Below are 110,987 nucleotides of genomic sequence, written 5' to 3'. Positions count from 1 at the left end.
CCGGCTATCGTCCGGCATTGCGACGCGGAGAGACGACATGTTCGACGGCAGCTACACACTCGACACCAAGACCGGCGCCGCGCTCCATGTCCATCATGCGCGGGCAACGGCCCCCGCCCGCGCCATCGTGCTCGTCCATCACGGCCTGTCCGAACATGCCGGCCGCTACGGCGCATTCGCTGCGGCGCTCGCCGCGAAGGGCGGTCACGTCCTTGCCCATGATCATCGCGGCCATGGCTCGACCACGGCGGCGGATGCGCCGCTGCGCCGCTTCGCCCGCCGCAACGGCGCCGAGAAGGTGCTGACCGACTGCCGCGCCGTGCATCTGGACGCAATCGCCCGCCATCCGGGCCTGCCGGTGATCGTCTTCGGCCATTCCATGGGCGGCCTCATCGCCCTCAATTACGCCGAGCGCCATGGCCGCGACCTGGCCGGCGTCGCCGTCTGGAACGCCAATTTCACCGCCGGACTGGAGGAGCGCGTCGGCCGGCTGGCGCTCAAGGTGGAGAAGGCGCTGAAGGGTTCCGACGTGCCCAGCGGCATCCTGCAGCGCGCCACCTTCGAGGCCTGGGGCAAGGCGATCTCGCCCCGCCGCACCATGCAGGACTGGCTGTCCCACGATCCGGCGGCGGTCGACGCCTTCATCGCCGATCCGCTCTGCGGCTTTGCGCCGACCCTGTCGATGATGGAGGACGTCATGGCGCTGATCTTCCAGGGCGGGTCGGAGGCCGGGCTGGCGATGCTGCCGGCCGAGCTCCCCGTCCACTGCCTCGGCGGCACCGCCGACCCGGCGACGGACAAGGGCGAAGCGGTCACGGTGCTGGCCGGACGGTTGCGCCTCGCCGGCGTCAGGGACGTCACCCTTCAGATCGTCGAGGGGGCCCGCCACGAGACGCTGAACGAGGTGCCGCTCTATCGCGACCCGGCCCTGGCCGGGCTTTTCGCCTGGTTCGACCGGATCGTGCCGGCCGGCGACACCGCGCCCCGGCCCGCCTGAACGCACGCCGTCTGCGCGCTGCCCCTTGCCGGCGCGCATGCCCGTCGCATTCTCCTCTGCATGTAGGAATTCGTCATCGCGACCTGATGTCCGGCGCGCGCCGGGGGGTCGCGACAGCGGGGAGAATGCCATGACCGATCTCTTCAGCGAGCCGGCCCTTCGGGAGGTCCTCCAGCAGACCGCGCGACTTTTCGCGGCGGCGTTTCTCGGTGGCATCGTCGGCTACGAGCGCGAGAGCGGCGAACATGCCGCGGGCCTGCGCACCCACATGCTGGTGGCGATCGGCGCCTGCCTCTTCACCCTACTGATGGTCGTGCTGATCGACCGCTTCGACAGCGACTCGACCCGGGCCGACCCGATCCGCATCGTCGAGGCGGTGACCAGCGGCATCGCCTTCCTGGCGGCCGGCGTCATCATCCAGGCGCGCGGCCGGGTGAAGGGGCTGACCACCGGTGCCTCGCTCTGGCTGGCCGGTGCGGTGGGTCTCGCCTGCGGCCTCGGCGAATATCTCCTCGCGGTGATCGCCGTCGTCATGACGCTGATCATCCTGCGGGTCGTCAAGCATCTGGAATAGGCGTTCGCGACCCCGCCCTCAGGCGACGTTGCGCAGCGCTCCCGCGGCCACCGCCTCCTTGGGCAGCGCCACCACCACCCGGCAGCCGTCCCGATAGGCCGGATCGATGCTGATCCGCCCCTGATGCAGGCCGACGACGCGGCGGCAGAGCGCGAGGCCGATGCCGGTGCCGCCCTCGGCGCGCTCGCCCTGCTCGAACTCCTCGAAGACGCTCTCCATCTCGCCGGGCGCGATGCCGATGCCGTTGTCCTCCACCGAGATGATGTGCTCGGCCCCGGTCTCCTCGTGCCGCACGATCACCATGGGCAGCCGGTCGCCATGATGGGCGAGCGCGTTCTCGATGAGGTTCTGCAGCAATTGCCGGAACAGATGCGGCTCGACGTCGAGATTGGGCAGACGCGCGCTGTGCAGCGTCGCGCCGGCGGCCTCCAGCTGCGACGAGAGATTGAAACGGATCTCGTTCATCAGGAGGTTCAGGTCGGTCTCGCGGGTCGCCAGCTCCGCCCGGTTCTCTGCCTTGGCCGATTCCAGCAGCGAGGTGACCTGCCGGGCCAGGCCGTGGCCGCTCTTCATCATCAGGTCGACATAACTCTCGGCGCGCGGACTGAGCGTGGTCTCCCGGTCGTGGCGGATCATGTCCAGCGCGCTGACGATGCTGCTGATCGGCGAGCGCAGGTCATGCGCCGCGAAGGCCGAGAACTGGGCCAGCCGGTCGTTGGCCTCGGCCAGATGCCGCTCGCGCTCGGCCAGTTCGGTGATGTCGGTGGAGATCGCCAGAAGCCGCGGCGCGCCGGTGACGCAGGTAAAGGCGATCTTGCGGGTCAGAAGCACGCGCTTGCGCCCGGTATAGTCGCTCACGTCCTCGACGATCTCGCTGCGCCCGAGCGCCATGGCGCGGCGGTCCTCGGCGAGGAACAGCGCCGCCTCGTCGGGCTGGAAATCCTCGATGGTGGTGGTGCCGATGATGCCGGCCCGCTTTTGCGGGGGGAAGACTTCGAGAAAGGCGCGGTTCGCGTAGAGAATGACGCTGTTCTCGTCCTTCACGAAGACGAGGTTGGGATCGTGGTCCATGACCAGCGCAAAGAACTCCGAATCCATGCGTGCCCCGTCGCCGCTTCGTTTCGCGAATCATTGAACGCAAGAATTAACGGTTTCTTCACCGAATGCGAAGCGCAAACAGCAGCTTCCGCTGCATGTCACGGTCGCCGATTCGTCAGGTTAGCTGAGCGAAGACGCCGCCGCGTCAGCCGGAGCTGTCCGGTGCGGCCGGGTCCGCCGCCCCGTCACCCGCCACCGACAAGGTCGAAACCGGCAAGGCCGGCGGCGCCGGCGGGCCGATGAAGCTGGCGTCGTCGGGGAACGGACGCACCATGCGAAAGGCGATCAGCTCGTCCCGCGTCAGCACGTAGAGACTGTCCGCCGGGGTCTGCATCGCCTTGATCCACACCGCCGGATCGACGCCCATCGCCACCAGCAGCTCCTGGCACCGGGCAATGGTCTCCTGCACCCCGGCGATCGACCGGTCGATGTCGCGCGACACGTCCGAAAGCGGCAGCGCATAGACCTGGTGGACGCCCACCCAGGCACCCTGCCCCGCCTTGCGCGTCAGGCCGCCGGCCAGCACCAGCGGACAGGCCGAGGCGCAATAGCCGTCGGCCGGCACCATGGTGGACAGCCGCCGCTCGCGCAGCTCGCGCGCCATGAACATCGCATCGTCCACAGCGCCGCCCGGCGAATGCAGGTAGAGCGTGCGGGCTCCGGCCGCCTCGGGGCTCGCCAGGAAATCGCGGAAATCGCCCGCCGTGCCGATCTCGATCCGCCCGATCGCGCTGATCGCGCCGTCCGGCCCGGCCACGAAGCGCATGCGCTCGGCCATCGCCTCGCCGTCCACCGGACCGTCCCAGCCCGGCAGGCTCGGCACGCCCCGGTCGGGCGCCACAGGGATCGTCCTGGGCAGATAGGGGCGAACCTGGTCACCCGGCTCGGGACGCGCCAGCGGCATCGGTTCGGTGCGGCTGATCCGCTCGCGGTCGGCCGATGCCTCGGCCAGTTGCCGGTAGTCGAGGAAGGCGATCGAGCCGGCGATGACGAGCAGCGCCACGAAGACGCCGCGCAGGACCGCGCCCTCAGGGATCGCCCGGATCAGCCGTTCGACGCGTCCCGGTGATGCCTCCTCGCCGATCATCGCGGTTCAGCGCACCACGGTCTTGGGAAACGGCGTCGGCCCGCCGGCGGTGTTGGCCTGGACGATGTCGTCGTCCGGCACCTCCCGCGGATCGTGGGCCGCCATCTCGGCGCGCGCCGCCGCCGGCAGCGCCTCGTCGGTTTCGGCCGTGCGCAGCTTCTTCTGGATGCGGATCGCCCGCATCAGTTCCGCCGCGCTCATGTCGCCGGTCTCCATCTCCTCGCCGTCCTCGCGGCGGATCACGTCCTGGACGATGCACAGGATGAAGATCAGCACCGCCGGCAACAGGTCGATGGAGATCGCGCCGGCCCAGGACGGCAGGAAGTCGCGGGCGTAGCGGATGACAGCTTCGGGCGAGGACAGCGGCGTGAAGCGCACCGGCACCACCACCGGCCGCGCCAGGATCTCGTCGGCGGCCGCCGCCAGGGCCTGGCTCTGGGCCTGCACCGCGGTCTCGACCCGGCCCACGACCTCGCTCTGGCGGGTGCGCAGATCGTCGTCGGCGCCGTCGGCGATCGGCGCGATGAAGGTGCGGCCGAGATCCTCCGCCGCGCGGCGCACGGTCGGCGCCACCGAGGTCTGCTGCAAGGCGGTGATCAGCCCGGACAGGGCGACCGCCTGCTCGGCATAGGCATTCGCGCGGTCGGCGATCGGCCCCTGCGAGGACACCAGCTGGCGCATCGCCGACAGCCGCTCGCCGCCCTCCCCGAACAGCGTCTTGACGTCTTCGCGCGAGGCGGTGATCTCGCCCTGCAGGCCGGTGAGCTGGTTCGACATCTGGCGCAGCAGCTGCACCACCGTGCCCGAGCCCGACGTGCCGGTGAGGATGCCCGAGCGGGCCTCCTGTTCGGAGAGCCGGGCAAAGCGCTGCGAGGCGAGCTGGATGTCGGGCAGAAGGCTCTGGGCCGCCAGCGCGTTCTCATGCGCCTCGTTCAGCTTCCCCTGATACTCCTCGGTCGTGACCGCCAGATGCTGCTCCAGCGCCGCCGCGCCGGCCAGCGCCGCGGCGTTCAGCCAGGACGACATGGCGATGATCATCGCCGCGCCGAGGCCCATCGCGACATAGAGCATCCGCCGGCTGCCCGGCTGGCGCACATGCGGCATGAACCGCATCAGATAGGACCAGAAGGCGTAGATCGCGACGGAGACCGCCGAGGAATAGACGATGGCGCCGAGGAACACCGTCGTCGCGGTGCCGTCGAGCAGCTCGCGCACGCCGAGATAGGTGTAGACGCCGCTGGCCAGCGCCAGCACCGCCAGCGTGATGCGGGTTGTCGTGTCGAGGCGGGTCAACTGCCCGCGCAGCGTATAGGATTGCGATGCGCTCATCGGCCCCTGGCCCTTCAGACATTCGTCGATGCGGGTCGAGCCGCTCAGCGTTGTTAACCCGACATTAGGGCTATCGCATGTTGGCGGGTAGCCGGGTGCCGCCGAAAGCTGCGCATGCGGTTAACCGCCGCGCCGAGATCCATCGGTTTTGCCGATCGACCGATCGGGTTTTGCTATGACGACCAAGCAGAGCGTCCGCGACAAGTCATGCATCAAACGCATGGCTCACATACCGAATTGGACGTGGTGCCGAATCCGCCGATGACTATGTTCCACCGCAGTCAGCCGCCGACGGCACCTCCTCCCGCCGTTTTGGCACTGGCTGTTTCCTCCCAAGGGTTTTTCGGAATCCTTCCTAATTCAGCCGGGTTCTCGCGAACCCGGCTTTTTTCTGTCCGGGCTTTGCCCGCACCTGCGCTTCCGACCACCGCCCACGAAAAAAGGCGGCTCCGGGGAGCCGCCTTTCATCACGCAATCATGTCTCGGAATGTCAGGCCTTGAGGCTGGCGCAGAATCGCTGGATCCGCTTGCAGGCTTCCTCAAGCGCCTCTTCCGACGTCGCATAGGAGATGCGGAAGTTCGGGCCGAGGCCGAAGGCCGAGCCATGCACCACCGCCACGCCCTCGGCCTGCAGCAGTTCGGAGACGAAGGTCTCGTCGCTGTCGATCACCGTGCCGGCTTCGGTCTTGCGGCCGATCAGGCCCTGGCAGGACGGATAGACGTAGAAGGCGCCTTCCGGCGTCGGGCAGTCGATGCCGCTGGCCTGGTTCAGCATCGACACGACGAGGTCGCGCCGGCCCTGGAAGATCGCGCGGTTGGTGTCGATGAAGTCCTGCGGACCGTTCAGTGCCTCGACCGCCGCCCATTGCGAGATCGAGCAGGCGCCGGAGGTCTGCTGGCCCTGGATCATGTCCATGGCCTTGATCAGCTGCACCGGGCCGCCGGCATAGCCGATGCGCCAGCCGGTCATGGCATAGGCCTTCGACACGCCGTTCATGGTCAGCGTGCGCTCGTAGAGCGCCGGCTCGACCTGGGCGGGCGTGGTAAAGGTGAAGTCGCCATAGACCAGGTGCTCGTACATGTCGTCGGTCAGCACCCAGACATGCTCGTGGCGCATCAGGACGTCGGTCAGCGCCTTCAGCTCGTCGCGCGTATAGGCGGCGCCCGACGGGTTGGACGGCGAGTTGAACAGGAACCACTTGGTCTGCGGCGTGATCGCCGCTTCCAGCGCTTCCGGCGTCAGCTTGAAATTGGTCTCGATGCCGGCCGGCACGAAGACCGGCGTGCCGCCGCAGATCGCCACCATCTCCGGATAGCTGACCCAGTAGGGCGCCGGGATGATCACCTCGTCGCCCGGGTTCATCGTCGCCATGAAGGCGTTGAACAGGATCTGCTTGCCGCCGGTGCCGACGATCACCTGCTCGGGCTTGTAGTCGAGGCCGTTCTCGCGCTTGAACTTGGCGGCGATCGCCTGGCGCAGCTCGGGAATGCCCGAGACCGGCGTGTATTTGGTCTCGCCCCGGTTGATCGCCTCGATGGCCGCCTGCTTGATGTTGTCCGGCGTGTCGAAATCCGGCTCGCCGGCGCCCAGGCCGATGACGTCGCGCCCCTGCGCTTTCAGCTCGCGCGCCTTCTGGGTGACGGCGATGGTCGCTGACGGCTTTACGCGGTCGAGGGCGGCGGCAAGAAATGCCATGGGTGCTGAACTCCGATCGTAGCTGCGGGAAGGCCCCTGCGGGCGCGCGGACCCTAATGCCAGCCGCGTCGGGCTGCAAGCCGGGCCCCGCGCGAGCCCGTCGCTATTCACCGGCCACGACCGTCGCCGCGACGATGGCGGCGAGACCGCCCGCCGCCCGGCCCTTGCCTGCCGTGCCGCGCCGATCCGGGACGCCATGGCTGCGGAATATTTTCCGATGCCTCGCTATAAGCGCTTATTTTTAAGGCGTTTTAAATCTCATCGGCTCAATAATAAGACAGCCCTATAGTCCATGCATTGGCGCTCGATGAAACCCTCCGCCTTTCGGTCCAGATTCCTGCGCGCCAAAGCCGGCAGCATCCCCGTCATGACGGCCCTGATGCTGGTGCCGATGATCGTCATCTCCGGCGGCGCCATCGACCTCATCGCCCATGAACGGCTGCGTTCGGTGCTGCAGGACGGTCTCGATCGCGGCGTGCTGGCGGCGGCCTCCCTCACCCAGACGCGCCCGCCGCGCGAGACCATCGAGAGCTTCCTCAAGGCGGCCGTGACGAAGGGCAGCTACGCCCTCGACGTGAAGGCCGACGAGCTCAGCAACGCCAAGCGGGTCGAGGCCAGTGCCACCGCCGTCACCGACACGGCCTTCCTGCGGCTGATCGGCATCGACCAGCTCACCGTGGTGGCCCATGCGGAGGCCGAGGAGAAGCGCAAGAACATCGAGATCTCGCTGCTGCTCGACATGTCCGGCTCCATGCGCTTCGACAAGTCCGGCAGCTATCCCGGCCCCAGCGGCGCCATGCGCATCAACTACCTGCGCCCGGCCGCCAAATCCTTCATGGACATGGTGCTGGCCGACGGCGCGGAGGACTACACCACCGTCAGCATCGTGCCCTATGCCGGCCAGGTCAGCATCGGCCCGGTGCTGTTCGACGCCCTGACCCGCAACCGTCGCCAGCACGACCGTTCGTCCTGCTTCCAGTTCGGGCGCAGCGACTTCACCCTCGGCGTGCCGGATTTCGCCAATCTTCCCCAGACCCAGCACTTTACCCAGGCGAACCATCACGACGCGCTGAAGAAGGCCGGCGAGGCGCAGATCACCGAACCCTGGTGGTGCCCGGACGATCCCCACGATCCGCGGCCGGGCACGACGCACGATTTCGTCGCGGGCGAAGGCAAGGACACCGACCGGACCGGCGTCTCGTTCCTCTCCAACGACCGCGAATATCTCAAGCGGCAGATCGACAACTACAAGCTCTATGACGGCACCGGCACGCCGATCGCGCTGAAATGGGGGCTGCTGCTGCTCGATCCGGCGATCCAGCCGATGCTGCGCGAGGCGGCGCGCTACCGGGCCCTGTCCGACGAACTCGACATCGACGCACGCTTCAGCAACCGGCCGGCCAGCTTCACCGATCCCGACACGATGAAGTTCCTCGTGCTGATGACCGACGGCGCGATCAGCAGCCAGCGCATTCCCAAGGATGCGAGCAAGCCGGTCCAGTACTACAACAATGGCAGTCTCAACACCGACCTCTATACCGTCGGCGACGCCGAACGCTTCGCCGCGGCCCTGTGCACCGCGGCCAAGCAGAAGAACGTCATCGTCTTCACCATCGGCTTCGACGTGAACGACACAGCGGCCAAGCAGATGTCGAGCTGCGCCAGCGGCGCGGAGCGCTTCTACCGGGTCAACGCCCTCGACATCCAGGACGCGTTCAAGTCGATCGCCACGGCGATCCAGAAGATCAAGCTGATCGGATGACACGCCCCCTGCCGATCCTGAAGGCTCCGCTGCGCCTTGCCCGCGACCGGCGCGGCGCGACCGCCGTCGAGTTCGCGCTGGTGGTGCCGCTGTTCCTCGCCATGGTCTTCTCGATCTTCGAGGCCGGCTGGCTGATGACCCAGACGATCATGCAGGACGGCGCGCTGAACCGGATCGTGCGGCAGCTGCGCATCGCCGACAATGCGGCGATCTCGGCCGACGACCTCAAGCAACGGATCTGCGCCCAGGCGATGGTCTTTACCGATTGCGCGGCGAACACGACGGTCGAGCTGATTGCCCTCAGCAATGCCTCCGACACGATCCCGGAGACCGTCGCGCGCTGCGTCCATCGCGGCACCGTGCCGGCCTATCGGCCGGGCGAACGCTCGGAGCTGATGTTCGTCCGGGTCTGCACCTCGGTGCGGCCAATGACGCCAATGCTCGGCCTCGCCGTGGCACTGCCCGACGGCGACACCGGCGCCTACGGCATCAATTCCTACGCCGCCTTCGTCAACGAGCCGCAATGATGGCCGATTCTGCCCCCACGAATGGCGCACCGCCGCCCGCTCGCCATCGCCGCCTCCTCGGCGACCGGTCCGGCGTCGCGGCGGTCGAGTTCGCGCTGATCGCGCCGCTACTCGTCCTCGTCCTGCTCGGCACGGTCACGCTCTTCGACTTCTACCGGGAAAGCCTGGCGCTCGAACGCGCCACCGCCTCGATGAGCGACTACATGTCCCGCCAGACCGAACTGCCGAGATCGGTGCTCGACAACCGCATCATCGCCACGCTGAAGGCGCTGGTGCCGCAACCCGACGGCGCGCTGGAAGTCCGGATCTCCAGCCTGACCCGCTCGTCGCGCGGCTTCGACACCGACTGGAGCTACCCGCCGGACGCCTCGCCCGCCTTCGCGGACCGCCCAATCCCCGTCGACCTCCTGCCGTCGGTTGCCATCGGCGACTCGATCCTCGTCACCGAGACGATGATCCCCCAGAACGCCATGTTCGACGTGGTCCGGCTGAAGGGCATGACCCACAGTTCGGTAGCAGCCGTCCGCCCCCGCTTCACCAAGCGCATTGCCGGGCCGAACTGAGCCCTCTCGATACGAGCGGACGATACGCCCGGCCCGTGCTCGACGGTCCGCACCACGCCTTCATTGCCGGCGGTGGCCAATGCTATGCTGCGCCTTCAGGCAAGCGGCACAGAAGGCACGCGATGTTGACGATCCACGGGATGGCCGATTCCGGCAATTGCTACAAACCCCGGCTGCTGATGGCGCTGCTCGGCCGCCCGTTTCGCCATGTCGAGGTGAGCACGCTCGACGGCGGCACCAAGCAGCCCGCGTTCCTCGCCGCCAATCCCAACGGCAAGGTGCCGCTGCTTGAACTGGAAGACGGCCGCACCCTGCCGGAATCCAACGCCATCCTCTGCTATCTCGGCGACGGCACACGCTTCGTGCCGGACGACCGCTTCGCGCGCGCCGAGATGCTTGGCTGGATGTTCTTCGAGCAATACAGCCACGAGCCGCACATCGCTGTGCGGCGCTCGCTGCTGGTCTATCCGCAGATGCGCGAGGCCGCGACGCCGCAGCGTCTGGCCGACACACTGGCCGGCGGTCACAAGGCCCTGGCGGTGATGGAGCAGCGCCTGTCCGGGGCGCAATGGCTGGTGGGCGACGCGCCGAGCCTCGCCGACATCGCGCTCTATGCCTATACCCACCGGGCCGGCGAAGGCGGATTCGAGCTGACGGATTATCCCGTCATCCGGGCCTGGCTCACGCGGATCGAAGCGCTTCCCGACTACCGGCCGATCGGCGGGCTGCCCGGCGCCTGAGCGCCGGACTCAATCTTCACCGGCTGCCGGCCCATGCCGGCAACCCGTTCTGTCAGCGGACGGCTTACTGGCCCGAATAGACGACGCCGCAGGCAATGCGGTCGCCGGCGTCGCCCGAGGGCTGCGAGGAATAATCGTCGGTGCCGCCATGCACGACGATCGCCGAGCCGTCGGCATCGTTCAGCGGCGCCTCGCCGCCGGTCAGCGTCAGCGCCGGCGCGAAGCTCTCGAAGCTGGCCGAGCCGTCGGTGGTGGTGAAGTTCGGCAGGTCGCCGGCATGATGGCCGCCCTCGACCTTGTAGCCATGCTCCTTGTCGGTCGGGTTGTAATGGCCGCCGGCCGAGGAGAAATCGCCTTCGCAGACGCCGGTCTCGTGGACGTGGAAGGCATGGTCGCCATCGGCGAGATTGGCGAGATCGGCCGACAGCAGGAGGCCGTGCGGCGTCGGGGTCACCGTGACCGTGCCGGCCGAGCCGCCATCGGCGCCCTTCATCTCAACGGTGATCGGCTCCATATCGTTCTGCATGCCGGCATTCATGCCGTCGGACGGCGCGTTGGCCGGCTTGTCGGTCGGGGTCGGCGTCGAATCCTGCGCCATCGCCGGAACGGCGAACAGGGCGGAGGTGGCAAGAGCGAGTGTCGCGATGCGAAGCATGGGACGGTTCCTTCCGGTTGCGCAGGCCCGCGCCAGATTTGGTCCGCAGGCCTTAGTGTCGTCCCCCCGCAACGACCGCCCGGCGGCGATCGTTCCGCTCTGATCAGCCAGGCGTGAGCGCGCCGGCTGCCCGCAGGCATTGGTACGGAAAGGCAAGGCATGGCCCATCTTCTCGAGGCGCTCTGGACACGGCTGGGCGGGCCCGCCGACCAGGGACCGGTCGATCTGGCGAAGCTGACGCGGCGCTCCGTGCCAAACGACAGCGTCGCGGCGTCGCCCGGCGCCACCGCGGCACGGGTCGATGTCGCCCTGCCGGTCTTCGCGATCCCGCCGCAGGCCCTCCTCGCCCGTCTCGACGCGGCCCTCGCCGAGGATGGCGACGTCGTGCGGGTCGATCACGGCCAGACGCCGAACTACCGCCGCTATGTCGCGCGCAGCGCCGTCCTGCGTTTTCCCGACACGATCGACGTGGATGCCTTCGGCGCACCGGAGGGCACGCTAATGCGGATCTATGCGCGCGCGCTGCTCGGCCGTTCCGATCTCGGCGCCAACACCAAGCGCCTGAGCCGCTGGGCGGAGCTCCTGGCAAACGCCGCCCGCTGATCCCGCCCGCGCCGATCGCCGGTGCGGCGCACGGTGCCTGCCTTGCCTCGCCCCACCGGCTCCGATAGTCAGCAAGGCGATCGGTTCGCGGCGCTCCATCGGCCTTCGCGAACCTCTCTCCCATCCTGCCTCCGGTCGCCATGACACGCCTTCGCGCCAATTGCCTGCTGCTTCTCGCCGGTGCCGTCTGGGGCATGGGCTTCGTCGCCCAGTCGACGGCGATGGCCGCGGTCGGTCCCTGGACCTTCACCGCGGCGAAGTTCGGCATCGCGGCGCTGACCCTCGTGCCCTTCGCCATCGCCGAAGGCCGCCGCGCGGCGGTGCCGGTGCCGCCGGGCACAAGGATCGGCTTCGTCGGCATCGGCGCGCTGCTGTTTCTCGCCGCCATCACCCAGCAGATCGGCATGGTCACCACGACCGTGACCAATGCCGGCTTCCTCACCGGTCTCTATGTGGTGCTGACGCCGATCCTCGGCCTCGCCCTGCTGCGCAGCCGGCCGCACTGGGTGGTCTGGCCGGCGGCACTCACCGCCCTGACCGGCATCGCCCTTCTGGGCGGCGGCAGCCTGGCGGCGCTGAATATCGGGGATGTGTGGATGCTGGTCTGCGCCGTGTTCTGGGCGCTGCAGATCGTCTTCGTCGGGCTGTTCGCCGGTCCGAGCGGCCGACCCTACACGCTGTCCTTCGTGCAGTTCGCCGTCACCGCGATCCTCGCCGGCCTCGGCACTTTGGCCTTCGAGGCGCCGACCCTTGCCGGCCTGTGGCAGGCCTGGCCGGAAATCGTCTATGGCGGCGTCCTGTCGACCGGGCTCGCCTTCACCCTGCAGATCATCGGCCAGCGTCACACGACGGCGGCGCAGGCGGCGATCTTCCTGTCGTCGGAATCGCTGTTCGCGGCGCTGTTCGGCGCGATCATCCTCGGCGAGCGCATCGCGGCCATCGGCCTCGTCGGCTGCGCCCTGATCTTTACCGCCATGCTGGCGGTCGAACTGGTGCCGATGCGGCGCTGGGGTAAAGCGCGGCACGCCGAAGCCTGACGGCACACGGCTCGGCATCGCGCGGCGTTGTCTCAGCCGCGATTGTCCGCCCGGCGCCAGACGGCGCCGGTGTCGATCCTGCCTACTCGATCATGCCGCGATGGTTGCGGCGATACTCGTCGCGCATGCGGCGGGCATCCTCGATGACCGCGGCAGCCTCGACGAAGAAGCCGGCAACGCGCTGGTGGAAGCGGCGGGGACGGCTGGGAGAAGTCTGAGGGGCCATGATGGGTCTCCGGTCTGTTTCATGTTGCAATGCAACAGATAGGCCGCGCCGGGGGCACGTGGCACCGGGCCGCGTGCAAGGCAGCCATGCAGGATTGCCGCGATCGGCGCAGCGCACCGCCTTCCCGCCGCTGCCGCCTCAACCCGCTTCACGTTTTCGGGATCGGATCGCAGCGTGCCGCGTTGGCGCTGGGCGCGTCCTCTTCACCGCTTCCCTCACGGCCCCGATCCGGAACACTCGCCATGATCCTTCTCTCGCTTCTCGGCGCGGCCCTCGTCGCCTGGACCATCATCGAAATCGGCCTGACCACCCTGACGGCCCGCGGCGCCGGCCCGCTCACCGCCTGGTCCATGCAGGGGGCGTGGCGGCTGGCGCTCCGGATTTCCGATGGCGGCGAGCGCGGCCATCGGCTCCTGTCGGCCGCCGGCCCGCTCATTCTCGCCGGCTCGGCGCTGGTCTGGTTTGTCGGCCTGTGGCTCGGCTGGTGGCTGATCTTCCTCGGCGGCGGCGACGGCATCGTCAACGCCCAGACCAAGGCGCCGGCCGATGCGGTGGAAATGCTCTATGTCGCCGGCTACACGCTGACGACCCTCGGCCTCGGCGATTTCCAGCCGTCGGGCGCGCTGTGGCAGCTGCTCACCGCGCTCTGCGCCGCCAACGGCCTTCTCGCCCTGACCCTGTCGGTCACCTATCTCGTGCCGGTGATCTCGGCGGCGGTCGCCAAGCGCCAGCTGGCGATCACCATTCACGGCCTCGGCAGCACGCCGGACGGAATTCTGAGCCAGTGCCGGGACGGCGACGGCTATGGGCGGCTCGCCAGCATCCTCGATACGCTGTCCCCGAACATCATCACCCTCGGCCAGCAGCATCTGGCCTATCCGGCGCTGCATTACTTCCACTCGGGCGAAGCGGCGGCGGCGCTGCCGCTGCGCCTCGCCGCGCTCAGCGAGGCCATCGACAGCATCGCCGCCACCGTGCCCGCCGACCGCCAGCCCGACCGGCTGTCGATGATCCGCTGCCAGTCGGCGATCACCTCGTTCCTTTGGTCGCTGCGCTCCGGCCACATCAAGCTGTCGCGTGAGGAGCCGCCGCGGCTGCATGGCGACGATGCCGCCCGCCCCGCGCCGGCCGCCGGCATGGACGGGGTGCCCGCCGGCCATGCCGGATCGGTCGATCGCCGCCTGCTCCTGTCGCTGGTCCAGAGCGATGGCTGGTACTGGCAGGCGATCAATCGCTGCGACAGCGACGACGACGCCCTAGAGCGGCAGACCCGTCAAAACACCGACTGACGGTCACTGGCTGCGCGGATGGGCCGGCCGCAGATCGGCGAGCTCCGGCCGGAAGAACAGCCCGGCCTTCAGGCTGTCAGCGATCCGCTCCGCCTTCTCGTGGAACACCGCGGCCGTCGCCGCCGGAAAGCGCCGGCTGGTCGTCTCGCGCCACAGGCCGAGCCAGCGGTCGAACATGGCGAGATCGATCTCGCCGCGATGGCGGTGGTGGACGGCGAAGGGATTGCCCTTGTAGCGGCCCGAGGTGAGCATCACCGACGACCAGAAGGCCGTCAGCCGCTCCAGATGCGCCGGCCAGTCCGTCACCGCCCCCTCGAACACCGGCCCCAGCACCGGGTCGGCGCGCACCCGGTCATAGAAATCAGCGACCAGCAGGCGCAGCGAATCCTCGTCGACGATCGGCGAAACAATGCGGTCCTCGGACATGGGGCGACCTCGCGGCAGGCCGGCGGACGACGCCGCTGGCTAAATATGTATTTCTGATATATGTTTTATCGGCACAGCGAAAGGGAGCCCGGCGCATGCGCCTTACCCGCTACACCGACTATGCGCTGCGCGTCGTGATCTACCTCGCCGCGCGGCCCGACAGCCTCTCCTCGGTGGCCGACATTTCCGAGGCCTACGGCATTTCGCGCAACCATTTGACCAAGGTGGTCCACGAACTGGGCAAGGCCGGCTATGTCACGACCCTGCGCGGGCGCGCCGGTGGCATCCGCCTTGCCCGTCCCGCGTCGGAGATCTCCGTCGGCGAGCTGGTGCGGGCGACCGAGGACGGGTTCGACCTCGCCGATTGCGGCCGCTGCATCATCCAGCCGGCCTGCGGCATGAGCGGCGTCCTCGCCGAAGCGGTCACCGCCTTCCTCGCCGTCCTCGACCGCTACAGCTTCGCCGACCTGCCGAAACGCGAGATCGACATCCTGTCGCTGTTCCCGCTGGCCGAGGCGGGCAATGCGCCGCGCGTGGCGGCGCGCGCCTGATGGCCGACCACGCTCCCCAGGACGACAGCGGTGACGTCGAGGTCGACAGCACGGCGGTGGCCGCCGCCTTCGGCCTGCCGGTGGCCTTCTTCCGGACCGAGCTGCGCCGCGGCAATGTCCGCGGCACGGTCGAGCGCGGCGTCGGCGCCGATGCCGGGCGCCACCGGCTAGTCTTCCGCTATCGCGGCCAGCGCCGGGTGCTGATCCGCCAGCCCGACGGGCATCTGGTCCCGGAAGAGCCGGAGAGCGGCGCCCCGCCCTGCCAGAGCTGATCGCGGCCGAACGCCGCCGCAGGCTCGGCCAGGATGCCGCTTCGCCCGCACCCCCGCGCGATCCGTCCGTCACCGCTGCCAAGTCCCGCCGCGTCTGCTATGCCATTCGGGCCAATGAGGAGACGCGCGATGGACGAGACCGACGAACAGCCCCGGGGCGAACTGACCATCCGGCTGCCGGCCATGCCGGCCGACGCCAATGCCAATGGCGACATCTTCGGCGGTTGGGTGATGTCGCAGATGGATCTGGCCGCCGGCATCCGCGCCGCCGAGCGGGCCCGCGGCCGCGTCGCCACCATCGCGGTCAACACGCTGATCTTCAGGAAGCCGGTGAAGATCGGCGACACGCTCTGCGTCTATTCGACCATCGACAAGGTCGGCCGCACCTCGATCACCCTGTCCATCGAGGCCTGGGCCAAGGGCCGCGCCCGCCACGAGCGCACCAAGGTCACCGAGGGCACCTTCGTCATGGTGGCGATCGACGACGAGGGCCGCCCGACCGCCGTGCCGGCCGAGACCATCGCCGACTGAGCCCCGCTGTCAGGCACCGCGCGGCGCCCACAGGATGATCGCCGCGCCGACGAGGCAGAGCCCGGCGCCGGCCATGTCCCAGCGGTCCGGTCGGCTGCCCTCCACCAGCCACAGCCAGCCGAGCGAGGCGGCGATATAAACGCCGCCATAGGCCGCATAGGCCCGTCCCGCCGCCTCCACCGGCACCAGCGTCAGGAGGAAGGCGAACAGCGCCAGGCTGGCCAGACCCGGCACCAGCCAGAGCGCCGAGGCACCGGACCGTAGCCATGACCACATGGCGAAGCAGCCGGCGATCTCGGCCAGCGCGGCCGCGACATAGGTGACGGCGGTGAATGCGGGCGTCATCGGATCTCCCCTAGCGCGGAACGCGGCCCAGCTCGGCTCGGCGCTGCGCGACCCAGACGCATTGCATCAGCGGCAAGCCGCCCGCAACCGCGAGACCGCGACGGCTGCAGGGATGTCACCGCCGCGTCGGCCGGCAAGCCGCCTGCCCTGCACGGCGCAGCATCACCCGGACAAGCCGGCGACCCCTTCCTGGTGGTCGATCCCGCAGCAAGGACACCGCCGCCCGGTTGCCTTGTCGTGGCAGGGACCGTTATGCCGTACCGGCAGGGATCGGCGCGCCGGCCGCCTCAGACAGGCAAGCCAGCGGGTGTCGCCCTGCCGTCGTCACCGCACAGACGCCACGCATTCCGAAGGTCCAACATGCTGCAAATTCTCGTTCGCGACTTCGGCTACATCCATCTCGGTATCGGCCTCGTCGGCAATCTCCTCTTCGTCATCGGCTCGGTGCTGTTCTTCAAGGCCTTCGAGGAGTGGTACACGCTGGCCGTCTGGATGTTCGTCGCCGGCTCCACCGGCATGTTCCTCGGCTCCCTCGGCGAACTCGCCAAGACGATCTACGAGGCGAAGGAAAAGCGCCGCGACAAGCGCGCAGCGGACGCGGGCTAGCCCGAGGCGCCGTCCGCCAAGCCGGCCTGCCGCAGCCCTTCGCCGCCCGGATCACCCCTTGCGTGTCTTCCCGTCGATCAGCACCGCCTGCTGCCACGGGCTCGGCGCCTTGTCCGTGCGGTGGATGCAGCCGGCCCAGCAGCAGGGCCGCTTCCGGCCCTCGCGCAATTCGTCGATGGTGCGTTCGATGCGCCGCTGCCGCGTCTTTGCCTGCTTGGCGTCCTCGACCCAGCAGATGAACTCGTTGCGCCCGAGCGGCGTCAGCTTCTGCCACAGACCCAGCACCTCCGGCTCCGCCGTCAGCGCCGCCTGCATGTCCTCGCCGGCCCGGTGGACCGTCCCCTGCGGAAAATCATCGGCCATGATGCCTCCCGGCATGTCTCGTCCGGTTGCAGGTTTATAAAGTCAGGCGACCCTACGATCCGGGCCGGCGCCGCCGCAACCCGTCCCGGCGCCTATTTGCAGACGACGCGGCGGCGGTTCTTGGCGTCGAGATGCAGATGGTCGCGGTGGTCGTAATTGTAGCCCGGCCCCAGCACCGTGCCGAAATAGCGGCAGGCCGAAAGCCGCACGGCCTTCTGGAAACCCTTCTCGCGGAAGGAGAAGAAGCCTTTCTTCTCCACGGCCACCACCGAGCCGTCGGAAAAGGCGAAGCCGCGCACGTCGAGGGCGTTGCCCTTGGCGTGCTCGGAGACGGTGCGCGAACCGGCAATGCGCGAGCAGCGATAGGAGGAGGCGTTGAGCACCGCCGTCGGCCGCTTCCACAATTTCCAACGCGCGGCGGACTTCACCTCGTCCTCGACCCATTGCGAGATCCGCGCGGCGGCGGCGCAGTTCATCGTCGCAGCCGGCTTCATGGCGACGCCCTTGGCGATCGCGGTGATCTTCACCGGATGGGCGATGCCGCAGGACTTGCCCCTGCTGACCGGATCGATGTCGACGAAGCTCACGCCCATCTTGCGCAGGGCCGTCCGGCACATGGCTTCTGAGCGCGGCATGGCGCGGTAGCCGCTCGGCGTCTGGTTCTCCAGCGCGCCGCGACCCGGCACCGGGCTCTGGGGGGCCGGCTTGCGCGCCTCCCCCAGCGAGGCGACGACGCTGCGCTGCGGCACGATCTTCGGGGTCGCCGGCGCGTCGCGCCGCTGCGGCGGCGGTGCGGCGGTCACCGCCTTTAGGCCGGTCCAGGGATCGGCGGCCGGCGCGGCTGAGCTTGTCTCGCCGCCGACGCTGCGGGGCGCGTCCAGCGGCGGCAGGGCGCCATTGCCGGCCGGCTGCAGCGGCGCGGCGGCGGGCACGCTGGCGCGGCGGCCGAGAAGATCCTGATAGAGCGAGCTCGTCGTCGAGGCCGACGACGCGGCGGCGGCTGGGGCTGCCGGGGCTGCCGGCGCGGCGCGGACGATCGGCTGGGTCGCGGCAAGCGGTTCGGGGGCCGCCGGCGGCGCGGCGGCGACGCCATCCGGCCGTGCGACGCTCGGCCGGTAGCCCTCGCCGGCCGACGGAACGTGGCCACCCCAGACCATGCCGCCCGATTGCGGAATGTCGCCGGGCGGGACCGGGGGCGCGAAGCCTGTCTGGGCGGCGGCATGCTGCGAGGAAAGGCTCGCCGTCACGATACAGGCGACGGCGAGCGCAGCGAAGCGCCATTCGCGAATACGCGATACCATGCGATGGCCTTTCGTCTTCCGCGAAACTCGAGCGGACAGCCGAAAGCTAGCCGGGTTTGGTAAGCGAAGAATGAACAGGCGGCGCTTTGTGCCGGGATGGAACAGCGCGGCCCGCCCGCAAGCGGCCGACGCGGCGGGTCAGGCGCGGCCGTCGTCGCGCAGCGCGGTGGCCAGCCAGCCGGCCTCGGCCTGGCGCAGCCGCCGGGCGGCGCGGGCCATGGGCGGTTCGGCGGAGAGCGGCCCGGGCACGCCCCCGGCCGCCCCGCAGCGCTCGCCGGAGGACGGCGCGACCGACCGGCCCGGTGCGGTCCGCGAAGGGCGGAGCGACCGGCGGTCTGGAGCCGAAGCGGGGCGATGACGAATGGTGATCATGGCCGCCAGCATGGTGGCCGGCGGCTGAACCTCGGCTGAACGGCGCGGCGCCGGCCGGCCATTTACAGGTCAATGCGAACCGGCGCCCTATATGAGGGGGACGCAGCGCCCGACGGGCGCGCGCGGCGTCCAACCAACGGAGCTGACGTATGTCTTCCCTGAATTTCGATCTGCCCGCCGATTTCTTCTGGGCCAAGTCGGCGCGCCGCGTCAGCCCGCGCGGCGGCGTCTCGCACAAGCGCTTCGACACGCTGGCCGAGGCGATCTGCAGCGCGATGGAAGACCAGGACACGCCCCGCTACAGCGTCTCGATCGACACCGACGAGACCTCCCTGACCATGGACGAGGTCGACGCGCTGTATCGCAGCGACGATTTCGCCGCCTATCGCAAGCGCTACAGCGCCGCCTGACGCCCGCATCGCCGGCCGCGGGCGCCAGGCCGGCGTCCGGGCGGGACGGGACGGAGCCGATCCCCCACGTTTGACCGTCATCCGGCCGCGCCGCCGCGGCCGGCATGCCTCAGGCGCGCTCGCGGTTGCGCATGAGCCAGGTCAGGAACAGGGCGGTCGGCAGCGCCACGGCCACGATCTTCGCCGTGCCGCGCCGCCGGTGCAGGAAGTCTTCCAGCTCCTCGCGCCGGGTCGGCAGGTCCGGCTCCTCCAGCGACACCGACGCCCGGCCAACCGTGTCGGCCATGGTGGCGCCGCGCGAGCCCAGCGGCTGCGCCGGCGCGCGGGTCGTGTCGCGGGCGGTCTGGTGCTCCATCTCGGCATTCACCTCGCCGCCGACGATCAGGATCGTAGTGGAGATCCAGATCCAGGTCATGAAGCCGATCAGCGCGCCCAGCGAGCCGTAGGTGGCGTTGTAGGAGCCGAAATTGGCGACGTACCAAGAGAACAGCAGCGAGACGACGACGATCACCACCACGGTCAGCACGGTGCCCGGGGTGATCCAGCGCCATTTGGCGCGGGTGCGGCTCGGGCCCCAATGGTACAGCGCCGCAATGCCGAAGGACACCAGCAGGAAGATCGCGGCATAGCTGGCGATGCTGACCAGCCATTTCGTGTCGGTGCCGATGCCCAGGAGGTCAAGCGCCAGCGGCAGGCCGACGACGAGGCCGATGAACAGGATCGCCGCGACGATCGCCCCCAGCGTGAAGACGAAGGAGGTCAGGGTCAGCGTGACGAAGCTGCGCTTTTCCGCCTCGTCATAGGCGACGTTCATCGCCTCGAACAGCGCCTTCATGCCGGCATTGGCGCTCCACAAAGCGATGGCCAGCGAGATGGCGAAGGTGAAGCCCAGCGTGGTGTTGCCCTGCGAGGCCAGCCGCGTCAGCTGTTCGTTGATGATCTCCATGACGCCGCCGGGGATCAGCGCCTGCAGCATCGCGGCGTGCTCCTGCACCGTGGCGGGATCGGCGAACAGGCCATAGACCGAGACGAGCGCCGACAGGGCCGGGACGAAGGCCAGCAGCAGGTAATAGGTCACGCCGGCCGCCACGAGCATCACCCGGTCGTCGCTGATCTCGGCAAAGACCCGCCAGGCCACGTCCTTCCAGCCCGCGGCGGGAATCTGCGACGGCCGCACGGCCCCGCGCCCCCTGCCCGCCTGGTCGGCCCGCCCCGCCGCGTTCCGGGTATCACTCGTCATCAATTGCGCTCCTTGGTTCGTCCATTCGCAGGACAAACGGCCCGAACGCTATTCCGTTGCCACATTGCGGCGAGGTGGGTGGTGACGTCGTCAGGCCAGCGCGGCACCGTAGGGAAATCCGGTATTCGGCTGCGGGAGCCGGCGATCAAACGGAGTAAGACGCGCGAAGGATTTGCAGAATGACATCTGTGGACGCCCCCGAAGAAGCAAGAGGTAAAGTGGGTATTGGCGTAGTCGGGCGCTGCCATCTGTCCGGCCTCATGATGCAGCGCCATGCTGCGGGCCCGTATGGGAGTTCGCGGATCGGATCCATGTCAGCTGTGGTCGGAAGCGGAAGGGCAGCTGCTCGGCGCCCCCCCAGAGCTGCCGGTCGGCTTTCGGCTTGAAGCGGACAGCGCATACCGCAGTGGTAAACGACGATATCGCCCGAAGCCGCCCAAGTTGACGGCTGTTGGTCCTGCCCGCCCCGCACACAAAAACGGGCCCGGCCTTGCGGCCGGACCCGTCAATCTCAGCGTCCGGTTGCCGCCTTTTAACGGAAGAGCGACAGCAGCGACTGCGAGGAATTGTTGGCGATGGACAGGGCTTGGACGCCCAGCTGCTGCTGGGTCTGCAGCGCCTTCAGGCGGGTCGACTCTTCGGTCATGTCCGCATCCACCAGCGTACCGACGCCCTTCTCGATGGAATCGCGCAGGTTCGAGACGAACTCCGACTGGATATCCATGCGGCTCTTGGCGGCGCCGAGGTTGGAAGCGGCGGTGGTCATCTTGCCGAGCGCAGTCTCGACATTGGTGATCATCTTGCTGAGCACGTCATCGACCGAGAGGTAGTTGGGCTGGCCAGCGACAGCTCGCCCGTGGCGGCGTTCACCTTCGCCTGGTTCAGCGCCGTGGTCGAGATATCCAGGCCGGAGACGTTGAGGATCAACTGATCTCCCAACGTCGCTTCATTGCCGTCATTGTCCAGGATCGTCGTGCCCAGGGTGCGGACGTCGAGGATGCCGTTCTTGTAGAGGGTCGCAGGGACAGCACTCGAATTGTCACCGAAGAGCTTGAGCCCTGACGTGTCGATGTCGATGGTGCCGACGCTGACGGCCCCGGCCGACGAGCGGTTGAAGGAGGCGACGACGCTCTTCGAGGTGCCTTCGACGTCGTTGAAGCTCAGCCAGTTCTCGCCGGAGAAGGAGGCCGAGGTGGCGATCGAGGCCAGCTGCTTCTGCAGCTCGCCGATTTCCGACTGGATCTTGTTGCGGTCGACGCCGGGCTCCTTGGCTGCGACCAGCTTGACCTTGATCTCGTCGACCACGTCGATAGCGGCGTTCATGCCGGTATAGGCGGTGTCCACCTTGGCCTGGCCGAGGCCGAGGGCGTCCTCGACGGCGCCGAGCGCCTTGTTGTCGGACCGCATCGTGGTCGCGATCGACCAGTAGGCGGCATTGTCGGAGGCCGCACCGACCCGGTAGCCGGTCGAGATACGGTTCTGGGTCTGGTCGAGGTTGCTGTTGATCATCGACAGGCTCTGCAGCGCCGTCATGGCCGATGTATTGGTATTGATCGAGGTCATCTGTTCGAAGTCCCATACGCATAACAGGTTTGAAGGGACATTCCGGCTCCCCGGAAAGACAGGACGACATCATGTCTGCGAGATGACTTTCTCTCCCCGCCCTGTTTTGCACTATAAGTGCGCCTTAGATTATATCCGGCGTGCTAATTTTCATGGTTACCAAGACCTTATATAACTTAGCCGTGCACCGATCGGCGATTGCAACCCGGCGCCCGTGAGGCCGCATTGCGCCCAGCGCCGCGGCGGTGGCCGCCCGCGTTTTTCGTGGCCGGAGTCCGGCGAAGAGGTCCGCGCCTGGCTGCTGCGGCAGCGCGCCGCATAGGGCCCGGCACGCCGCCGCAATTTGCCCCGTCCGCCCGGCTTCCAACCCCGGGGGGGGTCCCTATATGTTCCGCCATGGCTTCCAGATCCCGCACCACCCGCTCGCGTCCCGCCTTCGACACCGCCGAGGACGAGGCGCCCTTCGATCCGGGCGCGCCGGCGCGGCGCGGCGGCTTCGCGGAAGCCCCGCAGGCCGATTTCGAGGCGGCGCAGGAATTTGCCGGGCCGGTCTCCGGCTGGGCCGACGAGATCGCCCAGGGGCTGGAGACCACGGCCGAGCATGTCGCGGACGGCGAAGCCTTGGCGCCCGCCGCCGAGCCCGAGCCCGCGAAAGCCAGGGCCAAGCCCGCCGCCAAGTCCGGCAAGGCGGCCGCCGGCGCACGGCCCGGCAAGACGTCGCGCGGCACCTCGATGGGCGGCACCAGCGATCCGAAGCAGCGCGCCGCCGCCGGGCTCAATCCGGTCGCCGGCATGGATCTCAGCCTCGAGGACGCCAAGGGCCTGCCCGAGGGCGGCGTCACTGCCACGGTCGACGCCCTCACCAAGCTGATCTCCGAGGGCAATCCGCTCCTGAAGAACGGCGAGATCTGGGTGCCCCACCGCCCGGCCCGTCCGGACAAGTCCGAGGGCGGCGTGCCGTTCCGCATCGCCTCGGACTACACGCCCCAGGGCGACCAGCCGACCGCTATCGCCGACCTCGTCTCCGGCATCACCGACCAGGACCAGACCCAGGTGCTGCTCGGCGTCACCGGCTCCGGCAAGACCTTCAGCGTCGCCAATGTCATCGAGAAGACCCAGCGCCCGGCGCTGATCCTCGCCCCCAACAAGACCCTGGCGGCGCAGCTCTACGGCGAGTTCAAGGCGTTCTTCCCGGACAATGCCGTGGAGTATTTCGTCTCCTATTACGACTATTACCAGCCGGAAGCCTACGTGCCGCGCTCCGACACCTTCATCGAGAAGGAATCCTCGATCAACGAGCAGATCGACCGAATGCGTCACGCCGCCACCCGCGCCCTCCTCGAGCGCGACGACGTCATCATCGTCGCCTCGGTCTCCTGCATCTACGGTATCGGCTCGGTCGAGACCTACACGGCGATGACCTTCCAGATGTCGATCGGCGACCGGCTCGACCAGCGCCAGCTCCTCGCCGACCTCGTCGCCCAGCAATACAAGCGCCGCGACATGGACTTCCAGCGCGGCTCCTTCCGGGTGCGCGGCGACACGATCGAGATCTTCCCGGCCCATCTGGAAGACCGGGCCTGGCGCATCTCGCTATTCGGCGACGAGATCGAGTCGATCCAGGAGTTCGACCCGCTGACCGGCCAGAAGACCGACAGTCTCAAGTCGGTGAAGATCTACGCGAACTCCCATTATGTCACGCCGCGCCCGACGCTGAACCAGGCCGTGCGCCTCATCAAGGAGGAGCTGCGCCACCGCCTCGTCGAGCTGGAGAAGGCCGGGCGCCTCCTGGAAGCCCAGCGGCTGGAGCAGCGCACCCGCTTCGACATCGAGATGATCGAGGCCACCGGCTCGTGCCCCGGCATCGAGAACTATTCGCGCTACCTCACCGGCCGCCAGCCCGGCCACCCGCCGCCGACCCTGTTCGAATACCTGCCCGACAACGCCCTGGTCTTCATCGACGAGAGCCACGTCACCGTGCCGCAGATCGGCGCCATGTATCGCGGCGACTTCCGCCGCAAGGCGACCTTGGCCGAATACGGTTTTCGCCTGCCGTCATGCATGGACAACCGACCGCTGCGCTTCGAGGAGTGGAACGCTATGCGGCCGCAGACCGTCGCGGTCTCGGCCACCCCCGGCTCCTGGGAAATGGAAGAGGCCGGCGGCGTCTTCGCCGAACAGGTCATCCGCCCCACCGGCCTGATCGACCCGCCGGTGGAGATCCGCCCGGCCCGCAGCCAGGTCGACGACCTCGTCGGCGAGATCCGCGACACCGTCGACAAGGGCTACCGCGTTCTCGCCACGGTGCTGACCAAGCGCATGGCCGAGGACCTCACCGAATATCTGCACGAGCAGGGCATTCGCGTCCGCTACATGCATTCGGACATCGACACGCTGGAGCGCATCGAGATCATCCGCGATCTCCGCCTCGGCGCCTTCGACGTGCTGGTCGGCATCAACCTGTTGCGCGAAGGCCTCGACATTCCCGAATGCGGCCTCGTCGCTATTCTCGATGCCGACAAGGAAGGGTTCCTCCGCTCCGAGACCTCGCTGATCCAGACCATCGGCCGCGCCGCGCGCAATGTCGACGGCAAGGTCGTGCTCTATGCCGACCGCACCACCGGCTCGATGGAGCGGGCCATTGCCGAGACCAACCGGCGCCGCGAGAAGCAGGAGGCCTACAATGCCGAGCACGGCATCACCCCGGCCTCGGTGAAGGCGCAGATCGCCGACATTCTCGACAGCTATTACGAAAAGGACCATGTGCGGGTCGATGTCGGCCCGGGCGCCAAGGAAGGCGCCATGGTCGGCAACAATCTCAAGAGCCATCTCGAGCATCTGGAAAAGCAGATGCGCGACGCCGCCGCCGATCTCGACTTCGAGACCGCCGCCCGGCTGCGCGACGAGATCAAGCGGCTGCAGGCCAAGGAGCTGGAATTCGGCGGCCTGCCCGGCGGCGATTCCGGCTCCGGCGGCAAGAAGGCCAAGGGCGGCGGCAATGTCATCGACGCCGCCGACCCCATGGCGATGGCCGCCGAACTGGAGGAGGAGGCGATCTCCCCGGTCACCGGCCGCTCCAAATACGGCCGCAAGACCAAGCGCGACCGCCAGCCTGCCGGCGGCGAACGGTTCGGCCCGCGCGGCGAACCGCTGAAACCCCGCGGCGAAGGCTCCGACCGCCGCCCGGCGCCGCTGGCCCGCCCGCCCAGGCCCGGCGACGCCGCCGCCTCCCCCGCCGGCCATGACGCCAGCGCGCCGACCGACGGCCCGTCGGGCCAGCCGGGCGGCGACACGACTGCCGGCTCGTATTTCCAGAAGCCGTCCCTCGACGACATGGGCCCGGGCACCGACACGGCGCGTCCCGACCGGCCGGGCCTGTTCCGCAAGAACTCGCTGGACGAAATGACCGTCGGTCGCACCGAAAAGCCGGTCGGCAAGCCCGCCCCGAAAAAGCCGGCGACCCGCAAGCCTACGGACACAGCCTCACCCGCGGCGGACACCGGCTCCGGCACGGGTCCGGGCATGGGCAAGGGCACGGGCCCCAACGCCCCTCATGGTGAGCCTGTCGAACCACGCACCACCTCAGGTGACGCCGCCCCCATCCGCCGCGAACGCATCGGCCGCGGCTCCTACGAGGACCCCGCCGACCAGAAGCGCAAGCGCCGGCACGGCAAGACCGGCCGCCCGGGGCGGTAGGACGGCGACGGGCCCACGGCCCCCTGATCCCTCATCCTGAGCCTGTCGAAGGATCGGGGATCACACCTCCAGCCAAACACAGCGCCAAGCGCCCCTCGCCCTTCGACAGGCTCAGGATGAGGGGCTACTGCAAAGGAATGGGAGCGCCCCCCTAGCCCCAGTCGCGGCGCATGGTGGCCATGCCGTTGCGGCGGCCGAGTTCCTCGTAGCCGGCGGCCTCGTAGACCCGCAAGGCCGGCTCGTTGTCGAGCTCGACCTTCAGCGTCACCGAGATGGCGCCGAGATCGCGGGCCGCCTGTTCGGCGAGCGCCGCCAGCTGCGCCCCGGCGCCGCCACGGGCCGCTTCCTCGACGAAGACATAGACGAGGTGGCGCACCTCCGGCCCGATGCCGACCCGCAGGGCGAAGAAGCCGACATCGCGGCCGGTCGCGTCGACCAGGTAGAAGGAGGCGTCGTCGGCCTCGTTCAGCCATTTCTCCCGCCATTCCAGCGGGTCGAAGGGATGCTTGGCGTTGGGATTGACCAGAGCGAGGTCGTCGGCCTCGACCAGCAGCCGGGCGAGCGGTGCCAGGTCGAAGGGCGCATTGGCGCGAAGGGCAAGGTCGGACACGGGCGGCTCCATGGCGGTGTCGTCAGGGAAGTTGGGCGCGCCCCTCGCACGGACCAGCCGCCGTTTCAACCGCCTGAACGCCCGAAACCGGCCGCTCGAAGCGTCCCGGAAGCAGTCCCCCCTCCGGCGTCATCCCCGGGGCCTGACCCGGGGACCCATGCCAAACCCTCACCACCGCCGCCAACGCTGACGACGGCACCACCGGCCGTCAGCGCGGAACGGCGCCGTCCATCATCGCGGCATTGTTCTCCCAGCGGGCGCTGCGCACCTCGTCGGACGGCGTCGCGCAGGCGCCCAGCATCAACAGGGCAAGAAGGGGAAGGAATCTCATCGGGTCGGCTCCTGAAGGAAAACTATCGGCAGAGTTCGGCGAGATGCCAGCCGCCGGCCGGACTCGCCACGTCGGCGATCTTCCAGCCGGTCGGTGTCTCGGTCACGGTCCAGACAATCGCCTGCGCCTGTCCGAAATTGCTGAACCGCGCCGTCACCTCCACCGCGTCATCGCCGGTCGGAGTACTTGCGAGCGTCAGCGTCTCGGTCACTTCGGTGTCGACGAAATCCTGCCCGTCGATGACGAAGGAGAAGTCGAGGCATCCGATGTCGCCACCGGCCGCCTCGGCTTCGTGCCGCTCCAGGGTCTCCCGCGCGGCGCCGGTGAAACGGTCCGACTCGCGCTCGGCGTCGAAGGGCGGCGTATAGAAGGCGCGCCCCGCCGCCTCGGCGCCGGAATCGGCGGCGGCGGGCAAGGCCGGGGCGAGGATTGTGAGCGCCGAGAGGAGGCGGAGGAAGCAGGCGGATGCGGTCATCGGGGCGGTCCGAAGGAGGAATGTCGCGCAATCTCGCCCGGCGCCCTGCCCCTGTCCAGCAGCATCGGCGGCGGCGCCCCGGTCAATGCGGGTTCTGTCCCGGCACGATGCCGCCGGCCGGCGTGTCAGCCATCACCGAGGGCGTCACGCCGTTCACCAGCGGCTGAGCCGATGCTTTGCCGTAAACGCTGCCCACGCCGTAGAGCCACGGCAAGCCGGGGCTGTAGGGCCGCAGCACGACGCGCCCGTCCGGCAGCACGACACGGCGCGACTGCTGCTTCTCGCGCTCCGACAGGCGCACGCCCACCGGCTCCTGGGCGGCGGCCGGCAGCACCGGTGTCATGAGCGCGGTGGCAAGGAGAGCGGCAAGCATGCGGCGCATAGTGGGAGTCCTTCCTGTTTCGATACCGGCCACAACGCGCAAGCGGCCATCCGCGTTGCAGGCCATCAGTCGGAGATCTGCCCCGGCACGATCCCGCCCGACGGCGTCCCGCGATCGGCGGAGCTGTTGGCCGAGCGCGTGCCCTGACAGCCGGCCGCGACCAGAAGCACGCAGGCGGTGGTGATGGTAAGAATTCTTCGCATGACGGTCTCCGGCAGGTTGGATCTGCTCGCAGAACGGTCCGGCCCCGCCGGAGTTGCCGCGATGTGACGCACGCCTGCGTGAACGGCGCCCTCAGCGCTTGCGGGCGAGCACCAGATGTCCGGGCGCCGGTTCGCCCTCCTGCCGACGCACGACGATCGACGTCGCCTCCAGCGTCTCGAAGCCATGTGCCGCCAGCCGGTCGCGCACGTAGCTCTCCTTGTGGTGAAAGCGCTGGTGCGGCCCGACCATGAAGTCCCGTGCGCCAAAAGTCGCGTCCGGCATGGTCTCGGTCGAGAAGCCGAAGATGCCGCCGCCGCTCATTCGCGCCGAGGTCGCGGCAAACAGCGGATCGAGCCCGCCAAGATAGGGCAGCACGTCGGTCGCCACGACGAGATCGAAGGGCTCGGGCTCGTCGAATTCCGCCAGGAAGCCGACCGCCTCGCCGATATAGAGATGATCATAGACACCCTTGTCGAAGCAGGTCTCGATCATGCCTTCCGACAGATCGACGCCGATCAGCGTCGCAATCCGGTCCCGCAGCGCCTCGCCGGCCAGGCCCGTTCCGCAGCCGAGATCCAGCGCCCGCTCATAGGGTCCCGGCGCGACCGCCGCCAGCCGCTCGGCGATGAGGCCCGGCACGCCATAGCCGAGCTGGCGCACCAGGATGTCCTCGAAATCGTCGGCATGCTGGTCGAACAGCGTCGCCACATAGGCGTCGCCCGCCGAGGCCGGCGTCTCGCCCTCGCCCATCGCCGCCATCCGCACGGCGGCGCCGGCATGGTCGTCCGGATCGAGCGCCAGGCAGCGGCGATACGCGTCGGCCGCAGCAGTGCGGTCGCCGGCCTTCTCCAGCGCCAGCGCCTCTTCATAGGCTTCGGCCAGGGCCGCCTCGTCGATGGGGGTGTCGCTCATTGCCGCTCCTATGGGTGTCGCGGTGCCTCTTAGGGCAAAGTTGAGGCCGGCGACAGCCGACCCGCATGGCTCTGTGGATCAGACGGCGGCCGTGCCGCTGCCCAGTTCGTTCACGAGGGCCAGCGCCGCGGCGGCAATCCGCGCCGCCGGCATGCTGCAGAAGATCTCCGGCATCCCGTCGATCTCGTCGGCCTGCGCCGCCGCCTCGTCGCTCAGCGGCACATGGAAGAAGCCGAAATTTCGCACCCCGAGCGCATCGGCGTTGAAGGCCAAGCGGTAGAGCGTGTCGTTGCAGAGATAGCCGCCCGCATCCGACGACCATTCGAAGGACACGCTGGCGCCGCGCAGTGCCGATGTCACGGTCTCCCATGGCATCCGGCAGGCGAGCGCCTCCGGTCCGTCGAGCACCGCCGGCCCGGCGGGAAACGCGCCTGTCGCATCGGCCTGTCCGAGCTTGCGGCGGTTGCGGGCGACCCGTTCGATGCGCAGCCGCTCGGCCCGCTTGTGCAGACCGAACAGGACGACGCTGGTCGGTGCCAGGGTCTCGATCAGGGTTCGCAGGCGCGGCCAGCTCGTTTCCCACTCCACCGGCAGGACGGCGGCGCGAAACGCTTCACCGTGGCGCGGGTCGGATTCGAGGGTTCGCACCATCGCTTCCGTCGGATTGTGGGGCGCACCGGGGAAGGAGGAAAATCCGCAAACGAGTATTTTCATTTGAGATGAATGCCTTGGGAAGAGCCCGCCGATCGCGGCGTCGATCCGTCTTTACAGCGGGTTTTGGATGGTGGAAGCTGTATTGCCTGTCCCGAAATGGCACGCGACACGCGCCCTGAATACGTCGCTCGTCGGGCCGGAAACGGGATAGCAATGAAGGAGGCTTCGGGCAATCTCGCGAACAAGGGTCATGGACGAACTGCGTATCGGAGGCGCATCCTCCGGGTGGTCTGCGGTACAATTTCAGGCCACGATGTATCGGTTCCTTTCCTAGTCAAGACTTGCCTGCCACCGCCAAACGGCGACTCGTAATGCCAGGATAAGGGATACCGACGATGGCACAGACCGGTACGGTCAAGTTCTTCAATACCGAAAAGGGCTTCGGCTTCATTAAGCCCGACGATGGCGGCGCGGACATCTTCGTCCATATCTCCGCCGTTCAGGCCTCCGGCCTGCCGGGGCTCGAGGAGAACCAGAAGGTCTCCTACGACACCGAGCCGGACAAGCGCGGCAAGGGTCCGAAGGCCGTTAATCTCGCCGCAGACTGAACTCGTCTCACGGTAGTCGCGGTAGGCTTCCCCCTGCCGCCTCATCGTGAGACCTAGACTGGGAAAGCCCGTTACGCGTTTGCGCCGGGCTTTCCTTTCCAGGCACCAATCCTGTACCAGTTCGATACGGAAACGTCTGGCACGCCACGTGCAAGGCCACACCCGAACGCCAGTAAAAGGCGAAAACGGGAGTGCAATCCATGTCTCAACGCCACCGAGAGGCCCGCGCCAGATCCAGCCATATCGCTGTGATCGCCAGCCTCACCGCCATGTTCCTCGCAACAGCACCCGCCAGCGCCCAGACCTATCTCGATGGCGGCGGCGGCAGCAGTTCGCGACCGCAGTCCAGCGACCCGACAGGTGGCTTCCTCGACGGCGGCGGTCCCCTGCAGCCCCGGCGCGGAGTCCGGAACGGCCAGCGCCGCGACGGATTTCTCGACGATGGCGGGGGGATCGGCAGACGACCCGACATCGTCTTCAGGTCAGGCGGTGATCGCGAATTCCTGAGGGACGGCGGATCGATCCGCACGCCGGCCGATATCGTCTATTCCTACGAGCGGGAAGAGTTTCTCGAGGACGGTGGTTCGGTCGTCGTCGAACCGGACATCGTGATCGACGACCGGCGCCTGCGTCGCGGTCGCGGCTGGCGGGAGGTCGCGGCTCCAAGGACCGTCCAGCGCTCGTCCGGCTCGCTCACCGTCATCACCAGCGATCTCGGCGACCGCGGCTACGGCTCGACCACCCAGATGTCGGGAAAGAGCGCGAACCGGATGCGAACGAAAGCGAAGATCATCGATGTGGAGAGTGCGCGGCTCGACCGCCGGCCGATGCCGGCCTCCGGCGTGGAGGTGATGTATAAGATCGGCGGGCCGCAGATCATCCGGATCGCCCCCGGATATGGTCAGCGCGTCGCGGCGCTCGCAACGGGCAGCGCCGACGTGCCTCGGCCAACTGCGCGCCTCGAACCGGAACAGGTCGGGCGCGCCGCCCCCTGGACCCGCGGATGGCTCGACCGCTGCACGAGCGAGCATGAGAGCTTCGACCCCGACTACGGGACCTATGTCGGCGCACAGGGTCAGTCGCAGTTCTGCGACTGACGGAGACGAGGAGCCAGGCTCCTCAGGTCAGGAACGGATTGCCGCGGCGCTCGTCGCCAAGGCGTCCGCCGGGCCCGTGGCCGCAGATGAAGCCGACATCGTCGCCGAGCGGAAGGACCTTGTCCTTGATCGAGGCGATCAGCGTCGCGTGGTCGCCGCCGGGCAGATCGGTACGGCCGATCGAGCCGGAGAACAGGACGTCGCCGGCGTGCAGGAACTTGGCGGCCCGGTTGTAGAAGACGACATGGCCCGGCGCATGTCCCGGCGTGTGCAGCACCTCGAAGCGATGGCCGGCAAAGGCGAGAGTCTCGCCCTCCTCCAGCCAGCGGTCCGGCGTGCAATCGCGCACCGCGCCCGGAATTCCGAACATCCGCGCCTGTTCCGACAGTCCGGCCAGGAGGAAGGCATCGGCCTTGTGCGGGCCGAGGATGTCGATGCCGAGGCGTTCCTTCAGCTCCATTGCCCCGCCGGCGTGGTCGATATGGCCGTGGGTCAGCCAGATCGCCTCGATGGCGATCCCGGCCTTCTCGATGGCCTCCACGATCCGGTCGACGTCACCGCCGGGATCGACCACGACGCCGACCTTGTCCTCGGCATCGAAGAGGATGCAGCAATTCTGTTGGAATGGCGTGACGGGAACGATCTGGGCGTTGAGTGTGGTCACGTGGGCCTCGGGCGTCGGTTGCTGTGGCCGGCTGTTAACGCGGGGCAGACGGCGGAGGCAAGCATGCGGCCGGCCGCAGCGAGTGCCGCGGCCGGAAAGCTGATGGTGTCAGCAGCGGGTATTCCGCCTATTCGGCGGCGGCACGCTGGGGCTGCACCACGGCGGTATAATCCTCAACCAGCCGGCGCGTCGTCTCGCCCGGCGTGAAGCGCCATTCGGCGATCTCGGACACCGGCGTGACCTCGGCGGCCGTGCCACAGAGGAAGCACTCGTCGAAATCAGCCAGTTCCTCGGGCATGATCGCCCGCTCGCGCACCTCGATGCCGCGGCGCTTGGCCAGTTCGATCACCGTGCGGCGGGTGATGCCGTCGAGGAAGCAGTCCGGCGTTGGCGTGTGGATGATGCCGTCCTTGACGAAGAAGACGTTGGCACCGGTCGCCTCGGCCACTTGGCCGCGCCAGTCCAGCATCAGCGCGTCGGCATAGCCCTTGGCCTCGGCCGCGTGCTTGGAGATGGTGCAGATCATGTAGAGGCCGGTCGCCTTGGCCTTCGACGGCGCGGTGCGCGGATCGGGACGGCGATACTCGGCCAGGTCCAGGCGGATGCCTTTCATCCGCTGCTCCGGATCGAAATAGCTCGGCCACTGCCAGATGGCGATCGCGACGTTGATCCGGTTCTTCTGCGCTGACACGCCCATCATCTCGGACCCGCGGAAGGCGATCGGGCGGACATAGGCATCGGTGAAGCCCTGGCGCACCAGGAGTTCGTTCGTCGCCGCGTCGATCTCGTCGGCGCTGTAGGGAATCTCGAACCCGATCATGCGGCCCGAGGCGATCAGCCGCTCGGTGTGCTCGCGCAGCTTGAAGACCGTGCCACCATAGGCACGCTCGCCTTCGAACACGGCGCTTGCGTAGTGCAGACCATGGGTCAGAACGTGGATCTTGGCGTCTTTCCACGGCAGGAACTCGCCGTTGTACCAGATTTCGCCGTCAAGCTGGTCGAATGGAACACTGCTCATGGTTGTCGACGCCTGTCCCGGCGTCCTCCCTATCCGTGGTGTAACGGCGATCGGCTTCTGACCGATTCGTGGCTTGTCTGCCGACTGCGTCCGGTCTTCCCTGAAGCGGACAGCCCGAAGCCGACAATGGGCCGGGAGGGGAATGGTCGCAAGCGACGGTTTCCACTCTCGCAGGCAAGGTGTAACAATGGAACCAAATTACGTCAACACTGCTGACCTAAATTATGGATGCCGCCCTGACCTCCGATGATCGCGTGCCGGACGCCGAGGACGCGATCGTGCGAGAGCCGCTGCCAACACGGGGCGAGCTCGATTTTCGCATGATCGAGCTGCTTTTCTTCGCCTATCGGGAATTCACGACGGACGCGGACTCGATCCTGATGCGCTATGGTTTCGGCCGGGCCCATCACCGGGTGCTGCATTTCGTCAACCGCGATCCGGGGATGACCATCGCCGAGCTCCTCGATCTGCTCCAGATAACCAAGCAGTCGCTGTCGCGGGTGTTGCGCCAGTTGATCGATGGCGGCTTCGTGCGGCAGATGCCCGGCGTCGAGGATCGGCGCCAACGCTGTCTGTTCCCGACCGAACGCGGGCGCGAACTGACGCTGGAACTGTCGCGGGCGCAGGCGCGGCGCATCGAGGCGGCGCTGGGCAATACCTCGCCGGGCGATGCCGGACCGATCGGCGCCTTCCTGATGGAGATGGCCGACGATCGGCCGACGACGCGCGAGTGGTTCAGGAAAAAGGGCATCGACCGAAAGGAGCCACTATGAGCGAGATGACGGAGACGAAGGCGGTGCAACGGCAGGCCCCCTCGCCGCTCGGCGACGACGCACCCCATATCCTCGTCATCGACGACGATCGCCGGATCCGCTCGCTGCTGCTGCGGTTCCTCAGCGAACAGCAGTTCCGGGTCTCCGTGGCGGCGGATGCCGCCGAGGCGCGGCGGATCCTGGAAGGGCTCGACTTCGACCTTCTGGTCGTCGACGTGATGATGCCCGGCGAAAGCGGCATCGAGCTGGTCCGATCGCTGCGCAACAATCGGCAGGCACCGGTGCTGATGCTGACGGCGCGCTCGGAGACCGAGCATCGCATCGAGGGTCTGGAAGCCGGCGCCGACGATTATCTGGCCAAGCCTTTCGACCCGCGCGAATTGCTGCTGCGGGTCAACAATATCCTGCGGCGCGGCAGCCAGGCGCCGATCCAGAAGCTCGAGCATATCCGCTTCGGTCCCTTCACCTTCTCGCTTTCCCGCTGCGAACTGAAGCGTGGGGGCGAAATCATCCGGCTGACCGACCGCGAAAAGGCGATGATGTCGCAATTCGCCGGCAATCCAGGCGAGACGATCCCTCGGCAGGATCTCCTCGGTGACGAAACCGAGGTCGGCGAGCGTACGGTGGACGTCCAGATCAACCGCCTGCGACGCAAGATCGAGGGCGATCCGGCCAACCCGCTCTGGCTTCAGACCGTGCGCGGCATCGGCTATCGCCTGAACACGGACTGAGCAGGCATCATGTCGGTTCTCGGACGGCTCATGCAGCAACGGCCCCGGTGGAACCCGTTCCGCCGCGATGCGACGACTACGCAGGAGACCGGCCGGAGCTGGCGCATCGGCCGGCTCCCGTCCCTCGACATCTGGCGGGGCCCCCTGCGGCCGATCCCGCGGATCCTCCAGCGCTACATGCCGAAGGGGCTCTATGCGCGCTCGCTGATCATCATCATGGCGCCGGTCGTCCTTCTGCAGTGCGTCGTCACCGTCGTGTTCATGGAGCGTCACTGGCAGCTCGTCACCCAGCGCCTGTCGGAAGCGGTGGTGCAGGATATCGCCGCGATCACGGCGCTCGTTCAGACGCGGCCGCCCGGCTCGGACTACAGCGACATCATCCGCATCGCCCGCAACAATCTCGACCTCAACGTTTCGGTGCTGCCGGCCGAGCCGCTGCCGCCGCCTGCCCCGAAGCCGTTTTTCAATATCCTCGACGGCATCCTCAGCGAGGAACTGACCCGGCAGATCGGCCGCCCGTTCTGGATCGACACCGTCGGCAATTCCAAGATCGTCGAGATCCGCATCCGGCTGGACGACCGGGTGATGCGGATCTTCGCCACCCGCAACTCCGCCTATGCGTCCAACACGCACATCTTCCTCGTCTGGATGGTCGGCACATCGCTGGTGCTGATGATCATCGCGGTGCTGTTCCTGCGCAACCAGATCCGGCCGATCCAGACACTGGCTGCGGCGGCGGAGGGCTTCGGTCGCGGCCAGCCGATGCCGCCGGATTTCCGGCCCCGCGGTGCGTCGGAAGTCCGGCGCGCATCGCTCGCCTTCATCCAGATGCGCGACCGGATCGAACGGCAGATGGAACAGCGAACCGCCATGCTGACCGGCGTCAGCCACGACCTGCGGACGATTCTCACCCGCTTCCGGCTGCAGCTGGCGCTGCTCGGCGAAGGCGAGGACCAGGACGAACTCAACGCGGACGTCGACGAGATGCAGCGCATGCTGGAAGGCTATCTGGCCTTCGCCCGGAACGAGGCGGCCGAGGAGATCGGCGAACTCGATCTGGCCCCGATGCTGACCAAATTCCGCAACGAAGCCAAGCTCAAGGGCAAGCATCTGGAACTGGTGATCGACGGTGACCCGCGCATCGCGGTGCGACCGGATTCCTTCACGCGCATGGTGACCAACATTGTCACCAACGCCATGCGTCACGGCGATCACGTCAAGGTCGCGGCGACCCACGAGGATCGCTGGCTGACCATCACGGTGGAGGACGACGGGCCGGGCATTGCCGCCGAACAGCGCGAGGAGGTGTTCAAGCCCTTCGTACGTCTCGACACCGCGCGCAACATCGACAGCGGCGGCACCGGACTGGGGCTTGCCATTGCCCGTGACATCGCCCGCAGTTTCGGCGGCGACATCCTCTTGTCAGATTCCAGGCTCGGCGGGCTGCGGGCACTGATCCGCGTCCCGGCCTGACCGATCGCCTCAGTAGACGCGGCCGCCCTCAGGGACCTGTTGGCTCGGGCCGATCAGCACGACCTCGCCATCGGCGTCCGGCACGCCGAGGGTGAGCACCTCTGACATCATCGGGCCAATCTGGCGCGGCGGGAAGTTGACGACCGCCAGCACCTGCCGGCCGACCAGTTCTGCGGGCTCGTAGTGCCGGGTGATCTGGGCCGAGGATTTCTTGCGCCCGAGCGGCGCCCCGAAATCGATCGTCAGCTTGATCGCCGGCTTGCGGGCCTCGGGGAACGGCGCCGCCTCGACGATGGTGCCGACACGAATGTCGACCTTCATGAAGTCGTCGAAGCCGATCTGCGCGGATGGCGTGTCGTCTTTCTGGGCGCTCACACGCTACTCCTTCGACAGAGCTTCGGCGCGGTCGCGCGCCGCTCGCACAGCCCGCTCCATCAGCGGGGCCAGGCCGTCCTGGGCCATCAGAACGTCGAGAGCCGCCTGTGTGGTGCCATTCGGCGACGTCACGTTCTGGCGGAGCGTCGCCGGCGTCTGGTCCGAGCGGATCATCAGTTCGCCGGCGCCGGCGACCGTATGGCGGGCCAGCCGCATGGCGAGATCGGCCGGCAGTCCGGCCGCCTCGCCCGCCTGCGCCAGGCATTCGGCCAGATGAAAGACGTAGGCCGGACCGCTGCCGGAGACCCCGGTCACGGCGTCGATCAGCGTTTCCGCCTCGACCCACTCTACCGGCCCGTTGGCCGACAACAGATCGTCGGCTGTCTCGCGACCTGCCGCATCGACCCGCTCATTGGCGAAAGCACCGGTCACGCCGCGGCCGATGAGCGCCGGCGTATTCGGCATGGCCCGCACCACCGGATGCGCGCCGAGCAGCGCCTCGATGGCGGCGACGGTCGTACCGGCGGCGATCGAAACCACGAGACTGTCCGATGTCAGCGCATCGCGCAGGTCCGGCAGCGCTGCGCCCATCATCTGCGGCTTCACAGCCAGCAGGGCGACGTCGAAGGTCTCCTGCGGCACGGACGTGGCGTGACGCACGCCGGAGCGTTCGATCAGCGGCCGCAGCGTATCGCCGACCTTCGGATCGACCACCAGCACCCGGGCCGGATCGAGACCCTTGTCCAGCCAGCCCCCGAGGAGAGCCGCCCCCATGTTGCCGCCGCCAAGGAGCAGGATGCGCTGGGCCGCCATTGCCATATCAGGCCTCGCCCTGGGTCTCGAAGAGCGCGCAAGCCAGCGCCTCCTGCGCCGTCTTGTCGGCCCAGATGACGAACTGGAACGCCTGATAGAACCGCTCGCAGCTTTCCAGAGCACTGGTCAGCATGCGCTCGGCCTGCTGGCTGGTCGGCTCCGCACCTCCGGACAAAAGCAGTGCATGGCGGAACATCACCGCATTCTCGTTCTGCCAAAGGTCGAAATGGCCGACCAGGAGCTTCTCGTTGATCGAAGCGAGGAGTTGCAGGACCTCGGCGCGGCGGTGCGCCGGAATGCGAAGATCGAACGCGCATCCCAGATGCAGCGCCTCGATATCCTCGACCCAGGAGAAGGAAACCGAATAGTCGGTCCAGACGCCTGCGACAGCGACCGCAAGCTCGTCGTCGCAGGAACGTTCGAATGCCCATTCCCGCGCAGACGCAACCCATTCGATCATGTCGACCGGGTTGGATTGGCGCAGTGTGGCAAGTTCAGTCAATTGCATGGTGAGTCCCCGTATTCGCATCGGCGGGATCACCATTTGCCGCAACGGCTCCCACCGGGAGTGAGACACCGCTCCGTGTCGAATCACCCTTATGAATCAGCATATAGACGGGGAGTCGCCGGCTTAAGGGGATTAAGGAATTATTCACCACTCGGTGGATTCATGCGGGATCGCCGGCCGCCGGCGGCGAGTCTTAAGCGACTCTCGGCAAAGGCTTTTCGGGCGCATTGAGCAACGCCCGAAACCTGTTGATAGGCTGTGGAGAACTCGGCTGGACGCTCAGTTGGCGTCGCCGGTTCCGGCCATGCGGGCTTCCAGATCGGCAAGCCGCTTCTTCAGAGCCTCGTTTTCCGTGCGCGCCTTCACCGCCATGTCGCGGACCGCTTCGAACTCTTCGCGCTGCACGAGGTCCATCTGGTTCAGAAGCCGCTCGCCCTGTGCGCGGAAGACGGTCTCCATCTCGCGGCGCACGCCCTGCGCGGCACCTGCAGCATCGGTCATGACGCGGGCGAACTCGTCGAGCATCCGGTTGGGGCCTTGGCGGCCGGGGCCTGTCCTGGACATGAATGGGTCTCCGTTTTGCGCCATTGCGCGTTCTCTTCGGGGTTGAGGTAGAGAGCGCCGGGGACGATGGCAATGGCGACCGGGCGGGCTTGCGGCAGTGGAAGGCTGCCCGAACGGTCAGCCTTTCGGATGGCAGCGCACGCGAAGGTGAAGGCTCGAGGGCCACACAGGTGGGACAGCGTCGATCTCCGGGGCCGGCCACGCTTGACCCTGTGAAGGTCGCGGGCCAAGGTCGCGCCGCTCCTGCAAGGGCGCCAAGCGCCCGCTTTCTCCCAATGGCGGACCGATGCTCACCCTCCCCTATCTCGGTGTCCTGACCTATCCGCAGATCGATCCGATCTTCCTGGATCTCGGACTGATCCAGTTGCGCTGGTACGGCCTGTCCTATGTCGCGGGCATTCTCTGCGGATGGCTCTACGGTCGCCATCTGGCGGGCAACACGCGGCTCTGGCCGAATGGCGTCTCGCCGGTCACCAAGCTGCAGATCGACGATTTCATCCTCTACATCACGATCGGCATCGTGGTGGGAGGCCGCCTCGGCTCGGTATTCTTCTACGAATTCGAACGCTACGTCGCCGATCCCCTGGCGGTGTTCCGGGTCTGGGAAGGCGGCATGGCGTTCCATGGCGGCCTGATCGGCGTGGTGGTGGCGATCGCGGTGTTCTGTCGCGTCTACAAGGTGCCGCTGTTCAGCCTGATCGACATCGTCGCCGCCTCGGTGCCCTTCGGCCTGTTCTTCGGGCGCATTGCCAACTTCATCAACGGCGAATTGTGGGGCGCGCCCACCATGGTACCCTGGGCGATGGTCTTTCCCGATGCCGGCCCGATGCCGCGACACCCCAGCCAGCTCTACGAAGCGCTGCTGGAAGGTATTCTGCTGTTCATCGTGCTGCGGATCGCGACGCACCACTTCAAGATGCTCGGTCGTCCGCGCTTCGTCGGCGGCCTGTTCCTCTTCGGCTATGGCTGCTCGCGCATCTTCGTCGAGTTCTTCCGCATGCCGGATGTGCAACTCGGCTACCTCTATGGCGGCTGGTTCACCATGGGCATGCTGTTGTCGGTTCCGATGCTGATCATCGGCATCTGGGCCATGGCGACGGCCAGGCCCCGCGCCTACGAGCCCCAGCCGGTGGAGGACGATCAAGCGGGCGCCGCCCGGCCGTGAACGCGCTTGCCCGCAAGATTGCCGAACATGTCAGGGTCGAAGGTCCACTCGGCGTCGACCGCTACTGGAACTTCGCACTCTACGATCGCGAGCACGGCTATTATGCGCGTCGCGATCCGTTCGGCCGGGCCGGCGATTTCGTCACCGCGCCCGAGGTGAGCCAGATGTTCGGCGAACTTCTCGGTGCCTGGGTCGCCTCGGCCTGGACCGGTCTCGGTCGTCCAGACGCCTTTCTGCTGGTCGAATGCGGGCCCGGCCGCGGCACGATGATGGCCGACATGCTGCGCGCGCTGCGTTCCGTCGCCCCGGACTGCATGCGGGCGGCCGCTGTGCGGCTGGTGGAAACGAGCGACCGGCTCGCCGACGAGCAGATGCAGACGCTGGGACGCTTCGACCTGCCGATCCGCCGGGTGCGGCGCATCGAGGATCTGGAGCGACGACCGATGGTCGTCGTCGCCAACGAGCTGTTCGATGCGGTTGCGGTCCGCCAATATGTCTTCGACGGCAGCGACTGGCGCGAACGCTGCGTATCGACGACCGACAGCGGACGCTTCGAGTTCGTGCTGTGCGAAGCGCGCCCGCAGGTTTCCGATGCCGTCCGGGCGATGGGGTTGGTGGAGCCCAAGGCCGGCGCGGTGCTGGAAGTCTCTCCAGCACGCGGACGGATTGCCGCGGCCCTGGCCGAGCGGCTGGCCACGGACGGCGGCGCGGGCCTCTTCATCGATTACGGTCATTCCCGCAGCGGTTACGGGGACACATTGCAGGCGATGCACGGCCATGCCTTCGCCGACCCGCTGGACCGCCCCGGCGAGAACGACATCACCAGCCATGTCGACTTCGACAGGATTGCCGCCCCGTTCCGCGCGAGCGGGCTTTACGTATCGCCGACGGTCACGCAAAGCGACTTCCTTCTAGCCCTCGGCCTTCTGGAACGGGCTGGCGCGCTCGGCGCTGCGCGTGACGAGAAGACGCGAACGGAAATCACCGGCGCCGTGCAGCGTCTGGCGGGAACGGGCCCCGGCGATATGGGCCAGATCTTCAAGGTTCTGTGCGCTGCCTCGCGCCCAATGAGACTACCACCCTTCGGCCTGATCGAGGCCGGATTGCCGGACACAACCGACGGAACCGCCGCGGATTGACTTCGCCCTGCCCCTCGACCACGATCCCGCGCCATGTCCGACATTCGAAGCCGATCCGCGTCGCCGCTGCCTGATTCCGCCGTCGTCCGGTCGGACCGTCTGGCAGGACCAGACATCGCCCATGCCTTTTTCACCCGCAGCGGCGGGGTCTCGGAAGGGCTCTATGCCGGGCTCAATGTCGGGATCGGCTCGAACGACCGTCCCGAGGACGTTCTGGAAAACCGAGCCCGCGCGCTCGCCACTCTGGGCAGCGCAGATCTCGCGACACCCTGGCAGGTGCATTCGGCGGACGCCGTGGTGTTGGATGCCCCCTTCTCCGGCGACCGCCCGCGCGCCGATGGGATCGCGACGCGCCGCAAGGGCCTCGCCATCGGCGTCGTCACCGCCGACTGCGGGCCCGTCCTTTTCGCGGATACCGAGAACGGCGTGATCGGCGCGGCGCATGCCGGCTGGCGTGGCGCGCTGAACGGCGTCCTGGAAGCGACGGTCGCCGCCATGGAAGGGCTCGGTGCAAAGCGCAATTCCATCCGTGCCGTGCTCGGGCCGACGATCACGCAGCCCAGTTACGAAGTCGGCCTCGAGATGGTGGCGGAGTTCCTCGACGCGGAGCCTGCACGCGAGCGGTTCTTCCAGCCCGGGCGCAGCGCCGACAAGCGTCAGTTCGACCTGCCGGGCTTCATCGTTGCTCGACTGCAAGCCAGCGGCGTCGAGGGCAGCTTCGTCGACCGTTGCACCTATGGCGAGCCGGACCGCTTCTTTTCCTTCCGGCGCACCACGCATCGCGGCGAGCCCGATTACGGCCGCCAGCTTTCTGCCATCGCCCTCGCGGAGTAACCTCGGATGCTGCATTTCTCACGCGACGAGTTCGACGCCCGCCGCGACCGGCTCATGCTGGAAATGGGCGAGCAGAAGCTCGACGCCCTGATGCTGTTCGCCCAGGAATCGATGTACTGGCTGACCGGCTACGACACCTTCGGCTTCTGTCACTTCCAGTGCCTGGTGGTGAAGGCCGATGGCGAGATGCAGCTTCTGACCCGCTCGGCCGACCTGCGGCAGGCGCGTCACACCTCGACGCTGGAATCGATCAGCATCTGGCGCGACCGGGGCAGCGCCGATCCGGTCATCGAACTGCGCGACATGCTCGACGACATGGGCCTTCTCGGTGCCCGCATCGGCGTCGAGTGGGCGACCCATGGCCTGACCGCAGCCAACGGCCAGATGGTACAGGAGCGGCTCGGCTCCTTCGCCACGCTGAAGGAGGCCTCCAACCTCGTGCCGTTGCTGCGCGCGGTCAAAACCCCTGCCGAGATCGAGACCGTGCGCGAGGCTGCACGGCTCGGTGACGAGGCGTTCGATGCCGCCCTGCCGTTGATCAGGGCGGGCGCCAACGAGGCCGACATCCTGGCGGCGCTTCAGGGAGAGGTGCTGCGCCAAGGCGGCGACTATCCGGCCAACCCGTTCATCGTCGGCTCCGGCCGCGATGCCCTGCTGTGCCGATACAAGTCGGGCCGCCGCATCCTCGACGACCAGGATCAGCTCACGCTGGAATGGGCCGGCGTCAAATCGCAGTACCACGCCGCCTTGATGAAGACGGTGATCGTCGGCCGCCCGAGCGAGCGCCATGTCGAACTGCACACGGCCGCGCGCGAGGCGCTGGATGCCGTCGAGGCGGCGATGGTTCCGGGCAGCAGCTTCGGCGACGTCTTCGATGCCCATGCGGCGGTGATGGAAGCCCATGAACTCGTCCGCCACCGCCTCAGCGCTTGCGGCTATTCGCTTGGGGCGCGCTACGCGCCGTCGTGGATGGACACGCCGATGTTCTATTCCGGCAATCCGCAGCCGATCGTGCCGGATATGACCCTCTTCGCGCACATGATCATCATGGATTCCGACACCGATACGGCGATGACGCTCGGCCGGACCTACCTGACGACGACGAGCGCGCCCGAGCCATTGTCGCGGCTTTCTCTCGACCTGATTTCGGTCTGATTCAGGCGGCCGCCGTCGCCAGATTTAGGGCCTGCGCCTTGTGGCGCAGGGCTTTCGAAGAAAATCGACCGCCTTTTAACGTTATCTTGCGACTCACGGTCCACGATCCCGGTCGAACGCTGGCCGTCAGTCGCAAGGAACGAGCTCCGTGGAATCCAATCCCCGCCGCCGCGTGCCGATGATCGCCCTGACGCTCGGGATCGTCGGTCTCGGCACCAGCCTTTCCGGATGTACCGAGGCATCGATGGATTTCGGGCCCGACGGTCCGGTGCCGAGCGTCGGTATCGGATCCCTCGGCAGCGGGTCGATGAGCGCCTCCGTCCCGTCCCGGCAATTCGCCGCCGCGCCCCCACCGGCTGCCTCGAGCACCATGGGTTATCCGCAGCCGGCCATGTCGCAGCAGCAGCAGCCAATGAACCAGCAGACCTATCCGCCGGTTCAGCAGCAGCCGGTGTCCTCCGCTCCGATCGCGCCCATTCAGCAGCAGGCAGCGCCGGCCCCGCAATCCGCCCAGCCTGTCGCGGCTGCCCCGACGACGTTGGCGGCAGCGCCCGCGCCGGCAGGTCCCGCCCCCGCATCCGTCAGCGCCAACCAGAGCGTTGGCGAAGTGCAGTTCCTGCCGCTTGTTGGCGCGCCCGAGGAAAAGGCGGTGCTTCTGGCGCGCGCCCTGTCGGAAAGCGCTGCAGCCAAGGGCGTCACCATCCGCCCGGCCGCCGAAGCACCGTCGAGCGTGCGCCTCAAGGGCTATTTCTCGGCGTTCAACGACGGGTCCTCCACCACCCTCGTCTATGTCTGGGACGTGCTCGATGAGAGCGACCGCCGTGTCCGGCGCATTCAGGGACAGGAAAGCGTGCCCGGCGCCGCCGCGGACCCTTGGGCCGCCATCGACCTGTCGACGCTCGCGGCCGTTGCCGACCGCACGCTGCAGGAAGCCGCGCAGGTCGCAACCGGCACCGGCTGAGCCTCCTCGATGCCCCGAACTTATCCCGCATTGCGAAAGGCGGCGGGTTGAAGTTTCGCGCGATGTTGCTATGAGCCCCTGCATCGAACCGGAGGCGACGGGATGGCCCACCGAAGCGGCATAGCCAAGCCGTCCCGACCGGTACCCGCTATCGGAAAGAACGCGATGAAACTCTTCAGCGGCAACTCCAACCGCGTCCTCGCTCAATCCATCGGACGCTATCTGGAATTGCCACTCGGGGAGGCCATGGTCCGGCGCTTCGCCGACCAGGAAGTCTTCGTGGAGATCAAGGAAAACGTCCGCGGCGAGGACGTCTTCATCGTCCAGTCGACGTCCTATCCGGCCAATGATCATCTGATGGAACTGCTCATCATGATCGACGCCATGCGCCGCGCCTCGGCCCGCCGCATCACCGCAGTGCTTCCCTATTTCGGCTATGCCCGGCAGGACCGCAAGGCCGGCGGGCGCACCCCGATCTCGGCCAAGCTGGTCGCCAATCTGATCACCGAGGCCGGCGCCGACCGCGTCATGACCCTCGACTTGCATGCCGGTCAGATCCAGGGCTTCTTCGATATCCCGACCGACAACCTCTTCGCCGTTCCGCTGATCGCGCGCGACGTGAAGGAGCATCAGGATCTGTCGAACCTGATGGTCATCTCGCCCGACGTCGGCGGCGTGGTCCGCGCCCGCGCGCTCGCCAAGCGTCTCGATGCGCCGCTGGCCATCGTCGACAAGCGCCGCGACCGCCCGGGCGAGTCGGAAGTCATGAACATCATCGGTGACGTCACCGGCCGCAACTGCATCCTGATCGATGACATCATCGATTCCGGCGGCACGCTGTGCAACGCGGCAGACGCGCTGGTGCAGGCCGGCGCCAACAGCGCCTCAGCCTACATCACCCATGGCGTGCTCTCGGGCGGCGCAGTCTCGCGCATCACCGCGTCCAGCCTCAAGGAACTGGTGATCACCGACTCGATCCAGCCGACCAAGGCGATCAACGAGGCGGCGAACATCCGCGTCGTCACCACCGCCAATCTTCTCGGCGAGGCGATCGCGCGCACCGCGTCCGAGGAATCGGTCTCGAGCCTGTTCGACTGAGCATTCCGGCGCGGCTGGTCTGCGCCGCTTCACGGTGTCGATAAAGCGCTTCTGGCCGGCTTTCCGTTGCGCTAGACTGTGCGTCTGGCCAGACGGGCCATCGGACAAAAGCCATGTTCGCGCGACTGTGCAAGTTGGGCACGCAGGGAGTTGTGACAGCCGCCGTCGGTCTCGTCGCCATCCTGCTTGCGATCGGCTGGCTCACCCGCGAAACCGATGCCGACCGCCCCTATCTGACGATCGCCGGTTCAAGCTTCATCTTCAATTATCGCGAAGCCGAGGCCTTCTATGGCTTCACCGCGGTCGTGCAGCGACCGGTGAAGAGCTATTCGCGCATTGAAGCGGTGTTCGAGGACCCGGGCGGCGGTCCGCCGATCCCGGTCAGCGCGAAGCTGAGCGCCCGCACGACGCGCTACGGCCTGCGCACGCCGCCACTGCGTGGGATCGTCAAGGGTCGTCCCTACCGCGTCGTCGTGCGCCTGGTGCAGAACGGCGACGGGGCCGTGCTGTTCGAGGACAGCTTCACGGTCACCTCGCAGATGTCCGACGCGGTGATGCCGCCCGCACCACTTACCGTCGGGCCGGGCTATACGCGCAATCCTGATCTGCCGGATGGCTGGAAGGCTTCGCAGGCCGACAAGACTGACCGGGCCCGCCGTTAGGCCCGCCATTCACGGCGCTGTCTTGTCCATCCGCGCGCCTTGGGGTATAGGCACGGCGTCCGCGCAGACACCCTTGGAGGCAGCGCGGAGTTGAGCGGTCCCTCGCAGGTCCGCTCTTCGTCGTTTCAGGCACACCGTCTGATCGACCACCTCACAGCACGAAGGACAAAGCCATGAGCGAGACCTTTACGGTCAAGGCCGAGGCGCGCGAGAAGGTCGGCAAGGGGGCCGCCAGACATCTTCGCCGCAACGGTATGATCCCCGCAGTCATCTACGGCGACAAGCAGGACCCGCTGCCGATCGCCATCCCCTACAAGGAAACCTTCCTGGCGCTCCACGCCGGCGGTTTCATGACCCACGTCGCGACCATCGAGGTCAACGGCCAGAAGATTTCGGTCCTGCCGAAGGACTATCAGCTGGAGCCGGTCCGCGACTTCCTGATGCATGTCGACTTCCTGCGCGTCTCCGAGAAGACCCGCGTGACGGTCAACATTCCCGTGCATTTCGAGAACGAGGAAGCATCCCCGGGTCTCAAGCGCGGCGGTGTCATCAACGTCGTCCGCCACGAGGTCGAGGTCCATGCCCCGGCCAGCGCGATTCCGGAGTACTTCACGCTCGACCTGACCGGTCTGGAAATCGGCGACTCGATCCACGCCTCGGCACTCACCCTGCCGAAGAACGTCGAAGTGACGATCACCGACCGCGACTTCACCATCGCGACGATCGCCGCCCCGGCCGCCCTGCGGTCCGAGGATGACGAGGCCACCGAGGTCGAGGCCGATGCGGTCGAGGCTACCGAGGTCAGCGAAGACGGGTCCGGCGAGGACAAGTAAGTCCCAGCCTCGGCTCAACGCCGAACGAAACAGAAAGGAGCCGGGCGATGTTGCTGATCGCAGGATTGGGCAATCCCGGCTCCCGTTATGCCGGCAATCGGCACAATATCGGGTTCATGGCGCTCGACGAGATCGCCCGCGACCCTGCCTTTTCCCCCTGGTCGAAGAAGTTCTCGGCGGAAATCTCCGAGGGCCAGATCGGCGGCGAGAAGGTCGTCCTCATCAAACCCCAGACCTTCATGAACGAGTCCGGCCGCTCGGTCGGCGACGCCGCGCGCTTTTTCAAGCTGGAGCCGTCGCAGATCGTCGTCATCCACGACGAGCTCGATCTGCCGCCCGGCAAGCTGCGGGTGAAGACGGGCGGCGGTAATGGCGGCCACAATGGCCTGCGTTCCATCGACGCTCATCTCGGCACCAAGGACTACCGCCGCGTGCGCATGGGCATCGGCCATCCGGGCAACAAGGACGCCGTCTCCCCTTATGTCCTCGGCGATTTCGCCAAGGTCGACCGCGAATGGCTGGAGCCGTTCATCGAAGCCGTCGCCCGGCATGTCGACAGTCTCGCCAAGGGCGAGGACGCGGTGTTCATGAACAAGGTCAGCCTTTCGACGAGCTCGAACGAGCCATCGGGCGCCAAGGGTGCGGCCAGCGCAAGCAAGCCCGCGGGCCCGCCCAAGGGGCGCAGCCACATTCGTCAGGCGCGCGGAGCGCCGCCGCCAGTGAAGGTGCCCGACAAGGGCCCGATGGCCGACATGCTGAAGCGGCTCTTCGGCAAGGACTGACCGTCGCCGCCTTCCCGGATGGCGCCAGAGTTGACCCCTCGCCGCGAAGGCTGCAAACAGCCCCCAAGATCGGCGCGATACGCGTCAGACACGACCATCTTCGAAGGACCACCCCATGGGTTTCAGATGCGGGATCGTCGGCCTGCCGAATGTCGGCAAGTCGACGCTGTTCAACGCTCTCACCAAGACTGCCGCCGCGGCCGCAGCCAATTATCCGTTCTGCACGATCGAGCCGAACACCGGCGACGTGCCGGTTCCCGATCCGCGGCTGAAGGACATCGCCGGCATCGCCAAGTCGGCGAACATCCTGCCGACGCGGATTACCTTCGTCGACATCGCCGGACTGGTGCGCGGCGCCTCCAAGGGCGAAGGCCTCGGCAACCAGTTCCTCGCCAACATCCGCGAAGTGGACGCGATCGTTCACGTGCTGCGCTGCTTCGAGGATGACGACGTCGTTCATGTCGAGGGTCGTGTCGATCCCGTCGCTGACGCCGAGACGGTCGAGACCGAGCTGATGCTCTCCGACCTCGAGAGCCTGGAGCGCCGCATCGTGGCGACCCGCAAGAAGGCGACCGGCAAAGACAAAGAAGCGATCCAGGCCCTCCCCGTGATGGAAGCGGCGCTGGCGAAGCTGCAGAACGGCGAGCCGGTCCGCGTGCTTCTGGCCGGGATGGATGCCGAGGAGCGCAGCGAACTGAAGACGTTGAACCTCCTGACTTCCAAGCCGGTCCTCTATGTCTGCAACGTCGCCGAGGACGATGCGGCGAGCGGCAACGCCCATTCGGAAGCCGTCGCGGCGATGGCCCAGAAGCAGGGCGCCAAGAGCGTCGTCATCTCGGCCGCCATCGAGGCGGAGATCGCGCAGCTTCCCGCCGAGGAAGTCGGCGACTATCTGGAGGCGATGGGCCTGACCGAGCCCGGCCTCGACCGGCTGATCCAGGCGGGCTACTCTCTGCTCGACCTGATCACCTACTTCACGGCAGGCCCGAAGGAGACCCGCGCCTGGACGGTCCGGCGCGGCGCCAAGGCTCCGCAGGCTGCTGGCGTGATCCATACCGATTTCGAGAAGGGCTTCATCCGGGCCCAGACCATCGCCTTCGACGACTTCGTCTCGCTCGGCGGCGAGGTCGCAGCCAAGGAAGCGGGCAAGGCCCGCGACGAAGGCAAGGAATACGTCGTCCAGGACGGCGACATCCTGATGTTCAAGTTCAACAACTGAGCTTGCGGGGGCTGGCGCAGAGCTGCGGCGGCCCCCACGGAATTCGGCGAAAGGAGGGAGAGCCTTTTCGCCACTGGGGAGGCCCAATGCGCACATACGAGGACTTCACGGAAGGGCTTGAGATCGATCTCGGCCCCTACCCCGTGACCCGGGACGAGGTGATCGAGTTCGCCCGCGAATTCGACCCGCAGCCCTTCCATCTCGATGAGGAGGCGGCGAAGGATACGCTTCTCGGCGGTCTGTCGGCCTCGGGCTGGCACAGCTGCGCCATGATGATGCGCATGATGGCCGACGCCTACATTCTCGATTCCTCGTCGCAGGGCTCGCCCGGCGTCGAGTACGTCCGGTGGAAGCGGCCGGTCCGGCCGGGCGACGTTCTTCGCGGCACTGCCCGCGTCGTGTCGCGCCGCCTGTCCTCCAAGCGTCCGACCCTCGGCATCCTCAAGATCACCACGGATCTGCGCAACCAGACCGGCGAAACGGTTCTGGAAAGCGTCTACACCCTGCTCGTTCTGACGCGGGAAGGCCTTGCCGCATGACCTTCTGGGACAGTCTGATCGTCGGCGAAGCCCGTGAGATGGGCTCGCACACCTTCCTCGCCGAGGACATCAAGCGCTTTGCGGCCAAATACGACCCGCAGGCCTTCCATCTCGACGCAAACGCAGCGAAGGCGTCCGTTCTCGGCGGCCTGTGCGCGTCCGGCTGGCACACCGCCGGCGTCTGCATGCGGCTGAATGTCGAAAGCCAGGTTGCGCTCGGCCGGGCATGGGTCGCCGCCGGCAACCAGCCGCCACGCATGGGCCCCTCCCCCGGCGTGAAGAACCTTGCCTGGCCGAAGCCGGTCTACGCCGGCGATACGGTGACCTTCACCCAGACGCTGACCGGCAAGCGGGCGTCTGCCAGCCGCAAGGGCTGGGGCGTCCTCGAGTTCACGACGCAAGGCGTTAATCAGCACGGCGACACCGTGTTCTCGTTCGACGGCGCTGCCTTCTGCGGAACCGACTGAGCATCGTCGCCCGTCGCGACCCGCGCGTAGCCTCGGTCATCACGCCAGACCGGGGCTGCGGACAGCAACCCAGCCGCTTCGTTCCGGATGCCGGAGCGGGGCCGCTGCGCTCATACTTTTGACCTAAACCAATCAAAAATCTGCGATTACGCGCGCCGCTTTACGTTATGTTAGATGGCAACGGACATTGATGAGTGGATCAGTTCGTCAGCGGCACCCATCCATCATGTTCGACGCATCATCCGCCAAGCCTGCCCGGGAAGAGCCTCAAGGCCACGCCGCCGATCGTCTGCGCGGCGTCCAGCTGACGAGCATCCTCAAGACCACCCCGGTCATGATGTTCGGCAACGTGATGAACGCGATCATCATTCTGGGCATGTCATCCGGCGAGGCGTTTTCTCCCTGGGCGCTGATCTGGCTCCTGGGCCTGTCCTATATCGTTCTGGTCTCGATCCGCGCCTGGTCGCGCTTCCAGCGGCGTGCACCGCTGGTGTCGGCATCGAGCCGCGCCACCGCGCATGCCGTGCGGAACGCTTTCATCCTCGGCGCCTGGTGGGGTCTGGCGATCCTGACCTTCTATCCCTCCTCCGATGGTGATGCGAAGAGCGTCATCGCCGTGATCGCCATGGGAATGATCTGCGGCGGCGGCTTTGCGCTGTCCGCGCTGAAGCGCGCCCTGCAGGCCTTCATCATCCCGCTGTTCGTCGGATCGGCGGCCGCACTCGGCATCTCGCAGGGGACGAACGACTATTTCCTCCTGGCTCTGCTTTTGGGTTTCACCTTCATCGTCTATCGCGCGAGTTGCGCACGTGGCGAACTGTTGCAGGAGAATTTCGAAGGCCATCAGAAGCTCGCCGAACAATCCTCGATCATCGAGCTCCTCCTGCGCGAATTCGAGGAAGGCACGAGCGACTGGATCTGGCAGACGGATCACGACGGACAACTGGTGCGCGGCGGCGACCGATTCTCGCAGATCTTCGGTCGCGGGACCGACAGTCTGATATCGAACAGCGACCAGACCTTCGCGGGACAAGGCCTCGACCTGTCGCCCGTCGCCCAGCCGATGCTCGAACGCACCCCGTTCCGCGAGGCGATCATCGAGGTGCCCGGTCAGCAGGGGTCGGCATGGATCGCCATGACGGGCAAGCCGATCTTCGGCCATGATGGCGCCTTCACCGGCTATCGCGGGGTGGCGTCGGATATCACCGCGACCACGCATGCCGAGCGCCGGATCGCCTATCTCGCCCATCACGACAGCCTGACCGGCCTGGCCAACCGCAGCCGGTTTGCCGAAGAGATCGACCGCATCTGCGCGTCCCCGCCGCCACACGGCCCAACCTCCAGCCTGCTCTATCTCGACCTCGACAATTTCAAGCTGATCAACGATCGCAACGGTCACCTCACCGGCGACCAGCTCCTGCGGCAGGTCGCGGCCCGTTTGCTGCGCATCGTGGAGCCGGGCGACATGGTGGCGCGGATCGGCGGCGACGAGTTCGCCATCGTCGCCCACTCGGCGCCCGATACGGCCTCGGCCGACCGTCTGGCGGCAGCAATTCTGGCGTGCTTTGCCACGCCCTTCAGCCTGGGTGCCGAATTGGCCAATGTGGGCTGCTCGGTCGGCATCGCCTTTCCGGGGCTCGATGGCGCCAATCCCGACGATCTCCTGCGTAACGCCGACCTGGCGCTCTACGAGGCCAAGGCAGCCGGCAAGAACACGTTCTGCTTCTTCGAAAGCGAAATGGCACAGCGCCTGCGGGATCGGCACCGTCTCGAATACGATCTGCGATGCGCCGTCGAACGCAACGAACTGGTTCTCAACTATCAGCCGATCGTCGACAGCCGCACCCGCCAGACGCTCGGCTTCGAGGCCCTTGTCCGGTGGGAGCATCCCTTGCACGGGCGCGTCCAGCCCGACCATTTCATCCCGCTTGCCGAACAGACCGGCGCGATCTGCGGGATCGGGGCCTGGGTCCTGCGCGAAGCATGCCGCAACGCGGTCGCATGGGGCGATCGTCTGACCGTGGCGGTCAACGTCTCGGTCGACCAGTTCCGGCACGGCACGATCAAGGCGGATGTGGAAGACGCGCTCGCCAGTTCCGGCCTTGCGGCGCACCGGCTCGAACTGGAGATCACAGAGAGCCTCTTCATCGACGATCCCGAGACGGTCGTAGCCGTGCTGCATGGGCTGCGAGCGCTCGGCGTGCGGATCGCGCTCGACGACTTCGGAACCGGCTATTCCAGCCTCTCCTATCTGCGCAAATTCCCGTTCGACAAGCTGAAGATCGACCGGTCCTTCGTCAATGCGATCAAGGACGATCGGATTGCCCACGGAATCCTGGAAACGATCCTGGCGCTCGGCCGCGTGCTCAATCTCAGCGTGACGGCAGAAGGTGTCGAAGATGCCGAACAGATCGACATCCTCACCCGGATGACCTGCAACCAGTTCCAGGGCTATTATTTCAGCCGTCCGATGGAGGCCGCCGATCTCGGCGCCTACCTCCTGCGCGATTTCTGCGCCACGGCCGAGGCCAGCCGGGCGTCCAGCGCGGCTCTGGCGACCGCCTGACCGGCAAATCTGCCTGCCATTGCCGTCCGCGCCGTCAGTCGCCTTCGAATGCGATCAGCGTGCGCACTTCCACGCCGAGCGCTTCGAGCCGCTTGCGTCCGCCCAGATCGGGCAGATCGATGACGAAGCAGGCCGCGACGATCTCGGCGCCCAGTTCCCGCAGCAGCCTGACCGCGCCTTCCGCCGTGCCGCCCGTAGCAATCAGATCGTCGGTGAGCAGCACGCGCTGGCCCGGACGGACGGCATCCCGGTGCATCTCCATCTCGTCGACGCCGTATTCCAGGCTGTAGGCCACGCGGATCGTGTCGTGCGGCAGCTTGCCCTTCTTCCGGATCGGTACGAAGCCCGCGGAAAGCTGGTGGGCGAGCGCACCGCCGAGGATGAAGCCCCGCGCTTCAATGCCGGCCACGAGATCGACCTTTTCGTCCCGATGGCCATCGACCAGCGCATCGACGGCGCCGCGGAAGGCATCCGCGTCGGCTAGAAGCGTCGTGATGTCGCGGAACTGGATGCCGGGCTTGGGGTAGTCCGGGATGGTCCGGATCGCCGCGGTGAAGTCAAAGCCCTTGGCCATCGAAGCTGCCTTGCTCGTGCTCACGCGCCGTCCTCTCGTCCAATGGTCTGGATCACGTCGAATCCTTCAAACTGCGGATGCCCGTCATAGAGCGGGCGCGTACCGCCGGCCTTGCCGTGGGCGGCGCGGAACGCCTCGGATCGCGTCCAGGCTTCGAACGCACCATGATCGCGCCAGACGGTGTGCGAGGCATAGAGCGTGTGCTCTTCGCTGGCCGGGCCCTTCAGCATATGGAACTCGACGAAGCCCGGCACGTCCTGCAGCCGGGATTCCCGGTTGAGCCAGAGCGCTTCGAACTCCTGTTCGGCGCCCGGCAGCACCCTGAAGCGGTTCATCGCGATATACATGCAACGCGTCTCCTCGGCTGAAGTGGATCATGCGAACGGGTCGGCAGGCCACATGCTGCCCTTGCACCGGCGCAGGAAAAAGGGGGCCGTAGCCCCCTCGATTCCATCATCGTTCACGTCGTCGACGATCAGTGCGGCGTACCCGCCCATACCCGGCGCTTCACCAGGAACAGCATCGCGGCGAAGATGATCAGGAAGACCATCACGATGAGGCCGGTTGCCTTGCGCTCGACCATGTGCGGCTCGGCGGCCCACATCATGAAGGCGGTCACGTCGCGCGAATACTGATCGACGGTCTGGGGCGCCCCATCCGGATACTCGATCAGGTCGTCCGACAGCGGCGGCGGCATCGCCAGGGCGGGGCCCGAGATGAAGTACGGGTTGTAGTAGGTCCCCGGCTGGATCGTGATATCGGCCGGTGCCTCTTCGCCGTATCCGGTCAAGAGGGCATGGATGTAATCCGGACCGCCTTCGGCATACTGGGTGAAGATGTCGAACACGAAGGTCGGGAAACCCCGTTCGACGGCGCGCGCCTTGGCGAGCAGCGAGAAGTCTGGCGGATGGGCACCGCCATTGGCCGCAGCGGCGGCTGCCGGGTTCGGAAACGGCGCCGGGAAGTAATCCGACGGAATACCGGGCCGCTCGAACATCTCGCCGGAATCATCCGGGCCGTCCTGGACGGTGTATTCGGCGGCGAAGGCCTTCACCTGCGCTTCGCTGTAGCCGAGATCGGTCAGCGTGCGCATCGCCACGAGGTTCATCCCGTGACAGGAGGCGCAGACTTCCTTGTACACCTTTAGACCGCGCTGCAGCTGGCCGAGGTCGTAATGACCGAACGGGCCGGCAAAGCTCCAGCTCATCTCTTCCGGCTTGCGAAGCGGGTAATGCGGCGTTTCGCCGTGTCCCTCTTCGGCTGCGGCCTCGTGTTCCGCCTCGGTCTCGGCTGCACCTTCGGCCGCCGCACCCTCGGCTGCCGTGCCTTCGGCCTCGGCCTGAGCCTCGACCGCTTCCGGCTGTGCGTCCTGAGCCATCGCCACCGACATCGGAGCGGTGAAGACGCCGGCCGCGAGCAGGGCTGACAATAGTCTAATCATGGAATGTTCTCTCCGAAGCCGTCCGAGCTCAGCCTTTGGTCTCTGGTGAAGCAGTCGCGCCGGCCGGCCGACCGCTGCCGCCATGCTTGGCCAGCACGGCCTCCGTGATCGAGTTCGGCAGCTTCTTCGGCTTCTCCACGAGACCGAGGATCGGCAGGATGATCAGGAAGTGCGCGAAGTAGTAGATCGTGCCGATGAGGGCGAGCGTCGGGTAGATGCCCTCCGCCGGCTTCGCACCGAGCCAGCCCAGGAACACGCAGTCGAAGGCGAAGACCCAGAACAGCACCCGGTAGATGGGACGATAGGCCGCCGAGCGCACCCGCGAGGTATCGAGCCACGGCAGGAAGAACAGGACGATGATCGATCCGAACATCACCAGCACGCCGCCGAGCTTGGAATCGATCGGGCCGATGTTGAAGGTGATGGCGCGCAGCATCGCGTAGAACGGCAGGAAGTACCATTCCGGAACGATGTGAGCCGGCGTCTGAAGCGGGTTTGCCTCGATGTAGTTGTCGGGATGGCCGAGGAAGTTCGGCAGGTAGAAGACAAAATAGGCGAAGATCGCAAGGAACACGACCATCGCGAAGCCGTCCTTGACCGTGGCGTGCGGCGTGAACGGAACCGTGTCCTTCGACGACTTGACCTCGACGCCGGTCGGATTGGTCTGGCCGGTCACATGCAGCGCCCAGACGTGCAGGATAACGACGCCGGCGATCATGAAGGGCAGCAGGTAATGCAGCGAGAAGAAGCGGTTCAGCGTGGCGTTGTCCACTGAGAAGCCGCCAAGCAGCAGCTGCTGGATCGGCTCGCCGATCAGCGGGAAGGCGGTGAAGAAGCCGGTGATCACCGTGGCGCCCCAGAAGGACATCTGGCCCCAGGGCAGAACGTAGCCCATGAAAGCGGTCGCCATCATCAGGAGGAAGATGATCACGCCGAGGATCCAGAGCACCTCGCGCGGCTGCTTGTACGAGCCGTAATAGAGGCCGCGGAAGATGTGCAGATACACCGCAATGAAGAAGAACGACGCGCCGGTGGCGTGCATGTAGCGCAGCAGCCAGCCCCAGTTGACGTCACGCATGATCTTCTCGACCGACTCGAAGGCGATGCCCGAGGAGGCCGCATAGTGCATGGCCAGGACAACGCCGGTGAGGATCTGCGAGACCAGGAAGATCGCGAGGATTCCGCCGAAGGTGTAGGCGTAGTTCAGGTTGCGCGGCGTCGGATATGCCACGAAGGAATCGTAGACGAGGCGCGGTAGCGGCAGACGGGCGTCCAGCCACTGCATGACACCGCTCGACGGCACGTAGGAAGAATGACTGCTCATTATGGGTAACCTTCTCCCGGATCAGCCGATGCGGACGGTGGTGTCGGACGTGAACGTATAGGGCGGGATGTCCATGTTCGTCGGCGCCGGCCCCTGCCGGATGCGGCCGGCGGTGTCATAGGACGATCCGTGGCACGGGCAGAACCAGCCGTCGAACGGGCCGGAATTGCCGAGCGGGATACAGCCCAGATGCGTACAGACACCGACCATCACCAGCCAGGCTTCCTTGCCCTCCGTCGCACGGTTTTCGTCGGTCGCCGGCGCGTCACCCGAAAGGTTCGCGTTCCGGGCGATCGGATCCTTCAGCTCTTCGAGCGGAACCGCACGGGCCTCCTCGATCTCGGCTTCCGTACGCTGACGGATGAAGATCGGCTTGCCGCGCCACTTGGCGGTGATCGACTGGCCCACCTCGACCTGGCTGACATCGACGTCGATCTCGGCGAGAGCGAGCGTCGCGGCATCGGGGTTCATCTGGTCGATGAACGGCCAGGCCAACGCCGCCGCGCCGACTGCGCCGACCGCACCAGTGGCGATGTAGAGGAAATCCCGACGGCTGGGTTCGGTGGTTTCGTTGAGGCTCACGGCGGCTGCCACTCCTTGACTGATCGTGCGCGGATCGCCCCGCTTGTTGCGGATTCGACCCCGTGCGGCAAGAGGAGACATGACGCAATATCGCCACGCTCCTGACAGGATTACGATTTCGGGCGTTTCTATGCGCGAACCTTGGCGCTTGTCCAGACTGGAAGGGCTCCAAGGTCCAAGTGTCGCTGTGCGATCACAAGCCTCAGGGCAGCCGGGTGGGTGCCGGCTGACCAGTCATGGCCCTCATGCGGGGGCGCGATCGGGCTCCTGAGGAACTGGTTCGGTCCTCGTGGCGTCGCCCGCATAGAGGAAGCCGCCGGACTGGCGTGCCCAAAGGCTTGCATACAGTCCCCCGCCGGCGATCAGCTCCGCATGGGTCCCCTCCTCCACGATCCGCCCTTCGTCGAGCACGATCAACCGGTCCATGGCGGCCAGCGTCGACAGGCGGTGGGCGATGGCGATCACGGTCTTGCCCTGCATCATGGCGGACAGATTGTCCTGGATGGCAGCCTCCACCTCCGAATCGAGCGCCGAGGTCGCCTCGTCGAGAACGAGGATCGGGGCGTCCTTGAGGAGGACGCGGGCAATGGCGATCCGCTGGCGCTGGCCACCCGAGAGCTTGATGCCCCGCTCACCCACATGGGCATCGTAGCCGCTGCGGCCCTTCGGGTCACGCAGGCCGGGAATGAACTCCTCGGCGCTGGCGCGCTCGGCCGCCGAGAGGATGTCGCCATCGTCGGCGCCGGGCCGGCCATAGGCGATGTTGTCGCGGATTGAGCGGTGCAGCAGCGACGTGTCCTGCGTCACCACGCCGACGGCGCCGCGCAGCGAGGCCTGGGTCACCGCGGCAATGTCCTGCCCGTCGACCAGGATGCGGCCGCCCTCGAGGTCGTAGAGCCGCAGCAGCAGGTTGACGAGCGTCGTCTTGCCGGCGCCGGAGCGGCCGACGAGCCCGACCTTCTCGCCCGCCCGGATCGTGAGCGACAGATCCTCGATGACCCCGCCACCCTTGCCATAGTGGAACGTCACGTTCTCGTAGCGGATCTCGCCGCGCGTCGCGGTCAGCGGCTGTGCGTCCGCACGGTCGACCAGCGCAGGCTGCGCGGTCACGGTGGCGACGGCGTCCTGGATGGTACCGTAATTGCGCACCAGACCGTTGATGTTGAACATCATCCAGCCCGACATCTGGTTGAGGCGCAGAACCAGGCCCAGCGCGATCGCAACGCCGCCGGTGGTGACGCTGCCCGCCTGCCAGCCGAGGATCGCGACCGCTCCGACACCGGTCATCATCAGGCCGTTGAGGACGGCGACCGCGGTGCGCACGCCGGTGAGCGCCCGGGTCATGCGTCGTACCGCGTCGACGAGATAACCAAAGCCGTCCTTCACGAAGGCATCCTCGCGCCGGGACGAGTCGAACAGCTTCACCGAGAGGATATTGGTGAAGCTGTCGACGACGCGGCCGGAAACGACCGACCGGGCCTCGGCGGCCGCCCGGCCGTTCTCGCGGATCTTCGGCAGGAGATTGCGGATGATCCAGACATAGCCGAGCGTCCACAGGCCCAGCACCATCGCCATTCGCCAGTCGATGGCGCCGAGGATGCTGACGGTCAGGATGATGAAGGTGACGAAGGACCAGAAGGTCTGGAGGATCGTCGTGATGAAGTCGCCCGTGGCCTGCCCGACCTGCTGGACCTTCTGCGACAGCCGTCCGGCGAAGTCGTTCTGGAAGAAGGTGTAGGTCTGCTCCATCAGCCGGCGATAGCTCTGCCATCGGATGCGATTGTAGAAGCTCGGCGAGATCACCTGCTCTTCCAGCACCGAGGAGGCAAACAGCACCAGCGCGCGGCCGATCAGCGTCAGGAAGGCGAGGATCGCCACCAGCCAGAAATTCTCCGCCAGGAACGTCGCCGGCGTGGACCGCTCCATGGCGTCGATCAACCAGCCGACGCCGGTATAGAGCGCTGCTTCGATGCCCCCGGTCAGCCCGCCCGTGATCAGCAGGGCTCCTAGCGGCCATTTCGCCTGACGAGCGAAGTGCCAGATGAAGCGGTTGGTCTCCGACGGCAGCGGGGCCAGATGGCCGGTGCGATTGAGCCGCGCATCCTCGCGGTTCTCCCCCTGATCCTCGAAGGGATCGAGCAGCGTCTCGAAGCGCCGGAGAAAGCGGTCCATCATTCGGCGGCCCTTATGGTCGAGGCCGCATCCGCGTCGGGGTCACCGAGCAGGAAGCCGCCCGTCTGGCGGGTCCACAATTGCGCATAGAGGCCGCCCCGGTCGAGCAGTTCGGAATGGGTCCCCTCGTCGACGATGCGGCCCTGGTCAAGGACGATCAGCCGGTCGAGGGCCGCGATAGTCGAGAGGCGATGGGCGACCGCGATGACGGTTTTGCCTTCCATCAGACGGTAGAGATTGCCGGCGATCGCCGCCTCGACCTCGGAGTCCAGCGCCGAGGTGGCTTCGTCGAGCAGCAGGATCGGCGCGTCCTTCAGCATGACGCGGGCAATGGCGATGCGCTGGCGCTGGCCGCCCGAGAGCTTGACGCCCCGCTCGCCGACCTCCGCGTCGAGCCCGCTGCGTCCCTCGATGTCCCGAAGCTCGGCGATGAAGTCGGCCGCCTCGGCGCGTTCGATGGCGCGCAGAAGATCGGCCTCGCTGGCGTCGGGCCGCCCGTAGAGGATGTTGTCGCGGATCGAACGGTGCAGCAGCGAGGTGTCCTGCGTGACCATGCCGATCTGGCTGCGCAGCGATTCCTGCTTCACCGTCGCGATATCCTGCCCGTCGATCAGAACGCGGCCGGATTCCACGTCGTGGAAGCGCAGGAGAAGATTGAGGATGGTGGACTTGCCTGCCCCCGAACGCCCGACAAGGCCGACCTTCTCGCCCGGCCGCACGGTCAGCTCGAAATCCTGCAAGACGCCGTCGCCGCGGCCATAGTGGAAGGCGACGTTCTCGAAGGCGATCTCGCCGCGGTCGACGACCAGCGCGGGCGCGGTCTTGCGATCGGTAATGGCGTGCGGGATCGTGAAGGTGGACATGCCGTCGCGGATCGTGCCGATGTTCTCGAACAGCGCCGAAACCTCCCACATGATCCATTGCGACATGCCGTTGATCCGCAGAACGAGGCCGATCGCCGCGGCGATGGCGCCGACGCTGACCAGTTCGCCGAGCCACAGCCAGATCGACAGGGCGCCGACGGCGAAGAGCAGCAGCGAGTTCAGCGCGTAGAGCGAGACATAGAAGAGGTTCACCAGCCGCATCTGACCGTAGACCGTGCCGAGAAAGCCGCGCATGGAGCGCTGCGCGTAGTCGGCCTCGCGCCGGGTGTGGGCGAAGAGCTTGACGGTCGCGACATTGGCATAGGCGTCGACCACGCGGCCGGTCATCTCGGCACGGGCATCGGCCTGACTCTGCGAGACCCGGTCGAGGCGCGGGATGAAGTACCACAGGATCAGCGCGTAGATCGCGACCCAGGCGGCGAAGGGCAGAACCAGCTTCCAGTCGGCCGCCGCCACGAGGACGACGATGCCGGTGAAATAGACGACCACATAGAGGAAGACGTCGATCGACTTCATCACCGTCTCGCGCACGGCGAGCGCGGTCTGCATCAGCTTGGTGGAGATCCGTCCGGCGAATTCGTCCTGATAGAAGCCCATCGAATGGCCGAGCATCCAGCGATGCACCATCCAGCGGAAACGCATGGGAAAATTGGCGGCGAGGCCCTGGAAGGTAACGAGCCCTTCGAGAAAGACGAGGCCCGGAAGCAGCACCAGCACCACGGCCGCCATCAGCGCCAGCGTCAGGCCGTTCTCGGCCATGAAGGTCTCGCGCGAGACGCCCGAGAACCAGTCGACGATCTGGCCGAGGAAACCGAACAGCGAGACCTCGACGATCGAGATCAGCGAGGTCAGGATCGCGGTCGCAACGAGCAGCGGCCAGACGGGCTTGGCGTAGAACCAGACGAAACGGAACAGGCCGCCCTGCGGCGGCGTGGTCAGATCCCGCGACGGGAACGGCTCCACCATCCTCTCGAACAACGAGAACATCAAAAAGGCTTTCCAATCGGTGTGTCGGGGCGGCTCCGCCGCTCCGGAAACACCCGAACGGCGGCGGAGCGGCGCTCCCGGATCCCGGCGACCATGCCGCGGGACATTGACTGCAGACTGTGTCGTCGTTGCGAAGGATGGCGCGCTCGCCCCCTGTCAGGAGCATCGCCGACATATTCGGGATATAGGAAGCCTGGCTACGGAATCACGGGGCCGGACAGCGCAGGCGAGTGACAGCATCGTGAAACCAGACAGCACCGACACGCCATCCGAGAGCGGGCCGCAGATCTCGTTGGCGCTGTACCAGCCCGACATCGCCGGAAACACCGGCACGATCCTGCGGCTGGGCGCCTGTCTGGGACTGCCGGTCGAGATCATCGAACCGGCCGGCTTCGACTTGTCGGACCGGGCGCTGAAGCGTGCGGGGATGGATTACCTTGCCATGTCGCGGCTGGTCCGGCACGTCGATTTCGCCGCGTTCGACGCGGCGCGCCGCGCGGCCGGACGGCGGATCGTGCTGTTCACCACCCGCAGCTCCGAAGTCTATACGGATTTCGCCTTCGCACCGGGAGACGTCGTGATGTTCGGTCGCGAGAGCGCCGGCGTCCCCGACGCCATCCATGCGATGGCGGACGCAAGGGTGACGATCCCGATGGATGGCGGTGGACGGTCGCTCAATCTGGCCGTCGCCGCCGGAATGGCGGCCGGTGAAGTTCTCCGACAGTTACGCTGGCAACAATAACTCAAGTCGGAATCGTCATCGTTAGCGTCCGATTAAGCAAATCCAAGCAATATGAGGAACCGACCTGCGAAAGGCACGTTGCCTGTCCAACGTTGGAAATTTGCTCTCTTCTACCTGAAAGGCCAATGAAATGAGTGAACTGGCCAGAACGCTTTCGAACAGACGGCGCCAGTCGGAGATCGCGCGTTTTCTTCAGAACACGCCGAGCTTCTCGGCGCCGACAGGGCTGCCACAGTCGATCCGCGAACAACTCGAGCGTCTGCAGGTTGCCGAAGCCAAGATGCCGCAGCCGGGCAGCAATCCGCGCTGATCGCGAAGCCGCGCCGTTCCAGGCGCGGCACTGTCGCTGATTCCTGATCGGCGAAGACAAACCGGCCTGCGTCGACGATGTTCCGCGGCCTTTCATCGCTCAACTCGCGCGATTTCTTTCCTCCCCCCCCTTTTTCCGATGCCCCCATTCGTCCGCAGCGTCGTGTCGCCGGCTTGCAGGATGCGGTTTCTGCCGGATCTCCTTCCCACAACGCTTGGCGGAACGAAGATGGCTTCCCACATCGCCGATGTCGGACAGGCAGTACGCCTGAACCATCACCGGGCTTGCTGCCCTCGAATTTCGGGTTGAGACCGCATTGCCGATCGTCTGGGATATTGCCTACCTCGTTGCCGGTGCCGTCCTCCTGTTCGGTGGCGGCGAGTTCCTGGTTCGCGGCAGCGTCGCCATCGCCACCCGCTACGGAATCTCGAAACTGGTCGTCGGCCTGGTCATCGTGGGCTTCGGCACGTCGGCGCCGGAACTGCTGGTTTCCGTGCAGGCAGCGCTCTCCGGTTCGCCGGACATCTCGGTCGGCAACGTCGTCGGCTCCAACATCGCCAATGTCCTGCTGATCGTCGGCGCCGCCGGTCTCATCGCGCCGGTCGTCAACAGCGATCCGGCAATCCGGCGCGACCTGATCATGATGGTTGCGGCCTCGCTCATCGCCGTGGCGCTTTTCCTGACCGGCAGTATCGGCCGGCTGGCCGGCGCCGGCCTCCTCGCCGCTCTTGCCGTCTACCTCTTCACCACCTATGCGCTGGAGCAAAAGCGGCGGCGGCTTGCGAAAGGGTCGGACCGCGACGACGCAGACAGGGATGACGACGAAGAGGGTCTGGCGCTCCTGCCGGCGCTGCTCCGGGTGGTCGCCGGCATCGTGATGCTGGTGGTCGGGGCCCGGCTGATGGTCACGGGCGCGGTCGGCATCGCGCGTGACTTCGGCGTATCGGAAGCCGTGATCGGCGTGACCGTTGTCGCGATCGGAACGTCCCTTCCCGAACTGGCAACGGCGCTCATCGCCGGATGGAAGCGGCAGTCGCAGGTGGTTCTCGCCAACGTCGTTGGCTCGAACATCTTCAACATCCTGAGCATTCTCGGCGCGACCGCGGTGATCGCTCCGATCGCGGTGTCCGGCCGCTTCGCCATCTGGGACGGGCCGACCATGGCCGCGATCGCGGTGGCCATGCTGGTCTATCTCTTCGCGTTTCGCACCATCGGGCGCCCGATGGCGGCGGTCATGCTCGTCGCCTATGCCGGCTACATCGTGGTTCAGGCGGGGCTCTGAAACGCCGCGGCCGGAGATGCGCTGCGATCGGCCGTGCTTTCGCCGTCAGTCGGCGCTGGGCAGCCGGCGCATGGTGAACTCGATGTCGCCCTCCGGCAGGGCACGCCAGCTTTCCACCGACGTCCAGTAGGCCGCCTTGGGGTAGCGATCGAGCCATTCGCGCGCCTTGGTGCGCGCGGCGTCGCGCGGCAGGATGAAGGTCTCGCGCACGAAGCTGTCGCCTGCCGATCCCGCCATTCTGCTGGCATCGCGGCCGACGCCGCGTGAGCCGCGCGTCCGTTTGAGCTGGCGGGAAAGACCGCCAAGCGGCGGCGGTGTCAACCGGGACATGCTGGTCGTCTCTCGAACTTCCGATCGTCAGGACCCACAAGATAGCGGGCAGCGAACGCTTTTGCGAATCGCGCGATACCGGCACAACGGAGACCATCCGCCTCGTCACGAGGTTGGCATTTTGCGGTTCGGCTCCAGATGTCGTGCCTGTAAGACCGGCGGCGCATCGGTCCGAGAGACCGGCGCAAGTGCCAGACAGTCAGTGCGGGATGTCCCGCCAGCATCGAAAAGAGTGCGTCGCATGGAACGGCCGAATTTGCCCGAGGGGCTTCCCGAAGACATCGAAACCAAGAAGGCGACCGCCCAGGCCTGGTTCGAGGCCCTGCGCGACCGCATCTGCAAGGTATTCGAGGAGATCGAGGACGGTTTCGGCGAGGAGACCGGACTGGAGCCGGGCCGGTTCGAACAGACCGAATGGTCGCGCGAGAACGAAGGCGGTGGCGGCCTGATGTCGATGATGCATGGCCGCGTCTTCGAGAAGGTCGGCGTCCATACCTCGACGGTGCATGGCGAGTTCTCGCCCGAGTTCCGCAAGCAGATCCCCGGCGCCGAAGAGGACCCGACCTTCTGGGCCTCCGGCATTTCGCTGATTGCCCATATGCGCAATCCCAACGTGCCCGCCGTCCACATGAACACCCGCATGGTGGTGACGACCAGGCAGTGGTTCGGTGGCGGCGCCGACCTCACTCCGACGCTCGACCGGCGCAGGACCGACGACGACCGCGACACGCTCGCCTTCCACAAGGCCCTGCAGTTCGTGTGCGACCGCCATTCGGGCGTCGCCGACTACGCCAAGTTCAAGGAATGGTGCGACACCTATTTCTATCTGCCGCATCGCAACGAGGCGCGCGGCGTCGGCGGCATCTTCTATGACTGGCTGCACTCGTCCGACGAGGCCGGTGGCTGGGACGCCGATTTCGCCTTCACCCGCGATGTCGGCAAGGCGTTTCTCGTCGTCTATCCGCACATCGTCCGGCAGAACGTCGTCCAGCCGTTCACCGAGGCCGATCGTGAAGAGCAGCTCATTCGCCGGGGTCGCTATGTGGAGTACAATCTGCTCTACGACCGGGGCACGCTGTTCGGCCTGAAGACCGGCGGCAACGTCAACTCGATCCTGTCGTCGATGCCGCCCGTGGTGAAATGGCCCTGACAGGCAGCGAAACTTTCCGTCGACCTTGAACCATTTAAAAGATCGGACGTTTTTCCTGCTCTAGTCGTGACGGATCAGGGAGGATCTCATGTATGAGCTGGATTGTTCAGGCGTAATTCCCGGTTGCCGGAGAGTCATTCGCGCCGAGTCCGAGGCGGAAGTCATCCGCAGGGCCATCGTTCAGGCCCGCCAGTTCGGCCTCGAGCACATCTCGCCGGCAATGCTGGATGCGATGCGGACCCGCACCCGCGAAGAGGCGAATATCCGTCGATCGACGATCGCGGCGTAGAAAAAGCGGGCGCGAGGCCCGCTTTTTTGTATCGGTGCGATGCTGCGGACCGAGTCAGACCCGTTCGAGCAGGCTCTCGCGCCCGAGAACGAAGCCGCTGCTCGCCCACAGCTTGCGCAGCCTGTCGAGGGTCTTGCCCATCTCCGGCCCCGGCGCGATACCGGCCGATTTCAGATCCTCGCCGCTGACCGGGAAGGCAGGTGGCGCGAAAGTGGCGACGATTTCCAGCTGGCTGGTTAGCCTGGCGATGGCGTCGAGCGTCTCGCGCGAGAATTCCGCCTTGCCGCGCGCCGATGCGACGGCCAGCCGCAGCCGGTCGGCGATGGCGGCCCGATCTCCGAAATACAGCCGGGAGCGAAAGGCGGAGTCGCTCTCTTCCGGTTTTGCCGGTTCGGCGATGGCGAAGCCGACGATGCGATCGCGATCGGCGTTGGACAGCTTCAACCGTTCCGCCATCTGGGTCAGGCGCGCCGGATCCGGCGGCACAATGGCTGCGAGCCGCAGCATCGGATCGGGTGCCCAGCCGAAGGCTCCCTCGCTCTCCACCAGCGAATGGATCGCGTCGATCCCCCAGCGCTCACTCTCCGGCAGTATGCGGGTCAGGACGCCGGTCTGGCGCATCCACAGCAGCGCACGCGACGGGTCCGGTGCCGCGAGGAGCTTCTTCAGCTCGGTCCAGACCCGTTCGACCGACAGTCCGTCGAGCCCCTCCTTCAGGCGCGTCGCAGCCCGTATGCCGGCGGCGTCCGGCCGGCCCTTCCCGTACCAGGCGAAGAAGCGGAAGAAGCGCAGGATGCGCAGATAATCCTCGCGGATCCGGGTCTCCGAATCGCCGATGAAGCGCAGCGTCTGGCTGCCGAGATCCTCGATGCCGCCGACGAGGTCGACGATGCTGCCGTCGGCACGGGCATAGAGCGCGTTGATCGTAAAGTCCCGGCGCTCGGCATCGGCTTTCCAGTCGCGGCCGAAATGCACGACCGCGTGGCGGCCATCGGTCTCGATATCGCGACGAAGGGTCGTGACCTCGTAGGCATGCTCGGGCGTCACGACGGTTACGGTGCCATGCTCGATCCCGGTCGGCACCGCGCGGAAGCCGGCCGCCTCGACGCGGCGCACCGTCTCGCCCGGCACCGTCGTCGTGGCGATGTCGATGTCGCTTACCGGATGGCCGAGCACGGAGTTGCGGACGGCGCCACCGACGATCCGCGCCTCCTCGCCATCGGCCGACAGGGTTGCCAGCAGCGTCTGCAGAGCCGGCGTCGTCAGCCAGTCTGCCTCGATCGTCGTGGCGGTCATGCGTAAAGTCCTTCGTACAATGTGCGGATGATGCCCGCGGTGACGCCCCATATGAAGCGCTCGCCGAAGGGCATCACATAGTAACGCCGCTCGATGCCCTGCCAGATGCGGCTTTCCTCGCGGTGGTTCGCTTCGCTCATCAGGAAGCCGAGCGGCACCTCGAAAACGTCCTGCACCTCGTCGGGATTGGCGACGAGGCTGAAACCCGGCCGCACGATCGCGACGACGGGGGTGATGCGGAAGCCTGTCGTGGTCAGGTAGCGCGGCAACCGGCCGACCGGTTCCACGTGGTGCGGATCGAGCGCGATCTCCTCGACGCTTTCCCGGATGGCGGCGGCTTCCGGCGACGCATCCTCCGGATCGACGGAGCCTCCCGGAAAGGCAATCTGGCCGGAATGCTTGCGCAGATGCGCGGTGCGGGTGGTCAGGATCACCGTCGCACCCTCGCCCCGGTCGACGATCGGCACCAGCACGGCGGCGTCCCGCGCCCGGTCGCGCTCCATCAGCTGGACGAGATCGGGGTTCAGCAGATGGTCGCCATATTCACGCGTCGGCGCGGCATCGCCGGCCCAGCCGCGCGCGGCGATCCGCGCCCGCAGATCGGTCGCGGTGAAGTCGTTGTAGCGCCCGGCAGGCGCGTCATCGGCGGCGCCCCGTCCGGTCGGGTCTGCGGCCAGCACGGTCAGGACCCGGCCTGCGATGCGGCTATGTCGAAGGTCGCGCCGCCGGAGCGCACGAACTGGCGTTCGCCGTCGGTCTCCACATGGTCGGCGAGATCGAAGGCCAGCGCCCGGGTCAGCCGCGCCTCCAGCCGGCCGCGCACCGTGACATAGGGGCGAAACTCGCCATTCGGACCGATGCTAAGGCGCAGGGGATTCTCCGGCCCTGCGGCGCAGACGTCGCCGACATCGGTGCGGAACGTCAGGAGCGGTTCACCGTCATGGATCTCGCGATTCATCTCCACGGCCTGGAAATGCGCGTCTTCGACGGTGATGCCGAGCTTTTCCACAGGGGTAACGAGATAGGTGCGCCCGTCGGCATCCTTGCGCAGAACGGTGGAGAACAGCCGCACCAGGGCCGGGCGACCGATCGGCGAGCAATTGTAGCTCCAGTGGCCATCGGCGTGGATCACCATGTCGATGTCGCCGCAGAACTCCGGTTCCCAGCGTTCCACCGGCGGGGCGCCCTTGCCTGCACGCTCGGCACGGGCGACAAGAGCCGCGAGGCTGGCGCCGGCATCGGTCGGCACGGTTCCTGTTGCGTCGTCCTGCGTGTCGCTGGGCTGGTGCGGCAATGGGTCCTCCGATCGGGATTCGTCTTATTTTGGCCGGCCTTCGCAGTCACGAAATAGTTGCTCCTCGCCAGCTTGCCAGGAGTCCCGGTGGCCGATTTGATGAGTGGAAGCGGCCGTGCGACGGCCATCGCACATCGACGCTGATCTGGCCATTTCCCTTCGATACCTGACGGAGACCGTCCCGATGACGATGATGAAGCCCGAGGAGGAGACCCTCAGCGAGGACGCCATCGTGGGGCTGGCAGAGACGGCACTGACCGACATCGCACGGGTTCGCGAATCCGTCGGGCGGGTCATCTTCGGCCAGGAAAGCGTCGTCGAGCAGAGCCTCATCGCGATCCTCTCCGGCGGGCATGCTCTGCTGGTCGGTGTTCCGGGCCTTGCCAAGACCAAGCTGGTCGACACGCTCGGGCTGTCGCTGGGCCTGGATGCCCGCCGCATCCAGTTCACGCCCGATCTGATGCCGTCCGACATCGTCGGCACCGAGGTGATGGACCAGGACGAGACCGGCCGCCGGTCGTTCCGCTATGTGAAGGGCCCGGTCTTCGCCCAGCTCCTGATGGCCGACGAGATCAACCGCGCCTCGCCGCGCACCCAGTCCGCGCTGCTCCAGTCGATGCAGGAATACCATGTGACCGTCGCCGGCGAGCGGCACGATCTGCCCAAGCCCTTCCATGTGCTGGCGACCCAGAACCCGCTGGAGCAGGAAGGCACCTATCCGCTGCCCGAAGCCCAGCTCGACCGCTTCCTGATGCAGGTCGATGTGTTCTATCCCGATCTGGAATCGGAACGCCGCATCCTGCTGGAGACCACGGGCGGCGCCGATCAGGTCGCCGAGCCGGTGATGACGTCGGACCGCCTGCGCGAGATCCAGACGCTGGTGCGCCGCATGCCGGTCGCCGAGAACGTCGTCGACGCGATCCTCCGGCTGGTGCGATCAGCCCGGCCGGGCAACGGCCACAAGGAGGCCGACGCCCACATCGCCTGGGGTCCCGGCCCGCGCGCCAGCCAGGCGCTGATGACCTGCGTGCGCGCCCGCGCTCTCTACGACGGGCGCTTCGCACCGTCGGTGGACGACGTGATGGCGCTGGCCGAGCCGATCCTGCAACATCGCATGGCGCTGAACTTCTCGGCCCGCGCCGAGGGCATGAATGTCCGCGACGTCATCGGCGCGCTGAAGCGCGACGCGGCGTAGGGTCAGGGTCCAGCATGCCGATCGGCTCCACCGTCGACCTCACCGCCGCACCGGACGCGCTGGCCCGTTCGCGTCAGCGTGCCGCTTTGATGCCCGACCTTCTGGTCGAGGCACGGCGCGTGGTGTCGACGGTCATCGCCGGCTGGCACGGCCGTCGGCGGCGCGGCGTCGGCGAGAATTTCTGGCAGTTCCGGCCCTTCGTGCAAGGCGAGCCGGTCTCGCGCATCGACTGGCGCCGCTCGGCCCGCGACGACCATGTCTATCTGCGCGACCGCGAGTGGGAAGCTGCCCAGACCGTGTGGCTGTGGGCCGACCCGTCGCCGTCCATGCGCTTCATGTCGAGTGCCGCCCAGGTCTCCAAGGAATCGCGCGCATTGGTCATCGTCCTGGCCCTTGCCGAGATCCTGTCGCGCTCGGGCGAGCGCATCGGCTATCCCGGCGTCGTCGATCCGATCTCCGCGCGCAATGCCGCCGAGCGGATCGCAGGTGCGCTGCTCTCCCGGCGACCCGACGATCCCTTCCCGCCGGACGACCGGCTCAAGCGTTTCACCGAACTGGTCATCGTCAGCGATCTTCTCGATCCGGTCGACGAGGTGGTGGCGCGCATCGACCAGCTCGGCCGGCGCGGCATTCGCGGCCACATCGTGATGATCTCCGATCCGGCGGAGGAGATGTTTCCCTATGCCGGCCGGACCGAATTCCGCGATCCCGAGACCGGCGCGACGCTGACGGCAGGACGTGCCGAGACCCTGCGCGAGGAATACGCCACCGTCTACCGGGCGCGCCGCGAGCACATCGCCGAGCATTGCCGCCGCCTTGGCTGGAGCTTCATACCCCACCGCACCGACCATCTGGCCTCCGAAGCCCTGGTGGCCGTCCACGGGCGGCTGAGCGGCGCACCGCAGGCCGTCGCGCCGCGCGTAGCGGGAGCCTCGGCTTGATCGGCGGGCTCGCCCTTTCGTTCGGTGCGCCACTGGTGCTGTTCGGGCTTCTGGCACTGCCGGCGATCTGGTGGCTCTTGAAGCTGACGCCGCCGCGGCCGCAGATGGAGACCTTTCCGCCGCTGCGCATCCTCGAACGGGTGCTCAAGCGCGAGGAGACGCCGTCGAAGAGCCCATGGTGGCTGACGTTGCTGCGCCTGCTGCTCGCCGCGCTGATCATCTTCGCCTTGGCCGCCCCGACCCTCAATCCGCGCGAGGGCCAGTTGACCGGCACCGGGCCGTTGGCGCTGCTGGTCGACAATGGCTGGGCCAGCGGCGGCGATTTCGATGTGCGGCGGACGGCTGCCGAAGGGCTGATCCGCGAAGCCGGCGAAGCTGGGCGCCCTGTCTCCCTCGCCTTCACGGCCGAGGGCCAGTCCGACGACGCGACCCCCGTCGAAGCCAACGCCGCGCTGGAGCGCCTCGCCGCGGCTTCACCGCGCCCCATCCCCACCGACCGGGCAGCCGCAGCCGAGCGTATCGCGACCGCGCTTGCGGGCAACCGCGTCGGCTCGCTGGCCTTCGTCGCCGACGGTCTCGATGCCGAGGGAACCGACGCTGCCAGCCGCAGCCTTGCCGCCCTCGCCCCGTCGCAGGCCATCGTCTATGCGCCGGAGGTTGGCGGTCTCGTCGGCCTCACGGGCGCCGACAATTCGACGGAAGCGCTGGTCGTGCAGGCTGTCCGCCCCGGGGTGGCCGAACCGCGTAGCTTTGCCGTTCGCGCGATCGACGCGCAGGAGCGCGAGATCGGTCGCACGTCCCTCGATTTCGCAGCCGGGTCGGCCAGTGCCGAAGCCCGCTTCGCGATCCCCGTGGAACTGCGCAACGACATCGCGCGGCTGGAGGTCGAGGGCGCCGAGACCGCCGGCGCGGTTCGGCTGGTCGACGACAGCTTCCGGCGCCGCCGGGTCGCGCTGGTCTCGGGCGAATCCTCTGACCTCGCCCAGCCGCTGCTGTCGCCGCTCTACTACATCACCCGGGCGCTGGAGCCCTTTGCCGATCTCGTGCGACCGCAGAGCGCCAATCTCTCCGAGGCCATCCCGGCGCTGATCGCGCGGCGGCCCTCGGTCATCGTCCTTGCCGATATCGGCATTCTGCCCGACAATGCCCGCGAGGCGCTGCAGGGCTTCGTCGAGGATGGCGGCTATCTCCTGCGCTTTGCCGGCCCGCGCCTCGCCGCCGCGCCGGGCGACGACACGCTGGTGCCGGTGCGCCTGCGTACGGGCGAACGCCAGCTCGGCGGCGCCATGTCTTGGTCCGAGCCCCAGAAGATCGCGCCGATGCCCGACGACGAACCCTTTGCCGGGATCGCCGTGCCGGAAGACGTCACCGTGACCCGCCAGATCCTCGCCGAGCCGGCGGCGGATTTGTCCGAGCGGACATGGGCGAGCCTTGCCGACGGTACCCCGCTTGTGACCGCCGAGACGGTGGGGGCCGGCACCATCGTCCTCTTCCACGTCACCGCCGAGGCGACCTGGTCGAACCTGCCGATCTCCGGTGCCTTCGTGGAAATGCTGCGGCGGATCGTGACGCTGTCGCGGGCGGGTGCCGGCCCCAGCGAAGGCCGCACCGCCGCCGACAGCCTGCCGCCCTATCGCGTGCTCGACGGTCAGGGCCGCCTTACCAGCCCCGGAGCCGACGTCCAGCCGCTGCAGCCCGTCGCCAATGGCGACCAGCCGGTGACACGCGAAAACCCGCCGGGCCTCTATGGCAGCGAGGAAGGCTATCTCGCCCACAACCTCCTGCCGGCGGACGCCGAATTGCAGCCGCTGCCTGCGCTGGATCTCGGTGCGCCGGTCGAGGCGCGCGGCTATGGCGGCGAGAATGCCGTCGATCTGGCGCCCTGGCTGTTTGCCGCCGCCCTTGTCCTCTTCGCGCTCGACGCGCTGGCCCTGCTCTGGCTGAACGGTGCGGCGACCCGCATCGGCAACAGCTTTTCGCGCGGCCGTGCCGGCGCGCTCCCTTCGATCCTCGCGATTGCGGTGATCGGACTGGTCGCCACGGTCCCGGATGCCCGCGCACAGGAGCCGGCACCGACGCAATCCGGTCAGCCGGCAGCGGACGACGACGTCGATGTCGAACGGGCGATCCGGGCGACGGAGACGACGCATCTGGCCTATGTGCTGACCGGCGACGAAGCGACCGACGAGATCTCGCGCCAGGGCCTGTCCGGCCTGTCGCAATTCATCACCGCCAAGACGGCGCTGGAGCCAGGCGAGCCGATGGGCGTCGACATCGCCACCGACGAACTCGCCTTCTTCCCGATCATCTACTGGCCGATCGACGCCAGTGCACCGATGCCGAGCGAAACCGCAATCGGGCGCATGGATGCCTACATGAAGCAGGGAGGCACGGTGCTGTTCGACGTGGCCGACGATCCGATCTCCGGCCTGTCCGGCGGCAACGTCTCGGCAGGACAGCGCCGGCTGCGCGAGATCCTCGCCGATCTCGACGTGCCGCCGCTGGACCCGGTGCCGACCGACCACGTCCTGACCAAGGCCTTCTACATGCTGGACGACTTTCCCGGCCGCCACACCGGCTCCCAGCTCTGGGTGGAATCGCTGGTGCGCGACGGCGAAGGCGGCGCGCGGCCGGCGCGCGGCGGTGACGGCGTCTCCTCGATCATGATCACATCGAACGATTTCGCCAGCGCCTGGGCGGTCGACAGCCAGGGCCTGTTCCTGTTCCCGACGGATTCCGCCGATCCCGCGCAGCGCGAATATGCCTATAGGGCGGGCGTGAACATCGTGATGTACGTGCTGACCGGCAACTACAAGGCCGATCAGGTGCATGTGCCGGCGCTCCTGGAAAGGCTGGGCCAATGAACTGGTCGGTCGATTTCGCGCCGTTCTTTTCCTGGACGGTGATCGCCCTGCTCGCGGTCCCGGCGGTGCTGCTCGCGCTGGCGCTGGTGGTTGCGCGCATCCGCGGCGCGCTGGTGCGCATCCTCGCCATTGCGGCGCTGCTGCTCGCGATCATGAATCCGGTGGTGCTGCAGGAAGAGCGTGATCCGCTGAAGAGCGTCGTCGCCCTCGTGGTCGACCGCAGCCAGAGCCAGACCATAGGCGAGCGCAACGCCCAGGCCGACGCTACGGAAGCGGCGCTGAAGGAGGGCCTTGCCCGCTATCCCGAATTCGAAGTGCGCACCGTCGAGGCCCGCTCCGGCGCCTCACCCACCGACGGCGCCACCACGGCCCTGTTCGGCGCTCTCTCCGGCGCGCTCAAGGATGTCGCGCCGGCCCGCGTTGCCGGCGCCATCATGGTGACGGACGGCCAGATCCACGACATTCCGGCCGAAGCCCAGGCACTCGGCTTCGACGCGCCGGTGCATGGTCTGATCACCGGTCAGCCGGACGAATTCGACCGGCGCATCGAGATTACCACCAGCCCGCGCTTCGGCCTGGTCGACGAGGACCAGAGGCTGCGCTACCGCGTCCTGGAAGACGGCCCGGCCGCTTCCGACCGGCCGGTCGAGGTGCAGGTCTTCCTGAATGGCGACCTGATCTCCCGCGAGAGCGTGCGCCCCGGCGGCGATGGGGAGTTCGTCTTCCAGCTGCCGCGCGCCGGCAAGAACATCCTCGAACTCGTTGCCGCCCGTGACCCGAACGAGATCACCCCCGTCAATAACCGCGCGATCGCGGTGGTCGACGGTATCCGGGAGAACCTGCGCGTGCTGCTGGTCTCGGGCGAACCCCATGCCGGCGAACGGACCTGGCGCAATCTCCTGAAATCCGACGCCGCCGTCGATCTGGTGCATTTCACCATCCTGCGGCCGCCGGAAAAGCAGGACGGCACGCCGATCGACCAGCTGTCGCTCATCGCCTTCCCGACGCGCGAGCTCTTCGTCGAGAAGATCGACGATTTCGACCTGATCATCTTCGACCGCTATCAGGAGCGCGGCGTGCTGCCGTCGCTCTATTTCGACTACATCGCCCAGTATGTGCAGAATGGCGGCGCGATGCTGATCGCCTCCGGCCCGGAATATGCCAGCCAGGAGAGCGTCGCCCGCACGCCGCTGCAATCGATCCTGCCGGCCCTGCCCACGGGCGACATCGAACAGAGTGCCTTCCGGCCGCAGATCTCGGAGATCGGCCGCAAGCATCCGGTGACGCGCAACCTGCCCGGCTCGGCCAGCGAGCCGCCGGACTGGAGCCGCTGGTTCCGCTCGATCGACGTCAGCGAGCCGGAGGGCGAAACCGTGATGGACGGGCCGGACGGCAAGCCGCTCCTGGTGCTGGACCGGGTCGGCGAAGGCCGCATCGCGCTTCTCCTGTCCGATCAGGAATGGCTGTGGTCGCGCGGCTTCGAAGGCGGCGGTCCGCATGTCGCCCTGTTCCGCCGTCTCGCCCATTGGCTGATGAAGGAGCCGGAACTGGAGGAAGAAGCGCTGGACGCCGAGGCCCGCGGTTCCGACCTCGTCGTCACGCGCCAGACCATTGGCGATGCCCCCGGCCCTGCCACCGTCCTGACGCCATCGGGCGGAGCGGTGACGCTGCCGCTGAACGAGGTGGGTGCCGGCCGCTACGAAGGCGTGCTGGAGACCGAAGAACTCGGACTGTTCCAGGCGGCCAACGACGATCTGCGGGCGCTGGCCAATGTCGGTCCGGTCAATCCGCGCGAATATCGCGAAGCCATCTCCACCGGCGACAAGCTGCAGCCGCTTTCGGATGCCACCCGCGGCAGCGTGCGCCGGGTGGCCGACGGTGACGGCGAATTATCATTCCCGCGGGTCGTGCCGGTCAGCGGCCGCGCCAATGCCGACGGTCGCGACTGGATCGGCCTGAAGACCACCGACGAGACGGTGCTGCGCGGCGTCGACCGCACGCCTCTCTTCGCCGGCTTCCTTGGCCTTGCCGTGCTGCTCATGGCGCTGTCGGCGACCTGGTATCGCGAAGGGCGGTAAGACTGGCGCCTCTGTCGAGAGCCTTGCCTAACGCATCGGCACCTCTAGTGTGAGGAACACGTCGACACGCCGAACATGCTGGAGCCGCCATGTGGTCTCGCCTGCTTGCCACGGTCTTCGCGGTGCTTCTGCTGCAAGTCCAGACCGCCGCTGACGTCAAGGACAGGGTCGCGTCCCTCGCGCCGTCCGGGCTGGTGTTCGTGCTGGACGAAGACGGCAACGAGCTGCTCGCCCAGAACGCCGACAAGCCCTTCGTCCCTGCGTCGGTCGCCAAACTCGTCACGGCGTGGCTGGCGATGGAGGTTCTTGGCGGCGACTACCGCTTCAAGACGCAGTTCTATCTCGGCGACGACAGGGTCCTGTATGTGCGCGGCGGCGGCGACCCGTTCCTGGTCTCCGAGGAACTCGCCGTGCTCGCGCCGAAGCTCCTCGAGGAAACCGGCACGGAGTCCTTCACCGGCATCGTGGTCGATGCGAGCTACTATCCCGCCGAGCTTAGCATTCCGGGGATCGAGGCCACCGACGAAGCCTATGATGCGCTGAATTCGGCCCTCGCCGTCAACTTCAACACGATCAACGCCCGTCGCAACGGCCAGACGGTCCGGTCCGCCGAGGAGCAGACGCCGATCACGCCCCTCGCCATCAGCCAGTTCCGTGCGCGCGGCCCCAACGGCCGCAGCCGGATCAGCCTGACCCAGGAAGATCCGAGCATCGGCATCCGCTATGCCGGCGAGCTGCTTGCCGCCTTCATCGAGCGGTCCGGCGGCAGTATCGAGGGCGACATATCGCTCGGGCCGGCCCCCGCCGGGATGACACCGGTCTATGTGCACGAGCAGTCGCGCGATCTTGCTGAAATCCTGCGGCAAATGCTGATCGGCTCGAACAACTACATCGCCAACCAGGTCTTTCTGGAGATCGGCGCGCATCGCGAGGGCGGCCCGGTCAGCCTCGAGAAATCGATCCGTGTCGCGCGCGAGATCTTCGCCGCGCATAACGTACCCGACGCGATGCAACTGGTGGAAGGCTCGGGCATCAGCCGCGACAATAGCTTCACGGCGCGCGGCCTTGCCCGCGTGCTGGGCCATTTCGCCCCTCACGCCGAGCTCCTGCGCAAGACCCGCGCCGGCTCCCGCTACAAGACCGGCACCTTCTCGGGCGTCAGCACGCTGGCGGGCTTCGCCAGGACCGCAGGGCACGGCGACGTGCGGTTCGTGATCTCGCTGAACGGCGGCGGCAAGCTGCGCTTCCGCCTGCTCACCGCCATCGAACGCGGCTTCTGACAAAAGCCGGCTGTGCACTGAACGGCCCGATCGTGCGAGCGCTGCATTCGCGTGGGTAATGGACCAATCTGCCCCGACCGGAAGACGTGAACCGACCGGTCGGGGCGATCGCTGACGGGGAGACCGCCGATCTAAATCGAATCGGTCAGAAGCCTTCGAGGACGATCTTGCCCTTGGCCCGGCCGGTTTCGGACTTGCGGTGTGCTTCCTTCAGGGTCTCGGCATTGATCGGCGTCATCACCTCGCCCAGCGTCGTGCGGACCTTGCCGGTGTCGATCAGCTCGGCGACCTTGTCGAGCAGCTTGCCCTGTTCGTTCATGTCGGCGGTCTCGAACATCGATCGCGTGAACATGAACTCCCAGTGGGTGGAGACGGATTTCTGCTTGAACGCCGAGACATTCAGGGCCTCGGGGTCGTCGATCAGGCCGAAATGTCCCTGCGGCGCGATCAGCTCGGCGATCGCGTCCAGATTGTCGGCGGTTCCGTTGGTCGAGAAGACGAAGCCGGGCGCACCGATGCCGAGGGCCCTGATCTCGTCGGCCAGCGACTTGCTGTGATCGATGACGTGGTGCGCGCCGAGATCCATGACCCAGTCGCGGGTTTCGGGACGCGAGGCCGTGGCGATGACCGTCATGTCGGTCAGGGCCCGAACCAGCTGAATGGCGATCGACGCGACACCGCCGGCGCCGCCGATGATCAGGATGGCGTTCGCCGAACCCGGCACCGGCCGGGTCAGGTCGAACCGGTCGAACAGCATTTCCCACGCCGTGATCGCGGTCAGCGGCAGCGCCGCCGCTTCGGCGTCGGAGAGCGAGGTCGGCTTGTGTCCGACGATGCGCTCGTCGACGAGATGGAACTGGCTGTTGGCCCCGGGACGCACCAGCGATCCGGCATAGTAGACGTCGTCGCCGACCTTGAAGCCCTCGACGGATTCGCCGGCCTCGACGACACGGCCCACCGCGTCCCAGCCCAGCACCTTCCACGCGCCGTCCGGATCGACATTTGCCCGGATCTTGTGGTCGACCGGATTGACCGAGATCGCACGCACCTCGACGAGAAGATCGCGGCCGGCCGGAACGGGGCGGTCGAGTTCCACGTCGACCAGCGCGTCCGGCCGATCGATCGTTCCGGCATTCTTGTACGCAATCGCTTCCATCATCCTGCTCCGTCACACCATCCGATTGAACAGGGCCGAAGATGTTCCTATGCTCGCATGAGAGCAATACGCACAAATGACGCCACTAGTATCAAGAAGGATACCACCATGGCGAAGATCCGGCATTCCCGGTTCGACTGCACGCCCGGCTGCTCCGTCGAGGCGGCCATCGGGCTGATCGACGGCAAGTGGAAGTCGGTGATCCTGTTCCATCTGCTGGACGGGACGTTGCGGTTCGGCGAACTGAAGCGGCATCTCGTCAGCATCACGCCGCGGACGCTGACGAACCAGCTGCGGGAGATGGAGGAAGACGGCCTCATCGACCGCAAGGTCTATGCGCAGGTGCCGCCGAAGGTCGAATACAGCCTGACGCCGCTCGGCCGCAGCATGGAGCCGATCCTGCGATCGCTGAAGCAGCGGGGCGACGCCAATATCGGCCTCTACGGCAAACCGCAGAAGCTGGAACCGCGCGCCGAACACGCGGCTGCGTGAACCGAGGCCGGCGGTACGCGGATCACGCGGCGGGGAGGCAGTCGACGGGCAATCGTCGGGTCGGACGGTGGCCTTCCTCGAAGCGGTTTGCGGACATGTCAGAGCATGGCGCCGCTGGCAGATCCCCGATCGCGCCTTCGGCTTGGGAGACGAACGCACTCGGCGATCACCGCGATCCCGTTTCGCGGTCTCTCACCTCTTCGAGGCGGCAGACGGGGTCACGATCTTCAACCCTTGCATCGAGTCCGCCTCGACGTCGACGCTTCCGCTGACAACGCTCCCGTCCGACCCCAGGGTCTCAAGGGTGTAGGTTCCGGGCGGAACGTCATCGAACTGGAAGTAGCCGGAATCGTTCGTCACGGCCTGCATGCAGGTGTCCGGCTCCGAACAGAGGCTGATGAGCTGATCGGCCAGCGCCTTCTCCCTGCCTGCGCGGCTTCTCGGCGCCCTGGGGGATGCGTCGTCGCCGGTATTGGCGGCCTCGCTCGCCACCAGATCGCCGAACAGGCCGCCGGCATGAACGGGTTTCATCGCGAGCGCGATCGCCAGGGCGGGAAGCGCCAGGCACAGCGCAATCGCTGATCGAGAAGTCCTGGTCTCAATCATCCGCGCGGCCTCCCGCTTCGCTGAGGATGATCTCCGATGCTCTTCCCCGGCGCACGGGCTCGAGGACCTGCTTGCCGTAGTCGATCGTGTCGATCCCGCTCAGCAGGGTCCCGCCATTGACCGGGATCATCTTGCTCTGGTGCCCATCGTAGGAGACGACGAAATAGTCGAAAAACCAGGGGGATTTGCCGTCGGGGTTGATCTTCCTGGGAACCGACGCCGTCCACCGCACCAACTGGGGGCCGACCGTGCCTTCCTGTCCCCATTGCCGCGGACTGATACTCATCCGGAAGGATCGCATGTCGAGCTCGTTCTCGGCGACGCCGCCGATCTCGACCGTGCCCTGCATCTTGACGATCTCGTAGCGGGGCGAGCTGATCGTCAGGGGTTTCAGGAACAGGATCGCGATGAGGAAGATCACGACATAGCCGGCGACAGCGCCGCCGAGCTTGAAATTCACGCCGGCCAGCGCGCCACTCGCCTGTCCGGTGGACGGGACGGACCTGTAGAGCAGGATCGCCGGCACCAGCGGTGCCAGGATCGTCACCAATATCGCGACTATGTCGATCATGGCGGGCATTGCGTCGAACCTTCCGCATTCCCCTACGGAATTTTAGGACGGATTGCCGCTCGGCGCAATCCGGCGCTTGCCTGTGGTTCATCGAGCCTGCCGGACAGCGCTAAGAGGCGCCGCGCGCCGACATGTCCCGTCACCCCGCCGAGCGCACCGTCGACGAGCTCCAGGCCAAGGAGCCGGGCCAGATCGACGGGGCCCGGCATGATCACCGAGCCGCGCGGCAAGGGTCGATAGCCGAGCGGCGCGTAATAGGGCGGATCGCCGACGAGGATGATCGAGTTCTCGCCGGCCTCGCGGGCAGCCGTAGCGGCGCGCTGCATCAGCGCCTTGCCGACGCCACGGTTCTTGAAGGCCGGCCGGACCGCGAGCGGCCCCAGCATCAGCGACGGCGCGTTACCGATCGCGATCGGGGTCAGCCGGACCGAACCGATGATCGCCCCACCGTGCTCGGCGACGAAGGAGAGCGCCGGCGCATGGCGGGCCATCTCGCGAACACGCTCGGCGGCGCGGGTGAAGCGACCGGGGCCGAACGCCTCTGCGGCAATGGCATCGATGGCGGCATGGTGATCAGGATGTTCCGGCAGATACCGGACGTCGGAAAGGGCAAGCATGAGGGGCATTCCAGGTCGGGCGGGCGTCAGCGCCGCTCGCTGGGCTCCCATCGGCTGATCGGGATACCGGCAAACGACGACGGTCAGTGCGCGTGCGCGCAGATCCTGTGTCGTCGTCGGCGGATGATCATCGGAGCACTCCTCAAGTCCGGCAATCCGGTTAGCACTGCGATCCGGCAAGGTCCAGCCGGGCCCCTCCGGCCGATCGGTGCCGGAGCGTTGACGCTGCGTCGCGGCTGCCACAGGAACGCGCCGGGGCCACTTCGGTTAGTCTGACGAACCCGAACCGAAGGAGATCGCCAATGGGATTGCTCGTAGACGGCCAGTGGCAGGACAAATGGTACGATACGAAATCGACCGGCGGCAGCTTCCAGCGCTCGACCACGAGCTTTCGCGACTGGATCACCGCCGACGGATCGCCCGGCCCGGACGGCCAGACCGGCTACAAGGCCGAGCCCGGCCGCTACCATCTCTACGTCTCCCTCGCCTGCCCTTGGGCCCACCGCACGCTGATCGCCCGCAAGCTGAAGAAGCTGGAGGACGTCATCTCCCTGTCGGTGGTCGATTACCACATGGGCGAGGAAGGCTGGGTCTTTTCCGACCGTCCCGGGGCAATTCCCGATCCGATCTTCGGCAAGAAGCGGCTCTATGAAATCTACCTCGAAGCCGACCCGCACTACACCGGGCGGGTGACCGTGCCGGTCCTCTGGGACAAGCAGACCGGGACCATCGTCAACAATGAATCCTCGGAAATTCTGCGCATCCTGAACCGCGGCTTCGACGCCTATGGCGACGCCTCGGTCGACCTGTCACCCGACGATCTGCGCGACGACATCGACGCGATCAACGCGGATGTCTACGACCACGTCAACAACGGCGTCTATAAATGCGGTTTCGCGACGACGCAGCGGGCTTACGAGAAGCCCTTCGAACAGTTGTTCGATGCGCTCGACCGGCTCGAGGCGTTGCTGTCGAAGCAGCGCTACCTCGTCGCCAGCGCCGCACCGACCGAGGCGGACTGGCGGTTGTTCACGACGCTGATCCGCTTCGACCCGGTCTATTTCGGGCATTTCAAATGCAATCTTCAGCAGATCAGGGACTACCCGAACCTCTTCAAATACATGCTTGAACTCTATCAGGTTCCGGGTGTGGCCGAGACGGTCGATTTCGACCATATCAAGGGCCACTACTATTCCAGCCATGCAACGATCAATCCGACCGGCATCATCCCCGTCGGTCCGAAGCAGGATCTCACCGTGCCGCATGGGCGCGAGCGGCTGGCCGTTCACCAATAGGGATCGCGCGCCGTCTCGCCGGCCAGTTCGGCGAGACGGCGCCGGGTTGCGTTGGTGGTGCCATCCGGCAGCTCGCCTGGCGCGAAGAACCCCATCTCGGCGATCTCGGCGCCCGGCTTGTGGTTCGCCTCGCGCCGGAACGCGCCGCAGCGATAGAGCAGCACGTGGTCGCGGTTGGAGGCATTGCGGTTGAAATGGGCCGAGACCAGCTCCGGCTCGTCCAGAAGCACGATCCCCGCCTCCTCTCGCACCTCGCGCGTCATCGCCTCGGCCGCCGTCTCACCGGGATCGACCCCGCCGCCGGGCAGGTACCAGCCGGAGACATAGGTGTGCCGCACGAGGCAGATCCGCCCCGCGTCATCGAAGACGAAACCGCGGACGCCGAGGGTCATGGGCCGGGCCACCACATGCACGCCGTGCAGGATGCGTACCATCAGTTTCTCGAAACGCATCGCCGTCCTTCGTTCGCCAACCCTAGCAATCCGTCTCTCCTCACCTAGGATGACAGGCATGTTTCGTCTTGCCCATCTCTCCGATATCCATCTCGGTCCATTGCCTGAATTGTCGATCCGCGAACTCGCGTCGAAGCGTGTGACCGGCTACGTCAACTGGCATCGCAATCGCCGCAGGGTGATGTTCGGCGACACGCTCGCCAACCTCATCCAGGACCTGCAGCAGGAAGCACCGGACCACATCGCCGTCACCGGCGACCTCGTCAATCTGGCGACCAAGGTCGAGACCATGGCGGCTCGCATCTGGCTCGAGGAACTCGGCAAGCCGCACGACGTCTCCGTGGTGCCAGGCAATCACGACGCCTATGTCCCCGGCGCGCTGAAGCGGTCCTACCGGGAATGGTACGAGTACATGATTGGCGACAATCCGCTGAACGCCATCGGCAACTCGTTCCCCTATGTGCGGGTCCGTGGTCCCGTCGCGATCTTCGGCGTCTCGACCGCCGAAGCGACGGCGCCGTTCTTCGCCACCGGCACGTTCCGCCGGCGCCAGGCGATGGCGCTGGCCAAGCAGCTCGAGCACGCCGGCGCGCATGGCCAGTTTCGCGTGGTGCTGATCCACCATCCGCCGATCTCCGGCTCGACGGCGTGGCACAAACGGTTGATCGGCAAGCAGTTCTTCTCGAAGGTGATCCACGAGATGGGCGCCGAGCTCGTGCTGCACGGCCACACCCATCTCGATACGCTGCATTGGCTGAAGGGGCCGCAGGGCATGGTGCCTGTGGTCGGCGTGCCGTCGGCGAGCCAGGCCCCCGGCAGCTCGCATCCGGCCTCGCGCTACAATCTGTTCGAGATCGACGGCGAGCCGGGAAAATGGTCGCTGATCCAGCGCGAACGCGGCGCCCGTGAAGAGCGTCCGGGCATCGGCTGGGTACGCCAGCGCGAACTGCTGACCGACGGGCGCGCCGTCAACACGACCTCGCGCGAGGATTCGCGGCCGGCGGCCTGATCAGCCGACGGAGACGCCGAGATAGGACGAAATCGCCAGCAACAGGCCGGCGCCGACGACGACGCCGATCATCAGCCAGACGGCCGCGATGACGAACTCGGTCGAACGCGAGCGCTGCGGCTCCGGCTGGCGCAGCGGCGCCTCGTTGGTGCGGCGAACCGGATGCGCCGGCTTGGCGATCCGCTCGTTCAGCTCGTCGTTGACCGCGAAAGCCTTGTCGCGCTCCACGATCCGCTCGGCGACGTAGTCCGTCACCCGATCGGCAATGATCCGCGCTTCGGTGGATTCGACCAGCGTCACCCGGCCGAGGCGCGTTTCACGGACGAGCCGATAGGTGCGCCGGTCGCGGGCCATGACGACGTTGGCGGTGCCGTCGATCCACAGCCGCGCATGGGCGCCGCCCGACAGGGTGAAGTCGAACATGTCCTCGCCCGCCGGCAGTTCGTCGATCAGCGGCTGCAGCTCTTCCTGCAGGATTTCGAGCCGCGCGCGATCGGCCTCGCGGACATCGACGACGACGTCCGAGCGCTGCGCAGCAGCGATCTTGGCCTGTCGCACGGCATCGGCCAGTCGCTTCGTCCCCATCAGGGTCGCGACATTGTCCTTGCCTTCGCCCATCGATCGTCGCCTCGAATCCAATTCGTTAACTGGGGGTTTATCATATTCGGAATCGCGATTGGAAGAAACTGCGTGACGCTCCGGCTCAGGCGCCATCGACCCGCTCGATCGACGCCAGAATCGCGCTCTCGCAGGCGTCTTCCGCCTCCAGCATCAGCATGTGGCCGTGTCCGGTCAGCGCGGTCACGGCGAAGCCTGGCGGCGCCTCGGCGCCCTGCGCAAACGGCGTGACCGGATCCTCCGTACCCCACACGAGCGAGATCGGCACGCCGCTCGCCGCGATGGTCTCGAGCGGCAGAACGCCCTGCGTCCCGCCCCCGCCGCCATCCCTGGCCGTGAACAGGAGATCGAACATCTGCGCGACCGCGGCGCGGTCCTCTGGCGTGCGGGCGGCGGCGATCGCGGCGGCCGTCTCGCTGTCCGGCTGCCAGTCCGGGGCGCCCATCGCGCCAAGCGACGTGCGGACCGCCTCGGCGCCCTCGGCCGTCATCACCGCTGCGATCAGGTCGCTGCCGATCTCCGGACCAAATCCGCCCGGGGCAAGCAGCGTCAGCGAGGCCACGCGGTCCGTTGCGAACAGGCTGACGAGGCAGGCGATGGCGCCGCCCATCGAATGGCCGACGAAATGGGCGGAGGCGATGCCCCGCGCCGCCATCTCGGCGATCACCGCCCGCGCCGCCACTTTGGGCGGACCGAAGCCGGGATAGTCCCGCGACCGGCCATGGCCCGGCAGGTCGAAGGCGAGAATCCGCCGCTGCGGAGTGGCGAGGCGCCGTTGCAGCGCCTCCCACACGGCCGCCCGACCGTCGAAGCCGTGCAGCAGCACGACGGGCCGCGCTGTACCGCCGGCTTCGCCGCCCTGTTCGGTGGCAAACAGGCGCGGTGCTTCGGCGTCGCCCATCAGCGCGACGCCAAGAGGCGGTTCGCCGCGGCGACCAGCGCTTCGAGCGAAGCCGTGACGATGTTCTTGTTCATGCCGACGCCGAACAGCCGTCCGCCCTCGTGCTGCACTTCCATGTAGCAGATGGCGCCCGCATCGGAGCCAGCTCCCAGCGAGTGTTCCGAATAGTCGAACACCGAGAACTCCAGCCCCAGATGGCGGCAGAGGGCGTTGACGAACCCGTCGATCGGCCCGGTTCCGATCCCCTCGATCGTGGTCTCCACGCCATTGTCGAGGATGGTCGCCTCGACGATCCGCTCGCCCTTCACGTTCGCGCTCGGCCGGGTGGTGTGTTCGACGAAGCGGATGCGGCCGTCGGGCTGCTCGACATAACGCTCGATGAAGCGCTCGTAGATGCGCTTGACCGGCAGCTCGCGGCCTTCCTCGTCGGTGATGTGCTGGATATCCTCGCGGAACTCCACCTGCAGGTTGCGCGGCAGGTTGAGGCCGTAATCGGCCTGCAGCACATAGGCGATGCCGCCCTTGCCCGACTGCGAGTTGATGCGGATGATCGCCTCGTAGGACCGGCCGACATCCTTCGGATCGATCGGCAGATACGGGACTTCCCACAATTCCTTGTTGGCGACCTTGCGGGCCTTCATGCCCTTGTTGATCGCGTCCTGATGCGACCCGGAGAAGGCCGTGTAGACCAGTTCGCCCACATAGGGATGACGCTCGTGGATCGTCATCTGGTTGCAGTACTCGAAGATTTCCTTGATGTGGTTGATGTCGGAGACGTCGAGACCCGGATCCACCCCTTGCGTGAACATGTTCAGCGCCAGGGTGACGAGATCGACATTGCCGGTGCGCTCGCCATTGCCGAACAGCGTGCCCTCGACCCGGTCCGCCCCGGCCATCAGGCCCAGCTCCGTCGCCGCGACCGCGGTGCCGCGGTCGTTGTGGGGATGCAGCGAAACAATCAGGCTGTCACGATTGTCGAGATTGCGGCACATCCATTCCATCTGGTCGGCATGGATGTTCGGCGTCGACATCTCGACCGTCGCCGGCAGGTTGAGGATCAGTTTGTTGTCCGGCGTCGGCTGGACGATCTCGGCGACCGCGTTGCAGATCTCGACGGCGAAATCGAGCTCGGTCCCGGTGAAGCTTTCCGGCGAATACTGGAAGCGGTAGCCGCCGCCGGCTTTGGCCGCCATGTCGACGACCATCTTGGCGGCGTCAGTAGCGATCTCGCGAATGCCGGCGCGATCCTTCTGGAACACGACGCGGCGCTGCAATTCGCTGGTGGAATTGTAGAAATGCACGATCGGCCGGTGCGACCCCTCCAGCGACTCGAAGGTGCGCGAGATCAGCTCAGGCCGGCACTGCACCAGCACCTGCAGCGACACGTCGTCAGGTGTCTCGCCCTCCTCGATGCACCAGCGCACGAAGTCGAAATCGGTCTGCGAGGCGGACGGGAAACCGATCTCGATCTCCTTGAAGTTCATCGCCTTCAGGAGCGCGAAGAACCGGGCCTTGCGGTCCTGTCCCATCGGATCGACCAGTGCCTGGTTGCCGTCGCGCAGGTCCACCGAGCACCAGATCGGCGGCTCGGTGATGGTCTTGGACGGCCATGTCCGGTCAGGCAGATCGACCTGGCCATAGGGCTGGTACTTGCGGGAGGCCAACGGCATCGTGCCGCGGCGCTCGGCCGTTTCGGGCGGCGCCTGCCGGACGTCTGCGGCCGAACGGGTGGCGGGTGTAACGGACATGGTCTTCGCACCTTGATCGCTGGGCGGATGACGGCTGCGGCGGCTTCGCGCGCATCTGGCCGGTCATCGGCAATTGGAACCGTCTTGTAAAGCGAGAGGGGCTGAGCGCGCGGGCCGGGTCGGACCACAGTGCCGGCTCGACCGCCGGACGCCCCCTTCAGGTCAACGGGTCCGACGGCCGCAGCTAAGAAGGAGAAGGCGTAGAAGCGAGAGCGGACGCGCGGCATCGCCGGCCCGGCTCTGGGCCGCGATCATGCCGAAAGTGGATGGCGTCGCGTTCATGCGGCGAAGAGTAGCCGCAAATCCGTCGATGGCAAGCCGAAAATGCAACAGTCGCGGGCGCCCGCTCAGTCCGCCGGCGCTTGCGCGAAGGCCGGCCGCGCCTCGAAGACGAGCGTCGCCACCGCGCCGCCGTCGTTCGACGTCTCGAAGCGTCCGCCGATCTGCTGGGTCAGAGAGGCGACGATGCGCATGCCGAGATTGCGGGACGCGGCAATGGAAAAGCCGTCCGGCCAGCCGGGCCCGTCGTCGGCGACCTGCAGCCGCTGGGTCCAGCCCTCGCCCGCAGTGCCCGCCATGTCCTCGCGGCGAAGCGAGACCCGGATGGTGCCCGGCCGGCCGTCGGCGCAGCCATGCTCGATCGCGTTGGAGATCAGTTCGGTCACGATCAGCGCCAGCGGCACGGCCGTCTCGGCATCCACCTCGGTGGGCGCGACATCGGTCAGATAGGTGACGTTGGTCACCCCCGATGCCGCCAGGAGGTCCGGCCCGAGCTGCGCCAGATAGGGCGCCATGTCGAGGCTCTGGCGGCTCGGATCGTGGAGCTGGCGCTGGATCTTCGACACGAGGCCAATGCGGGCGGAGGCCTGCTGCAGGGCGGCTGTCGCCTCGGCGGAGGAGGACACGCGCGCCTGGGTGTTCAAGAGCGCCGACACCACGGCGAGATTGTTGGAGACCCGGTGCTGGAGCTCGCGGAACAGGAGGTCGCGCTCGTTTGCGTAGCGGGCGGTCGCCTCCTTCTCGACGGTCAGCCGGTCGAGCGCGACGTGCATCCAGTGGATCAGCACGATGTCGACCGTCACGATGAAGACGTAGAAGACCAGCGCCAGCAGCGAACCGCCGGTGAGCAGGAAGGAATCGAAGGGCGGAATGAAGAAGTACCAGGCCGACAGGCCGCCAAGGAGACCGACCAGCGCTCCCGGCGCCGTGCCGGCGAGGAAGGTCGTGATGATGACGGCCGGGAAGAACGACAGATACGGGAAGCCGGCCGGCAATTGCTCGTCCAGCCCGTAGCGGACCCAGAAGGCGAGCCCGATCGCCACGATGGCGAAGACCCAGCGAAGCACCGGCCTCTCGCGCCAGGAGATGGCGATGAGAAACGCCTGCACGCCGTTCAGGCCGGCGAGATTGGCCCTGCCGCGCGGCGCGCCGATGTCGACCCCCATGGTGATCCCCGTCCAGTTGCAGTGCGCCGCGAACCCGTCACGACTCCAGCGTCCCTTCCGCCGCCAGCTATTGCCGCTGCGGCGGGAAATGGCAAGCAATCGTCGTTTGATTTCAAGGGGCTGCCCCTGATCTCAGAGCCTTGGCGAGCCGGCGGGGTCAGAGAACCGGTACGCCCGTCTGCTTGGCCTCGCCTTCCGGCTCGACATGGATCGACACCCGGGCCCCGTCGAAGGCCACCTGCAGCGCATCCTCGATGCGATCGCAGATTTCATGGGCAATGCCGACGGTCATGGTTTCCGGCACGACCATGTGAAACTCGATGAAGATCGCCCGGCCGGCCAGCCGTGTCTTCAGATCGTGAACTTCGAGCGCTCCATCCGCATGCGAGGAGATGATGTCGCGGACGGTGGCCTCCTCCTCCGGGTCGATCGCACGGTCCATCAGCCCGGACAGCGAGCTCATGACCACGAGATACCCTTCGCGCAGGATATTCAGGGCGACGAGGGCCGCCATTAGCGGATCGAGGATCGTCCAGCCGGTGCTGGTGGCGATCAGCAAGCCGCCGATGACGCCGACGGAGGTTACGACATCCGCCATGATGTGGCGCCCGTCCGCCGCAAGCGCGGGCGAGCGCCGGGCGGCGCCCTGGCGGATCAGATAGGTCGCCCAGACGGCATTGATGGTCGTTGCCGCGGCATTGATGGCGATGCCGATCAGCGGCTCCTCCATCGCCCGCGGCACCAGATAGGCCTGCCATGCCTCGCGCAGGATGAGCAGCGCCGCCAGAACGATCAGCACGCCCTCGATCACCGCGGACAGATATTCCGCCTTGGTGTGACCGAAGGGGTGGTCGCTGTCGGCCGGCTTGTAGCTCAGCGTGACCGCCCAGAGCGCGATCAGGCCGGCGACGACGTTGACGATGGATTCCAGCGCGTCGGAGAACAGCGCGACCGACCCGGTCATCCGGTAAGCGGCGTATTTGATCGCAAGCACGATCACCGCCACGGCGACCGACGCCATGGCAATGCGCTTCACCAGCGGGGCACCAGCACCCGCCGCCATCTCCGACCCGCCGCTCACCGTGTCAGGCCGCCTGTTCGCGGGCCCGGCGCGGAAGTGCCGCGACGATGTTCTCGATCATCCGCATGCCGGCATCGCCGCCCAGGCTCATGATGCTCTCCGGATGAAACTGCACGGCCGCGACCGGTTCGGTCCGGTGCTCGAAGGCCATGACGATGCCGTCCTCCGTCTCGGCGGTCACGTTGAAGTCCTTGGGCAGACGGACGGGATCGGCGAAGATCGAGTGGTAGCGCCCGACGGTGACCTCTGCCGGCAGGCCGGCGAAGATGATGCCAGGATCGGAAATGCGGATGCGCGACGGCTTGCCGTGCACCGGCATGTGCAGCGTCCGCAGTGTGCCGCCATAGGCTTCGGCCAGGGCCTGGAGACCGAGGCAGACGCCGAAGATCGCCGCGCCGTGCTCGCGCGCCCGGGCAATGGTGCCCTTGCAATCGAAGTCGGACGGATTGCCCGGTCCCGGCGACAGCACCACCAGATCCGGTGCGATCCGCTCGAAGATCTCGGCCGGCACCGGCGTGCGGACCGTCGAGACCTCGGCGCCGGTCTGGCGGAAATAGTTCGCCAGCGTATGGACGAAGGAATCCTCGTGATCGACGAGGAGGATGCGCAGCCCCTCCCCCACCTTGGCGGAATCGCGCTTGGCGGCGGCCGGATCGGGCGCGCCCGCCTCGCGGATGGCGCCGATCAGAGCCGAGGCCTTCAGTTCGGTCTCGGCTTCTTCGTCCTCGGGGTTCGAATCGTAGAGCAGCGTCGCGCCGGCCCGCACTTCGGCGATGCCGTCCTTCAGACGGATCGTGCGCAGGGTCAGGCCGGTATTCATGTCGCCGTTGAAATGCACCATGCCGACGGCGCCGCCATACCAGGCGCGCGGGCTCTTCTCGTTGTTCTCGATGAAGCGCATGGCCCACAGCTTCGGCGCGCCGGTCACGGTCACGGCCCAGGCGTGGGAAAGGAAGGCGTCGAAGGCGTCCATGCCGTCGCGCAGCCGGCCCTCGATGTGATCGACCGTATGGATCAGGCGCGAATACATCTCGATCTGGCGCCGGCCGATCACCCGGACCGAGCCCGGATCGCAGACCCGGCTCTTGTCGTTGCGGTCGACGTCGGAACACATGGTCAGCTCCGACTCGTCCTTCTTGGAGTTCAGGAGCTTCAGGATCTGCTCGGAATCGGCGATGGCATCGTCGCCGCGCTTGATCGTGCCGGAGATCGGGCAGGTCTCGACCCGGCGACCGTTGACCCGCACGAACATCTCCGGCGAGGCGCCGATCAGGAACTCGTTCGACCCGAGATTGACGAAGAAGGAATAGGGCGACGGATTCACCGCCTTGAGCCGGCGCGAGATCTCCGACGGCCTGTGCTCGGCACGCTCGTAGAAGACCTGCCCGGGCACGACCTCGAAGAGATCGCCGCGCATGAACTTCTCCTTGGCGGAGCGCACGAGGTCGGCATATTCGCCCGGCTTGTGGTCGCCGCGGGGCGGGATCCGGTCCGAGGGCGCGAAGGGCGCATCCGGCCCGCCGCCTTCCAGACCTTCCGTCGAGGCGCCGTCCATGGCGAAGTCGTAGCGGGTCCGGAACGCCGAGGCCGAATAGTGGTCGACCTCGAGCAGCTCGTCGGGCAGGTACAGCACCAGGTCGCGGCGCTCGGCATCGCGCTCCAGCACTTCCGGCACCGGCTCGAACTGATAGGCGAGATCGTAGCCGAAGGCGCCGTAGAGGCCGAGCTCGCGCCCCTCTTCGGAGCGGAACAGCGACACGATGGTCCGCAGCACCGAGAAGACGCTCGGCATGCGCGAACGCTCTTCCTCCGTCACCGCCGCGGTCGGCTCGACGATGGTCAGGTCGATGATGTCGTCGCTACGCGTGCGGCTCGCGATGTCGTCATTGCCAGCCAGCGCCGCGTCTATGAAGCCGAGCAGCACACGGCCGCGCGGGTTCAGCGCCTCGATGCGCATGTCACGCCTGTCCGACGAGATGACCAGCGGCGGATCGACGAAGGCGACGTCCTGGCGCGTGTAGCGGCCGGGATATTCGTAGTTGGAGAACAGGACCGCCCCGCGGCGCGTGTCGAGCCAGTCGAAATAGGGCTCGATCGCGCCTTCATACGCCACGGCCTGCCGGCTGCGGGTGATGGCGATGCCTCCGGCGGTCACATACCGTTCCCGTCCGTCTTCGGTCTGTTCGGTCACCATGAATCTTCTCCGGGTCTTGCGACAAGCTCGTTGCGGGTCTCGTGCCCGGACCCCCGGCGACATAGCAAAAAGGCCGCCGGATGATCCGAGGCGGCCTTGAGGTACTGATCACATGCGTGATGGTCCGGCCGCTATCAGCGAGCCCACCACCAGTTCTTTGCAGAGATCATCGTGTCCATGGGAATCGGATAGACGACCCGGCCCCAAAGGGCAATGGGAAAGGCTGCTAGCCGGCGGCGCGATCGGTTCCGGCGATCTTCCGGACCCCTATGCGGCCTTGGCGATGAGCTGATCCGGACGGCTTGCGTCGGCAAGGAACCCCGCGAAGGGCTCGATCCCGAGGGGCCGCGAGATGTGGTAGCCCTGCACGAAGTCGATCGCCGGGCGGAAGGCGCGCAATTCCTCGAGGCGTTCGGCCGTCTCGATTCCCTCGACCACCATCATCCGGCCGGAGGAATGGATCATCTCCACGGCGTGATACAGCATCCGGGCCATCATGCTGTCAGCCGGCGCCATGGCAAAGGCACGGTCCAGCTTGACCCCGTCCACCGACAGCGCTGCCAGGTTCTGGATGTTCGAGTAGCCGCTGCCGAAATCGTCGATGTAGGTGCGGATGCCGGTGTCGCGCAGCCGCTCGATCTCGCGGGGCGCTGTCTCCATGTCGATAGCGTCGCTCTCGACGAGTTCGATGATCACCCGGAAGCGCTCAGGCTCGGCGAGGAACGGCCCGAAGATGTCGCAGAGCACGGCACTGTCGAGATCGCGGGGGAAGACGTTGAACGTGACCTTCAGCAACAGCCCCGCCGGCATCGCGGCAGAGAGTTCGCGGTGCGCCTTCTCGACCACCATCCGGGTGAACTGCCGGGTCAGGCCGTAGCGCTCGACCAGGGGAATGAAGCGGTCCGGATAGACGATGGTGTCGTCGATGTCGCGCCAGCGCGCCAAGACCTCGCAGCCGGCGATGCGGCCGGTCGCGAGCTCCATGATCGGCTGGTAGCCGCACACCACCGTCTCTGCGTCGAGATAGCGGCGAAAGCGTGCATCGAAGGCCCAGCGCCGGACGATCAGCGCGCGCGCCTGGATGGCAAGGACAGCCGACAGCAACGCGGCGAACAGGAGCGCCACGACGGCATAGGGCGCTCCGCGTGCGAGCAGGGAGGTCAGCGAGGCCTGGGTGGCCACGCAGATCATTCCGTCGGCGCCGCAATCGATGCTGCGAACGGTGCCGGACAGCAGCGCGGTGCCGTCGATGGCGGCTTGGCGGTTGGCGTCGAAGACACCCTCGACGCCGTCGAGGTGCCATCGACGACCGCTCGAAGCCGTTGCAACGGTCTCGAACTCCATCCACTGCGGGACCGCGTGCGGCACTTCGTCCTGACCCACGACAATGGCGAAGTCGCCTTCCTGAACGATGCTCCCGAAGAGACCTTCGAATCCCGAGAAGGACAGGTCGCGCTGCATCCAGACGACGGTCTCCGCGCCGACCCGGATGTCCGGCTCGCCGAACTGCAGGGGCGTGTCGAGCACCCCGATGCTCGCCGAGCAAAGCGCCGCGCCATCAACAACGTAGAGGAACTCGTGGAAGCCGTCCGGAAGGAAGGCCACGCGGCGGAGCTGTTCCCGGAATTCAGCGCTGCAGGGCGCGGCCGTGACCTGCTTTTCCAGCTCGGCAAAGGTCGAGTCGAGGTTACGGCGGATCTGGGCGTAGGGCGCCAGCGCCACGCGGCTCTCGGCCCGCATCGACTGACGCGCCTCGTACAGCGCGAACACACCGGCCGCTCCGGTCAGGACAAGAAAGATCAAGCTCCCCACGACGATCGCGATGATCGTCTGCTGGCGACGGGAGATGAACAGACTGACAAGCTTCGCCATGGCGTTACGGCCTATTTTTCGGTCATCTCAGTGAATGGGAAAACCCTCTATGAGTGCTTAAGAAGCAGGCAGATGCTGCCGGTATCGCGAAGGTTTCGCGCGATGGCGAGCGCGCGACTTCCGCAACGGCTGCGCGCAATTGACCGCACCGGCCGACATTCCCCAAGCCGAAAGTTTCGGCTAGAGCGAGGTCATGGAAGAATTCGACTATATCGTCGCCGGGGCCGGTTCGGCCGGATGCGTCCTCGCCAACCGGCTCTCCGCCAATCCGCGCAATCGCGTGTTGCTTCTGGAGGGGGGCGGCAAGGACAACTGGATCTGGTTCCACATCCCGGTCGGCTATCTCTTCGCCATCGGCAATCCGCGCTCGGACTGGATGTTCAAGACGTCGGCCCAGGCCGGGCTGAACGGGCGGGCTCTCTCCTATCCGCGCGGCAAGACCCTCGGCGGCTCGTCCGCGATTAACGCCATGATCTACATGCGCGGCCAGGCGGCGGACTACGACCATTGGCGCCAGCTCGGCCTCGAAGGCTGGGGTTGGGACGACGTCCTGCCGCTGTTCAGGGCGATCGAGGACCATGCCGACGGTCCGAGCGAGTTTCACGGCGCCGGCGGCGAATGGCGGGTCGAGCATCCACGCATCCGCTGGGAGATTCTCGACCGGGTCCGGGACGCGGCACATGCTGCGGGCGTGCCCAAGATCGACGACTTCAACACCGGCGACAACGAGGGCTCGGCCTATTTCCAGGTCAACCAGAAGGGCGGGCGACGTTGGAGTGCGGCGCGCGGCTTCCTGAAGCCGGTCCTGAAGCGGCCCAATCTGAAGATCGTGACAGGGGTGATGATCGACCGGGTCACCGTCAAGGACGGGCGCGCCGTCTCGCTGCAATACCGCCGCGACAGCCAGACCTTCGAGGCGAAGGCGACCGGCGAGATCGTGCTGTCGGCCGGCGCGGTCGGTACGCCGCTGATCCTCGAGCGGTCCGGCATCGGCGACACCGACCGTCTGCGACCGCACGGCATCGCCCCGGTCCGGCATCTGCCCGGCGTCGGCGAGAATCTGCAGGACCATCTGCAGATCCGGCCGATCTACAAGGTCGACGGCATCAAGACGCTGAACAGCGAATACAAGAACCTCTTCCGCCGGGCGATGATGGGCGCGGACTACGCGCTGCGCCGCCGCGGGCCGATGACCATGGCGCCGAGCCAGGTCGGGGCCTTCGTCAAGTCGCGTCCGGACCGGGCGACCGCCGATCTGGAATTCCACTTCCAGCCGCTCTCCCTCGACGACTGGGGCAAGGGCCTGCACCCGTTCTCGGCCTTCACCGCCAGCGTCTGCAATCTACGCCCGACAAGCCGCGGCAGCGTCCATCTGACCGGCTCTCTGGTCGAGGACACGCCGGACATCTCGCCCAACTACCTTTCCACGGACGAGGACCGGCAGGTCGCGGTGGACAGCCTGAAATGGGCCCGCCGGATCGTCGCCCAGTCGCCGCTCGCCCCCTACAAGCCGGAAGAATACAAGCCGGGCGCCCATGTCGTGTCGGACGATGACATGCTGGTGGCGGCAGGCGATCTCGGCACGACCATCTTCCATCCGGTCGGCACGGCGAAGATGGGCCCGGACGGCGATACCGGCGCCGTGGTCGACGAACGGCTGCGGGTGCGCGGCATCGAAGGGCTGCGGGTCGCGGACGCGTCGGTGATGCCGACCATTACCTCCGGCAACACCAACTCTCCGACAATCATGATCGCCGAAAAGGCCGCCCGGATGATCGTCGAGGATTCCCGCAGCTGATTGCCGCAACACCGTCCGCTGGACCACCCGTCATCTTCCTGTCACGGGTGGCGCTGTAGTCGCCCTGCCCGTGGGGCGCCGACCTTTCAGCGAACCCCGAACACGATCTGAGGAGACCGCCATGATCCGCAGCCTCGGCTTCGCCGCCGCCACTCTCGCCGCCATTCTCCTCTCCGGCACGGCCTTCGCCCAGTCCGGCAAGCTGGTGCTCTATACGAGCCAGCCGAACGAGGACGCCCAGGCGACCGTCGACGCCTTCAAGGCGAAGCACCCCGATGTGGACGTGGAATGGGTCCGCGACGGCACGACCAAGGTCATGGCCAAGCTGCAGGCCGAGTTTGCCGCCGGCAACCCGCAGCCGGACGTGCTGCTCATCGCCGACAGCGTGACCATGGAAGGCCTGAAGCGCGACGACCGGCTGATGCCCCATGCCGACGCCGACACGACCGGCTTCGCTGACGGCCTGTTCGACACCGACAAGACCTATTTCTCGACCAAGCTGATCACCACCGGCATCGTCAACAACACCCGCGCCGAGACCAAGCCGTCCTCGTGGAAGGATCTGGCGGACCCGGCGCTTCAGGGCCAGACGACCATGCCGAGCCCGCTGACCTCGGGCGCTGCGCTGGTGCATCTGGCCACGCTCACCCAGAACCCCGATCTCGGTTGGGACTATGTCGCGGCGCTCGCCGAGAACGGGGCCACGGCGTCCGGCGGCAATGGCGGCGTCCTGAAGGCGGTGGCCGGCGGCGAGAAGCCGTACGGCGTGATCGTCGACTTCCTGCCGATCCGGGAAGCTGCGAACGGTTCGCCGGTCAATTTCGTCTTCCCCGAGGAAGGCGTTTCCGCCGTCACCGAGCCGGTCGCGATCCTGAAGACCGCGCAGAACCCGGAGGCCGCAAAGGCCTTCGTCGATTTCGTCCTCAGCGAGGACGGTCAGAAGCTGGCGGCAAGCCAGGGGTATCTGCCGGCTCGCGACGGCATCGAAGCGCCGGCGGGCTTCCCGGCCCGCGACGCGATCAAGCTGATGCCCTTCGATGCGGCCAAGGCGCTCGCCGACGAGGAGGCGAACAAGAAACGCTTCGCCGAACTCTTCGGCGGCTGACCTCTGCCCGCCATCACTTCCATTGCCAGACGCTGGAACGGCGAGAGCATCACTCTCGCCGTTCTCGTCGTTTTCGTCGGCCTCGTCAGCGTCCTGCCGGTCACGCGGCTGGTCGTCGAGGCCTTCGCGCCCGGCGGCACGCCCGACCTTGCCAATATCCGCACCGTGCTCACCTCCGGTTCCACCTGGACGGCGGCCTGGCACTCGCTGGTCACGGCCACGCTTGGCACCGCGATTTCGCTCGTTCTCGGCACGCTCTTCGCGCTGATCGTCGCCCTCACCGATATCCGCGCCAAGGCGGCGCTGGTGTTCTGCTTCCTGCTGCCGCTGATGATCCCGCCGCAGGTGACGGCGCTCTCCTGGGCACAATTGTTCGGGCCGGCGAGCCCGCTCCTCATCACACTCGGTCTGGCGCCGCCGCTCGGCTCGCCAAACCCGATCTACAGCCCCGGCGGCATCGTCCTCCTGCTCGGCATCCAGCATGCGCCGCTGGTGTTTCTCGCCGTGCGCGCCGGCCTGCGCGGCCTGCCGCGCGAGATGATCGAGGCAGCACGCGCCTGCGGCGCCGGCCGGCTGCGGGTGATGGCGACCATCGTCCTGCCGATGATGACCCCGCCGCTGGTCGCCGGCGGCGCCCTCGCCTTCGTCTCGGCGGTCGGCAATTTCGGCATTCCGGCGCTGCTCGGCATTCCGGCCGGCTACACCGTTCTGCCGACCCTGATCTATCAGCGGCTGGCGAGCTTCGGCCCGTCGATCATCTCGGAGGTCGCGGTGCTGTCGATCGTCGTCGGCGCCCTCGCCTTCGTGGGCTTCGCGGTGCAGGCGCTGGTCATCGGCAAGCGCGACTATCGCACCGTCGGCGCGCCCGCGCAGGCCCTGCGCTATGCCCTCGGCCGCTGGCGCGGACCGACCGAGGCGCTCGCCTGGGCGATCATCGTCGCCATTCTGGTGGTGCCGCTGATCGCGCTCCTCGCGACCTCGCTGGTCACCGCCTATGGCGTGCCGCTGACCGGCCAGACGGTGACTTTGTCCAACTACGCCGAGGTGCTGTTCCGGCAGGATTCCACCGTGCGCGCCTTCCGCAACTCGTTCCTCCTGGCGGCCGGCACCTCGCTGTTCCTCGTCGCGGTCTGCGTGCCCTTCGCGGCCTTCGTCGTGTGGCGCAAGAGCCGGCTTCTGGATGCCCTGGCGATGATGGCGGAACTGCCCTACGCCCTGCCCGGCATCGTGCTCGGCATCGCCGCGATCCTGATCTTCATCATGCCGCTGCCGGTGCTCGGCATCAGCCTCTACAACACGATCTGGATCATCTTCTTCGCCTATCTGGCGCGCTTCCTGACCCTGTCGCTGCGCCCCGTCGTGGGGGCGGTGCAGCAGGTGGACCGGGCATTGGAGGAAGCTGCGCGCATGACCGGCGCACGCTATCTGTTCCGGCTGCGCACGGTGGTCTTCCCGCTGCTCGCGCCGGCCGCGGCGGCGGGCGCGATCCTCACCTTCATGACCAGCTTCAACGAACTGACCGTCTCGGCGCTGTTGTGGTCGGCGGGCAACGAGACGCTCGGCGTCGTGGTCTTCAATCTCGACGATTCCGGCGCAACGGTGCTGGCCTCGGCAGTGGCGGTGGTCACGGTGGTGGCCATTGTCGCGATCATGGGCGTGACGGCGCTGTTTGCGCGGCGCCTGCCGCGCGGCGTCCTGCCCTGGACCGACTGACCGGCCGACCGCCGGATCAGGCCGCGCGTGCCGGCTTCACCGCAGAGGCGTGACCCGACGGCAGCAGCCAGCCATCCTTCGCCCTGACCCGGATCGTGCTGCCGACGGCCGCCAGATGCGGGGCCCAGACCGGCAGCACGGTCTCGGGCGCCGCCTCAGGCGACACATCGAGGATCACATGCGAGCCCTTGAAGGTCGCCTTGCGGACGGTTGCGGCAAAGCCGGCCCCCTCGGTCGGTTCCAGATGCTCCGGCCGCAGGCACAAAAGCGCGGTGGTGCCGGCCGCTGGCATCGTCTCCGGCTGGCACCGCACCGCCACCTCGCTGCCGAAAAGCTGGACGGCGATGCGGTCCGGCCCGAGGCCGCGCAGGATGCGGCCATCGACGATCTGGCCGTTGCCGACGAACCGGGCCACCTGCTGCGAGCCCGGCTCGGCATACAGCGTCACCGGGTCGGCGACCTGCAGAATCCGGCCCGCCTCCATCACCGCCACCCGGTCGGCCATGGCCATCGCCTCGGCCTGGTCATGGGTGACATAGACCATGGTGGCGCCGGTGCGCTGGTGGAATTCGCGGAAGGTGTCTTCCATCGAGGCGCGCAGATTAACGTCGAGATTGGCCAGCGGCTCGTCGAGCAGCACCACTGCCGGATCCATGGCGAGGCACCGCGCCAGCGCCACACGCTGGCGCTGGCCGCCGGACAGATCGGCGGGACGCCGCGCCTCGAAACCGGTCAAATCGACCGCCGCCAACGCCTCGGCGACCTTGCCGGCCCGCGCCGTTCCCTTCAGGCCGCGCACCCGCAGCGGATAGCCGACATTCTCGGCCACGCTCATATGCGGCCAGAGCGCATAGGACTGGAAGACGATGCCGACATTGCGGTCCTCCGGCGGCACGTGCCGGCCGTCACCGGCCACCAGCGCCCCGTCGAAGCGGATCGCACCGCCGGACAACGTGTCGAAGCCGGCGATCAGGCGAAGCAGGGTCGTCTTGCCGCAGCCCGACGCGCCGAGCAGCGCGACGAACTCGCCCACCCGGATCTCGAGGGAGACGTCGTCGACGGCCGCGGTCTCGCCGAAGCGTTTGGTGACGGCGGCGAGCGAGATGGCGGACATGCAAGGCTCATGGCTGGACTGCGGACGGCCGGAGAATAGTGCGGGCGGGCGCAAAGGGCGAGCCGCCGGCGCACCGGCTCGCGCGGCGCTACCGTCCTATCCGAAGAACGGCAACGCTGTCGTGACGGACGATCGCGAGACCGGGACTGTCCCTGTCGGCGATCAGAACAGCCCCTCGACCTCGCCGTCGGCGTTCAGACGGATGGTCTCAGCAGCCGGTTTCGACGGCAGGCCGGGCATGGTCATGATCTCCCCGCAGATGGCGACGACGAAGCCGGCCCCGGCGGACAGGCGCACTTCGCGGATGTGGACGGTGTGGCCGTCCGGGGCGCCGCGCAGAGTCGGATCGGTGGAGAAGGAATATTGCGTCTTGGCCATGCAGACCGGCAGGTCGCCATAGCCCGCCTCCTCCCAGGCGGTGAGCTGGTCGCGCACGCTCTTGTCGGCGGTCGCCTCGGCGCCGCGATAGATGCGCTTGACCACGGTCTCGATCTTGTCGAACAGGCTCATCTTGTCGGGATAGAGCGGCGCGAATTGCGATGCACCGCTGTCGGCCAGCGCCACGACCCGGTGCGCCAGTTCCTCGATACCGGCCGAGCCGTCGGCCCAGTGGCGACAGACGATGGCCTCCTCGCCAAGTTCCGCGACATAGGCCTTGATGGCTTCGATCTCGGCATCCGTGTCGGTGACGAAATGATTGATAGCCACGGTCGCCGGCACGCCGAACTGACGGATGTTCTCGATATGCCGGCCCAGATTGGCGCAACCGCGCGTGACCGCTTCGACATCCTCGATCCCGAGCGCGTCCTTGGCGACGCCGCCATTCATCTTCAGCGCCCGGACGGTGGCGACGATGACGGTCGCGGCCGGCTTCAGCCCGGCCTTGCGGCACTTGATGTCGAAGAACTTCTCGGCACCGAGATCGGCGCCGAAGCCGGCTTCGGTCACCACATAGTCGGCGAGTTTCAGCGCCGTCGTCGTGGCGACCACCGAATTGCAGCCATGGGCGATGTTGGCGAAGGGGCCGCCATGGACGAAGGCCGGGTTGTTCTCCAGCGTCTGGACGAGGTTGGGCTGCATGGCGTCCTTCAGGAGGACCGCCATGGCGCCGTCCGCCTTCAGGTCGCGCGCATAGACCGCGCTCTTGTCGCGGCGGTAGCCGACGATGATCGCGCCCAGGCGTTTTTCCAGATCCGCAAGGTCCTTGGCCAGGCACAGGATCGCCATGACCTCGGAGGCGACGGTGATGTCGAAGCCGGTCTCGCGCGGATATCCGTTGGCGACACCGCCGAGGGAAGCCACGATGCCGCGCAGCGCCCGGTCGTTCATGTCCATGACCCGGCGCCAGGTCACGCGGCGGGTGTCGATCTCCAGGGCATTGCCCCAGTAGATGTGGTTGTCGATCATTGCCGACAGGAGATTGTGGGCAGTGGTGATGGCGTGGAAATCGCCGGTGAAGTGGAGGTTCATGTCCTCCATCGGCACGATCTGCGCATAGCCGCCGCCGGCCGCACCGCCCTTCATGCCGAAATTGGGACCGAGCGAGGCTTCGCGGATGCAGATCGCAGCACGCTTGCCGATCCGGTTGAGGCCGTCGCCGAGGCCGACCGTGGTGGTGGTCTTGCCCTCGCCGGCCGGCGTCGGATTGATCGCGGTGACGAGGATCAGCTTGCCGTCCGGCCGATCCTGCAGGGACTTGATGAACGGGGCGGAGATCTTCGCCTTGTCGTGGCCATAGGGGACGATGTCCTCTTCCGCGATGCCCAGCTTGGCTGCGATCTCGCGGATCGGCTTCTTCGCCGCGGCACGCGCAATGGCGATGTCGGTTTTGATCTCGGCCAAACCCGGTTCTCCCTGTCTCGTCTGCCTCGCAGGCGACCATAGGCAGCCTGACACGCCAATGCCAATGCCTGTCCGCGTCAGGATTTCCTATCCCGCGATAAGCCGCACTTGGGTGCGGCGGCCGGACAGGAAGCCGGCTGACCGTGGCGGATGCCGGAAGGCTGAAACGGAAAGAGCCCGGGCGCAGGCGCACCGGGCTCTTCATTCCATGATCACGATGGGCGGCGTTGGGAGGAGGAACACCGCACTCGGATCGGTATCGCGGCTGTGGTGTCGAACGAGCCCGTCAACAGGGAGGATGAAGGCGGGCTCCCCGTCCGTCCAATACCGCAATATCCAGACTGTAACCCAAGTCGCCGCAAGACGCTGTCACTATTTTGCTACGGACCGTGCCAATTTCGCACAGTTGATGCTGCGAGGAGACATGCCCGCCATTGCGGAAAATGCCCGAACGGCGTGCAGGCGGCGGCCCCGCATCCAAGCGCGAAAGCCCGGAATTCCCGGCTGTTCGAGGCCGTGCGAGACCTGACCACGGTCGACAATAAGTCCTGCGAACTGTTGCGTTCACGGGCTACCGCAGCAATAACAATCGCCATCACATTCATGCAGCAGCGGGGCGTGCCCAGCGTCCCCGGCCTGCCGACCAGGAGACGATTCCCATGAAGCTTTCCCGAATGTTCGCAGCCGCCATGCTCGGTACCGCTTTCATCGGCACCCCGGCGCTCGCCCAGGAAGCGGAGTCCTGTTCGACGGTCCGCTTCTCCGATGTCGGCTGGACGGACATCACGGCGACCACCGCCGTCACCACGGAAATCCTCAAGGGCCTCGGCTACGACACCGACACCAAGGTCCTGTCGGTGCCGGTCACCTTCGCCTCCATGAAGAACGAGGACATCGACGTCTTCCTCGGCAACTGGATGCCCTCCATGCAGGCCGACATCGCGCCCTATCTTGAGGACGGATCGGTCGAGGACGTAAAGACCAACCTGACCGGCGCGAAATACACGCTGGCGGTGCCGCAGTACCTGTTCGACGAGGGGCTCAAGAGCTTCGCCGACATCGCCAAGTTCTCCGACAAGCTGGACGGCAAGATCTACGGCATCGAGCCGGGCAATGACGGCAACCGCCTGATCCTCGACATGATCGAGAAGGACGCCTTCGATCTCGGCGATTTCGACATCGTGGAATCCTCCGAGCAGGGCATGCTCAGCCAGGTCGCCCGCGCCACCCGCTCCGAAGACGCGATCGTCTTCCTCGGCTGGGCGCCGCATCCGATGAACAAGAACTTCGACCTGCAGTATCTCGCCGGCGGCGACGATTTCTTCGGCCCCGACTTCGGCGGCGCCACGGTCCACACCACTGTGCGCAAGGGCTATCTCGAAGAGTGCCCGAATGTCGGCGCGCTGCTGTCCGATCTCACCTTCTCGCTGGAGATGGAGAACGCCGTGATGGGTGCGATCCTCGACGATGGCGAGAAGCCGGAAGCGGCGGCCCAGGAATGGCTGAAGGCCAATCCCGACCAGATCGCCACCTGGCTCGAGGGCGTGAAGACCAAGGACGGCGAAGATGGCCTGCCGGCGGTCAAGGCCTATCTCGGTCAGTCGTAAGCCGCAGAACGCCTGACGAAGGCCGGCCGGCGCCGGCCTTCCCTGGAATTGGCAGGCCGGGCCGCTCGGGATCCGGACTGCCTCCCGCATTAGGCACCCGATCTGAACCCGGGCGCCCGGCCGAAACGGCCAGTCTCGCGCCGACATCCTGCCGTCACGGCGCTTCATCCGCCGTGACGCGACCCTGAAGGACCCTATTGCCCGTGCAGTGGCTCGTAGATCACCCGCTTCCCATCGGCGATTACGCCGAAGCCTTCGTCGATTGGCTGACGGCCAATTTCACGTTCCTCTTCGACGCGATCCGCGACGGGCTGGGCGCCTTCATCGATGCCATCCTGTTCATCCTGCAATGGCCGCATCCGCTCATGGTCGTCGCGGTCTTCGCCGCCATTGCCTATGCCGCACGGCGCTCGATCCCGATCGTCATCTTCACGGTGGCCGGACTGCTCCTCATCATCAATCTCGGCTTCTGGGAGGAGACGACGGAGACACTGGCGCTGGTGCTGGCCTCGACCGCCGTCTGCATGCTCATCGGCGTGCCGGTGGGCGTGGCGGCGGCCCGGCGCGAATGGCTCTACGCCATCCTGCGGCCGATCCTCGACCTGATGCAGACGATCCCGACCTTCGTCTATCTGATCCCGGCACTGATCCTGTTCGGCCTCGGCCTCGTGCCGGGCCTCGTAGCGACGGTGATCTTCGCCCTGCCCTCGCCGATCCGGCTGACGCGCCTCGGCATCGCCTCGACGCCGCGCCAGCTTCTCGAAGCGGGTGACGCCTTCGGCGCTACGCCGATGCAGCGCCTGATGACCATAGAGATCCCCTATGCCCTGCCGCAGATCATGGCCGGGTTGACCCAGACCATCATGCTGTCCCTGTCGATGGTGGTGATCGCCGCCCTCGTCGGCGCGCCGGGCCTCGGCGTGCCGGTGCTGCGCGCCCTGAACACGATCAATATCGGCCAGGGCTTCGAGGCCGGGCTGGCGATCGTGCTCCTGGCGATCATCCTCGACCGCTTCTTCCGCATCGACGAGGAAGGCCGTTCATGAGCCCGATCGTATCCTTCCAGAACGTCTCGATCGTCTTCGGTCGCAATCCCGAGCAGGCACTGCCGCTGGTCGATGCCGGCAAGAGCCGGGCCGAGATCCGCGACGAGACCGGCGTGACCCTCGGCGTCGCCGATGCCTCCCTCGACATTCAGGAGGGCGAGATCGCGGTGCTGATGGGCCTGTCGGGCTCCGGCAAGTCGACGCTCCTGCGTGCAGTCAACGGCCTTGCCCCGATCACCCGCGGCAAGGTGCTGATCGATACGGGCAAGGGCATCGTCGATCCGAAGGATTGCGGTGCCAAGCGGCTGCGGGACCTGCGCCGTCACGAAGTGGCGATGGTGTTCCAGCAATTCGCCCTGCTGCCCTGGCGCACCGTGGCCGACAATGTCGGCCTCGGGCTGGAGTTTTCCGGCGTGCCGCGCAGCCAGCGGCGCGAGCGCGTCGTCGAGCAGCTCGAGCTCGTCGGCCTCGGCGACTGGGTGGACAGCCGCGTCGGCGAACTGTCGGGCGGCATGCAGCAACGCGTGGGCCTCGCCCGCGCCTTCGCCACCAACGCCCCGATCCTCCTGATGGACGAGCCGTTCTCGGCCCTCGATCCGCTGATCCGTTCGCGGCTTCAGGACGAGCTTCTGGAAATCCAGCAGCGACTGAAGAAGACCATCATCTTCGTCAGCCACGATCTCGACGAGGCGTTCAAGATCGGCAATCGGATCGCGATCATGGAAGGCGGCCGCATCGTCCAGGTCGGCACCGCGCAGGACATCGTGCTGCGCCCGGCAGACGACTATGTCGCCGACTTCGTCGCCCACATGAACCCGCTGAACGTCCTGACGGCGGCCGACGTGATGAAGCCCTACGACCGCACGGGCGAGGCCAGCCCCGCCAATGTCGCGCAGATGGCCGAACCCGGCACGCCGCTGCAGAAGGTCATGTCCGCCGTGAGCCAAGGCAAGGGCACCGTGGTCGTCGCGCGCAAGGGCGAAATCCTCGGCCAGATCGGCCCGCAGGAGATCGTCGACGCGCTGGAGCGGCATCAGGCCGGCTGATTGCCGGCCTCCGCAGCGTCACGGAAACGGATCGGCAGGTTCCTGCCCGCCCGCCCGGTCAGGGCGGCGGAAGCCGGCCTTCGTCCACCGCGAAACAGGCGACCTTGGTCTCGCCGTGCTGGGTCAGCACCGGCAGCTCGGAGCGACAGCGTTCGTTGGCATAGGGGCAGCGCGGATTGAACGAACAGCCCGGCGGCGGATCGAAGGGCGACGGCAATTCGCCCGACAGGCGGATACGCTCGCCGCGGTCGCTCGGCCGCGTCGCCGGCGTCGCCGACAGCAGCGCCCGCGTATAGGGATGCAGCGGATTGGCGTAGAGCGCGTCGACCGGCGCGATCTCGACCGGACGGCCGAGATACATCACCATCACCCGGTCCGCGACGTGCCGGACCACCGACAGATCGTGGCTGATGAAGATGTAGGTGAGGCCGAGCCGCTCCTGCAGATCCGCCAGGAGGTTCAGGATCTGCGCCTGGATCGACACGTCGAGGGCCGAGACCGGCTCGTCGAGGACGAGGATCTTCGGCTCCAGGATGATCGCCCGCGCGATCGCGATGCGCTGACGCTGGCCGCCGGAGAACATGTGCGGATAGCGGGCGTAATGCTCCGGCCGAAGCCCCACCTCGGCGAGGGCCGCCTCGGCCTTCCTGCGCCGCTCGGCCGCCGAGAGATTGGTGTTGATCTTCAGCGGCTCCTCGATGATCGTCCCGACCTTCTGGCGCGGATTGAGCGCGCCATAGGGGTTCTGGAAGACGATCTGCACGGTGGAGCGGAGCTTCTTGACGTCGCCCTTGTCCTTGCCGGACACGCGGACGCCGTCGATGTCGAGCACGCCCTCGGACGGGGTCTCGATCATCGTCAGCATGCGCGCGAGGGTGGACTTGCCGCAGCCGGACTCGCCGACGATGGCGAGGGTCTCACCCTCCTCGACGACGAAATTCGCCTCTTTCACCGCCCGCAGGTCGAGCGGCTTCTGGAACATGCCGCGCCGGACTTCGTAGGACTGGCTGAGATCGGTCGCGGTGACGATTGCGGTCATCGTGCGTCTCCCCGCAGATCCGTTGCGATATCGGCGGGGCGGCCCGCCCCCTCCTGGAAGCCACCATCCGGGCCGAAGCCGGCCGGCACGTCGCCCGGCGCGCGTGGATCGGCGCCCAGCGGATAATGGCAGAGCGCCTCGCCCAGCGCCGGCGGCTGGCGCGGCGGCACGACCGTGCGGCAGACATCGTCGGCCTTGGGGCAGCGCGGATTGAACAGGCAGCCATCCGGCCGGTCGCCCTGCCCCGGCACGACGCCCGGAATGGTCGGCAGGCGCGTGCCGGTCGCCCGCTCGGGGATCGCCGAGAGAAGGGCCGCCGTATAGGGGTGATGCGGTTCGTCGAAGAGGGTCGCCACCGGCTGACGCTCGACCTGCTGGCCGGCATATTGCACCACCACCCGCTCAGCGGTCTCGGCGATGACGCCCATGTCATGGGTGATCAGGATCATCGCCATGCCGTGCTGTTTCTGCAGGTCGAGCAGCAGATCGAGGATCTGCGCCTGGATGGTGACGTCGAGCGCGGTGGTCGGCTCGTCGGCGATCAGCAGCTTGGGATTGCAGGCGGTGGCCATGGCGATCATCACGCGCTGGCTCATGCCGCCCGAGAGCTGGTGCGGGAAGGCCGTCAGCCGCCGCTCGGGTTCGGGAATGCCGACGAGTTGCAGCAGTTCGACGGCCCGCGCCTGCCGCGCCTTGCGGTCGAGATCGGTATGCGCCTTCAGCGCTTCCTTGATCTGGTAGCCGACATTGAAGCACGGATTGAGGCTGGCCACCGGCTCCTGGAAGATCATCGCGATGTCGCGGCCAATGATCTTGCGGCGCTCGCGGGCTGACATCGCCTGCATGTCGCGCCCCTCGAAGGAGATCTCGTCGGCAGTCACGGTCGCCGACGGCGGCAGCAGGCCCATCAGGCCGAGCATGGCCACGGATTTGCCGGAACCGGATTCGCCGACGATGCCGAGCACCTCGCCGGAATCGATGACGAGATCGATGCCGTCGACCGCCTTGAACGGACCGGAGGCGGTGTCGAAGGTCACCGACAGATTGCGGATGGAAAGCAGGGGCATGGCTGTCAGCTTCGCTTCATCTTCGGGTCCAGCGCATCGCGCAGGCCGTCGCCGACGAGGTTGATCGCGAGCACCGTGATCAGGATGGCGAGGCCCGGGAAGGTCACCACCCACCAGGCGCGCAGGATGAACTCGCGCGCTTCGGCCAGCATGGTGCCCCATTCGGGCGTCGGCGGCTGCGCGCCCATGCCGAGGAAGCCGAGCGCGGCGGCGTCGAGGATGGCGTTGGAGAAGGACAGTGTCGCCTGGACGATCAGCGGTCCGAGACAATTGGGCAGGATCGTCACCAGCATGAGCCGCAGCGGCCCGGCGCCGACGACGCGGGCGGCGGTGACGTATTCGCGCTGCTTCTCGGCGAGGACCGAGGCGCGCGTCAGGCGGACGAAATGCGGCTGCAGGACGAGCGAGATGGCGATCATCGCATTGGTCAGGCCCGGCCCGAGCACAGCCACGAGAACGAGCGCCAGCAGCAGCGAGGGAAAGGCGAGGATGATGTCCATCACCCGCATGATCACCGTGTCGACCCAGCCGCCGACATAGCCGGCGATCAGGCCGACGGCGATGCCGACACTCACCGCGATGACCACGACTACGACGCCGATGAACAGCGAATAGCGCGAGCCGTAGATCAGCCGCGAGAGGATATCGCGCCCGATGGCGTCGGTGCCGAGGAAATAAGCCCACTGGCCGCCTTCCTGCCAGGCCGGCGGCAGCAGCTGCGCGTTAGAGTTCGTCAGAACGGCCGAATGCGGTGCCAGCAGCGGCGCCGCCAGGGCGATGAAGACGATCGTCAGGAACACGACGAGGCCGACCACCGCGCCCTTGTTCTCGGAGAAATAGAACCAGAACTCGGCCAGCATCTGCCGGCGCACGCTCTTGGCCGGCTTGCGGTCCGGAATGTCGGTGCCAACGCCTTCGGCGGCTTCCTGGGCTTCGATATGGCTCATCGCTCGCCTCCTACTTCGCCCGAACGCGGGGATTGATGACGCCGTACAGGAGATCGACGATCAGATTGACGAGCATGATCATCATGGCGATCAGCAACAGGCCGCCCTGGACGACCGGGTAGTCGCGCCGGAAGACGCTGTCGACCATCCACTTGCCGATGCCCGGCCACGAAAAGATCGTCTCGGTGAGGATCGCGCCGGCCATCAGCACGCCGACCTGCAGGCCGATGGTGGTGACGACCGGGATCAGGGCATTGCGCAGCGCATGGACACCGACCACGCGCTTGCGGGCGAGGCCCTTGGCGCGGGCGGTGCGGACATAGTCCTCGCCGAGAACCTCCAGCATGGCCGAGCGGGTCTGCCGGGCGATCACCGCGAGCGGGATCGTCGCAAGGACGATCGACGGCAGGACGAGATGCGACAGCGCAGAGGTGAAGGCACCCTTCTGACCCGACAGCAGCGAATCGATCAGCATGAAGCCGGTTTCGGCGGGGAAATAGTAGAGCAGCGAGATGCGGCCGGAGACCGGCGTCCATTGCAGGGTGCCCGAGAACAGGATGATCAGCAGCAGGCCCCACCAGAAGATCGGCATGGAATAGCCGACGAGCGCGGCGCCCATGACGCTCTGGTCGAACCAGGAGCCCCGCTTCACTGCCGCGATCACGCCGGCCGGAATGCCGAGGCAGATGGCGATCACGATGGCGCAGAAGGACAGTTCGAGGGTTGCCGGGAACAGGGTGAAGAACTCGCCGGCCACGCCGCGCTTGGTGACGATCGAGGTGCCGAAGTCGCCCTGGAACAGCCCGAACAGATAGTCGAAATACTGGACGAAGAGCGGCCGGTCGTAGCCGAGCTGCTGCATGATCGCCGCGTGGCGCTCCGGGTCCATGACCCGCTCGCCGGCCATCAGCGCCACGGGATCGCCCGGCAGAAGCCGGATGAAGGCGAAGGCGACGATCGAGACACCGATGAAGGTCGGGATCAGGACCAGTAGTCGGGAGAGAAGAAAGCGCTGCATATTGGCTTGTCGCATGTTTTGGGTGAGGCCGGTAGCGGTCTCGCGGCAGCGTCCTACACCATCGCGGCACCAAAGCGAACCCGCAAAAGGCAGGAGTTCCGCGTCTTTTCAACCGCTTAGCGTTCCGCCACGGCATCGGCGACGGATGCCCGGCGCCCAACGCAAACGGGGCGGCTCGATGCCGCCCCGTTCCATGCTCGCAATGTCGCGCCGAAGTTACTCGGCGATATCGACGCCGTCGAAGCGGTGATAGCCGAGCGGGTCCTGAACGAAATTCTGGACCGACTTCTGCATCGGCATGAACACCGTCGAATGGTCGATGGTCATCCAGGGCGCCTCTTCCTTGAAGACCTTCTGCGCCTGCTTGTAGAGCTCGACGCGTTCGGCCTGATCCGAGGTTTCCTTGGCCTTGCTGACCAGCGAATCGAACTCCTCGTTGCACCACTGGGCGCGGTTGTTGCCGCCGACGGCGTCGCAGCCGAGCAGCGTGTCGAGGAAGTTGTCCGGATCGCCATTGTCGCCGGTCCAGCCCAGCATTACGGCACCGTCGCGGTCCGCGGCCTTCGACTTGTCCAGATACTCGCCCCATTCGTAGGAGACGATTTCCGACGTGACGCCGACCTTCTGCAGATCGGCCTGCATCAGCTCGGCCGCGCGGCGCGCGTTGAGCATGTAGGGACGGCTCACCGGCATTGCCCAAAGCTTCATCGAAAGGTCGGTGACACCGGCCTCCTCGAGCATCTTCTTGGCGGCTTCCGGATCGTAGGTGTCGTCCTCGATGGTGTCGTCATAGGACCACATCGTCGGCGGGATCGGGTTCTTGGCGACCGTGGCGGCGCCCTGGAACACGGCGTCGACGATCGCCTGCTTGTTGACCGCCTTGTTCAGCGCCTTGCGGACCTCGACCTTGTCGAAGGGCGCCTGGGTGGTGTTGTAGGCGAGATAGGCGACGTTCAGGCCTTCCTGCTCGAGAACCGTCAGGTTCTCGTTTGCCTGCATCGACTCCACGTCGGCGGCGTTCGGATACGGCATGATGTGGCATTCGCCGGCCAGCAGCTTCTGGGCGCGGACCGAAGCGTCGGTGGTGATGGCGAAGACCAGGTCGTCGATCGGCTGCTTGCCGGCCCAGTAGTCCGGATGCGCGCCATAGCGGATCACGGCGTCGGGCTGGTAGGCGACGAACTGGAACGGACCAGTGCCCAGCGGCTGCTGGTTCAGCATGGCCATGTTGCCGTCAGCTTCCAGCTTGTCGGCATATTCCTTCGACATGATCGAGGCGAAGTCCATCGCCAGATCGGCCAGGAACGGCGCTTCGGGCCGGGTCAGCGTGAACTTGACGGTCAGGTCATCGACCTTCTCGATCGACTCGATCAGGTCCGGGAAGCCCATGCCGTTGGCATATTCCCAGCTCGCGCCGGTCACATACTGGTTCCATGGATTGTCGGACTTCAGCTGACGCTCGAAGGAGTAGATCACGTCGTCGGCGTTGAGCGGCCGGGTCGGCGTGAAGAAGTCGGTGGTCTGGAACTGCGCGTCGGCGCGCAGCTTGAAGGTATATTCCTTGCCGTCCTCGGAGACTTCCCAGGATTCGGCGAGGCCCGGCTCGATCTCGGTGGAGCCGTGCTTGAACTCGACGAGGCGGTTGTAGACCGTGCGCGACGCCGCGTCGAAGGTGGTGCCGGCGGTGTAGAGCGCCGGATCGAAGCCCTCGGGCGACCCTTCCGAGCAATAGACGAGCGTCTTGGCCGATGCGGCCGAGCCGAGCGCCATGGTCAGCGCGGTCGCGGCCAGCAGCCGGGTTGCAAACTTCATGGATGACGTCTCCCGAATAGCGATGCGGACGGAGAGTCCGCTGAGGCCGGCATCCCACAAGTTTTGCAAAAATCATGCAAGCGCAATTTTTGACCAGTTACTCAAAAACGATCTCGGGAGCCGGCGCCGCATGGGCGCCCAGTTCCAGGCGGGCCAGCGTGCGCGCGGCGATGTCCTTGTAGATGGCGGCATGCGGACCGTCCGGATCCCCGGCGACGACCGGATGGCCGCTGCCCGAGCTCTCGCGGATCGCCATCTCGATCGGCACTTCGCCGAGAAACGGCACGCCCAGCCGCTCGGCCTCGTCGCGGGCGCCGCCATGGCCGAAGATGTCGTAGCGGTGGCCGGTATCGGGTGCGATGAAATAGCTCATGTTCTCGACGATGCCGAGCACGGGAACATCGACCTTCTGGAACATGGCGAGACCCTTGCGGGCGTCGATCAGGGCCAGGTCCTGCGGCGTCGAGACGATGACCGCCCCGGCCAGCGGCACATTCTGCGCCATGGTGAGCTGCGCGTCGCCGGTGCCCGGCGGCATGTCGACGACCAGAATGTCCAGCTCGCCCCATTCCACTTCGCGCAGCATCTGGGTCAGCGCCGACATCACCATCGGCCCGCGCCAGATCATTGGCACCTCCTCGTCGACGAGGAAGCCCATGGACATCGCCTTCAGCCCGTAGGCCTCGAGCGGGATCATGGTGCGGCCGCCGGAGGTGCGCGGCTTGCCTTTCAGATTGAGCAGACGCGGGATGGACGGGCCGTAGATGTCGGCGTCGAGAATGCCGACCTTCATGCCGACCGCGGCAAAGCCAAGCGCCAGGTTGACTGCGGTCGTCGACTTGCCGACGCCGCCCTTGCCCGACGCGACGGCAACGATCCGGGCAATGCCGGGGATGCCGGGCTTCTGCGACGGCTGACGCTGCGGGGCCGGCGACGATGGTGCCTCGCCCTGCCGGATCGCCTGCCCCGGACGGGCTGACGGCGCCGGCCGCTCGGGCGCCGAGCCGGCGGGGCGTTCGGCGGTCAGCGCGACCAGTGCGCTGGTAATCCCTTCGACGCCCGCAACGGCGCTTTCGATGCTGCGGCAGAACGGCTCGAAGCGCTCCGCTTCGGTCGTGGGAACCGACAGCGAGAAGAACGCCTTGCCGTCGGCGATGAAGATGTCGGAGACCATGTCGCGCGAAACGACGTCGCCCTTGCCGTCCGACGCGTCCATCGCTTTCAGGATGGTCAGGATGCGCGATTTCTGCGCTTCGCTCATTCTCAGCTCCTTCGGTCTGGCCGCGCCCGCCGATCCGCTTCTGCCTCGCCAGGAATTCAGCGGCCCATGCGGACGATGCCGGCGCGTTTGCCCCGGCTCGGCCCCGTGCTCGTGTGCTTGATGCTTCTGCGCTGATATCGTGCCTCGACGGCGATATCCAACCGGGGTGGCCGGACTTAATGCAACGCCGCCGGTCCTGATGCGCATCGCCGCGCGCCGGGCTAGTCTGCCGGGATGACCGATCGCACCGCACCATCCGAGACCCCCGCCGCCCCTGCAGAACGGGACGCCGCGCCCGCGCCGCGCGTCGGCGGCTCCGCGCAATCCGTCCTGCAGCCCGTGGATGATTCGGCCCGGCAACTGGCGCGGTCACTGCTTCGCGGTGCGCGGGACGGGATGCTGGCGGTGCTGCGACCCGGCGACGGACATCCCGCGGCGAGCCTGGTTCTCGTCGCAACGGACTTCGAGGGACGTCCGCTCCTGCTCGTCTCCGCGCTGGCCCTGCATACCGCGGCGCTGGACGCCGACCGGCGCTGTTCGCTGCTGGTGTCGCGTCCCGGCAAGGGCGATCCCCTCGCCCATCCCCGCCTTACGGTCTTTGCAACCGCCAGCGTGGTGGCGGCGGAAGATCCCGAGCGGCAGGCGCTGCGGGACCGCTTCCTGGCGCGGCACCCGAAGGCGGCGCTCTACGCGGACTTCGCAGATTTCCGGGTGATCCGGCTCGAGCCGGAGACCGCTTCGCTCAATGGCGGCTTTGCCCGCGCCTTTGCCCTCGAACGGGGCGACCTCGTCGACCCGCCTGCGCCGGAACTTGCGGCGACGGCAATGCGCGCCCGCGACCACATGAACGACGATCACCGCGACGCCATCGACGCGCTGGCCGCGTCGGCGGGGCTTTCGGAAGTCGGATGGCGGATCCCGACCATGGATCGCTTCGGGTTCGAAATCATCCGCGGAGATCGCCTGGCGCGGATCGAGTTCGGCCTCGATGCAGCCGCGCACGGCTATCGCGACGCGTTCGTTTCGCTCGTCCGCGGCCCATCGGACTGAACCCGATCGGCGCAGATCGGAAACGCGCTAGAGCCTGTAGCCATCCGGGCAGGATGAGCGGAACCGCAGATTGCTGTCACCACGTACATAGATGCACTGGCCGGCGGCATTGGCGGCCTGACCGATGACCCGATCTCCCGGTTCCACGGCGACCTCGGGAAGGCGCCCGACGCGGTAGGGTGCATCCTCCGCGCCCTCCAGTCCGAACACCGCGCCGAAGACCGGCGGCAATCCCGTGCCCGAACATCCCGAGACGAGCAGCAGGCCGGCCATTGCGGCTCCGCACGCAATGAGAGCCGGCGCGCGCTGCCTTCCCGATGCCTGACGGCAATCCTTCGTCATGTGAGCCAGATTCCCCTGATCCGCGAATAGCTGTCTATGCACCCAAACGAAAAACGGCCGCAGAGCGCAAGCTCGACGACCGTCATTCTCGTCAGCGGGTCGCGAGACCCGCTGTAATCAATAGCCGTCCGGGCAGCGGTAGATGTTACCGTCCGAGTAGCGGCAGTAACCTTCGCGCTCCTGGGAGCGGCCAATCACGTTGCCCGCGATGGCACCACCGGCCGCGCCGATCGCGCCGCCAATCAGCGCGCCTTCGGCATTACCGCTCACGCCCGCTCCGATCGCCGCGCCGCCGAGGCCGCCGAGCGCCGCACCGCCTGCAGTGTAGCGATCTTCGGTCGTGCAGCCTGCTGCCGCCAGGGTCAGTGCGGCGACAGCCGCGATCGAAAGCTTCTTGAACATATTTCCACCTCTCACAAACACAGTCGTCCCACCACAGAACGCTACGCTATCATTTTGGTTCCATCACCCGTGCACGATCGTATCCCCCGGCCGATCCGGCCGAACGATCCTTAGAGTCCGTCCGGAAAGGTCATGATGCGCGGCCAAGGCGGCGAATGAGGATCATGACCGAGGCGGCATAGAGGAAGGCGGTGGCAGAGGCGATCGTGGCCTCCGGGTCTTTCCAGAGCCGGCG

The 110,987-nt window shown here is 67.0% G+C and carries 110 protein-coding genes and 2 pseudogenes; 53 read left to right on the top strand and 59 right to left on the bottom strand.

Going from position 1 to position 110,987, the window contains the following annotated elements:
• The first annotated feature begins 37 nt into the window (after positions 1–37).
• Both H9Q09_RS07490 and H9Q09_RS07485 read left to right on the top strand, forming a co-directional pair.
• On the top strand, positions 38–997 hold the full coding sequence (locus H9Q09_RS07490; protein WP_187390521.1) for an alpha/beta hydrolase: 960 nt from the start codon (positions 38–40) through the stop codon (positions 995–997).
• 130 nt (positions 998–1,127) lie between these two features.
• On the top strand, positions 1,128–1,571 hold the full coding sequence (locus H9Q09_RS07485; protein WP_024352048.1) for an MgtC/SapB family protein: 444 nt from the start codon (positions 1,128–1,130) through the stop codon (positions 1,569–1,571).
• 18 nt (positions 1,572–1,589) lie between these two features.
• Here the strand turns inward: H9Q09_RS07485 and H9Q09_RS07480 are convergent, their stop codons facing one another.
• The 4 genes from H9Q09_RS07480 to H9Q09_RS07465 all read right to left on the bottom strand — a co-directional run bounded on the left by H9Q09_RS07480 (position 1,590) and on the right by H9Q09_RS07465 (position 6,781).
• Positions 1,590–2,669: a HAMP domain-containing sensor histidine kinase gene (locus tag H9Q09_RS07480; RefSeq protein ID WP_024352049.1), complete on the bottom strand. Its 1,080-nt coding sequence runs from the start codon at positions 2,667–2,669 to the stop codon at positions 1,590–1,592.
• Positions 2,670–2,814: 145 nt separating this feature from the next.
• A complete protein-coding gene (locus H9Q09_RS07475; protein ID WP_024352050.1) occupies positions 2,815–3,756 on the bottom strand; it encodes a hypothetical protein in 942 nt (313 codons plus the stop codon).
• 6 nt (positions 3,757–3,762) lie between these two features.
• A complete protein-coding gene (locus H9Q09_RS07470; RefSeq protein ID WP_024352051.1) occupies positions 3,763–5,085 on the bottom strand; it encodes a hypothetical protein in 1,323 nt (440 codons plus the stop codon).
• 490 nt (positions 5,086–5,575) lie between these two features.
• The gene (locus H9Q09_RS07465; RefSeq protein ID WP_024352052.1) at positions 5,576–6,781 is read right to left on the bottom strand and encodes a pyridoxal phosphate-dependent aminotransferase; all 1,206 of its coding nucleotides are present in this window, start codon (positions 6,779–6,781) and stop codon (positions 5,576–5,578) included.
• 292 nt (positions 6,782–7,073) lie between these two features.
• On the opposite strand from H9Q09_RS07465, the gene H9Q09_RS07460 reads away from it, so the two are divergent.
• The 4 genes from H9Q09_RS07460 (at position 7,074) to H9Q09_RS07445 (ending at position 10,373) form a co-directional block, all read left to right on the top strand.
• On the top strand, positions 7,074–8,543 hold the full coding sequence (locus H9Q09_RS07460; RefSeq protein ID WP_348646285.1) for a pilus assembly protein: 1,470 nt from the start codon (positions 7,074–7,076) through the stop codon (positions 8,541–8,543).
• The gene (locus H9Q09_RS07455) at positions 8,540–9,070 is read left to right on the top strand and encodes a TadE/TadG family type IV pilus assembly protein (RefSeq protein ID WP_024352054.1); all 531 of its coding nucleotides are present in this window, start codon (positions 8,540–8,542) and stop codon (positions 9,068–9,070) included. The genes H9Q09_RS07460 and H9Q09_RS07455 overlap by 4 nt, the downstream gene beginning before the upstream one ends.
• Positions 9,067–9,633 carry a TadE/TadG family type IV pilus assembly protein gene (locus tag H9Q09_RS07450; protein WP_187390519.1) on the top strand — a complete coding sequence of 189 codons (567 nt, stop codon included), beginning with the start codon at positions 9,067–9,069 and terminating at the stop codon, positions 9,631–9,633. The genes H9Q09_RS07455 and H9Q09_RS07450 overlap by 4 nt, the downstream gene beginning before the upstream one ends.
• A gap of 122 nt (positions 9,634–9,755) precedes the next feature.
• Entirely contained in the window at positions 9,756–10,373 is a 618-nt protein-coding gene (locus tag H9Q09_RS07445; RefSeq protein WP_187390518.1) for a glutathione S-transferase family protein, read from the top strand.
• A 64-nt stretch (positions 10,374–10,437) separates the two neighbouring features.
• Here the strand turns inward: H9Q09_RS07445 and H9Q09_RS07440 are convergent, their stop codons facing one another.
• Positions 10,438–11,028: a superoxide dismutase family protein gene (locus H9Q09_RS07440; protein ID WP_228239819.1), complete on the bottom strand. Its 591-nt coding sequence runs from the start codon at positions 11,026–11,028 to the stop codon at positions 10,438–10,440.
• 159 nt (positions 11,029–11,187) lie between these two features.
• Here H9Q09_RS07440 and H9Q09_RS07435 point away from each other — a divergent pair, with 159 nt between their 5' ends.
• Positions 11,188–11,631, top strand: a complete 444-nt coding sequence (locus H9Q09_RS07435) for a DUF1499 domain-containing protein (RefSeq protein ID WP_187390517.1) — start codon at positions 11,188–11,190, stop codon at positions 11,629–11,631.
• Between the two features lie 140 nt (positions 11,632–11,771).
• Positions 11,772–12,668 (top strand): DMT family transporter, encoded by an 897-nt coding sequence (locus H9Q09_RS07430; RefSeq protein ID WP_187390516.1) that lies wholly within the window; start codon positions 11,772–11,774, stop codon positions 12,666–12,668.
• A gap of 82 nt (positions 12,669–12,750) precedes the next feature.
• Here H9Q09_RS07430 and H9Q09_RS07425 read toward each other — a convergent pair whose 3' ends face one another.
• Positions 12,751–12,894 carry a hypothetical protein gene (locus H9Q09_RS07425; protein WP_154653370.1) on the bottom strand — a complete coding sequence of 48 codons (144 nt, stop codon included), beginning with the start codon at positions 12,892–12,894 and terminating at the stop codon, positions 12,751–12,753.
• Between the two features lie 242 nt (positions 12,895–13,136).
• On the opposite strand from H9Q09_RS07425, the gene H9Q09_RS07420 reads away from it, so the two are divergent.
• Positions 13,137–14,183: an ion channel gene (locus H9Q09_RS07420; protein WP_024352067.1), complete on the top strand. Its 1,047-nt coding sequence runs from the start codon at positions 13,137–13,139 to the stop codon at positions 14,181–14,183.
• A gap of 3 nt (positions 14,184–14,186) precedes the next feature.
• Here the strand turns inward: H9Q09_RS07420 and H9Q09_RS07415 are convergent, their stop codons facing one another.
• A complete protein-coding gene (locus H9Q09_RS07415) occupies positions 14,187–14,609 on the bottom strand; it encodes a group III truncated hemoglobin (protein ID WP_024352068.1) in 423 nt (140 codons plus the stop codon).
• Between the two features lie 95 nt (positions 14,610–14,704).
• Between H9Q09_RS07415 and H9Q09_RS07410 the strand changes: the two genes are divergently transcribed.
• The 3 genes from H9Q09_RS07410 (at position 14,705) to H9Q09_RS07400 (ending at position 15,963) form a co-directional block, all read left to right on the top strand.
• Entirely contained in the window at positions 14,705–15,160 is a 456-nt protein-coding gene (locus tag H9Q09_RS07410; RefSeq protein WP_187390515.1) for an Rrf2 family transcriptional regulator, read from the top strand.
• Positions 15,160–15,432 carry a DUF6522 family protein gene (locus H9Q09_RS07405; protein ID WP_024352070.1) on the top strand — a complete coding sequence of 91 codons (273 nt, stop codon included), beginning with the start codon at positions 15,160–15,162 and terminating at the stop codon, positions 15,430–15,432. The genes H9Q09_RS07410 and H9Q09_RS07405 overlap by 1 nt, the downstream gene beginning before the upstream one ends.
• Positions 15,433–15,561: 129 nt before the next feature.
• Complete coding sequence (locus H9Q09_RS07400; RefSeq protein WP_187390514.1) at positions 15,562–15,963, top strand: acyl-CoA thioesterase; 402 nt, start codon at positions 15,562–15,564, stop codon at positions 15,961–15,963.
• Between the two features lie 9 nt (positions 15,964–15,972).
• Here H9Q09_RS07400 and H9Q09_RS07395 read toward each other — a convergent pair whose 3' ends face one another.
• Positions 15,973–16,308, bottom strand: a complete 336-nt coding sequence (locus H9Q09_RS07395) for a YnfA family protein (protein ID WP_024352071.1) — start codon at positions 16,306–16,308, stop codon at positions 15,973–15,975.
• Between the two features lie 360 nt (positions 16,309–16,668).
• Between H9Q09_RS07395 and H9Q09_RS07390 the strand changes: the two genes are divergently transcribed.
• Positions 16,669–16,914 carry a YrhK family protein gene (locus H9Q09_RS07390; protein WP_024352072.1) on the top strand — a complete coding sequence of 82 codons (246 nt, stop codon included), beginning with the start codon at positions 16,669–16,671 and terminating at the stop codon, positions 16,912–16,914.
• Between the two features lie 51 nt (positions 16,915–16,965).
• Here H9Q09_RS07390 and H9Q09_RS07385 read toward each other — a convergent pair whose 3' ends face one another.
• Both H9Q09_RS07385 and H9Q09_RS07380 read right to left on the bottom strand, forming a co-directional pair.
• Entirely contained in the window at positions 16,966–17,277 is a 312-nt protein-coding gene (locus H9Q09_RS07385; protein ID WP_024352073.1) for a YdeI/OmpD-associated family protein, read from the bottom strand.
• A 92-nt stretch (positions 17,278–17,369) separates the two neighbouring features.
• The gene (locus H9Q09_RS07380) at positions 17,370–18,578 is read right to left on the bottom strand and encodes an extensin family protein (RefSeq protein WP_246716047.1); all 1,209 of its coding nucleotides are present in this window, start codon (positions 18,576–18,578) and stop codon (positions 17,370–17,372) included.
• 521 nt (positions 18,579–19,099) lie between these two features.
• Between H9Q09_RS07380 and H9Q09_RS07375 the strand changes: the two genes are divergently transcribed.
• Entirely contained in the window at positions 19,100–19,360 is a 261-nt protein-coding gene (locus tag H9Q09_RS07375; protein ID WP_024352075.1) for a hypothetical protein, read from the top strand.
• A gap of 109 nt (positions 19,361–19,469) precedes the next feature.
• On the opposite strand, the gene H9Q09_RS07370 is transcribed toward H9Q09_RS07375, so the two are convergent.
• Positions 19,470–20,600 (bottom strand): YihY/virulence factor BrkB family protein, encoded by a 1,131-nt coding sequence (locus tag H9Q09_RS07370; protein WP_187390513.1) that lies wholly within the window; start codon positions 20,598–20,600, stop codon positions 19,470–19,472.
• A gap of 532 nt (positions 20,601–21,132) precedes the next feature.
• Positions 21,133–22,163, bottom strand: a pseudogene (locus tag H9Q09_RS07360) (flagellin).
• Positions 22,164–22,559: 396 nt separating this feature from the next.
• Here H9Q09_RS07360 and uvrB point away from each other — a divergent pair.
• Positions 22,560–25,859, top strand: coding sequence for an excinuclease ABC subunit UvrB (gene uvrB, locus H9Q09_RS07355; protein WP_187390511.1), 3,300 nt, complete (start codon positions 22,560–22,562; stop codon positions 25,857–25,859).
• Between the two features lie 151 nt (positions 25,860–26,010).
• On the opposite strand, the gene H9Q09_RS07350 is transcribed toward uvrB, so the two are convergent.
• From H9Q09_RS07350 to H9Q09_RS07325, 7 genes are all read right to left on the bottom strand, one after another.
• Positions 26,011–26,469: a GNAT family N-acetyltransferase gene (locus tag H9Q09_RS07350; RefSeq protein WP_187390510.1), complete on the bottom strand. Its 459-nt coding sequence runs from the start codon at positions 26,467–26,469 to the stop codon at positions 26,011–26,013.
• A 208-nt stretch (positions 26,470–26,677) separates the two neighbouring features.
• Positions 26,678–26,800, bottom strand: a complete 123-nt coding sequence (locus tag H9Q09_RS22660; RefSeq protein WP_281414912.1) for a hypothetical protein — start codon at positions 26,798–26,800, stop codon at positions 26,678–26,680.
• Positions 26,801–26,822: 22 nt separating this feature from the next.
• Complete coding sequence (locus H9Q09_RS07345) at positions 26,823–27,275, bottom strand: hypothetical protein (protein WP_187390509.1); 453 nt, start codon at positions 27,273–27,275, stop codon at positions 26,823–26,825.
• A gap of 82 nt (positions 27,276–27,357) precedes the next feature.
• Positions 27,358–27,657: a hypothetical protein gene (locus H9Q09_RS07340; RefSeq protein WP_024352083.1), complete on the bottom strand. Its 300-nt coding sequence runs from the start codon at positions 27,655–27,657 to the stop codon at positions 27,358–27,360.
• A 65-nt stretch (positions 27,658–27,722) separates the two neighbouring features.
• Positions 27,723–27,860 (bottom strand): hypothetical protein, encoded by a 138-nt coding sequence (locus H9Q09_RS07335; RefSeq protein WP_155898565.1) that lies wholly within the window; start codon positions 27,858–27,860, stop codon positions 27,723–27,725.
• Positions 27,861–27,951: 91 nt separating this feature from the next.
• Complete coding sequence (locus H9Q09_RS07330) at positions 27,952–28,773, bottom strand: methyltransferase (protein ID WP_024352084.1); 822 nt, start codon at positions 28,771–28,773, stop codon at positions 27,952–27,954.
• Positions 28,774–28,851: 78 nt separating this feature from the next.
• Positions 28,852–29,487, bottom strand: a complete 636-nt coding sequence (locus H9Q09_RS07325) for a hypothetical protein (protein ID WP_187390508.1) — start codon at positions 29,485–29,487, stop codon at positions 28,852–28,854.
• 335 nt (positions 29,488–29,822) lie between these two features.
• Between H9Q09_RS07325 and H9Q09_RS07320 the strand changes: the two genes are divergently transcribed.
• Positions 29,823–30,035 (top strand): cold-shock protein, encoded by a 213-nt coding sequence (locus tag H9Q09_RS07320; RefSeq protein ID WP_040325802.1) that lies wholly within the window; start codon positions 29,823–29,825, stop codon positions 30,033–30,035.
• Positions 30,036–30,235: 200 nt separating this feature from the next.
• Positions 30,236–31,132 carry a hypothetical protein gene (locus H9Q09_RS07315; protein WP_187390507.1) on the top strand — a complete coding sequence of 299 codons (897 nt, stop codon included), beginning with the start codon at positions 30,236–30,238 and terminating at the stop codon, positions 31,130–31,132.
• A gap of 22 nt (positions 31,133–31,154) precedes the next feature.
• Here the strand turns inward: H9Q09_RS07315 and H9Q09_RS07310 are convergent, their stop codons facing one another.
• Both H9Q09_RS07310 and H9Q09_RS07305 read right to left on the bottom strand, forming a co-directional pair.
• Positions 31,155–31,796, bottom strand: a complete 642-nt coding sequence (locus H9Q09_RS07310; protein WP_187390506.1) for an MBL fold metallo-hydrolase — start codon at positions 31,794–31,796, stop codon at positions 31,155–31,157.
• Positions 31,797–31,923: 127 nt separating this feature from the next.
• Entirely contained in the window at positions 31,924–32,814 is an 891-nt protein-coding gene (locus H9Q09_RS07305) for a branched-chain amino acid aminotransferase (protein WP_187390505.1), read from the bottom strand.
• 224 nt (positions 32,815–33,038) lie between these two features.
• Between H9Q09_RS07305 and H9Q09_RS07300 the strand changes: the two genes are divergently transcribed.
• From H9Q09_RS07300 to H9Q09_RS07290, 3 genes are all read left to right on the top strand, one after another.
• Positions 33,039–33,587, top strand: coding sequence for a MarR family transcriptional regulator (locus tag H9Q09_RS07300; RefSeq protein WP_024350440.1), 549 nt, complete (start codon positions 33,039–33,041; stop codon positions 33,585–33,587).
• A gap of 5 nt (positions 33,588–33,592) precedes the next feature.
• Positions 33,593–34,318, top strand: coding sequence for a response regulator (locus H9Q09_RS07295; RefSeq protein ID WP_187390667.1), 726 nt, complete (start codon positions 33,593–33,595; stop codon positions 34,316–34,318).
• Positions 34,319–34,495: 177 nt separating this feature from the next.
• Positions 34,496–35,791, top strand: coding sequence for an ATP-binding protein (locus tag H9Q09_RS07290; RefSeq protein ID WP_187390666.1), 1,296 nt, complete (start codon positions 34,496–34,498; stop codon positions 35,789–35,791).
• 9 nt (positions 35,792–35,800) lie between these two features.
• On the opposite strand, the gene H9Q09_RS07285 is transcribed toward H9Q09_RS07290, so the two are convergent.
• The 4 genes from H9Q09_RS07285 to H9Q09_RS07270 all read right to left on the bottom strand — a co-directional run bounded on the left by H9Q09_RS07285 (position 35,801) and on the right by H9Q09_RS07270 (position 38,051).
• A complete protein-coding gene (locus tag H9Q09_RS07285; RefSeq protein WP_187390504.1) occupies positions 35,801–36,166 on the bottom strand; it encodes a tRNA-binding protein in 366 nt (121 codons plus the stop codon).
• Between the two features lie 3 nt (positions 36,167–36,169).
• Positions 36,170–36,985 (bottom strand): pyrroline-5-carboxylate reductase, encoded by an 816-nt coding sequence (gene proC, locus H9Q09_RS07280; protein WP_187390503.1) that lies wholly within the window; start codon positions 36,983–36,985, stop codon positions 36,170–36,172.
• Between the two features lies 1 nt (position 36,986).
• The gene (locus H9Q09_RS07275) at positions 36,987–37,487 is read right to left on the bottom strand and encodes a YbjN domain-containing protein (RefSeq protein ID WP_009210236.1); all 501 of its coding nucleotides are present in this window, start codon (positions 37,485–37,487) and stop codon (positions 36,987–36,989) included.
• 279 nt (positions 37,488–37,766) lie between these two features.
• Positions 37,767–38,051 (bottom strand): accessory factor UbiK family protein, encoded by a 285-nt coding sequence (locus H9Q09_RS07270; protein WP_035694822.1) that lies wholly within the window; start codon positions 38,049–38,051, stop codon positions 37,767–37,769.
• 286 nt (positions 38,052–38,337) lie between these two features.
• On the opposite strand from H9Q09_RS07270, the gene lgt reads away from it, so the two are divergent.
• From lgt to H9Q09_RS07205, 13 genes are all read left to right on the top strand, one after another.
• The gene (gene lgt, locus H9Q09_RS07265; protein ID WP_024350434.1) at positions 38,338–39,216 is read left to right on the top strand and encodes a prolipoprotein diacylglyceryl transferase; all 879 of its coding nucleotides are present in this window, start codon (positions 38,338–38,340) and stop codon (positions 39,214–39,216) included.
• Positions 39,213–40,355 carry a class I SAM-dependent methyltransferase gene (locus H9Q09_RS07260; protein WP_187390502.1) on the top strand — a complete coding sequence of 381 codons (1,143 nt, stop codon included), beginning with the start codon at positions 39,213–39,215 and terminating at the stop codon, positions 40,353–40,355. Before lgt ends, H9Q09_RS07260 begins: the two co-directional genes overlap by 4 nt.
• A 33-nt stretch (positions 40,356–40,388) precedes the next feature.
• Positions 40,389–41,189: a peptidoglycan editing factor PgeF gene (gene pgeF / locus H9Q09_RS07255; protein ID WP_187390501.1), complete on the top strand. Its 801-nt coding sequence runs from the start codon at positions 40,389–40,391 to the stop codon at positions 41,187–41,189.
• Between the two features lie 6 nt (positions 41,190–41,195).
• On the top strand, positions 41,196–42,344 hold the full coding sequence (locus H9Q09_RS07250) for a Xaa-Pro peptidase family protein (protein WP_024350431.1): 1,149 nt from the start codon (positions 41,196–41,198) through the stop codon (positions 42,342–42,344).
• Positions 42,345–42,492: 148 nt separating this feature from the next.
• Positions 42,493–43,305 carry a hypothetical protein gene (locus H9Q09_RS07245; protein ID WP_187390500.1) on the top strand — a complete coding sequence of 271 codons (813 nt, stop codon included), beginning with the start codon at positions 42,493–42,495 and terminating at the stop codon, positions 43,303–43,305.
• 165 nt (positions 43,306–43,470) lie between these two features.
• Entirely contained in the window at positions 43,471–44,403 is a 933-nt protein-coding gene (locus H9Q09_RS07240; RefSeq protein WP_024350429.1) for a ribose-phosphate pyrophosphokinase, read from the top strand.
• A 152-nt stretch (positions 44,404–44,555) separates the two neighbouring features.
• Positions 44,556–45,065, top strand: a complete 510-nt coding sequence (locus H9Q09_RS07235; protein ID WP_348646284.1) for a hypothetical protein — start codon at positions 44,556–44,558, stop codon at positions 45,063–45,065.
• Positions 45,066–45,238: 173 nt separating this feature from the next.
• Positions 45,239–45,898 carry a 50S ribosomal protein L25/general stress protein Ctc gene (locus tag H9Q09_RS07230; protein WP_009210245.1) on the top strand — a complete coding sequence of 220 codons (660 nt, stop codon included), beginning with the start codon at positions 45,239–45,241 and terminating at the stop codon, positions 45,896–45,898.
• Between the two features lie 47 nt (positions 45,899–45,945).
• Positions 45,946–46,680 carry an aminoacyl-tRNA hydrolase gene (gene pth / locus H9Q09_RS07225; RefSeq protein WP_024350427.1) on the top strand — a complete coding sequence of 245 codons (735 nt, stop codon included), beginning with the start codon at positions 45,946–45,948 and terminating at the stop codon, positions 46,678–46,680.
• 115 nt (positions 46,681–46,795) lie between these two features.
• The gene (gene ychF / locus H9Q09_RS07220; RefSeq protein ID WP_024350426.1) at positions 46,796–47,899 is read left to right on the top strand and encodes a redox-regulated ATPase YchF; all 1,104 of its coding nucleotides are present in this window, start codon (positions 46,796–46,798) and stop codon (positions 47,897–47,899) included.
• 86 nt (positions 47,900–47,985) lie between these two features.
• The gene (locus tag H9Q09_RS07215; protein WP_187390498.1) at positions 47,986–48,438 is read left to right on the top strand and encodes a MaoC family dehydratase; all 453 of its coding nucleotides are present in this window, start codon (positions 47,986–47,988) and stop codon (positions 48,436–48,438) included.
• Positions 48,435–48,905, top strand: coding sequence for a MaoC family dehydratase (locus H9Q09_RS07210; protein WP_024350424.1), 471 nt, complete (start codon positions 48,435–48,437; stop codon positions 48,903–48,905). The genes H9Q09_RS07215 and H9Q09_RS07210 overlap by 4 nt, the downstream gene beginning before the upstream one ends.
• A 226-nt stretch (positions 48,906–49,131) precedes the next feature.
• On the top strand, positions 49,132–51,471 hold the full coding sequence (locus H9Q09_RS07205; protein ID WP_187390497.1) for a GGDEF and EAL domain-containing protein: 2,340 nt from the start codon (positions 49,132–49,134) through the stop codon (positions 51,469–51,471).
• 34 nt (positions 51,472–51,505) lie between these two features.
• Here the strand turns inward: H9Q09_RS07205 and H9Q09_RS07200 are convergent, their stop codons facing one another.
• From H9Q09_RS07200 to H9Q09_RS07170, 7 genes are all read right to left on the bottom strand, one after another.
• A complete protein-coding gene (locus H9Q09_RS07200; protein WP_187390665.1) occupies positions 51,506–52,045 on the bottom strand; it encodes an adenine phosphoribosyltransferase in 540 nt (179 codons plus the stop codon).
• Positions 52,046–52,065: 20 nt separating this feature from the next.
• A complete protein-coding gene (locus H9Q09_RS07195) occupies positions 52,066–52,392 on the bottom strand; it encodes an antibiotic biosynthesis monooxygenase (RefSeq protein WP_024350421.1) in 327 nt (108 codons plus the stop codon).
• Between the two features lie 128 nt (positions 52,393–52,520).
• Positions 52,521–53,486: a cytochrome c1 gene (locus H9Q09_RS07190; RefSeq protein WP_246716046.1), complete on the bottom strand. Its 966-nt coding sequence runs from the start codon at positions 53,484–53,486 to the stop codon at positions 52,521–52,523.
• Between the two features lie 28 nt (positions 53,487–53,514).
• Positions 53,515–54,813, bottom strand: a complete 1,299-nt coding sequence (locus H9Q09_RS07185; protein ID WP_155898452.1) for a cytochrome b N-terminal domain-containing protein — start codon at positions 54,811–54,813, stop codon at positions 53,515–53,517.
• A gap of 18 nt (positions 54,814–54,831) precedes the next feature.
• On the bottom strand, positions 54,832–55,392 hold the full coding sequence (gene petA / locus H9Q09_RS07180) for a ubiquinol-cytochrome c reductase iron-sulfur subunit (RefSeq protein WP_024350418.1): 561 nt from the start codon (positions 55,390–55,392) through the stop codon (positions 54,832–54,834).
• A gap of 243 nt (positions 55,393–55,635) precedes the next feature.
• Positions 55,636–57,567 carry an ABC transporter ATP-binding protein gene (locus H9Q09_RS07175; protein WP_187390496.1) on the bottom strand — a complete coding sequence of 644 codons (1,932 nt, stop codon included), beginning with the start codon at positions 57,565–57,567 and terminating at the stop codon, positions 55,636–55,638.
• On the bottom strand, positions 57,564–59,435 hold the full coding sequence (locus H9Q09_RS07170) for an ABC transporter ATP-binding protein (RefSeq protein WP_187390495.1): 1,872 nt from the start codon (positions 59,433–59,435) through the stop codon (positions 57,564–57,566). Before H9Q09_RS07170 ends, H9Q09_RS07175 begins: the two co-directional genes overlap by 4 nt.
• Before the next feature lie 241 nt (positions 59,436–59,676).
• Between H9Q09_RS07170 and H9Q09_RS07165 the strand changes: the two genes are divergently transcribed.
• The 3 genes from H9Q09_RS07165 to H9Q09_RS07155 all read left to right on the top strand — a co-directional run bounded on the left by H9Q09_RS07165 (position 59,677) and on the right by H9Q09_RS07155 (position 61,769).
• Positions 59,677–60,177 carry a tRNA (cytidine(34)-2'-O)-methyltransferase gene (locus tag H9Q09_RS07165; RefSeq protein ID WP_187390494.1) on the top strand — a complete coding sequence of 167 codons (501 nt, stop codon included), beginning with the start codon at positions 59,677–59,679 and terminating at the stop codon, positions 60,175–60,177.
• Between the two features lie 130 nt (positions 60,178–60,307).
• Positions 60,308–60,487, top strand: a complete 180-nt coding sequence (locus H9Q09_RS07160) for a hypothetical protein (protein WP_024350414.1) — start codon at positions 60,308–60,310, stop codon at positions 60,485–60,487.
• 316 nt (positions 60,488–60,803) lie between these two features.
• Positions 60,804–61,769 carry a calcium/sodium antiporter gene (locus H9Q09_RS07155; protein ID WP_187390493.1) on the top strand — a complete coding sequence of 322 codons (966 nt, stop codon included), beginning with the start codon at positions 60,804–60,806 and terminating at the stop codon, positions 61,767–61,769.
• Between the two features lie 45 nt (positions 61,770–61,814).
• On the opposite strand, the gene H9Q09_RS07150 is transcribed toward H9Q09_RS07155, so the two are convergent.
• Positions 61,815–62,099 (bottom strand): hypothetical protein, encoded by a 285-nt coding sequence (locus H9Q09_RS07150; RefSeq protein WP_024350412.1) that lies wholly within the window; start codon positions 62,097–62,099, stop codon positions 61,815–61,817.
• A 241-nt stretch (positions 62,100–62,340) separates the two neighbouring features.
• Between H9Q09_RS07150 and hemF the strand changes: the two genes are divergently transcribed.
• A complete protein-coding gene (gene hemF, locus H9Q09_RS07145; protein ID WP_024350411.1) occupies positions 62,341–63,249 on the top strand; it encodes an oxygen-dependent coproporphyrinogen oxidase in 909 nt (302 codons plus the stop codon).
• A gap of 88 nt (positions 63,250–63,337) precedes the next feature.
• Entirely contained in the window at positions 63,338–63,538 is a 201-nt protein-coding gene (locus H9Q09_RS07140) for a DUF1059 domain-containing protein (RefSeq protein WP_024350410.1), read from the top strand.
• 54 nt (positions 63,539–63,592) lie between these two features.
• Here the strand turns inward: H9Q09_RS07140 and H9Q09_RS07135 are convergent, their stop codons facing one another.
• From H9Q09_RS07135 to H9Q09_RS07125, 3 genes are read right to left on the bottom strand one after another with little or no spacing between them, the layout of a single operon-like run.
• Positions 63,593–64,834, bottom strand: coding sequence for a CCA tRNA nucleotidyltransferase (locus tag H9Q09_RS07135; protein ID WP_024350409.1), 1,242 nt, complete (start codon positions 64,832–64,834; stop codon positions 63,593–63,595).
• The gene (locus tag H9Q09_RS07130) at positions 64,831–65,514 is read right to left on the bottom strand and encodes a CoA pyrophosphatase (protein ID WP_024350408.1); all 684 of its coding nucleotides are present in this window, start codon (positions 65,512–65,514) and stop codon (positions 64,831–64,833) included. Before H9Q09_RS07130 ends, H9Q09_RS07135 begins: the two co-directional genes overlap by 4 nt.
• Positions 65,515–65,516: 2 nt before the next feature.
• Positions 65,517–66,128, bottom strand: a complete 612-nt coding sequence (locus H9Q09_RS07125; protein ID WP_024350407.1) for a DUF1285 domain-containing protein — start codon at positions 66,126–66,128, stop codon at positions 65,517–65,519.
• A 184-nt stretch (positions 66,129–66,312) separates the two neighbouring features.
• Here H9Q09_RS07125 and H9Q09_RS07120 point away from each other — a divergent pair, with 184 nt between their 5' ends.
• The 5 genes from H9Q09_RS07120 to H9Q09_RS07100 all read left to right on the top strand — a co-directional run bounded on the left by H9Q09_RS07120 (position 66,313) and on the right by H9Q09_RS07100 (position 74,486).
• Positions 66,313–67,323, top strand: coding sequence for a MoxR family ATPase (locus tag H9Q09_RS07120; protein WP_024350406.1), 1,011 nt, complete (start codon positions 66,313–66,315; stop codon positions 67,321–67,323).
• A 14-nt stretch (positions 67,324–67,337) separates the two neighbouring features.
• A complete protein-coding gene (locus H9Q09_RS07115) occupies positions 67,338–68,264 on the top strand; it encodes a DUF58 domain-containing protein (protein ID WP_024350405.1) in 927 nt (308 codons plus the stop codon).
• Positions 68,261–71,128: a DUF4159 domain-containing protein gene (locus tag H9Q09_RS07110; RefSeq protein WP_187390492.1), complete on the top strand. Its 2,868-nt coding sequence runs from the start codon at positions 68,261–68,263 to the stop codon at positions 71,126–71,128. The genes H9Q09_RS07115 and H9Q09_RS07110 overlap by 4 nt, the downstream gene beginning before the upstream one ends.
• Positions 71,125–73,206: a hypothetical protein gene (locus H9Q09_RS07105; RefSeq protein WP_187390491.1), complete on the top strand. Its 2,082-nt coding sequence runs from the start codon at positions 71,125–71,127 to the stop codon at positions 73,204–73,206. The genes H9Q09_RS07110 and H9Q09_RS07105 overlap by 4 nt, the downstream gene beginning before the upstream one ends.
• Before the next feature lie 89 nt (positions 73,207–73,295).
• The gene (locus H9Q09_RS07100) at positions 73,296–74,486 is read left to right on the top strand and encodes a D-alanyl-D-alanine carboxypeptidase (protein ID WP_187390490.1); all 1,191 of its coding nucleotides are present in this window, start codon (positions 73,296–73,298) and stop codon (positions 74,484–74,486) included.
• A 145-nt stretch (positions 74,487–74,631) separates the two neighbouring features.
• On the opposite strand, the gene H9Q09_RS07095 is transcribed toward H9Q09_RS07100, so the two are convergent.
• Positions 74,632–75,642: a zinc-binding alcohol dehydrogenase family protein gene (locus tag H9Q09_RS07095; RefSeq protein WP_187390489.1), complete on the bottom strand. Its 1,011-nt coding sequence runs from the start codon at positions 75,640–75,642 to the stop codon at positions 74,632–74,634.
• A 108-nt stretch (positions 75,643–75,750) separates the two neighbouring features.
• Here H9Q09_RS07095 and H9Q09_RS07090 point away from each other — a divergent pair, with 108 nt between their 5' ends.
• Positions 75,751–76,134 (top strand): helix-turn-helix domain-containing protein, encoded by a 384-nt coding sequence (locus H9Q09_RS07090; protein WP_187390488.1) that lies wholly within the window; start codon positions 75,751–75,753, stop codon positions 76,132–76,134.
• Positions 76,135–76,326: 192 nt separating this feature from the next.
• On the opposite strand, the gene H9Q09_RS07085 is transcribed toward H9Q09_RS07090, so the two are convergent.
• Genes H9Q09_RS07085 through H9Q09_RS07075 form a run of 3 tightly spaced genes read right to left on the bottom strand, consistent with a single transcriptional unit; the run spans position 76,327 to position 78,171 of the window.
• A complete protein-coding gene (locus H9Q09_RS07085; protein WP_187390487.1) occupies positions 76,327–76,740 on the bottom strand; it encodes a hypothetical protein in 414 nt (137 codons plus the stop codon).
• A complete protein-coding gene (locus H9Q09_RS07080; RefSeq protein ID WP_187390486.1) occupies positions 76,733–77,311 on the bottom strand; it encodes a hypothetical protein in 579 nt (192 codons plus the stop codon). The genes H9Q09_RS07085 and H9Q09_RS07080 overlap by 8 nt, the downstream gene beginning before the upstream one ends.
• A 32-nt stretch (positions 77,312–77,343) precedes the next feature.
• Positions 77,344–78,171 carry an N-acetyltransferase gene (locus H9Q09_RS07075; protein WP_306302717.1) on the bottom strand — a complete coding sequence of 276 codons (828 nt, stop codon included), beginning with the start codon at positions 78,169–78,171 and terminating at the stop codon, positions 77,344–77,346.
• Between the two features lie 59 nt (positions 78,172–78,230).
• Between H9Q09_RS07075 and H9Q09_RS07070 the strand changes: the two genes are divergently transcribed.
• Positions 78,231–79,223: a glutathione S-transferase family protein gene (locus H9Q09_RS07070; protein WP_024350396.1), complete on the top strand. Its 993-nt coding sequence runs from the start codon at positions 78,231–78,233 to the stop codon at positions 79,221–79,223.
• Here H9Q09_RS07070 and H9Q09_RS07065 read toward each other — a convergent pair.
• Positions 79,214–79,675: an NUDIX domain-containing protein gene (locus tag H9Q09_RS07065; protein WP_024350395.1), complete on the bottom strand. Its 462-nt coding sequence runs from the start codon at positions 79,673–79,675 to the stop codon at positions 79,214–79,216. The two genes, H9Q09_RS07070 and H9Q09_RS07065, sit on opposite strands and share 10 nt — an antisense overlap.
• A 58-nt stretch (positions 79,676–79,733) precedes the next feature.
• Here H9Q09_RS07065 and H9Q09_RS07060 point away from each other — a divergent pair, with 58 nt between their 5' ends.
• Positions 79,734–80,684: a metallophosphoesterase gene (locus tag H9Q09_RS07060; RefSeq protein ID WP_024350394.1), complete on the top strand. Its 951-nt coding sequence runs from the start codon at positions 79,734–79,736 to the stop codon at positions 80,682–80,684.
• On the opposite strand, the gene H9Q09_RS07055 is transcribed toward H9Q09_RS07060, so the two are convergent.
• The 7 genes from H9Q09_RS07055 to H9Q09_RS07025 form a co-directional block, all read right to left on the bottom strand.
• Positions 80,685–81,302, bottom strand: coding sequence for a hypothetical protein (locus tag H9Q09_RS07055; protein ID WP_187390485.1), 618 nt, complete (start codon positions 81,300–81,302; stop codon positions 80,685–80,687).
• Between the two features lie 85 nt (positions 81,303–81,387).
• Entirely contained in the window at positions 81,388–82,203 is an 816-nt protein-coding gene (locus H9Q09_RS07050) for an alpha/beta fold hydrolase (protein ID WP_187390484.1), read from the bottom strand.
• The gene (gene leuA / locus H9Q09_RS07045) at positions 82,203–83,951 is read right to left on the bottom strand and encodes a 2-isopropylmalate synthase (RefSeq protein WP_029703031.1); all 1,749 of its coding nucleotides are present in this window, start codon (positions 83,949–83,951) and stop codon (positions 82,203–82,205) included. The genes H9Q09_RS07050 and leuA overlap by 1 nt, the downstream gene beginning before the upstream one ends.
• A gap of 347 nt (positions 83,952–84,298) precedes the next feature.
• Entirely contained in the window at positions 84,299–85,396 is a 1,098-nt protein-coding gene (locus tag H9Q09_RS07040) for a histidine kinase dimerization/phosphoacceptor domain -containing protein (RefSeq protein WP_051141563.1), read from the bottom strand.
• Between the two features lie 157 nt (positions 85,397–85,553).
• Positions 85,554–86,459: a cation diffusion facilitator family transporter gene (locus tag H9Q09_RS07035; RefSeq protein WP_024350389.1), complete on the bottom strand. Its 906-nt coding sequence runs from the start codon at positions 86,457–86,459 to the stop codon at positions 85,554–85,556.
• 22 nt (positions 86,460–86,481) lie between these two features.
• Complete coding sequence (locus H9Q09_RS07030; RefSeq protein ID WP_187390483.1) at positions 86,482–88,671, bottom strand: anthranilate synthase; 2,190 nt, start codon at positions 88,669–88,671, stop codon at positions 86,482–86,484.
• Positions 88,672–88,938: 267 nt separating this feature from the next.
• Positions 88,939–90,543, bottom strand: a complete 1,605-nt coding sequence (locus H9Q09_RS07025; RefSeq protein WP_187390482.1) for an EAL domain-containing protein — start codon at positions 90,541–90,543, stop codon at positions 88,939–88,941.
• Positions 90,544–90,736: 193 nt separating this feature from the next.
• Between H9Q09_RS07025 and H9Q09_RS07020 the strand changes: the two genes are divergently transcribed.
• The 3 genes from H9Q09_RS07020 (at position 90,737) to H9Q09_RS07010 (ending at position 95,159) form a co-directional block, all read left to right on the top strand.
• On the top strand, positions 90,737–92,341 hold the full coding sequence (locus H9Q09_RS07020) for a GMC family oxidoreductase N-terminal domain-containing protein (RefSeq protein WP_187390481.1): 1,605 nt from the start codon (positions 90,737–90,739) through the stop codon (positions 92,339–92,341).
• Positions 92,342–92,462: 121 nt separating this feature from the next.
• Positions 92,463–93,446: an ABC transporter substrate-binding protein gene (locus tag H9Q09_RS07015; protein ID WP_187390480.1), complete on the top strand. Its 984-nt coding sequence runs from the start codon at positions 92,463–92,465 to the stop codon at positions 93,444–93,446.
• A gap of 48 nt (positions 93,447–93,494) precedes the next feature.
• The gene (locus H9Q09_RS07010; protein WP_187390663.1) at positions 93,495–95,159 is read left to right on the top strand and encodes an iron ABC transporter permease; all 1,665 of its coding nucleotides are present in this window, start codon (positions 93,495–93,497) and stop codon (positions 95,157–95,159) included.
• A gap of 16 nt (positions 95,160–95,175) precedes the next feature.
• On the opposite strand, the gene H9Q09_RS07005 is transcribed toward H9Q09_RS07010, so the two are convergent.
• Both H9Q09_RS07005 and H9Q09_RS07000 read right to left on the bottom strand, forming a co-directional pair.
• The gene (locus H9Q09_RS07005) at positions 95,176–96,273 is read right to left on the bottom strand and encodes an ABC transporter ATP-binding protein (protein WP_187390479.1); all 1,098 of its coding nucleotides are present in this window, start codon (positions 96,271–96,273) and stop codon (positions 95,176–95,178) included.
• A 162-nt stretch (positions 96,274–96,435) separates the two neighbouring features.
• Positions 96,436–98,115: a formate--tetrahydrofolate ligase gene (locus tag H9Q09_RS07000; protein WP_187390478.1), complete on the bottom strand. Its 1,680-nt coding sequence runs from the start codon at positions 98,113–98,115 to the stop codon at positions 96,436–96,438.
• A gap of 659 nt (positions 98,116–98,774) precedes the next feature.
• Here H9Q09_RS07000 and H9Q09_RS06995 point away from each other — a divergent pair.
• From H9Q09_RS06995 to choV, 3 genes are all read left to right on the top strand, one after another.
• A complete protein-coding gene (locus H9Q09_RS06995; protein WP_246716045.1) occupies positions 98,775–99,722 on the top strand; it encodes a choline ABC transporter substrate-binding protein in 948 nt (315 codons plus the stop codon).
• 203 nt (positions 99,723–99,925) lie between these two features.
• The gene (choW, locus tag H9Q09_RS06990) at positions 99,926–100,768 is read left to right on the top strand and encodes a choline ABC transporter permease subunit (RefSeq protein ID WP_187390477.1); all 843 of its coding nucleotides are present in this window, start codon (positions 99,926–99,928) and stop codon (positions 100,766–100,768) included.
• Complete coding sequence (choV, locus tag H9Q09_RS06985) at positions 100,765–101,814, top strand: choline ABC transporter ATP-binding protein (RefSeq protein WP_187390476.1); 1,050 nt, start codon at positions 100,765–100,767, stop codon at positions 101,812–101,814. The genes choW and choV overlap by 4 nt, the downstream gene beginning before the upstream one ends.
• Before the next feature lie 58 nt (positions 101,815–101,872).
• On the opposite strand, the gene H9Q09_RS06980 is transcribed toward choV, so the two are convergent.
• From H9Q09_RS06980 to H9Q09_RS06955, 6 genes are all read right to left on the bottom strand, one after another.
• Entirely contained in the window at positions 101,873–102,853 is a 981-nt protein-coding gene (locus H9Q09_RS06980) for a dipeptide ABC transporter ATP-binding protein (RefSeq protein ID WP_187390475.1), read from the bottom strand.
• Positions 102,850–103,920, bottom strand: coding sequence for an ABC transporter ATP-binding protein (locus H9Q09_RS06975; protein ID WP_187390474.1), 1,071 nt, complete (start codon positions 103,918–103,920; stop codon positions 102,850–102,852). Before H9Q09_RS06975 ends, H9Q09_RS06980 begins: the two co-directional genes overlap by 4 nt.
• 5 nt (positions 103,921–103,925) lie before the next feature.
• Positions 103,926–104,867 (bottom strand): ABC transporter permease subunit, encoded by a 942-nt coding sequence (locus tag H9Q09_RS06970; protein ID WP_024350376.1) that lies wholly within the window; start codon positions 104,865–104,867, stop codon positions 103,926–103,928.
• Positions 104,868–104,877: 10 nt separating this feature from the next.
• On the bottom strand, positions 104,878–105,885 hold the full coding sequence (locus H9Q09_RS06965) for an ABC transporter permease subunit (protein ID WP_009210295.1): 1,008 nt from the start codon (positions 105,883–105,885) through the stop codon (positions 104,878–104,880).
• A gap of 216 nt (positions 105,886–106,101) precedes the next feature.
• Positions 106,102–107,697: an ABC transporter substrate-binding protein gene (locus tag H9Q09_RS06960; RefSeq protein WP_187390473.1), complete on the bottom strand. Its 1,596-nt coding sequence runs from the start codon at positions 107,695–107,697 to the stop codon at positions 106,102–106,104.
• A 97-nt stretch (positions 107,698–107,794) separates the two neighbouring features.
• On the bottom strand, positions 107,795–108,958 hold the full coding sequence (locus H9Q09_RS06955) for an Mrp/NBP35 family ATP-binding protein (protein WP_187390472.1): 1,164 nt from the start codon (positions 108,956–108,958) through the stop codon (positions 107,795–107,797).
• A gap of 234 nt (positions 108,959–109,192) precedes the next feature.
• Between H9Q09_RS06955 and H9Q09_RS06950 the strand changes: the two genes are divergently transcribed.
• Positions 109,193–110,008, top strand: a complete 816-nt coding sequence (locus H9Q09_RS06950) for a pyridoxamine 5'-phosphate oxidase family protein (protein WP_281414911.1) — start codon at positions 109,193–109,195, stop codon at positions 110,006–110,008.
• 27 nt (positions 110,009–110,035) lie between these two features.
• Here H9Q09_RS06950 and H9Q09_RS06945 read toward each other — a convergent pair whose 3' ends face one another.
• The 3 genes and pseudogenes from H9Q09_RS06945 to H9Q09_RS06935 all read right to left on the bottom strand — a co-directional run.
• Positions 110,036–110,281 carry a hypothetical protein gene (locus H9Q09_RS06945; RefSeq protein WP_187390471.1) on the bottom strand — a complete coding sequence of 82 codons (246 nt, stop codon included), beginning with the start codon at positions 110,279–110,281 and terminating at the stop codon, positions 110,036–110,038.
• A 186-nt stretch (positions 110,282–110,467) separates the two neighbouring features.
• Positions 110,468–110,752: a hypothetical protein gene (locus H9Q09_RS06940; protein WP_024350371.1), complete on the bottom strand. Its 285-nt coding sequence runs from the start codon at positions 110,750–110,752 to the stop codon at positions 110,468–110,470.
• A gap of 130 nt (positions 110,753–110,882) precedes the next feature.
• Positions 110,883–110,987: pseudogene (locus tag H9Q09_RS06935) on the bottom strand (IS5/IS1182 family transposase); the annotation flags it as partial.

Origin of the sequence: Aurantimonas sp. DM33-3, assembly GCF_014334315.1 — a bacterium.
Taxonomy (GTDB): Bacteria; Pseudomonadota; Alphaproteobacteria; order Rhizobiales; family Rhizobiaceae; genus Aurantimonas; species Aurantimonas coralicida.
The sequence above is the reverse complement of the archived record's forward strand: the minus strand, read 5'-3'. Positions and strand labels throughout refer to the sequence as shown.

Excerpts from the sequence above, each read along its gene's own strand:
- H9Q09_RS07490 (WP_187390521.1), top strand. The coding sequence starts at position 38 with ATGTTCGACGGCAGCTACACACTCGACACCAAGACCGGCGCCGCGCTC.
- H9Q09_RS07485 (WP_024352048.1), top strand. The coding sequence starts at position 1,128 with ATGACCGATCTCTTCAGCGAGCCGGCCCTTCGGGAGGTCCTCCAGCAG.
- H9Q09_RS07480 (WP_024352049.1), bottom strand. The coding sequence starts at position 2,669 with ATGGATTCGGAGTTCTTTGCGCTGGTCATGGACCACGATCCCAACCTC.
- H9Q09_RS07475 (WP_024352050.1), bottom strand. The coding sequence starts at position 3,756 with ATGATCGGCGAGGAGGCATCACCGGGACGCGTCGAACGGCTGATCCGG.
- H9Q09_RS07470 (WP_024352051.1), bottom strand. The coding sequence starts at position 5,085 with ATGAGCGCATCGCAATCCTATACGCTGCGCGGGCAGTTGACCCGCCTC.
- H9Q09_RS07465 (WP_024352052.1), bottom strand. The coding sequence starts at position 6,781 with ATGGCATTTCTTGCCGCCGCCCTCGACCGCGTAAAGCCGTCAGCGACC.
- H9Q09_RS07460 (WP_348646285.1), top strand. The coding sequence starts at position 7,074 with ATGCATTGGCGCTCGATGAAACCCTCCGCCTTTCGGTCCAGATTCCTG.
- H9Q09_RS07455 (WP_024352054.1), top strand. The coding sequence starts at position 8,540 with ATGACACGCCCCCTGCCGATCCTGAAGGCTCCGCTGCGCCTTGCCCGC.
- H9Q09_RS07450 (WP_187390519.1), top strand. The coding sequence starts at position 9,067 with ATGATGGCCGATTCTGCCCCCACGAATGGCGCACCGCCGCCCGCTCGC.
- H9Q09_RS07445 (WP_187390518.1), top strand. The coding sequence starts at position 9,756 with ATGTTGACGATCCACGGGATGGCCGATTCCGGCAATTGCTACAAACCC.
- H9Q09_RS07440 (WP_228239819.1), bottom strand. The coding sequence starts at position 11,028 with ATGCTTCGCATCGCGACACTCGCTCTTGCCACCTCCGCCCTGTTCGCC.
- H9Q09_RS07435 (WP_187390517.1), top strand. The coding sequence starts at position 11,188 with ATGGCCCATCTTCTCGAGGCGCTCTGGACACGGCTGGGCGGGCCCGCC.
- H9Q09_RS07430 (WP_187390516.1), top strand. The coding sequence starts at position 11,772 with ATGACACGCCTTCGCGCCAATTGCCTGCTGCTTCTCGCCGGTGCCGTC.
- H9Q09_RS07425 (WP_154653370.1), bottom strand. The coding sequence starts at position 12,894 with ATGGCCCCTCAGACTTCTCCCAGCCGTCCCCGCCGCTTCCACCAGCGC.
- H9Q09_RS07420 (WP_024352067.1), top strand. The coding sequence starts at position 13,137 with ATGATCCTTCTCTCGCTTCTCGGCGCGGCCCTCGTCGCCTGGACCATC.
- H9Q09_RS07415 (WP_024352068.1), bottom strand. The coding sequence starts at position 14,609 with ATGTCCGAGGACCGCATTGTTTCGCCGATCGTCGACGAGGATTCGCTG.
- H9Q09_RS07410 (WP_187390515.1), top strand. The coding sequence starts at position 14,705 with ATGCGCCTTACCCGCTACACCGACTATGCGCTGCGCGTCGTGATCTAC.
- H9Q09_RS07405 (WP_024352070.1), top strand. The coding sequence starts at position 15,160 with ATGGCCGACCACGCTCCCCAGGACGACAGCGGTGACGTCGAGGTCGAC.
- H9Q09_RS07400 (WP_187390514.1), top strand. The coding sequence starts at position 15,562 with ATGGACGAGACCGACGAACAGCCCCGGGGCGAACTGACCATCCGGCTG.
- H9Q09_RS07395 (WP_024352071.1), bottom strand. The coding sequence starts at position 16,308 with ATGACGCCCGCATTCACCGCCGTCACCTATGTCGCGGCCGCGCTGGCC.
- H9Q09_RS07390 (WP_024352072.1), top strand. The coding sequence starts at position 16,669 with ATGCTGCAAATTCTCGTTCGCGACTTCGGCTACATCCATCTCGGTATC.
- H9Q09_RS07385 (WP_024352073.1), bottom strand. The coding sequence starts at position 17,277 with ATGGCCGATGATTTTCCGCAGGGGACGGTCCACCGGGCCGGCGAGGAC.
- H9Q09_RS07380 (WP_246716047.1), bottom strand. The coding sequence starts at position 18,578 with ATGGTATCGCGTATTCGCGAATGGCGCTTCGCTGCGCTCGCCGTCGCC.
- H9Q09_RS07375 (WP_024352075.1), top strand. The coding sequence starts at position 19,100 with ATGTCTTCCCTGAATTTCGATCTGCCCGCCGATTTCTTCTGGGCCAAG.
- H9Q09_RS07370 (WP_187390513.1), bottom strand. The coding sequence starts at position 20,600 with ATGACGAGTGATACCCGGAACGCGGCGGGGCGGGCCGACCAGGCGGGC.
- uvrB (WP_187390511.1), top strand. The coding sequence starts at position 22,560 with ATGGCTTCCAGATCCCGCACCACCCGCTCGCGTCCCGCCTTCGACACC.
- H9Q09_RS22660 (WP_281414912.1), bottom strand. The coding sequence starts at position 26,800 with ATGAGATTCCTTCCCCTTCTTGCCCTGTTGATGCTGGGCGCCTGCGCG.
- H9Q09_RS07345 (WP_187390509.1), bottom strand. The coding sequence starts at position 27,275 with ATGACCGCATCCGCCTGCTTCCTCCGCCTCCTCTCGGCGCTCACAATC.
- H9Q09_RS07340 (WP_024352083.1), bottom strand. The coding sequence starts at position 27,657 with ATGCGCCGCATGCTTGCCGCTCTCCTTGCCACCGCGCTCATGACACCG.
- H9Q09_RS07335 (WP_155898565.1), bottom strand. The coding sequence starts at position 27,860 with ATGCGAAGAATTCTTACCATCACCACCGCCTGCGTGCTTCTGGTCGCG.
- H9Q09_RS07330 (WP_024352084.1), bottom strand. The coding sequence starts at position 28,773 with ATGAGCGACACCCCCATCGACGAGGCGGCCCTGGCCGAAGCCTATGAA.
- H9Q09_RS07325 (WP_187390508.1), bottom strand. The coding sequence starts at position 29,487 with ATGAAAATACTCGTTTGCGGATTTTCCTCCTTCCCCGGTGCGCCCCAC.
- H9Q09_RS07320 (WP_040325802.1), top strand. The coding sequence starts at position 29,823 with ATGGCACAGACCGGTACGGTCAAGTTCTTCAATACCGAAAAGGGCTTC.
- H9Q09_RS07315 (WP_187390507.1), top strand. The coding sequence starts at position 30,236 with ATGTCTCAACGCCACCGAGAGGCCCGCGCCAGATCCAGCCATATCGCT.
- H9Q09_RS07305 (WP_187390505.1), bottom strand. The coding sequence starts at position 32,814 with ATGAGCAGTGTTCCATTCGACCAGCTTGACGGCGAAATCTGGTACAAC.
- H9Q09_RS07300 (WP_024350440.1), top strand. The coding sequence starts at position 33,039 with ATGGATGCCGCCCTGACCTCCGATGATCGCGTGCCGGACGCCGAGGAC.
- H9Q09_RS07295 (WP_187390667.1), top strand. The coding sequence starts at position 33,593 with ATGACGGAGACGAAGGCGGTGCAACGGCAGGCCCCCTCGCCGCTCGGC.
- H9Q09_RS07290 (WP_187390666.1), top strand. The coding sequence starts at position 34,496 with ATGCCGAAGGGGCTCTATGCGCGCTCGCTGATCATCATCATGGCGCCG.
- proC (WP_187390503.1), bottom strand. The coding sequence starts at position 36,985 with ATGGCAATGGCGGCCCAGCGCATCCTGCTCCTTGGCGGCGGCAACATG.
- H9Q09_RS07275 (WP_009210236.1), bottom strand. The coding sequence starts at position 37,487 with ATGCAATTGACTGAACTTGCCACACTGCGCCAATCCAACCCGGTCGAC.
- H9Q09_RS07270 (WP_035694822.1), bottom strand. The coding sequence starts at position 38,051 with ATGTCCAGGACAGGCCCCGGCCGCCAAGGCCCCAACCGGATGCTCGAC.
- lgt (WP_024350434.1), top strand. The coding sequence starts at position 38,338 with ATGCTCACCCTCCCCTATCTCGGTGTCCTGACCTATCCGCAGATCGAT.
- pgeF (WP_187390501.1), top strand. The coding sequence starts at position 40,389 with ATGTCCGACATTCGAAGCCGATCCGCGTCGCCGCTGCCTGATTCCGCC.
- H9Q09_RS07250 (WP_024350431.1), top strand. The coding sequence starts at position 41,196 with ATGCTGCATTTCTCACGCGACGAGTTCGACGCCCGCCGCGACCGGCTC.
- H9Q09_RS07240 (WP_024350429.1), top strand. The coding sequence starts at position 43,471 with ATGAAACTCTTCAGCGGCAACTCCAACCGCGTCCTCGCTCAATCCATC.
- H9Q09_RS07230 (WP_009210245.1), top strand. The coding sequence starts at position 45,239 with ATGAGCGAGACCTTTACGGTCAAGGCCGAGGCGCGCGAGAAGGTCGGC.
- pth (WP_024350427.1), top strand. The coding sequence starts at position 45,946 with ATGTTGCTGATCGCAGGATTGGGCAATCCCGGCTCCCGTTATGCCGGC.
- ychF (WP_024350426.1), top strand. The coding sequence starts at position 46,796 with ATGGGTTTCAGATGCGGGATCGTCGGCCTGCCGAATGTCGGCAAGTCG.
- H9Q09_RS07215 (WP_187390498.1), top strand. The coding sequence starts at position 47,986 with ATGCGCACATACGAGGACTTCACGGAAGGGCTTGAGATCGATCTCGGC.
- H9Q09_RS07210 (WP_024350424.1), top strand. The coding sequence starts at position 48,435 with ATGACCTTCTGGGACAGTCTGATCGTCGGCGAAGCCCGTGAGATGGGC.
- H9Q09_RS07205 (WP_187390497.1), top strand. The coding sequence starts at position 49,132 with ATGTTCGACGCATCATCCGCCAAGCCTGCCCGGGAAGAGCCTCAAGGC.
- H9Q09_RS07200 (WP_187390665.1), bottom strand. The coding sequence starts at position 52,045 with ATGGCCAAGGGCTTTGACTTCACCGCGGCGATCCGGACCATCCCGGAC.
- H9Q09_RS07195 (WP_024350421.1), bottom strand. The coding sequence starts at position 52,392 with ATGTATATCGCGATGAACCGCTTCAGGGTGCTGCCGGGCGCCGAACAG.
- H9Q09_RS07190 (WP_246716046.1), bottom strand. The coding sequence starts at position 53,486 with ATGATTAGACTATTGTCAGCCCTGCTCGCGGCCGGCGTCTTCACCGCT.
- H9Q09_RS07175 (WP_187390496.1), bottom strand. The coding sequence starts at position 57,567 with ATGATGGACCGCTTTCTCCGGCGCTTCGAGACGCTGCTCGATCCCTTC.
- H9Q09_RS07170 (WP_187390495.1), bottom strand. The coding sequence starts at position 59,435 with ATGTTCTCGTTGTTCGAGAGGATGGTGGAGCCGTTCCCGTCGCGGGAT.
- H9Q09_RS07160 (WP_024350414.1), top strand. The coding sequence starts at position 60,308 with ATGAGTGAACTGGCCAGAACGCTTTCGAACAGACGGCGCCAGTCGGAG.
- H9Q09_RS07150 (WP_024350412.1), bottom strand. The coding sequence starts at position 62,099 with ATGTCCCGGTTGACACCGCCGCCGCTTGGCGGTCTTTCCCGCCAGCTC.
- hemF (WP_024350411.1), top strand. The coding sequence starts at position 62,341 with ATGGAACGGCCGAATTTGCCCGAGGGGCTTCCCGAAGACATCGAAACC.
- H9Q09_RS07140 (WP_024350410.1), top strand. The coding sequence starts at position 63,338 with ATGTATGAGCTGGATTGTTCAGGCGTAATTCCCGGTTGCCGGAGAGTC.
- H9Q09_RS07135 (WP_024350409.1), bottom strand. The coding sequence starts at position 64,834 with ATGACCGCCACGACGATCGAGGCAGACTGGCTGACGACGCCGGCTCTG.
- H9Q09_RS07120 (WP_024350406.1), top strand. The coding sequence starts at position 66,313 with ATGACGATGATGAAGCCCGAGGAGGAGACCCTCAGCGAGGACGCCATC.
- H9Q09_RS07115 (WP_024350405.1), top strand. The coding sequence starts at position 67,338 with ATGCCGATCGGCTCCACCGTCGACCTCACCGCCGCACCGGACGCGCTG.
- H9Q09_RS07105 (WP_187390491.1), top strand. The coding sequence starts at position 71,125 with ATGAACTGGTCGGTCGATTTCGCGCCGTTCTTTTCCTGGACGGTGATC.
- H9Q09_RS07100 (WP_187390490.1), top strand. The coding sequence starts at position 73,296 with ATGTGGTCTCGCCTGCTTGCCACGGTCTTCGCGGTGCTTCTGCTGCAA.
- H9Q09_RS07095 (WP_187390489.1), bottom strand. The coding sequence starts at position 75,642 with ATGGAAGCGATTGCGTACAAGAATGCCGGAACGATCGATCGGCCGGAC.
- H9Q09_RS07090 (WP_187390488.1), top strand. The coding sequence starts at position 75,751 with ATGGCGAAGATCCGGCATTCCCGGTTCGACTGCACGCCCGGCTGCTCC.
- H9Q09_RS07085 (WP_187390487.1), bottom strand. The coding sequence starts at position 76,740 with ATGATTGAGACCAGGACTTCTCGATCAGCGATTGCGCTGTGCCTGGCG.
- H9Q09_RS07080 (WP_187390486.1), bottom strand. The coding sequence starts at position 77,311 with ATGATCGACATAGTCGCGATATTGGTGACGATCCTGGCACCGCTGGTG.
- H9Q09_RS07070 (WP_024350396.1), top strand. The coding sequence starts at position 78,231 with ATGGGATTGCTCGTAGACGGCCAGTGGCAGGACAAATGGTACGATACG.
- H9Q09_RS07065 (WP_024350395.1), bottom strand. The coding sequence starts at position 79,675 with ATGCGTTTCGAGAAACTGATGGTACGCATCCTGCACGGCGTGCATGTG.
- H9Q09_RS07060 (WP_024350394.1), top strand. The coding sequence starts at position 79,734 with ATGTTTCGTCTTGCCCATCTCTCCGATATCCATCTCGGTCCATTGCCT.
- H9Q09_RS07055 (WP_187390485.1), bottom strand. The coding sequence starts at position 81,302 with ATGGGCGAAGGCAAGGACAATGTCGCGACCCTGATGGGGACGAAGCGA.
- H9Q09_RS07050 (WP_187390484.1), bottom strand. The coding sequence starts at position 82,203 with ATGGGCGACGCCGAAGCACCGCGCCTGTTTGCCACCGAACAGGGCGGC.
- leuA (WP_029703031.1), bottom strand. The coding sequence starts at position 83,951 with ATGTCCGTTACACCCGCCACCCGTTCGGCCGCAGACGTCCGGCAGGCG.
- H9Q09_RS07040 (WP_051141563.1), bottom strand. The coding sequence starts at position 85,396 with ATGGGGGTCGACATCGGCGCGCCGCGCGGCAGGGCCAATCTCGCCGGC.
- H9Q09_RS07035 (WP_024350389.1), bottom strand. The coding sequence starts at position 86,459 with ATGGCGGCGGGTGCTGGTGCCCCGCTGGTGAAGCGCATTGCCATGGCG.
- H9Q09_RS07030 (WP_187390483.1), bottom strand. The coding sequence starts at position 88,671 with ATGGTGACCGAACAGACCGAAGACGGACGGGAACGGTATGTGACCGCC.
- H9Q09_RS07025 (WP_187390482.1), bottom strand. The coding sequence starts at position 90,543 with ATGGCGAAGCTTGTCAGTCTGTTCATCTCCCGTCGCCAGCAGACGATC.
- H9Q09_RS07020 (WP_187390481.1), top strand. The coding sequence starts at position 90,737 with ATGGAAGAATTCGACTATATCGTCGCCGGGGCCGGTTCGGCCGGATGC.
- H9Q09_RS07015 (WP_187390480.1), top strand. The coding sequence starts at position 92,463 with ATGATCCGCAGCCTCGGCTTCGCCGCCGCCACTCTCGCCGCCATTCTC.
- H9Q09_RS07005 (WP_187390479.1), bottom strand. The coding sequence starts at position 96,273 with ATGTCCGCCATCTCGCTCGCCGCCGTCACCAAACGCTTCGGCGAGACC.
- H9Q09_RS06995 (WP_246716045.1), top strand. The coding sequence starts at position 98,775 with ATGAAGCTTTCCCGAATGTTCGCAGCCGCCATGCTCGGTACCGCTTTC.
- choV (WP_187390476.1), top strand. The coding sequence starts at position 100,765 with ATGAGCCCGATCGTATCCTTCCAGAACGTCTCGATCGTCTTCGGTCGC.
- H9Q09_RS06980 (WP_187390475.1), bottom strand. The coding sequence starts at position 102,853 with ATGACCGCAATCGTCACCGCGACCGATCTCAGCCAGTCCTACGAAGTC.
- H9Q09_RS06975 (WP_187390474.1), bottom strand. The coding sequence starts at position 103,920 with ATGCCCCTGCTTTCCATCCGCAATCTGTCGGTGACCTTCGACACCGCC.
- H9Q09_RS06970 (WP_024350376.1), bottom strand. The coding sequence starts at position 104,867 with ATGAGCCATATCGAAGCCCAGGAAGCCGCCGAAGGCGTTGGCACCGAC.
- H9Q09_RS06965 (WP_009210295.1), bottom strand. The coding sequence starts at position 105,885 with ATGCAGCGCTTTCTTCTCTCCCGACTACTGGTCCTGATCCCGACCTTC.
- H9Q09_RS06960 (WP_187390473.1), bottom strand. The coding sequence starts at position 107,697 with ATGAAGTTTGCAACCCGGCTGCTGGCCGCGACCGCGCTGACCATGGCG.
- H9Q09_RS06955 (WP_187390472.1), bottom strand. The coding sequence starts at position 108,958 with ATGAGCGAAGCGCAGAAATCGCGCATCCTGACCATCCTGAAAGCGATG.
- H9Q09_RS06950 (WP_281414911.1), top strand. The coding sequence starts at position 109,193 with ATGACCGATCGCACCGCACCATCCGAGACCCCCGCCGCCCCTGCAGAA.
- H9Q09_RS06945 (WP_187390471.1), bottom strand. The coding sequence starts at position 110,281 with ATGGCCGGCCTGCTGCTCGTCTCGGGATGTTCGGGCACGGGATTGCCG.
- H9Q09_RS06940 (WP_024350371.1), bottom strand. The coding sequence starts at position 110,752 with ATGTTCAAGAAGCTTTCGATCGCGGCTGTCGCCGCACTGACCCTGGCG.